113 protein-coding genes, 2 tRNA genes and 1 pseudogene (1 of these 116 only partly in view) are annotated in these 113,536 nt (G+C 61.6%); 33 read left to right on the top strand and 83 right to left on the bottom strand.

The genetic code is table 11. The annotated features are described in order from the left end of the window. Nucleotides 1-19 precede the first annotated feature (19 nt). The 3 genes from rpoH to MUY21_RS12630 form a co-directional block, all read right to left on the bottom strand. Entirely contained in the window at nt 20-916 is an 897-nt protein-coding gene (gene rpoH / locus MUY21_RS12640) for an RNA polymerase sigma factor RpoH (RefSeq protein WP_248410699.1), read from the bottom strand. Nucleotides 917-1,098: 182 nt separating this feature from the next. Further along, nucleotides 1,099-2,544: a cardiolipin synthase gene (gene cls, locus MUY21_RS12635; protein WP_248410698.1), complete on the bottom strand. Its 1,446-nt coding sequence runs from the start codon at nt 2,542-2,544 to the stop codon at nt 1,099-1,101. Nucleotides 2,545-2,567: 23 nt separating this feature from the next. Further along, on the bottom strand, nt 2,568-3,614 hold the full coding sequence (locus tag MUY21_RS12630; RefSeq protein WP_248410697.1) for an RluA family pseudouridine synthase: 1,047 nt from the start codon (nt 3,612-3,614) through the stop codon (nt 2,568-2,570). Here MUY21_RS12630 and MUY21_RS12625 point away from each other — a divergent pair. Both MUY21_RS12625 and MUY21_RS12620 read left to right on the top strand, forming a co-directional pair. Beyond that, complete coding sequence (locus tag MUY21_RS12625; protein WP_248410696.1) at nt 3,613-3,948, top strand: DUF6476 family protein; 336 nt, start codon at nt 3,613-3,615, stop codon at nt 3,946-3,948. The genes MUY21_RS12630 and MUY21_RS12625 overlap by 2 nt on opposite strands. A 107-nt stretch (nt 3,949-4,055) precedes the next feature. Beyond that, nucleotides 4,056-4,883 carry a hypothetical protein gene (locus MUY21_RS12620; protein WP_248410695.1) on the top strand — a complete coding sequence of 276 codons (828 nt, stop codon included), beginning with the start codon at nt 4,056-4,058 and terminating at the stop codon, nt 4,881-4,883. 80 nt (nt 4,884-4,963) lie between these two features. On the opposite strand, the gene MUY21_RS12615 is transcribed toward MUY21_RS12620, so the two are convergent. Then, nucleotides 4,964-5,040: transfer RNA gene (locus MUY21_RS12615), tRNA-His, on the bottom strand. Nucleotides 5,041-5,146: 106 nt separating this feature from the next. Here MUY21_RS12615 and MUY21_RS12610 point away from each other — a divergent pair. Then, nucleotides 5,147-5,356: a DUF6324 family protein gene (locus MUY21_RS12610; protein ID WP_248410694.1), complete on the top strand. Its 210-nt coding sequence runs from the start codon at nt 5,147-5,149 to the stop codon at nt 5,354-5,356. A gap of 82 nt (nt 5,357-5,438) precedes the next feature. Here the strand turns inward: MUY21_RS12610 and MUY21_RS12605 are convergent, their stop codons facing one another. Continuing rightward, on the bottom strand, nt 5,439-5,897 hold the full coding sequence (locus MUY21_RS12605; RefSeq protein ID WP_191285628.1) for an MmcB family DNA repair protein: 459 nt from the start codon (nt 5,895-5,897) through the stop codon (nt 5,439-5,441). Nucleotides 5,898-6,287: 390 nt separating this feature from the next. On the opposite strand from MUY21_RS12605, the gene MUY21_RS12600 reads away from it, so the two are divergent. Beyond that, entirely contained in the window at nt 6,288-7,427 is a 1,140-nt protein-coding gene (locus MUY21_RS12600) for a PQQ-dependent sugar dehydrogenase (protein ID WP_248410693.1), read from the top strand. An 18-nt stretch (nt 7,428-7,445) separates the two neighbouring features. On the opposite strand, the gene MUY21_RS12595 is transcribed toward MUY21_RS12600, so the two are convergent. The 8 genes from MUY21_RS12595 to MUY21_RS12560 all read right to left on the bottom strand — a co-directional run bounded on the left by MUY21_RS12595 (nt 7,446) and on the right by MUY21_RS12560 (nt 13,051). Next, nucleotides 7,446-7,919 (bottom strand): hypothetical protein, encoded by a 474-nt coding sequence (locus tag MUY21_RS12595; RefSeq protein ID WP_248410692.1) that lies wholly within the window; start codon nt 7,917-7,919, stop codon nt 7,446-7,448. A gap of 109 nt (nt 7,920-8,028) precedes the next feature. After that, entirely contained in the window at nt 8,029-8,328 is a 300-nt protein-coding gene (locus MUY21_RS12590; protein WP_248410691.1) for a hypothetical protein, read from the bottom strand. 153 nt (nt 8,329-8,481) lie between these two features. After that, nucleotides 8,482-8,949 carry a transcription antitermination factor NusB gene (gene nusB, locus MUY21_RS12585; protein WP_191285623.1) on the bottom strand — a complete coding sequence of 156 codons (468 nt, stop codon included), beginning with the start codon at nt 8,947-8,949 and terminating at the stop codon, nt 8,482-8,484. Next, nucleotides 8,946-9,497 (bottom strand): 6,7-dimethyl-8-ribityllumazine synthase, encoded by a 552-nt coding sequence (locus MUY21_RS12580; RefSeq protein WP_248410690.1) that lies wholly within the window; start codon nt 9,495-9,497, stop codon nt 8,946-8,948. Before MUY21_RS12580 ends, nusB begins: the two co-directional genes overlap by 4 nt. A 3-nt stretch (nt 9,498-9,500) precedes the next feature. Then, nucleotides 9,501-10,634 carry a 3,4-dihydroxy-2-butanone-4-phosphate synthase gene (ribB, locus tag MUY21_RS12575; protein ID WP_248410689.1) on the bottom strand — a complete coding sequence of 378 codons (1,134 nt, stop codon included), beginning with the start codon at nt 10,632-10,634 and terminating at the stop codon, nt 9,501-9,503. A gap of 80 nt (nt 10,635-10,714) precedes the next feature. After that, nucleotides 10,715-11,353: an NYN domain-containing protein gene (locus tag MUY21_RS12570; protein ID WP_248410688.1), complete on the bottom strand. Its 639-nt coding sequence runs from the start codon at nt 11,351-11,353 to the stop codon at nt 10,715-10,717. Nucleotides 11,354-11,417: 64 nt separating this feature from the next. After that, nucleotides 11,418-12,383 (bottom strand): MBL fold metallo-hydrolase, encoded by a 966-nt coding sequence (locus tag MUY21_RS12565; RefSeq protein ID WP_248410687.1) that lies wholly within the window; start codon nt 12,381-12,383, stop codon nt 11,418-11,420. A gap of 80 nt (nt 12,384-12,463) precedes the next feature. Next, a complete protein-coding gene (locus MUY21_RS12560) occupies nt 12,464-13,051 on the bottom strand; it encodes a riboflavin synthase (RefSeq protein WP_248410686.1) in 588 nt (195 codons plus the stop codon). A gap of 235 nt (nt 13,052-13,286) precedes the next feature. Here MUY21_RS12560 and MUY21_RS12555 point away from each other — a divergent pair, with 235 nt between their 5' ends. The 3 genes from MUY21_RS12555 (at nt 13,287) to MUY21_RS12545 (ending at nt 17,882) form a co-directional block, all read left to right on the top strand. Beyond that, entirely contained in the window at nt 13,287-14,573 is a 1,287-nt protein-coding gene (locus MUY21_RS12555) for a capsular biosynthesis protein (protein ID WP_248410685.1), read from the top strand. Nucleotides 14,574-14,665: 92 nt separating this feature from the next. After that, nucleotides 14,666-15,808 (top strand): polysaccharide biosynthesis/export family protein, encoded by a 1,143-nt coding sequence (locus MUY21_RS12550; protein ID WP_191285616.1) that lies wholly within the window; start codon nt 14,666-14,668, stop codon nt 15,806-15,808. Between the two features lie 13 nt (nt 15,809-15,821). Continuing rightward, nucleotides 15,822-17,882 (top strand): capsular polysaccharide biosynthesis protein, encoded by a 2,061-nt coding sequence (locus MUY21_RS12545; RefSeq protein WP_248410684.1) that lies wholly within the window; start codon nt 15,822-15,824, stop codon nt 17,880-17,882. Here the strand turns inward: MUY21_RS12545 and ribD are convergent. Beyond that, a complete protein-coding gene (ribD, locus tag MUY21_RS12540; protein ID WP_248410683.1) occupies nt 17,867-18,967 on the bottom strand; it encodes a bifunctional diaminohydroxyphosphoribosylaminopyrimidine deaminase/5-amino-6-(5-phosphoribosylamino)uracil reductase RibD in 1,101 nt (366 codons plus the stop codon). The genes MUY21_RS12545 and ribD overlap by 16 nt on opposite strands. Further along, a complete protein-coding gene (gene nrdR, locus MUY21_RS12535; protein ID WP_091429505.1) occupies nt 18,964-19,434 on the bottom strand; it encodes a transcriptional regulator NrdR in 471 nt (156 codons plus the stop codon). Before nrdR ends, ribD begins: the two co-directional genes overlap by 4 nt. 219 nt (nt 19,435-19,653) lie before the next feature. Between nrdR and MUY21_RS12530 the strand changes: the two genes are divergently transcribed. After that, a complete protein-coding gene (locus MUY21_RS12530) occupies nt 19,654-19,857 on the top strand; it encodes a dodecin family protein (protein ID WP_248410682.1) in 204 nt (67 codons plus the stop codon). Between the two features lie 77 nt (nt 19,858-19,934). Here MUY21_RS12530 and MUY21_RS12525 read toward each other — a convergent pair whose 3' ends face one another. The 7 genes from MUY21_RS12525 to MUY21_RS12495 form a co-directional block, all read right to left on the bottom strand. Beyond that, entirely contained in the window at nt 19,935-20,252 is a 318-nt protein-coding gene (locus MUY21_RS12525) for a cytochrome c (RefSeq protein ID WP_248410681.1), read from the bottom strand. A gap of 238 nt (nt 20,253-20,490) precedes the next feature. Then, a complete protein-coding gene (locus MUY21_RS12520) occupies nt 20,491-20,913 on the bottom strand; it encodes a secondary thiamine-phosphate synthase enzyme YjbQ (protein WP_248410680.1) in 423 nt (140 codons plus the stop codon). A gap of 161 nt (nt 20,914-21,074) precedes the next feature. Continuing rightward, nucleotides 21,075-21,266, bottom strand: a complete 192-nt coding sequence (locus tag MUY21_RS12515) for a hypothetical protein (protein ID WP_248410679.1) — start codon at nt 21,264-21,266, stop codon at nt 21,075-21,077. Nucleotides 21,267-21,522: 256 nt separating this feature from the next. Continuing rightward, on the bottom strand, nt 21,523-21,816 hold the full coding sequence (locus MUY21_RS12510; protein WP_248410678.1) for an HlyU family transcriptional regulator: 294 nt from the start codon (nt 21,814-21,816) through the stop codon (nt 21,523-21,525). A gap of 65 nt (nt 21,817-21,881) precedes the next feature. Next, on the bottom strand, nt 21,882-23,885 hold the full coding sequence (gene rpoD, locus MUY21_RS12505) for an RNA polymerase sigma factor RpoD (RefSeq protein ID WP_248410677.1): 2,004 nt from the start codon (nt 23,883-23,885) through the stop codon (nt 21,882-21,884). 181 nt (nt 23,886-24,066) lie between these two features. Continuing rightward, nucleotides 24,067-26,049, bottom strand: a complete 1,983-nt coding sequence (gene dnaG, locus MUY21_RS12500) for a DNA primase (protein ID WP_248410676.1) — start codon at nt 26,047-26,049, stop codon at nt 24,067-24,069. Nucleotides 26,050-26,098: 49 nt separating this feature from the next. Continuing rightward, the gene (locus MUY21_RS12495) at nt 26,099-26,686 is read right to left on the bottom strand and encodes a TetR/AcrR family transcriptional regulator (RefSeq protein WP_191285607.1); all 588 of its coding nucleotides are present in this window, start codon (nt 26,684-26,686) and stop codon (nt 26,099-26,101) included. Nucleotides 26,687-26,807: 121 nt separating this feature from the next. Between MUY21_RS12495 and MUY21_RS12490 the strand changes: the two genes are divergently transcribed. The 6 genes from MUY21_RS12490 to MUY21_RS12465 all read left to right on the top strand — a co-directional run bounded on the left by MUY21_RS12490 (nt 26,808) and on the right by MUY21_RS12465 (nt 32,245). Next, nucleotides 26,808-27,095: a hypothetical protein gene (locus MUY21_RS12490; RefSeq protein WP_248410675.1), complete on the top strand. Its 288-nt coding sequence runs from the start codon at nt 26,808-26,810 to the stop codon at nt 27,093-27,095. A gap of 110 nt (nt 27,096-27,205) precedes the next feature. Continuing rightward, on the top strand, nt 27,206-28,498 hold the full coding sequence (locus MUY21_RS12485; RefSeq protein ID WP_248410674.1) for a homoserine dehydrogenase: 1,293 nt from the start codon (nt 27,206-27,208) through the stop codon (nt 28,496-28,498). 7 nt (nt 28,499-28,505) lie between these two features. Next, nucleotides 28,506-29,219, top strand: a complete 714-nt coding sequence (locus MUY21_RS12480) for a ceramidase domain-containing protein (RefSeq protein ID WP_248410673.1) — start codon at nt 28,506-28,508, stop codon at nt 29,217-29,219. 86 nt (nt 29,220-29,305) lie between these two features. Continuing rightward, nucleotides 29,306-30,277: a class II fructose-bisphosphatase gene (gene glpX / locus MUY21_RS12475; protein WP_191285603.1), complete on the top strand. Its 972-nt coding sequence runs from the start codon at nt 29,306-29,308 to the stop codon at nt 30,275-30,277. A gap of 53 nt (nt 30,278-30,330) precedes the next feature. Beyond that, a complete protein-coding gene (gene recJ / locus MUY21_RS12470; RefSeq protein ID WP_248410672.1) occupies nt 30,331-32,079 on the top strand; it encodes a single-stranded-DNA-specific exonuclease RecJ in 1,749 nt (582 codons plus the stop codon). A gap of 91 nt (nt 32,080-32,170) precedes the next feature. Beyond that, nucleotides 32,171-32,245 (top strand) — tRNA-Glu (locus MUY21_RS12465). Between the two features lie 104 nt (nt 32,246-32,349). Here the strand turns inward: MUY21_RS12465 and MUY21_RS12460 are convergent. The 4 genes from MUY21_RS12460 to MUY21_RS12445 form a co-directional block, all read right to left on the bottom strand. After that, on the bottom strand, nt 32,350-33,366 hold the full coding sequence (locus tag MUY21_RS12460; RefSeq protein ID WP_248410671.1) for a diguanylate cyclase: 1,017 nt from the start codon (nt 33,364-33,366) through the stop codon (nt 32,350-32,352). Then, nucleotides 33,363-33,959, bottom strand: coding sequence for a heme NO-binding domain-containing protein (locus tag MUY21_RS12455; protein ID WP_248410670.1), 597 nt, complete (start codon nt 33,957-33,959; stop codon nt 33,363-33,365). The genes MUY21_RS12460 and MUY21_RS12455 overlap by 4 nt, the downstream gene beginning before the upstream one ends. Nucleotides 33,960-34,041: 82 nt before the next feature. Next, nucleotides 34,042-34,737 carry an HAD family hydrolase gene (locus MUY21_RS12450; RefSeq protein WP_248410669.1) on the bottom strand — a complete coding sequence of 232 codons (696 nt, stop codon included), beginning with the start codon at nt 34,735-34,737 and terminating at the stop codon, nt 34,042-34,044. Between the two features lie 52 nt (nt 34,738-34,789). Continuing rightward, nucleotides 34,790-35,068: a DUF3572 domain-containing protein gene (locus MUY21_RS12445; RefSeq protein WP_248410668.1), complete on the bottom strand. Its 279-nt coding sequence runs from the start codon at nt 35,066-35,068 to the stop codon at nt 34,790-34,792. Between the two features lie 100 nt (nt 35,069-35,168). Between MUY21_RS12445 and MUY21_RS12440 the strand changes: the two genes are divergently transcribed. Further along, nucleotides 35,169-36,554: a diguanylate cyclase gene (locus MUY21_RS12440; RefSeq protein ID WP_248410667.1), complete on the top strand. Its 1,386-nt coding sequence runs from the start codon at nt 35,169-35,171 to the stop codon at nt 36,552-36,554. 45 nt (nt 36,555-36,599) lie between these two features. Here the strand turns inward: MUY21_RS12440 and MUY21_RS12435 are convergent, their stop codons facing one another. The 4 genes from MUY21_RS12435 to MUY21_RS12420 all read right to left on the bottom strand — a co-directional run bounded on the left by MUY21_RS12435 (nt 36,600) and on the right by MUY21_RS12420 (nt 38,845). Continuing rightward, entirely contained in the window at nt 36,600-37,115 is a 516-nt protein-coding gene (locus tag MUY21_RS12435; RefSeq protein WP_248410666.1) for a periplasmic heavy metal sensor, read from the bottom strand. Further along, entirely contained in the window at nt 37,112-37,582 is a 471-nt protein-coding gene (locus tag MUY21_RS12430; RefSeq protein WP_248410665.1) for a hypothetical protein, read from the bottom strand. Before MUY21_RS12430 ends, MUY21_RS12435 begins: the two co-directional genes overlap by 4 nt. Beyond that, the gene (locus MUY21_RS12425; RefSeq protein ID WP_248410664.1) at nt 37,569-38,156 is read right to left on the bottom strand and encodes an RNA polymerase sigma factor; all 588 of its coding nucleotides are present in this window, start codon (nt 38,154-38,156) and stop codon (nt 37,569-37,571) included. The genes MUY21_RS12430 and MUY21_RS12425 overlap by 14 nt, the downstream gene beginning before the upstream one ends. 77 nt (nt 38,157-38,233) lie before the next feature. Continuing rightward, nucleotides 38,234-38,845, bottom strand: a complete 612-nt coding sequence (locus MUY21_RS12420; protein ID WP_248410663.1) for an EF-hand domain-containing protein — start codon at nt 38,843-38,845, stop codon at nt 38,234-38,236. Nucleotides 38,846-39,044: 199 nt separating this feature from the next. Between MUY21_RS12420 and MUY21_RS12415 the strand changes: the two genes are divergently transcribed. Together MUY21_RS12415 and MUY21_RS12410 are read left to right on the top strand one after the other, a co-directional pair. Then, nucleotides 39,045-39,473 carry a DUF983 domain-containing protein gene (locus tag MUY21_RS12415; RefSeq protein WP_191285593.1) on the top strand — a complete coding sequence of 143 codons (429 nt, stop codon included), beginning with the start codon at nt 39,045-39,047 and terminating at the stop codon, nt 39,471-39,473. 4 nt (nt 39,474-39,477) lie between these two features. Beyond that, nucleotides 39,478-40,218, top strand: a complete 741-nt coding sequence (locus MUY21_RS12410; protein ID WP_248410662.1) for an NUDIX hydrolase — start codon at nt 39,478-39,480, stop codon at nt 40,216-40,218. 3 nt (nt 40,219-40,221) lie between these two features. Here the strand turns inward: MUY21_RS12410 and MUY21_RS12405 are convergent, their stop codons facing one another. The 4 genes from MUY21_RS12405 to MUY21_RS12390 all read right to left on the bottom strand — a co-directional run bounded on the left by MUY21_RS12405 (nt 40,222) and on the right by MUY21_RS12390 (nt 43,630). After that, nucleotides 40,222-41,127, bottom strand: coding sequence for an EamA/RhaT family transporter (locus MUY21_RS12405; RefSeq protein ID WP_191285592.1), 906 nt, complete (start codon nt 41,125-41,127; stop codon nt 40,222-40,224). A gap of 41 nt (nt 41,128-41,168) precedes the next feature. Then, nucleotides 41,169-41,690: a lipocalin family protein gene (locus MUY21_RS12400; RefSeq protein ID WP_248410661.1), complete on the bottom strand. Its 522-nt coding sequence runs from the start codon at nt 41,688-41,690 to the stop codon at nt 41,169-41,171. A gap of 42 nt (nt 41,691-41,732) precedes the next feature. Further along, nucleotides 41,733-42,776 (bottom strand): aldo/keto reductase, encoded by a 1,044-nt coding sequence (locus MUY21_RS12395; protein ID WP_248410660.1) that lies wholly within the window; start codon nt 42,774-42,776, stop codon nt 41,733-41,735. A 74-nt stretch (nt 42,777-42,850) separates the two neighbouring features. Continuing rightward, nucleotides 42,851-43,630, bottom strand: coding sequence for an SDR family oxidoreductase (locus MUY21_RS12390; RefSeq protein ID WP_248410659.1), 780 nt, complete (start codon nt 43,628-43,630; stop codon nt 42,851-42,853). A gap of 102 nt (nt 43,631-43,732) precedes the next feature. Between MUY21_RS12390 and MUY21_RS12385 the strand changes: the two genes are divergently transcribed. The 5 genes from MUY21_RS12385 (at nt 43,733) to MUY21_RS12365 (ending at nt 48,793) form a co-directional block, all read left to right on the top strand. Beyond that, nucleotides 43,733-45,340 (top strand): peptide chain release factor 3, encoded by a 1,608-nt coding sequence (locus MUY21_RS12385; RefSeq protein ID WP_248410658.1) that lies wholly within the window; start codon nt 43,733-43,735, stop codon nt 45,338-45,340. Nucleotides 45,341-45,446: 106 nt separating this feature from the next. Continuing rightward, on the top strand, nt 45,447-45,899 hold the full coding sequence (locus MUY21_RS12380; protein ID WP_248410657.1) for a hypothetical protein: 453 nt from the start codon (nt 45,447-45,449) through the stop codon (nt 45,897-45,899). 8 nt (nt 45,900-45,907) lie between these two features. Continuing rightward, on the top strand, nt 45,908-46,555 hold the full coding sequence (locus MUY21_RS12375; protein ID WP_248410656.1) for a hypothetical protein: 648 nt from the start codon (nt 45,908-45,910) through the stop codon (nt 46,553-46,555). A gap of 149 nt (nt 46,556-46,704) precedes the next feature. Further along, nucleotides 46,705-48,126, top strand: coding sequence for a DEAD/DEAH box helicase (locus MUY21_RS12370; RefSeq protein WP_248410655.1), 1,422 nt, complete (start codon nt 46,705-46,707; stop codon nt 48,124-48,126). A 1-nt stretch (nt 48,127) separates the two neighbouring features. Beyond that, entirely contained in the window at nt 48,128-48,793 is a 666-nt protein-coding gene (locus tag MUY21_RS12365) for a class I SAM-dependent methyltransferase (RefSeq protein ID WP_248410654.1), read from the top strand. An 84-nt stretch (nt 48,794-48,877) separates the two neighbouring features. Here MUY21_RS12365 and MUY21_RS12360 read toward each other — a convergent pair whose 3' ends face one another. The 32 genes from MUY21_RS12360 to MUY21_RS12205 form a co-directional block, all read right to left on the bottom strand. Next, nucleotides 48,878-50,539 carry a ribonuclease J gene (locus MUY21_RS12360; RefSeq protein ID WP_248410653.1) on the bottom strand — a complete coding sequence of 554 codons (1,662 nt, stop codon included), beginning with the start codon at nt 50,537-50,539 and terminating at the stop codon, nt 48,878-48,880. Then, nucleotides 50,536-51,315: a type III pantothenate kinase gene (locus MUY21_RS12355; RefSeq protein ID WP_248410652.1), complete on the bottom strand. Its 780-nt coding sequence runs from the start codon at nt 51,313-51,315 to the stop codon at nt 50,536-50,538. Before MUY21_RS12355 ends, MUY21_RS12360 begins: the two co-directional genes overlap by 4 nt. 11 nt (nt 51,316-51,326) lie before the next feature. Continuing rightward, complete coding sequence (locus tag MUY21_RS12350) at nt 51,327-52,091, bottom strand: biotin--[acetyl-CoA-carboxylase] ligase (protein ID WP_248410651.1); 765 nt, start codon at nt 52,089-52,091, stop codon at nt 51,327-51,329. Then, nucleotides 52,081-53,517 (bottom strand): NADH-quinone oxidoreductase subunit NuoN, encoded by a 1,437-nt coding sequence (nuoN, locus tag MUY21_RS12345; protein WP_191285581.1) that lies wholly within the window; start codon nt 53,515-53,517, stop codon nt 52,081-52,083. Before nuoN ends, MUY21_RS12350 begins: the two co-directional genes overlap by 11 nt. A 12-nt stretch (nt 53,518-53,529) precedes the next feature. Continuing rightward, nucleotides 53,530-55,074, bottom strand: a complete 1,545-nt coding sequence (locus MUY21_RS12340; protein ID WP_248410650.1) for an NADH-quinone oxidoreductase subunit M — start codon at nt 55,072-55,074, stop codon at nt 53,530-53,532. Beyond that, nucleotides 55,074-57,239 (bottom strand): NADH-quinone oxidoreductase subunit L, encoded by a 2,166-nt coding sequence (gene nuoL / locus MUY21_RS12335; protein ID WP_248410649.1) that lies wholly within the window; start codon nt 57,237-57,239, stop codon nt 55,074-55,076. The genes MUY21_RS12340 and nuoL overlap by 1 nt, the downstream gene beginning before the upstream one ends. Before the next feature lie 6 nt (nt 57,240-57,245). Further along, nucleotides 57,246-57,551: an NADH-quinone oxidoreductase subunit NuoK gene (gene nuoK, locus MUY21_RS12330; RefSeq protein WP_191285578.1), complete on the bottom strand. Its 306-nt coding sequence runs from the start codon at nt 57,549-57,551 to the stop codon at nt 57,246-57,248. A 93-nt stretch (nt 57,552-57,644) separates the two neighbouring features. After that, complete coding sequence (locus tag MUY21_RS12325) at nt 57,645-58,259, bottom strand: NADH-quinone oxidoreductase subunit J (protein ID WP_248410648.1); 615 nt, start codon at nt 58,257-58,259, stop codon at nt 57,645-57,647. Next, the gene (locus MUY21_RS12320; RefSeq protein ID WP_191285576.1) at nt 58,256-58,663 is read right to left on the bottom strand and encodes a carboxymuconolactone decarboxylase family protein; all 408 of its coding nucleotides are present in this window, start codon (nt 58,661-58,663) and stop codon (nt 58,256-58,258) included. Before MUY21_RS12320 ends, MUY21_RS12325 begins: the two co-directional genes overlap by 4 nt. A 20-nt stretch (nt 58,664-58,683) precedes the next feature. Next, a complete protein-coding gene (nuoI, locus tag MUY21_RS12315) occupies nt 58,684-59,175 on the bottom strand; it encodes an NADH-quinone oxidoreductase subunit NuoI (protein ID WP_248410647.1) in 492 nt (163 codons plus the stop codon). A 4-nt stretch (nt 59,176-59,179) separates the two neighbouring features. Continuing rightward, nucleotides 59,180-60,217, bottom strand: a complete 1,038-nt coding sequence (gene nuoH, locus MUY21_RS12310) for an NADH-quinone oxidoreductase subunit NuoH (protein ID WP_248410646.1) — start codon at nt 60,215-60,217, stop codon at nt 59,180-59,182. 148 nt (nt 60,218-60,365) lie between these two features. Continuing rightward, nucleotides 60,366-62,387, bottom strand: coding sequence for an NADH-quinone oxidoreductase subunit NuoG (gene nuoG, locus MUY21_RS12305; RefSeq protein WP_248410645.1), 2,022 nt, complete (start codon nt 62,385-62,387; stop codon nt 60,366-60,368). Between the two features lie 58 nt (nt 62,388-62,445). Beyond that, the gene (locus MUY21_RS12300) at nt 62,446-62,865 is read right to left on the bottom strand and encodes a DUF5333 family protein (RefSeq protein ID WP_248410644.1); all 420 of its coding nucleotides are present in this window, start codon (nt 62,863-62,865) and stop codon (nt 62,446-62,448) included. A 147-nt stretch (nt 62,866-63,012) separates the two neighbouring features. Further along, on the bottom strand, nt 63,013-64,308 hold the full coding sequence (nuoF, locus tag MUY21_RS12295; RefSeq protein WP_248410643.1) for an NADH-quinone oxidoreductase subunit NuoF: 1,296 nt from the start codon (nt 64,306-64,308) through the stop codon (nt 63,013-63,015). Between the two features lie 6 nt (nt 64,309-64,314). Then, nucleotides 64,315-64,551 carry a DUF5337 domain-containing protein gene (locus MUY21_RS12290; RefSeq protein WP_229836547.1) on the bottom strand — a complete coding sequence of 79 codons (237 nt, stop codon included), beginning with the start codon at nt 64,549-64,551 and terminating at the stop codon, nt 64,315-64,317. A gap of 3 nt (nt 64,552-64,554) precedes the next feature. Then, entirely contained in the window at nt 64,555-65,313 is a 759-nt protein-coding gene (locus tag MUY21_RS12285) for an NADH:quinone oxidoreductase (RefSeq protein WP_248410642.1), read from the bottom strand. A 118-nt stretch (nt 65,314-65,431) separates the two neighbouring features. Beyond that, nucleotides 65,432-66,577 carry an NADH-quinone oxidoreductase subunit E gene (locus MUY21_RS12280; protein WP_248410641.1) on the bottom strand — a complete coding sequence of 382 codons (1,146 nt, stop codon included), beginning with the start codon at nt 66,575-66,577 and terminating at the stop codon, nt 65,432-65,434. After that, complete coding sequence (locus tag MUY21_RS12275; protein WP_248410747.1) at nt 66,577-67,797, bottom strand: NADH-quinone oxidoreductase subunit D; 1,221 nt, start codon at nt 67,795-67,797, stop codon at nt 66,577-66,579. Before MUY21_RS12275 ends, MUY21_RS12280 begins: the two co-directional genes overlap by 1 nt. Beyond that, the gene (locus MUY21_RS12270) at nt 67,797-68,636 is read right to left on the bottom strand and encodes a sulfotransferase (RefSeq protein WP_248410640.1); all 840 of its coding nucleotides are present in this window, start codon (nt 68,634-68,636) and stop codon (nt 67,797-67,799) included. Before MUY21_RS12270 ends, MUY21_RS12275 begins: the two co-directional genes overlap by 1 nt. A gap of 5 nt (nt 68,637-68,641) precedes the next feature. Then, nucleotides 68,642-69,253 carry an NADH-quinone oxidoreductase subunit C gene (locus tag MUY21_RS12265; RefSeq protein ID WP_248410639.1) on the bottom strand — a complete coding sequence of 204 codons (612 nt, stop codon included), beginning with the start codon at nt 69,251-69,253 and terminating at the stop codon, nt 68,642-68,644. A 3-nt stretch (nt 69,254-69,256) separates the two neighbouring features. Next, nucleotides 69,257-69,781, bottom strand: a complete 525-nt coding sequence (locus MUY21_RS12260) for an NADH-quinone oxidoreductase subunit B (protein WP_248410746.1) — start codon at nt 69,779-69,781, stop codon at nt 69,257-69,259. Then, a complete protein-coding gene (locus tag MUY21_RS12255; protein WP_091429417.1) occupies nt 69,781-70,146 on the bottom strand; it encodes an NADH-quinone oxidoreductase subunit A in 366 nt (121 codons plus the stop codon). Before MUY21_RS12255 ends, MUY21_RS12260 begins: the two co-directional genes overlap by 1 nt. Before the next feature lie 300 nt (nt 70,147-70,446). Further along, a complete protein-coding gene (locus MUY21_RS12250; protein WP_248410638.1) occupies nt 70,447-70,812 on the bottom strand; it encodes a hypothetical protein in 366 nt (121 codons plus the stop codon). A 16-nt stretch (nt 70,813-70,828) separates the two neighbouring features. After that, nucleotides 70,829-71,611 (bottom strand): crotonase/enoyl-CoA hydratase family protein, encoded by a 783-nt coding sequence (locus MUY21_RS12245; RefSeq protein WP_248410637.1) that lies wholly within the window; start codon nt 71,609-71,611, stop codon nt 70,829-70,831. 2 nt (nt 71,612-71,613) lie between these two features. After that, nucleotides 71,614-72,468: a hydroxymethylglutaryl-CoA lyase gene (locus MUY21_RS12240; protein ID WP_248410636.1), complete on the bottom strand. Its 855-nt coding sequence runs from the start codon at nt 72,466-72,468 to the stop codon at nt 71,614-71,616. Between the two features lie 5 nt (nt 72,469-72,473). Beyond that, nucleotides 72,474-73,151 carry a glutathione S-transferase family protein gene (locus MUY21_RS12235; RefSeq protein ID WP_248410635.1) on the bottom strand — a complete coding sequence of 226 codons (678 nt, stop codon included), beginning with the start codon at nt 73,149-73,151 and terminating at the stop codon, nt 72,474-72,476. Next, nucleotides 73,148-75,091: an acetyl/propionyl/methylcrotonyl-CoA carboxylase subunit alpha gene (locus MUY21_RS12230; protein WP_248410634.1), complete on the bottom strand. Its 1,944-nt coding sequence runs from the start codon at nt 75,089-75,091 to the stop codon at nt 73,148-73,150. The genes MUY21_RS12235 and MUY21_RS12230 overlap by 4 nt, the downstream gene beginning before the upstream one ends. A gap of 94 nt (nt 75,092-75,185) precedes the next feature. Next, nucleotides 75,186-76,790 carry a carboxyl transferase domain-containing protein gene (locus MUY21_RS12225; RefSeq protein ID WP_248410633.1) on the bottom strand — a complete coding sequence of 535 codons (1,605 nt, stop codon included), beginning with the start codon at nt 76,788-76,790 and terminating at the stop codon, nt 75,186-75,188. Nucleotide 76,791: 1 nt separating this feature from the next. Then, nucleotides 76,792-77,328: a lysozyme inhibitor LprI family protein gene (locus MUY21_RS12220; RefSeq protein WP_248410632.1), complete on the bottom strand. Its 537-nt coding sequence runs from the start codon at nt 77,326-77,328 to the stop codon at nt 76,792-76,794. Then, nucleotides 77,328-78,488: an isovaleryl-CoA dehydrogenase gene (locus tag MUY21_RS12215; RefSeq protein WP_191285560.1), complete on the bottom strand. Its 1,161-nt coding sequence runs from the start codon at nt 78,486-78,488 to the stop codon at nt 77,328-77,330. The genes MUY21_RS12220 and MUY21_RS12215 overlap by 1 nt, the downstream gene beginning before the upstream one ends. A gap of 186 nt (nt 78,489-78,674) precedes the next feature. Next, entirely contained in the window at nt 78,675-79,880 is a 1,206-nt protein-coding gene (locus MUY21_RS12210; protein WP_248410631.1) for an aminotransferase class I/II-fold pyridoxal phosphate-dependent enzyme, read from the bottom strand. Nucleotides 79,881-79,919: 39 nt separating this feature from the next. Then, a complete protein-coding gene (locus tag MUY21_RS12205) occupies nt 79,920-80,612 on the bottom strand; it encodes an HAD-IA family hydrolase (protein ID WP_248410630.1) in 693 nt (230 codons plus the stop codon). Nucleotides 80,613-80,742: 130 nt separating this feature from the next. Between MUY21_RS12205 and glmU the strand changes: the two genes are divergently transcribed. From glmU to MUY21_RS12190, 3 genes are read left to right on the top strand one after another with little or no spacing between them, the layout of a single operon-like run. Next, nucleotides 80,743-82,098 (top strand): bifunctional UDP-N-acetylglucosamine diphosphorylase/glucosamine-1-phosphate N-acetyltransferase GlmU, encoded by a 1,356-nt coding sequence (glmU, locus tag MUY21_RS12200; protein WP_248410629.1) that lies wholly within the window; start codon nt 80,743-80,745, stop codon nt 82,096-82,098. Nucleotides 82,099-82,100: 2 nt separating this feature from the next. Then, a complete protein-coding gene (gene glmS / locus MUY21_RS12195; protein WP_248410628.1) occupies nt 82,101-83,921 on the top strand; it encodes a glutamine--fructose-6-phosphate transaminase (isomerizing) in 1,821 nt (606 codons plus the stop codon). Continuing rightward, complete coding sequence (locus MUY21_RS12190; protein ID WP_248410627.1) at nt 83,918-84,595, top strand: DNA alkylation repair protein; 678 nt, start codon at nt 83,918-83,920, stop codon at nt 84,593-84,595. Before glmS ends, MUY21_RS12190 begins: the two co-directional genes overlap by 4 nt. Here the strand turns inward: MUY21_RS12190 and MUY21_RS12185 are convergent. The 5 genes and pseudogenes from MUY21_RS12185 to MUY21_RS12170 form a co-directional block, all read right to left on the bottom strand. Continuing rightward, nucleotides 84,592-84,792: a hypothetical protein gene (locus MUY21_RS12185; protein WP_248410626.1), complete on the bottom strand. Its 201-nt coding sequence runs from the start codon at nt 84,790-84,792 to the stop codon at nt 84,592-84,594. The genes MUY21_RS12190 and MUY21_RS12185 overlap by 4 nt on opposite strands. Nucleotides 84,793-84,877: 85 nt before the next feature. Next, the gene (locus MUY21_RS12180) at nt 84,878-85,888 is read right to left on the bottom strand and encodes a hypothetical protein (RefSeq protein ID WP_248410625.1); all 1,011 of its coding nucleotides are present in this window, start codon (nt 85,886-85,888) and stop codon (nt 84,878-84,880) included. Nucleotides 85,889-85,979: 91 nt separating this feature from the next. Continuing rightward, nucleotides 85,980-86,345: a hypothetical protein gene (locus MUY21_RS16165; protein WP_348984597.1), complete on the bottom strand. Its 366-nt coding sequence runs from the start codon at nt 86,343-86,345 to the stop codon at nt 85,980-85,982. Nucleotides 86,346-86,399: 54 nt separating this feature from the next. After that, nucleotides 86,400-87,548, bottom strand: a pseudogene (locus tag MUY21_RS12175) (AMP-binding protein); the annotation flags it as partial. A gap of 83 nt (nt 87,549-87,631) precedes the next feature. Next, nucleotides 87,632-88,096, bottom strand: coding sequence for a D-galactarate dehydratase (locus MUY21_RS12170; protein WP_248410624.1), 465 nt, complete (start codon nt 88,094-88,096; stop codon nt 87,632-87,634). Between the two features lie 94 nt (nt 88,097-88,190). Here MUY21_RS12170 and moaA point away from each other — a divergent pair, with 94 nt between their 5' ends. Further along, complete coding sequence (gene moaA / locus MUY21_RS12165; protein ID WP_248410623.1) at nt 88,191-89,198, top strand: GTP 3',8-cyclase MoaA; 1,008 nt, start codon at nt 88,191-88,193, stop codon at nt 89,196-89,198. A 12-nt stretch (nt 89,199-89,210) separates the two neighbouring features. On the opposite strand, the gene MUY21_RS12160 is transcribed toward moaA, so the two are convergent. Then, on the bottom strand, nt 89,211-90,374 hold the full coding sequence (locus MUY21_RS12160) for a M20 aminoacylase family protein (RefSeq protein ID WP_248410745.1): 1,164 nt from the start codon (nt 90,372-90,374) through the stop codon (nt 89,211-89,213). 250 nt (nt 90,375-90,624) lie between these two features. Here MUY21_RS12160 and MUY21_RS12155 point away from each other — a divergent pair, with 250 nt between their 5' ends. From MUY21_RS12155 to MUY21_RS12140, 4 genes are all read left to right on the top strand, one after another. Then, the gene (locus tag MUY21_RS12155) at nt 90,625-92,292 is read left to right on the top strand and encodes a peptide ABC transporter substrate-binding protein (protein ID WP_248410744.1); all 1,668 of its coding nucleotides are present in this window, start codon (nt 90,625-90,627) and stop codon (nt 92,290-92,292) included. 65 nt (nt 92,293-92,357) lie between these two features. Continuing rightward, a complete protein-coding gene (locus tag MUY21_RS12150) occupies nt 92,358-93,359 on the top strand; it encodes an ABC transporter permease (RefSeq protein ID WP_248410622.1) in 1,002 nt (333 codons plus the stop codon). After that, on the top strand, nt 93,352-94,263 hold the full coding sequence (locus MUY21_RS12145; protein ID WP_248410621.1) for an ABC transporter permease: 912 nt from the start codon (nt 93,352-93,354) through the stop codon (nt 94,261-94,263). The genes MUY21_RS12150 and MUY21_RS12145 overlap by 8 nt, the downstream gene beginning before the upstream one ends. 201 nt (nt 94,264-94,464) lie before the next feature. After that, nucleotides 94,465-95,529, top strand: a complete 1,065-nt coding sequence (locus MUY21_RS12140) for a YeeE/YedE family protein (RefSeq protein ID WP_248410620.1) — start codon at nt 94,465-94,467, stop codon at nt 95,527-95,529. On the opposite strand, the gene MUY21_RS12135 is transcribed toward MUY21_RS12140, so the two are convergent. The 10 genes from MUY21_RS12135 to MUY21_RS12090 form a co-directional block, all read right to left on the bottom strand. After that, complete coding sequence (locus MUY21_RS12135) at nt 95,462-96,748, bottom strand: DUF3422 domain-containing protein (RefSeq protein ID WP_248410619.1); 1,287 nt, start codon at nt 96,746-96,748, stop codon at nt 95,462-95,464. The two genes, MUY21_RS12140 and MUY21_RS12135, sit on opposite strands and share 68 nt — an antisense overlap. 107 nt (nt 96,749-96,855) lie before the next feature. Beyond that, on the bottom strand, nt 96,856-98,265 hold the full coding sequence (gene murD, locus MUY21_RS12130) for a UDP-N-acetylmuramoyl-L-alanine--D-glutamate ligase (protein ID WP_248410618.1): 1,410 nt from the start codon (nt 98,263-98,265) through the stop codon (nt 96,856-96,858). A gap of 159 nt (nt 98,266-98,424) precedes the next feature. After that, nucleotides 98,425-99,507 (bottom strand): phospho-N-acetylmuramoyl-pentapeptide-transferase, encoded by a 1,083-nt coding sequence (gene mraY / locus MUY21_RS12125; protein ID WP_248410617.1) that lies wholly within the window; start codon nt 99,505-99,507, stop codon nt 98,425-98,427. Between the two features lie 21 nt (nt 99,508-99,528). Beyond that, nucleotides 99,529-100,944 carry a UDP-N-acetylmuramoyl-tripeptide--D-alanyl-D-alanine ligase gene (gene murF, locus MUY21_RS12120; RefSeq protein ID WP_248410616.1) on the bottom strand — a complete coding sequence of 472 codons (1,416 nt, stop codon included), beginning with the start codon at nt 100,942-100,944 and terminating at the stop codon, nt 99,529-99,531. Further along, the gene (locus MUY21_RS12115) at nt 100,941-102,431 is read right to left on the bottom strand and encodes a UDP-N-acetylmuramoyl-L-alanyl-D-glutamate--2,6-diaminopimelate ligase (RefSeq protein WP_248410615.1); all 1,491 of its coding nucleotides are present in this window, start codon (nt 102,429-102,431) and stop codon (nt 100,941-100,943) included. Before MUY21_RS12115 ends, murF begins: the two co-directional genes overlap by 4 nt. 18 nt (nt 102,432-102,449) lie before the next feature. After that, nucleotides 102,450-104,246 (bottom strand): penicillin-binding protein 2, encoded by a 1,797-nt coding sequence (locus tag MUY21_RS12110; protein WP_248410614.1) that lies wholly within the window; start codon nt 104,244-104,246, stop codon nt 102,450-102,452. Then, nucleotides 104,243-104,584 carry a cell division protein FtsL gene (locus MUY21_RS12105; protein ID WP_248410613.1) on the bottom strand — a complete coding sequence of 114 codons (342 nt, stop codon included), beginning with the start codon at nt 104,582-104,584 and terminating at the stop codon, nt 104,243-104,245. Before MUY21_RS12105 ends, MUY21_RS12110 begins: the two co-directional genes overlap by 4 nt. Then, nucleotides 104,584-105,582, bottom strand: a complete 999-nt coding sequence (gene rsmH / locus MUY21_RS12100; RefSeq protein ID WP_248410612.1) for a 16S rRNA (cytosine(1402)-N(4))-methyltransferase RsmH — start codon at nt 105,580-105,582, stop codon at nt 104,584-104,586. The genes MUY21_RS12105 and rsmH overlap by 1 nt, the downstream gene beginning before the upstream one ends. A gap of 1 nt (nt 105,583) precedes the next feature. Next, a complete protein-coding gene (mraZ, locus tag MUY21_RS12095) occupies nt 105,584-106,099 on the bottom strand; it encodes a division/cell wall cluster transcriptional repressor MraZ (RefSeq protein ID WP_248410611.1) in 516 nt (171 codons plus the stop codon). Between the two features lie 665 nt (nt 106,100-106,764). Beyond that, nucleotides 106,765-107,841, bottom strand: a complete 1,077-nt coding sequence (locus tag MUY21_RS12090) for an Mrp/NBP35 family ATP-binding protein (protein ID WP_248410610.1) — start codon at nt 107,839-107,841, stop codon at nt 106,765-106,767. 477 nt (nt 107,842-108,318) lie between these two features. Here MUY21_RS12090 and MUY21_RS12085 point away from each other — a divergent pair, with 477 nt between their 5' ends. Continuing rightward, nucleotides 108,319-108,534, top strand: coding sequence for a DUF1127 domain-containing protein (locus MUY21_RS12085; protein ID WP_248410609.1), 216 nt, complete (start codon nt 108,319-108,321; stop codon nt 108,532-108,534). 440 nt (nt 108,535-108,974) lie between these two features. Further along, nucleotides 108,975-110,240, top strand: coding sequence for a SulP family inorganic anion transporter (locus MUY21_RS12080; RefSeq protein WP_248410608.1), 1,266 nt, complete (start codon nt 108,975-108,977; stop codon nt 110,238-110,240). Between the two features lie 10 nt (nt 110,241-110,250). Here MUY21_RS12080 and MUY21_RS12075 read toward each other — a convergent pair whose 3' ends face one another. Then, entirely contained in the window at nt 110,251-112,620 is a 2,370-nt protein-coding gene (locus MUY21_RS12075; RefSeq protein ID WP_248410607.1) for a UvrD-helicase domain-containing protein, read from the bottom strand. 232 nt (nt 112,621-112,852) lie between these two features. Here MUY21_RS12075 and topA point away from each other — a divergent pair, with 232 nt between their 5' ends. Continuing rightward, a protein-coding gene (gene topA / locus MUY21_RS12070) for a type I DNA topoisomerase (RefSeq protein ID WP_248410606.1) crosses the window boundary here: on the top strand, nt 112,853-113,536 show its 5' portion. Its footprint extends 1,878 nt past the window's final position; only the first 684 of its 2,562 coding nucleotides appear in the window; the start codon lies at nt 112,853-112,855; its stop codon lies beyond the right edge, outside the window.

Below are 113,536 nucleotides of genomic sequence, written 5' to 3'. Positions count from 1 at the left end.
GGGCGCAGTCTGGGCCGGATCAGGCTTCTTCCAGCAATCCTTTTTCCGCTGCCAGTTCCTGCATCCGTTTTTGCAGCTTTTCGAACGCCCGCACTTCGATCTGGCGGATGCGTTCGCGGCTGACATCATAGACGCCGGACAATTCTTCCAGCGTCACCGCCTTGTCCTGCAGACGGCGCTGGGTCAGGATGTCTTTTTCGCGCTCGTTCAGCACGTCCATGGCTTTCGCCAGCAATTCGCGCCGGACCTGCAATTCATCCTGTTCGGCATAGTCGCTGGCCTGATCGGCGTCTTCGTCTTCCAGCCAATCCTGCCACTGCATCGACCCTTCGCCATCAGCAGACACGGTGGCGTTCAGCGATGCGTCCCCGCCCGACAGCCGCCGGTTCATCGAGATCACCTCGTCTTCGGTGACATTCAGGTCATTGGCAATCCGCGCCACGTTTTCCGGGCGCAGATCGCCCTCTTCCAGCGCACCGATGCGCGCCTTGGCTTTGCGCAGGTTAAAAAACAGCTTCTTCTGCGCCGAAGTCGTGCCCAGTTTTACCAAAGACCACGACCGCAGGATATATTCCTGGATCGAGGCACGGATCCACCACATGGCATATGTCGCCAGGCGGAACCCTTTTTCCGGGTCAAAGCGTTTCACCGCCTGCATCAGGCCGACATTCGCCTCGGAAATCACCTCGGCCTGCGGCAAACCATAGCCGCGATAGCCCATGGCGATCTTGGCTGCCAGCCGCAGGTGGGAATTGACCATCTGGTGCGCCGCTTCGCGATCCTGATGATCCACCCAGCGTTTGGCCAGCATGTATTCTTCTTCCGGCTCGAGCATCGGAAACTTCCGAATTTCCTGAAGATAGCGGTTCAGGCCACCTTCCGGCGTCGGGGCCGGCAAGTTTTTGTAGTTGCTCATTTAGACCTACTCTCCCTCACTTTCCCGCAATGTTGCGAGGCTTAACATCAAGATAAGCCCGAACCCCGCGAAATCAAGCGAGCTATCAACATATTTCTTAATCCAGATATGATCCCCCGCCGGCAAAAAGGAAAGGGGATGACATGAATCCTCACAACCTCGTGCAGTAAGTTGCAGGCGCGTCAAAGAAGCGGAGACAACATGCCGATGCTGTTGATCAGGATGCGCCGTGGCACCGACCAGTTCACAACGGTATCCGCCTGCACCTGCAAGGACACATTGATGAAGGCTTCCTGCTTCTGGCACAGTTCGGACACCACATCAGGATCGACCAGCATCATACTGTTTTCATAGTTCAAATCAAAGCTGCGCTGGTCAAGGTTCGGCGACCCGACAAGGGCGGCGGTGCCATCGACGCTCAGGATCTTGGCATGCAACAGACCGGGCTGAAATTCATGGACCTCGACCCCGGATTTCAGCAGCGACCGATAGAAACTACGCGAGGCAAAGGCAACGATCAGGCTGTCATTTGTGGCGGGCACATTCAACCGCACCCGCACCCCGCGCAGGGCGGCAGCGCAGATCTGTTGGTGCAGCGCCTCGGACGGCACGTAATAGGGGGTGGTGATGATCACCTCGTGCTGGGCCGCGGCCAGCAACATCTGCATCATGTCAGGCACCGCCTGAACGCTTTCGGTCGGTCCCGTTCCCGCCATGACGGCCGGAAATCCATCCTCTGACACGTCAGGCACATGATCCAGATAACGGGCAATGTCGTCACCGCCATGCACCATCCAGTCCGACACGAACAGCCGCTGTGCCTGCCACGCCACCGGGCCAGTCACGCGCAACATGACATCGACCCAGGGCGCGTATTTGGCCTTCACCCGAAACGCCGCATCCGCGCAGTTCTGGCTGCCCACATAGGTGGTGGCATGATCGATCACCACGATCTTGCGGTGGTTGCGGATATCCAGCCTGCGGATAAACGCCGAAATCAACGGAAACCGGAAGGCAAAGGCAACCACGGTATCAACGCCGCCCTCTTTCATCCGCGCCCACAGCGGATCGGACAACAACCGCCGCGATCCTAGCCCGTCGACGATCACCCGCACCTTGACCCCACGCCCCGCCGCGCGGATCAACGCCTCGGCCACGCGGGTGCCATTGCCGTCCGCCAGCCAGATATAGAACAGGATATGCACATGATCCGTGGCGGCCTCAATATCGGCCACCAGCCAGTCCATGCTTTCGTTGCTGTCCGTCGTCACCCGCGCCCGATTGCCCGAAACCGGCTGAAACCCGTTCACCGACGCCGCGCGCGCAAAGGCCTGTCGATACAACAGCGGAATTTCCGCATTCGGCAGCGCTTCTGGTGGACGCTTTGGAAGCTCATGCCGTAAATCCTTGAGTTTCTTGTCAGATTTACGATCCGCACTGGTATCACCCAGAAAGAAATACGCAATGACACCGACCAGCGGCAAGGTCATAATCACCACGCTCCAGGCCAGCCGTGACGCAGGCGAACGATGTTCTCGCGTTACCGCGCGCGCGATGGTTGCAAGGTCCACCACGAACAGCAAAACGGCCCAGATGGCACCCCAGGATGCCCAGGAAAGGTTGGTCATGCTCGCCTCTTGCATCGCGTCTGTCAGTGGGTCTGTGCACCCGCCCGCAGCGTTTCGATCAGGGCCACCATATCTGCGGGGATCGGTGCGTCAAAGCGCAAGTTTTCGCCGGTGACGGGATGGATGAACCCCAGCGTCGCGGCATGAAGCGCCTGGCGTGGGAAGGTGCGCGCCGCCTCGACCGCCGCCGCGCCGATCACCTTCGCATTCAGTTTGCGCCGCCCGCCGTAAGTGGGATCGCCGATCAACCCATGCCCGGCATGGGCCATATGAACCCGGATCTGATGGGTGCGTCCGGTTTCCAGCCAGCATTCGATCAGCGCCGCCTGCGCCGGGTCGCCGAACACCTCGACCGTGCGGGCTCGCGTCACCGCGTGGCGCCCACCCGAGAACAACACCGCCTGTTTCTGCCGGTCGGTCTTGTGTCGCGCCAGTTGCGTGGTGATTTTCAGGATGTTGCCCGGCTCGAAACTGGTGCCCTTGATGCCGCCCAGACGCGGGTCGCCCTTGTCAGGCGCGCCATGGGTCACGGCATGATACCGGCGCTCGACGCTGTGCGCCTCGAACTGTTTGGCCAGCCCGTGATGGGCCGCATCCGACTTGGCCACCACCAACAAACCCGAAGTATCCTTGTCGATCCGATGCACGATGCCCGGGCGTTTTTCCCCGCCCACACCGGACAATTCCCCCCCGAAATGGTGCAAGAGCGCATTGACCAACGTGCCCGTCGGCGTGCCCGGTGCCGGGTGAACCACCATGCCCGCCGGTTTGTTCACCACAATCAGATCGGCATCCTCATGAACTATCTCAAGTGGAATGTCTTCCGGCCCGATATGGCTTTCCTCGGCCTCGGGCACGTGAATTTCGAACACATCGCCCTCGGCCACCTTCGCGCGCGAGTCGTCCATCACCCTGCCATCGCGCTTTACGGCCCCGTCGGCAATCAAGCGCGCCAGCCGCGACCGCGACAGGTTCGCTGCCTCTGGCACATCGCGCGCAATCGCCTTATCAAGACGCTTGGGCGGGTTCTCCGCGATGATCACCTCAACGATACGGTGCGAGGACGACATGAACGACACTCCTGAACAGGATCTGGACGCAGCGCTTGAAGGCAGCATCGGCACAGGCACCGTGCGATACCTGAAGACGCTGGTCACGGCAATGACGATTACGACGATCGTGGCGCTTGTCGTGCTGGTCACGGTCGTGGTGATGCGGTTCTCGCAAAGCGCGCCCGACAGAAGCACATTGCCCACCCTGCCCGACCAGATCACCCTTCCCGATGGCGCAACCGCTCAGGCCGTGACCTTCGGCCCGGACTGGATCGCGGTGGTGTCGGATGGCGACATCCTGATCTTTGACCGCACCAACGGCCAACTGACCAAGCGTGTCAAGATCAGGTAAAGTCTCGGCTTTATGCAGTCAGGCGTTGATTTTCCTGCGCTCATTCAACGATAGTGACTGCGCCCGCTCGCGCGCAGACCCGACATGAAAGACGCCACATCCACGCCATGACCACCGAAAGCCTTCCAACAAACCCGCGCGTTTGGCGTTTCTTCGGCATTCCGCGATCTGGCAACCACGCCATAATCGAATGGTTCATGGGAAACATCGATGTCGAGACAACCATCTTCCTGAACAATTGCCGCGAGGGCGATCCATTCACGGGGTTTTCGTATTGCAACTTCGTCTACAACGGCCATCTGCGCAAACATCGCGCCAATATCCATCGCGAAAAGAACCATCATTTCCACCGGCTGCTTGATAAGAGATCCTCCGCAACGGACCTGATCATTTCTTATGAGATCATGTCACCGCGACCCGAAGAACGGGCCCGGCTGCACGCTGAAAGCGGCATCAATGCTCAGCCGACAGCCGATTTTCTGATCATAAGAAGCCCGCTCAATCTGATCGCTTCCAGTCTGACGAAACTGCGGAATGAAATCACGAGACCCCCAAGATTGAGAAAGTCGCTTGAACATCTGGAAGCCTGGCTGCCAGGCACCTATCAAGCCTATCTGCAAACGGCATCCGAAGATGATGTGCACCCGGTAATCTATGATCAATGGGGCGCCGATCAAACCTATCGTAAAGACATTCTGGAAAGCGTTGGGCTTGACCCAAAAAGACTGGATCTGGGCGCCATGACAACTGCCGGTGGCGGAAGTTCGTTTGATCGACAACAAGATGTCGACACCATTTCCAAATCGAAACGGTGGCAACGTTACGTGGAAGATCCGGATTTTCTGCGCCTGGTTGCGGCGCTTCTCAATGCCGATACGGACGGCCTGATCGAAGCCTGGTTTCCCGACGACTGGACCGAAGCGCAAGACCTATGACGCCTTGATGCGCCTCTTCCAACGGCATTTCGCCAATGACGCGGGCAAGCAGATACACGCTTCGGGTTGTCGTGAAAGGATGGTACCGACACCCCGGCTCGAACGGGGGACCTCTTGATCCACAATCAAGCGCTCTAACCTACTGAGCTATGTCGGCACGCAGGACGCATTTACCCGTCACGCGCGGGCATTGCAAGAGGTCGCCGCTTGAAAAATGCACGAAACGCCTCTAACCCCAAGGGGAGTTTTTCAGGAGAGAAGACATGGGCATCAACGACGAAAGCGACATCGACGCCAACCTTCAGATCGGCCCAACGTCGCTTGGGATGGTGCGGCTCTACGTCGAAGGCGGCGGGGTCGAACTGCCGATGGATTTCGAACCGGAAGAGGCCGAAGAAATCGCCGAAGAACTGCGCGTCGCCGCCCAACAGGCCCGCGCCCTGGCCGACAGCGCCAAACCAAAAAAGAAATAGCCGGCTTCTTCTGGCCAGAAATATCCTGGGGTAGCGTGAAATCCCGAAGGATTTCGCGCGCAGGGGCAACGCCCCTGTTACATCAGATATTTACAAGCGCCGCGACACCGGGGTCGCGAAACCCCTGCAGTCGGCGCGCCGCATGGGTGGCAAATTTCTGCACCATCACCTTGCGGCGGGCGGGCGGCAGCTTGTCCTCCGGCCCCATGCGCAGGATCTCGGCATCATACCCATCCGCGATGATCAGACCGGTCTCTTCGGGCAGAAGCTCGGTTGGGAAATCGGCGTCCACCGCCCAGAAATAGCGGTCACACCACTCCAGATAACCCTGCCATTTCTGATCCGACAGAAAATCCATCCGCGAGGATTTGCATTCGATCACCCAGATCTCGCCCTTGGGACCAAGCGCCATCACGTCCACCCGCAGCCCCCGCGTCGGCACCAGCTCTTCAACAGTGACGAACCCATGGCTCAGCATGTGGCGGCACACACCGCGCGCCAGCACCTGGCCGGGCATCAGGGTTTGATGTGGTAATTCCATGCGACAAGCATGAACATTTCATGAACATTTTGTCAACCGCTTCACCAATCCTTCCGAACTCTCCCCTTGTAACGCCGTTACGTGCCGCCTATCTAGGTCGAGGCGGCTTCTGCCCTTCTCGTCTCACGTGGGTACAATTCCAGTGGCCTTAAGCAATTCCGAGGGAGCTGGCTCTGTCCGGATCCTGGTCCGGTTACCCGGCGCCCACCTGTAAATACAGGTCCTCGGGAATTCAGACCCCGACGGATGCGTGCGGTTCCGCCACCTTTCCCCGTCTTTCTTTCCCAGTTTGCCACTCCGACCCGGCGGCTCACATGGTTGTGTTCGCGGTATCATGTCCGTTTGTCCTAGACTGCCTGCACACCTGCAATCACGCCCGCCGGAGGTCCCATGAAACGCCTGACCCTTGCCCTGTTCCAGAACCTGTCTGCCTTGATCGCCCTGGCAACAACCGCAATGGCCTTCACCACCGAAGGCAGCGCCGGCAGCAAACTGACCGTGACCAAGATTGCCCAGTTCGATCGCCCCTGGGCGATGAACTTTATCAGCAACTCAGAGCTTCTGGTCACCACCCGGCCAGGCAAGCTGTTCCTGGTGACAACCGATGGCACACGGCGCGCCGTCAGTGGCGTGCCGCGCGTTGTCGTCGGGGGTCAGGGCGGGATGGGTGACGTCGTGCCCCACCCCGATTTTGCCAAGAACGGGCTGATCTACCTGTCCTTTGTGGAAAGCCGGGATGGCGGGGCGACACGCGGGGCCGCTGTGGTGCGCGGCACGCTTGTCCGGGGAAACCGCCCTGCCCTGACCAACCTGCAACGGATCTGGAGCCAGCATCCCCATCGGCCGGGGTCCGGCCATTTTTCCCACAAGATCGCTTTTGGCCCGAAAGGCTCTGCGCAGGCGGGCAAGCTGTTCATCACCTCGGGCGACCGGCAGGAGCAGACCCCGGCGCAGCGTTGGGACATGGCGCTTGGCAAGATCATCCGCCTGAACGATGACGGCTCGGTGCCGGGCAACAACCCGTTTCAAAACAAGGGCGACCTGGCCAAGAGCTTCTGGACCCTTGGCCACCGCAACCTTCTTGGCATTGCCTTTGACGCGAAGGGCCGCCTTTGGACCCACGAGATGGGACCGCGCCATGGCGATGAATTGAACCTGATCAAGAAGGGCCGGAACTATGGCTGGCCTGTTGTGTCCATGGGCGACAATTACAGCGGAAAGGCGATCCCCGACCACGACACGCGCCCCGAGTTTGCCGCGCCAGCCGCCTTCTGGGTGCCCAGTATCGCACCGTCCGGGCTGGCGATTTATGACGGCGATATGTTTCCTGACTGGCGGGGGGATGCCTTGATCGGCGGTCTTGTCAGCCGCGCGCTGATCCGCGTCAAGATCAACGGCGACACAGCGCGCGAGGCCGAACGCTTCAGCTGGGACCGCCGCTTGCGCGACGTCGAACAAGGCCCGGACGGGGCGCTTTGGGTCCTGGAGGACAGAAAAGGCGGGCGGCTCCTGCGCCTGACGGCACGTTGAACGGCCCTTGCCCCGGTCTCAACCTTGCAACTCGCATCGATAGGGCACCCGTTCACCCGCCTTTGAGAACCAGGTTGCATCGCCCGTGCGGCGGTCGAGCGTGAATTTCCATTCATAGTTCAGATTGCTGCCCGTGCCCACGCCATGTTGCGCATTGAACCGCACCGCCTTGGGGCCAGCAATCGCGGTCAGTTTGCCCAGTTGATGCTCATGCGCGGTTTTCCAATCCATGGTGACCGAAACAAGCGCCGGCATCCCGGCATCATTCAACAGCCCCCATCCGCCATTGGGCGCGCAGCGTGACCCTCCTGACAGGTGATCGGACGTTATGCAGTGCAACGTCGCATTGAACTGCGACGGGGTCCACAGGGCGATCGTGATGGTGTCGTCTGCGCCTTGGCAGAGAACCACCTCTTCACGCGCCCCAGTATTTTCTGCCGCAGTTGCGACGGGCAGGCTGGCCATCAAGGCACCCAGAATCATTGGTTTCATTGGTATTCCTTCTGCATGGACTGTCTCTCCATGCATGGAGACTAAGCCACCTCACACCCCGCTGCCATGAGCCAGATCATGGCTTCACCGGGGTTTCGTGCCCAGAAACCTATTTCCGCGACGTCGCTTCCACCGGCACCGGAATGGTGGTGGCGATCGGCTCGCGCTTGCCGCCTTTCGGTGTGTCGTCCTGCCCCATGCGCATGATGACGATGGCGAACTGGACGCCGGCAAACACGATGCCGTTGAACATGAACAGCATCAGGACCGCGATCCAGCCGATATCCGAGGTCGACACGAGGTGCCACAGGTTCCCGACATTGGTGTAAAGAAGCAGGGCGACGAAGGTAGCGGACAAGCCAAATCCGATCAGCACCTGCTTGATGTAAAGGCGGACGAGTCTTGGCATGGCGTTTCCTTTCCTGCTGCCCTTTCAATCTAGCGCAATCGGACGGAAATTAAAGGGGCAGACGGTCGCAGGGCACGGGTTGGCGGGCGCGTGCGCAGGTCTGGCAAGGCGCTGCCTCGGCGCGATGGAGCACAGAACCATCGCCAGCAGCGTTCAAAACGCTTCGGGCTTCGCTTCGCGGGCCATGTGATCCAGAACCGCGTTGGCGAACTTGCCTTCGTCGCTTTCAGGGAAGAAGGCCTTGGTGATGTCGACAAATTCGGTGATCACCACCTTGGGCGGCGTGTCGCCCTGGGTCAGCTCGGCCCCTGCCGCGCGAAACAGGGCGCGCAGGGTCGGGTCGATGCGCCCCAGGGGCCATTTGGCGACCAGCGCCCGGTCGGTCATCTGGTCGATCCTGGCCTGATGGTTCACCGCGTCTTCGACCAGCTTGCGAAACAGGCGGCTGTCACCTTCCGCCATGGTATAGGCATCGAACACCTCGCCAAAGCGGTGGTCCTCGAACTCGACCATCACGCGGTCCGCCGTCTGCCCCGCGGCTTCCATCTGAAACAAAGCCTGCACGGCGAACAGCCGGGCGGCGGATTTCATCTTTCGTTGCTGGTTGCCGGAAAGCGTCATGCTGTCGGGGTATCCTTCGTCTTGCCCGCAAGTTTTATGGAATCCGAGATCGACTTGAACCCGACACCTTTGCTTGCGCCGGCCCATTTGCGCGAAAGTGCGACCAGATGCAAGGCCGCAGCCGCCGCCCCACCGCCTTTATTTTGATCTTTCGTGTCTGCGCGCACCTCGGCCTGTTTGCGGTTTTCGACGGTCAGGATGCCGTTGCCGATGCACAACCCCTGCAGCCCCATCATCTGGATCGCGCGCGAGCTGTCGTTGCAGACAGTTTCATAATGCGTCGTCTCGCCCCGGATCACGCAGCCCAGCGCCACATAGCCGTCGAAATTCGACAGCCGGTCTGCCATGGCGATCGCGGTGGGCACTTCCAACGCGCCGGGCACCTCGACCAGATCCCAGGTGCCGTCAGCGGCCTCGATCTCGGCTTTCGCGCCGGCGACCAGTTCGTCGGCGATGTCCTTGTAATACGGCGCGACCACGATCAGCAGCTTCACCGGCTTGTCGAATGTCGGGCGGTCGAGCACGTAGTGCTGTTCGGCTTTGGCCATGTCTCAATCCTTCTGAATGGGGCGTGTGCCGGTGATGGTCAGCCCATAGGCGTCCAGCCCCACATAGCGGGTATCGGGGCTGTCGGTCAAAAGCACCATATCGTGCAGGCCAAGCGCGGACAGGATCTGCGAGCCCAGCCCGATCTGGCGCACGGTGCGGGGCCCATCATCATCGTCGTTGGCGTGCAGCGTCTTGCGCGGTTCACGGAACAGGCAGACCACTCCCCTGCCCTCATCCGCGATGATCTGCATGGCGCGGGGCAATTCGTCGGCCGGGCGTGGGCCAAGACCCAGCACGTCCTGCGCTTCTTGCAGCGCATGGGTGCGCACCAGAACCGGCTCAGACGTGGTGATGTCGCCCTTTATCAGGACGACATGTTCGATCTCGTGGGTGAGGTCTGTGAATATCCGCATCTCCCAATCACCACCATATTGCGAGGTGACGTTTTCGCGCGAGGTTTCACGGACAAGATTGTCGTGGCGACGGCGATAGGCGATCAGGTCCGAAATTGTGCCGATCTTCAACCCGTGCTTTTTGGCGATCTCGACCAGTTCCGGCAACCGCGCCATGGTGCCGTCGTCGTTCATGATCTCGCAAATCACGCCCGCAGGCGTGCGTCCAGCCAGTCGCGAGATATCGACGGCGGCCTCGGTATGCCCTGCCCGCACCAGCACGCCGCCATTGCGGGCGCGCAGAGGGAAGACGTGGCCGGGGGTGGCGATGTCCGCGGGGCCGTTCTCTGGGTCGATGGCAACCGCCACGGTCAGGGCGCGATCCGCGGCGGAAATCCCTGTGCTGACGCCCTCGCGCGCCTCGATCGAGGTGGTGAACGCGGTTTCATGGCGCGAGGAGTTGTGCATCGACATCATCGGCAGGCCCAGCGCCTCGATCCGCGCGGCCTCCATCGGCAGGCAGATCAGCCCGCGCCCGTGGGTGGCCATGAAGTTGATCGCCTCGGCGGTGCAGGCATCGGCGGGAATGACGAAATCGCCTTCATTCTCGCGGTCTTCGTGATCGACGAGGATATACATCCGTCCCGCGCGGGCTTCCTCGATGATGTCCTCGGCCGAGGCGATGGTATCGGACAGGCTGGCCTCGACCGGGCCGGGTGTTTCATATGTGCTGCGATCAGGCATGGCGCATTCCCCTCAGGTTCGCGCCCGTGACTAGCGCAGGCGGGATGCGTTTGCCAGTGCAAAGGCGGCGCCGGGCGGTGCTAACGCGCCGTAATCCGGGTCTGCTGCGCCTCGCCGGTGATCTTGAACGTGTAGGGACGTTTTTCGAAATACTTGCGCCAGGTCTTCTCTTCCAGATCGGACAGGGTGACACCCAAAGCTGCACGCAAGGTGGGGCTGACGCGGCCAATCAGAAGCCCGTCTTTCTGTTTGCGCATTTCGGCCAGGATTTTCTGATCCATGTCCTTCGGATTGGTGTCGAGCGTCAGCCAACTGGAGCACGATTTGCGATAATTCACCGGCGCCTTCCCTTCGCCCATCCCGGCGACCACATGACCGCGTTCGCGCAGGAACGTCGCAAGGTGTGAGAAATCACCGTCCGAGCTGACCAGGACGATGGTCCGCACCTTTGCCTCAAAGCTCAACTCGGCAGCATCCAGCGCCAGCGCGATGTCGGCAGCGTTCTTGCCCAGCCCGGTATGCACCAGCTTGATCCCCGGCGCTTCGTCCCAGCCGCGAATGCGCGCGGCGTTGCCATAGACACGCTTGACCAGCAATTCACCAAACTTGCCCGCCTCGACAATGATCTTCCCTGCCAGCGCGCTGGAGATGTTTTCGCCATCAATCAGCAATGCGACCCTGTCGTCATCGGCAGGCGACCCTAAACCGTTATTGTACATACGCAATCCCTCTTTGCCTCACCATTGAAGCTAAGCATTGCTGTCCACAGATCAACCTTGGGTGTTAAAACTGCCAAAGCGCCGGCACGAACTCGAACGCCTCGCCCACGCGGCGCACATGGCCCACACCGGGGAAGGGGAAGTGATAGCCCAGCATCGCGATCCGGTCGGATGCCGCCATGTCCAGAATATTGCGGCGGCTGGCAACGGTCATTTCGCCATCCGTATCAGTGTCGTTGAACCAGTCAGGATGGGCAAAGTTGGTATAGGCATGGGTGAGCGCGTCACCGGTGGCGATCAGTTGTTGCCCGCCGCTGTCGATCATAACCGACAAATGGCCCGGCGTGTGGCCGGGACTGTCCAGCAGGGTCACACCCGGCACGACCTCGGCCCCGCCGCCCACCAGCGTCCATTCCACACCTTCCGCGTTGATCGCATTGACCGCGCCGACCACGAATTGCTGCCGTTCGGCGCTGACCTGATCGACCAGACCGTCTTGCAGCCAATAGGTGCGCTCGGTCTCGCCGATGATGTATTCGGCGTCGGGGATAATGGGCTCGTCGAAGTCGTCGCGAATGCCCCAGATGTGATCTGGGTGCGCGTGGGTGATCACAACATGGGTGATGCCCATTGGGTCGATTCCCGCAGCCTCAAGGTTGCCCATCAGACGCCCGGTCGTGTCCAGCCAACGTGTCCCCGACCCCACGTCGATCAGAACCCGTGCCTCTCCGATCTCGATATAGAGGTGGTTGGTGTGGGAATAGCCGCGCTCAGGATCAAGGTAGTGATCTTTCAGAAACGCAATCTTTTCTTCCTCGGGCGCGTTCACCGCAAGCCCGCTGCCGGGCAGCGAGAAATAGCCATCCGACACCACGGTCAGCCGCGCCTCGCCAAGTGTGAAGCTGAAATGCGCCGGGTTGCCAGCGGTGGGCGCGCCCAGCATAGCACGCGCGGTGGCGGGCATGGCGAAGGCGGGGGCGATGGCGGCCAAGCGCAGAAGGTCACGGCGGGTCGGGCGGATCAGGGTCATGGGTGGCTCCGTCTTGGATCAGGCATTTTGCCGATCATATGCCCGCAACCGAATATGTCAAAGGGAACCAACCGGGGTGCTCACCCGTATTCTGCCAGCCGCGCCACATAGCGTGCCAGCGTGTCAATTTCCAGGTTGACGCGGTCGCCCACTTTCGCGTGCCCCCAGTTCGTCACCTCTTTCGTGTGCGAGATCAGGTTGACGCCGAACACGTCGCCCTCCACCTCGTTCACGGTCAGCGACGTGCCGTTCAGTGCAACAGACCCCTTGGGAGCGATGAACCGCGCCAGATCAGCGGGCGCGCGGAACTGCACGCGCGTGCTGTCGCCCTCATCCGTCATCGCGATGATTTCAGCCACGCCATCCACATGACCCGACACGATATGCCCGCCCAGCTCGTCGCCGACCTTCAACGCCCGTTCAAGGTTGACCTTGTGGCCGACCCTCCACGCGCCAAGATTGGTCTTTGACACGGTTTCCGCCGAGATATCAACGTCATACCAATCATCACCCAACGCCACCACGGTCAGGCACACCCCATCGGACGCGATCGAAGCGCCGATGTCGATGCTGCCCGTGTCATAGCCCGTCTTGATCCGCGCGTGCATGTCGCCCGACTGGCTCAGCGCCTCAATCCGGCCGATATCCGTGATGATCCCGGTGAACATGCTGGTTTCCTCCCGCTGATGTGGTGCCTCAGCCCTAGCGCGCGACAAAGGTATTGCCAAGATGTGACGACGCCTGACTGCCCAATCCGGTACAGCTTCAGGCCACACTTTTGCCCAAAGGCGAGGGTAACAGAATGGAAAGGCTCCCCTTTCCATAGTGAACGGACCGGGGCAAAAAGGACGAAGGGTCGCATCGCCCCCAACGCGGCGACGGCAAAAGACGGACAGGCAGACGATGATCACCGGCCAAGAACGACATTTCCTGTTTCTACAGGGCCCGCACGGCCCGTTCTTCTGGCAATTGGGACGAATGTTGCGGACAGCAGGTGCCAAGGTCTGGCGCGTAGGCTTCAACATGGGCGATCAGGTGTTCTGGCGGGATCGGTCGACATATATCCCGTTCACCGCCCCGCAACAGGACTGGCCCGACCGGTTTTCACATCTGCTGGATGACCACGCCATCTCCGATATCGTGCTATACGGCGACACCCGCCCAATCCACGCACACGCGGTCAGGATTGCCAAAGCGCGCGGGTTGCGCATCCACGTCTTCGAAGAAGGCTATCTGCGCCCCTATTGGGTGACCTATGAACGCGATGGGTCGAACGGCAACTCACGTCTGATGCAAACCAGCGTCGCACAGATGCGTGATACCCTTGCCCATGCCCAACCTGATATCCCCGAGGCACCCGCCCATTGGGGCGACATGCATCACCATGTTTTCTATGGTGCCCTGTATCATTGGTTCGTGATGTTCACCAACCGCCGTTACCCCCACTTCCGGCCCCACCGAGCGGTGAGTGTGGGACACGAGTTGAACCTCTATCTGAAGCGGCTTCTGTTGATGCCGTTTCTCGCCGCTGACCGCATTGCCGCGACCATGCGGATCAAGTATGGCGGCTTCCCCTATCATCTGGCGCTGCTTCAGCTTGAGCATGACTCGAGCTTTCAAAATCACAGCCCTTTCAATACGATGACTGAGTTTCTTGAGGTGGTGATCAAAGGGTTCGCCACCGGTGCGCCGCGCCATCACCATCTTGTTTTCAAAGCCCACCCGCTGGAGGACGGGCGCGTGCCGCAGCGTCGCGAAATCCGGCGGCTGGCGCAAACCTTTGGCGTCGCTGACCGGGTGCATTATGTGCGCGGTGGCAAGCTGGCCCGGCTTCTGGATCACGCCCGATCCGCGATGACCGTGAACTCCACCGCTGCCCAGCAGGTCCTGTGGCGCGGGTTGCCGCTAAGAGTGTTCGGCACGGCGGTCTTTGACAAACCCGAATTTACCTCGACCCAGTCGGTCGAAGAGTTTTTTACCCTGCCAACCCGCCCCGATAGCCGTGCCTATCGCGACTATCGCCACTATCTGCTGGAAACAAGCCAGGTCACCGGCAGCTTCTACGCAGCACGGGGGCGACGGCAGCTTTTGCGGCAAGTGGTGGACATGATGCTGGCCGCAGATGACCCCTATCAGGCGCTGGAGCGTGGGACAGCGGCACCAAGGCAACAGTTGCGGGTTGTAAAATAGCGCGACACGGGTGAAACGCTGGATAAAACACGCGCGCCCGACTAGGGTCGCGCCAAATCCCTATCGGCCAACGCCCAGAAGGAGCACGCAGAGTGTCAGTCACCGGAAAGAAATGGGTCCGCGCCGCGGCCCTTTGTGCATTGGTTCTGTCCGTTGGCGCATGTGGATTGCCGCGCAGCGGCCCGAACAAATCCGAACTGCTTGCCAAGACCGATCAGCCGCTGAATGACTCCATTGTCGTTCTGGTCAACGATCACGTGAACCGGGCCACCGCCGTCACTCCGCCGCTGGGGTTCAGCAAGGCCTTTGCCAATGCCCCGCTTGTCGGGTCAGACACCATTCAGCCAGGTGACACGCTGGGCATCTCAATCTGGGAAAATGTCGATACCGGCATCCTGACCACCGCCGGCGCCCCTGCCTCGCTGGAAGAGGTGCAAGTGGATGGGTCGGGCTTTATCTTCATTCCCTATGCAGGCCGTATCAAGGCCGCAGGCAATTCGCCCGAGGCGATCCGCCGGATCATCACCCGCAAACTGGCCGAACAGACCCCGGATCCGCAGGTGCTGGTGCGGCGTCTGGCCGGTGACGGGTCCACCGTCACGATCACCGGCGCGGTCGGCGGTCAGGGCGTCTATCCCATCGAGCGGCCAACACGGACGCTGAACGCCATGCTGGCGCGCGCCGGTGGCATCGCCATTTCGCCCGAGATTGCCAAGATCCGGGTCAACCGTGGCAACCAGACCGGCGAAGTCTGGTTCCAGGACCTGTTTGAACATCCCGAAACCAACATCGCCCTGCGCGGCGGCGACCGCATTCTGGTCGAGGAGGACACAAGGTCCTATACCGCCATCGGCGCCACCGGCGGCCAAAGCCGTGTCCGGTTCGAGACGCAAAACCTGTCGGCGATGGAGGCTCTGGCGCAGGTTGGTGGCCTGTCGGGGTCGTCCGCCGACCCCAAGGGGATCTTCATCCTGCGCGATGAAACCGCCGAGATTGCCAATAAGGTTCTTGGCCGGTCCGACATTCGCGGATCGCAGCGCATGGTCTATGTGCTGAACCTGACCGAGCCGAATGGCATGTTCAAGGCGCGTGATTTCGTGATCCGCGATGGCGACACAATCTATGTGACCGAAGCGCCTTATGTCCAGTGGACCAAGCTTTTGTCCGCTCTGACCGGGTCGCTGGCCACGGCCGGGTCGATTTCGTCGCTGAACCAATCGTTGTCCGACAGTTGAACCAGAGGGCATGATGGCCCGATCTTCAGACCACCAGGAAGCCGCCGGGGATCATCCTTCCCGGCGGCTTTATGTTTACAATGGCGGCTTCCTGACCCAACCGCGCATCCGCCGCATTCTGGCGCTGGCAGGGTGGGAGGTGCGGCTGGGTCTGCCGGGCGATGGCGACTGTGTCGGCACCTGGGGCAAAAGCCCCACCGCCCCGCGCGGCGAAGCGGTGGCCGCCCGCCGTGACACCCCGCTGATCCGGGTCGAAGATGCGTTTCTGCGTTCGGTCCTGACGGGGCGTTCGGGCGAGGCGCCATTGGGCCTTCTGATCGACGACATGGGCGTGCATTTCGACAGCGCGCAGCCCTCGCGGCTGGAACATATCCTGGCCTCGGACCCGCTGGACCACAGCGACACCCTGCGCCGGGCGCGCGACGCGATGGACCGGATTCAGCAAGCGCATCTGTCGAAATACAACGCCTTCGATCCCGCCCTTCCCGTACCGGACGCGCCCTATGTGCTGGTGATCGACCAGACGCGCGGAGATGCCTCGATCGCCCATGCGGGCGCGTCTGCAAACACGTTTCGCGAAATATTGGTTGCCGCCCGGCTGAACCACCCGGACGCGCGTATCTTTATCAAAACCCACCCGGAGACCTCGTTAGGCCATCGCCCCGGCCATTACGGACCCGAAGATGAAAACGATCAGGTCCGACTGATCACCGCCCCGGTCAGCCCCTGGGCGCTGCTGGAAGGTGCGCAAGCGGTTTATACCGTCAGCTCCGGCATGGGGTTTGAGGCTATTCTGGCGGGCCACAAGCCGCATGTGTTCGGCCAGCCTTTCTATGCCGGCTGGGGGCTGACAGTCGATGACCGCCCGGTGGACCGACGCAGACGCACCCTGACACGCACACAGCTTTTCATGGGGGCGATGATCCTCTACCCCACCTGGTACGACCCCTATCGCGATGAGCTGTGCGAGATCGAAACCGTCCTGGACACGCTGGAAGCCCGCGCCCGCGCCTGGCGCGAGGATCACCGCGGTTATGTCGCCAGCGGAATGCGCCTATGGAAACGTCGCCCTTTGACGCGGTTCTTTGCAGATGGCCCGGCAATGATCTTCGACGACACCGCCGCCCGCGCGGCCAAAGGGGCAGACGATGTGGACCGTCAATTGATGGTCTGGGCCGGGAAGGAACAGCCGGAACACCAAGCCCACCCCCCCCTTCTGCGGATCGAGGACGGGTTTCTGCGCTCGCGCGGGCTGGGGGCCGAGTTGGTACCGCCAATGTCACTGGTGCGCGATGATCTGGGCATTTATTATGACCCCACCCGAGAAAGCCGGCTGGAACGCCTGATCGCCGCCTCACCCACCCTGCCCGACCACGCCCGCGAACGGGCCGAGCGGTTGATTGCGCGGCTGACGGCGACCGGGCTTGGCAAATACAACCTCGACCGCCCCCTGCCCGATGGGCTGGACCTTCTGCCCAAGGGGCGGCGTATTCTGGTGCCGGGACAGGTCGAAGATGACGCCTCGATCCGGCTGGGCACGGATGCCGTCGCCACAAATCTGGCGCTGCTGGAACGAACCCGTGCCGAAAACCCCGACGCGGTGATCATCTATAAGCCCCACCCGGATGTGGAAGCCGGGCTGCGTGCGGGTGCTGTTCCGCCCGACCAGGCCCGCGCGCTTGCCGATCTGGTGGCAGACAAAGCCGACCCTATCGGCCTGATCGACGCGGTGGACGAGGTGTGGACCATGACCTCAACATTAGGGTTCGAGGCGCTCATCCGCGGTCGCCGCGTCACCTGCTTTGGCGCGCCCTTCTATGCCGGTTGGGGGCTGACGCGCGATCTGGGAAACATCCCCGACCGCCGCACAGCGCGGCCTGACCTGATCGCGCTGACCCATGCGGTGTTGATTGACTACCCGCGCTACCATGATCCGGTGACCGGCACCGCCTGCCCGGTCGAGGTTGTGGTGGAGCGGCTCGCCAATGGTGTCGCGCCGAAGGTGGCACCCGCCACGCGCATCCTGTCGAAATTGCAGGGGCTGTTTGCCAGCTACGCCTATCTTTGGCGTTGACGCCAGCGATGCAGGATATCGCCGCCAATAACCCGCGCCTCGACCAGATCGAAACGCGGCGCCTCGGCCAACCGTCCCAGTCCCATGGCGGCGAGGGACGGTCGCCCCTCGGCTCCCAGTGCCACGCCGGCGGTATAGCCCACAAGCTCGTCCACCAGCCCCGCCACCAGAAGCGAAGCCGCAAGACCGCCGCCCCCTTCGCAATAGACGCGGGTCAGGCCACGACCGCCCAAGGCGTGCAACACCGCCGCCGGGTCCAGCGCGCCTTGCATATCGTCCACCGCAATCATCTCGGCCCCGACGCCTGCCCAGGCCGACACAAGTTCAGGCGCGGCGCGGTGGCCGTGACAAATCCAGACCGGGATATCGCGCGCGGTGCGGGCCAATTGACTGTCAAGCGGCAGGTCCAGATGGCGCGACAGGATCACGCGGATCGGTTGATGATCGACACCTAACCCGCGCACGCTCAGCGAAGGGTCATCGGCCCGCGCGGTACCTGCCCCGATCATCACCGCATCATGGGTGGCGCGCATCGCGTGAACATGACGGCGCGCCTCGGCCCCGGTGATCCATTGGCTGTCGCCCGAGGCTGTGGCAATTCGCCCGTCGAATGAGCTGGCCAGTTTCAGTGTGACCATCGGTCGGTCGCGCGTGACCCGCGACAGAAAGCCCGCCAGATCGGCGCGCGCCTCGTCGGCGCACAGGCCGGTGTCAACAACAATCCCGGCAGCGTGCAGCATGGCAATGCCGCCCCCATCCACGCGCGGGTCCGGGTCGCCCAGCGCGACCACCACACGCGCGATGCCTGCCTCGATCAGCGCAGCGGCACAGGGTGGCGTCTGCCCGTGATGGGCACAAGGCTCCAATGTAACGAAAGCAGTCGCGCCGCGAGCCGCCGCCCCCGCCTGCGCCAGCGCCACGACTTCCGCATGAGGGCGTCCGCCCGCTTGGGTCCAGCCCCGCCCAACAATCCGCCCATCCCGCACGATCACACAGCCCACCGCCGGGTTTGGCGCACATCGCCCAAGCCCCCGCCGCCCAAGCGACAGGGCCAGACGCATGAAGCGTGTATCAGATTGGGTCACTCGTCCTCTGGTGCCACGTCCGGACGCAGCTCGCTGACGAATTTGTCGAAATCATCCGCCGCCTGGAAGTTCTTGTAAACACTGGCAAAACGCACATAGGCGACAGTGTCGATCCGGGCCAGACTCTCCATCACGATCTCGCCGATCGTCTTCGATGGAATATCCGTCTCGCCCATGCTTTCCAACCGCCGTACGATGCCCGAGATCATCTGGTCGATGCGTTCGGGCTCCACCGGGCGCTTCTGCATCGAAATGCGGATCGAACGCTCCAGCTTCTCGCGGTCGAAATCCTCGCGCCGCCCATTGGATTTCACCACGACAAGATCGCGCAACTGCACCCGTTCATAGGTGGTGAACCGCCCGCCACAGGCCGGGCAAAACCGACGCCTGCGAATGGCAACGTGGTCTTCGGCCGGGCGGCTGTCTTTTACCTGAGTATCAATATTTCCGCAAAACGGGCAGCGCATCGGCCTTCCTCTTCTCTCAATCACCTCGGTTATTTGGGTCTTTCGCCCAGTTATCCACAGGCACTATAGGGCAGCCTCTAGGTCTTGTGTAGTGGGAAATAGACGCCCCAAGATGCGCGATACCCCACTGTCACGGGGAAAGATTGCTTTCCCTTCCCCTGCACGATGGGCGTAGACTTGCACACTCTGCCAGCCAACCAACCAAAAGGGAGACACAACATGACCATCGCTCGTGTAACTGAATTGTCCGCCACCTCGCCCAAAAGCTTTGACGACGCCGTGGAACAAGGGGTGAAACGCGCCGCAGACACCCTGCGCAACGTCGTCAGCGCCTGGGTCAAGGAACAGTCCGTGAAGGTCGAGAATGGGAAGGTTGCCCATTATCAGGTCAACCTGATGGTGACATTCGTCCTGGACGACTAAGCGTCAAATGACATTCAACGGTCGCAGCGCCCCGCGGCAAAACACGGGGCGCTGAAACTGGCTTGTGTAACGGCAGGCTATTCCTGGATGGATTGCAAGTAATAAACCAAGCTCAGGATGCGGCCATGCGCGATCTCTTCGGGGCTGAGGCCGGGATGGATGGCCCGCGGCATGGCTTCTGCCGTGAAGATCGGGCCCCAGACCGGCATATTGCTGTCACCATGGCCCTGAATCTCCCGCTTGCCGCTGATCGCATCATAGACACGTTCCAACGGAAATACGCCATCGTTGTCCTTGGTGAGCGTCGTCAGATTGCGCGGTCGCTTGGCGAACAATTCGCCGACAGGGCCACCACCGCCACCCATCTCTCCGTGACAAACAGCGCAGCTCGTCATGAATACCGTTTTTCAAAAATCGGCATCCTGAGCAAGCGCCACTCCCCCGCCGGCCAAATTGGCCGTAAGGAATGCCAAGCTGCACATCAGTGTTTGAATGCTTTTCGTCATGTTAAATCCTCCCAACATGTTTCTGTCAGGGGGCAATTGCTTTGGAGGCCTATCACCCCCCGGCCAACTCATCCCTGAGTGGCCAGTTCGATGATAGAACATTCTCGCGCAGACCGATTGAGGTGGATCAATCGCCTAGAAGATGCGCCGCCACGTGCCGGGTGTGCGGCGCGTTCCGGTGTTCAAAAAGGTATATCCCCTGCCATGTACCCAGCACCATCCGCCCGCCCTGCACCGGGATGGACAGGCTGACCGGCAGTAGGGCGGCCTTGATATGGGCGGGCATGTCATCGGGGCCTTCATACGTATGGGTCAGATAGGACATGGACGGGTCAGAGGTGGGCGGGACCAACCGGTGCAGGAAGTTCCGCAGGTCGGTCCGAACCTCGGGATCCGCGTTTTCCTGGATCAGCAGCGAACAGGAGGTGTGGCGCACGAACAGCGTCAGTAGCCCGTCACCCGCCCCCTGATCGGACAGCCACCCGGCCACATCGGCGGTGAAGTCATAAAGGCCGGGGCCTTGCGTTCGGATCGTGAAGCCATGTCCCATGGCGGTGATAAAAGGTCACCCGACCGATCCGCGCAAGACCCTCGCGTTCGTTTTTCCGGCACGTCAAGGCAATTGAAGTCAGGTCAGCTAGGGCCGGCACCCTTTCTGCCTTTGGTCGCGTGAGTGGCTTGCCTTGATGTGCCGGAAAACACGGGGACACCCTAGAGCGGGATCAGGGCGGGGCGTCGTGAGACATGCCCATCCTGCCGCCGGGTCTCCAATTTCATGAGCGCCCTCAGCCGCCCGGACCTAACATCCGGTCGCCCATCGCGCTGTGCCAGTTCTTCCTGAAAGTTCGTGATTGGCCCCTTCAGGCCGGTTGCGTATGTCTGCGCGCCCACCGTCTTACGCATCATAATCCCCAGTCTTAATAAGTATCGTGTCAAACAAAGCGATCGTCCAATGTGTTCACATTATCGCCACATTTCCGCCCCAATTCAAAGAAAACAGATTCATCGCTCTTGAAAACACGCAAAAACAAACTGTTTCCAGGTCGGAATTCAGTCTCTAAGAGAGCGGAGTTCAGGAAATTCGTGAATAAATAGACGCCCGCCCACCTGTTCATCATTACGGGCCGGGGTAACTGACCGAGATTCGTTTACCCGTGGATCAGTCGAAAATCCGCTCGCCCATCTGGTCAATATAGATCCGGGCCTTGCGCAGGCTTTCAGATGTCGCCGCCTCTTGCGATCCCAACACATCCGCCCGGATCATCATGCGCGATTTCAGTTCCCCGTCGATCTGTTTCTCGATCCGTGCCCCAATGCGATAACCGCCCGTATCCTTGGCCGGTTCGGGATAGATGGCAAAACCGTCATGCATGACCGGATCGGGTCGAGCCGTCGCCGACCCGGCCTGTGCCGATGCGGATCCACCGCCGAAAAGTTTTGAAAGAAGGGACATGAGTGATCCTTTCTGCCGAGGGCGTGTGAACGACGAAAAACGCCCCCTTCCGGGGGCGCTTACAGTTATTGATCCAGGAACGACCGCAGCTTGCGTGACCGGCTGGGGTGCTTCAGCTTCCTCAGCGCCTTGGCTTCGATCTGACGGATCCGTTCGCGGGTCACGCTGAACTGTTGGCCGACCTCTTCCAAGGTATGATCGGTGTTCATCCCGATGCCAAACCGCATCCGCAACACACGCTCTTCGCGCGGGGTCAGCGATGCCAGAACGCGGGTGGTGGTTTCCTTCAGGTTTTCCTGAATGGCCGAGTCCAGCGGCAGCACAGCATTCTTGTCCTCGATGAAATCGCCCAGTTGCGAGTCCTCTTCGTCACCAATCGGTGTCTCAAGGCTGATCGGTTCCTTGGCGATCTTCATCACCTTGCGGACCTTCTCAAGCGGCATTTGCAGCTTTTCGGCCAGCTCTTCGGGCGTCGGTTCGCGGCCGATTTCGTGCAGCATCTGACGACCCGTCCGCACCAGTTTGTTGATCGTTTCGATCATGTGCACCGGAATACGGATCGTGCGGGCCTGATCCGCGATCGAACGTGTGATCGCCTGCCGGATCCACCAGGTCGCATAGGTCGAGAATTTGTAGCCGCGGCGGTATTCGAACTTGTCCACGGCCTTCATCAGACCGATATTGCCTTCTTGAATAAGATCAAGGAATTGCAGCCCGCGGTTGGTGTATTTCTTGGCGATCGAGATCACCAGACGCAGGTTCGCCTCGACCATTTCCTTCTTGGCCTGACGCGCTTCCTTCTCGCCTTTCTGCACCTGCTGCACGATGCGGCGGAATTCAGGAATGTCGACGCCGACATACTGACCGACCTGCGCCATGTCACCGCGCAACTGTTCGACCTTGTCCGAAGAACGCTCGATGAACCCCTGCCAGGCACGACCCGACTGGTTCGCCATATCTTCGAGCCAGGTGGGGTCCAGTTCGCGCCCACGATAGGCGTCGATGAACTCGCGACGGTTGATCCGGGCCTGATCGGCCAGCTTCACCATCGCCGAGTCGATTGACATGATGCGGCGGTTGATGCCGTAAAGCTGATCAACCAGAGCCTCGATCCGGTTGTTGTGCAGGTGAAGCTCGTTCACCAAAAGCACGATTTCCGAGCGCAGCTTCTGATATTCAACCTCGGCCTTCTTCGAGAAACTGTCATCCTCGTTCAGGGTCGCGGACATTCGCAGATCCTGCATCTCGGACAGCTTGTTGTAGTCGCGCGCAATCAGTTCCAGCGTTTCCAGAACGCGGGGTTTCAGCGCAGCCTCCATTGCCGCAAGCGACATGTTGGCGGCTTCGTCCTCGTCGTCGTCATCGTCATCGTCGGACGCGATCGGATTGCCGTCTGCGTCCAATTCGGGGCCGGTGTCCTTTTTCTCTTTCTCACCGGAAGCGGCAACGCCGTCGACACCGGGGGCGCTGGCGACGCTTTCGCTCTCGTCGTCGTCCTCCATCGCGTTGCCAAAGGTGGCGTCCAGGTCGATGACATCCCGCAGAAGGATGTCTTCGCTCAGAAGTTCATCGCGCCAGATGGTGATGGCCTGAAAGGTCAGCGGGCTTTCGCACAGACCCGCAATCATCGTGTTGCGCCCGGCCTCGATCCGCTTGGCAATCGCGATCTCGCCTTCACGGCTCAGCAACTCGACCGACCCCATTTCGCGCAGATACATGCGCACGGGGTCGTCGGTGCGATCCAGTTTCTCGGTCTCGGCGGTAGCGACGGTGACTTCGCGGGCACCTGCCTGCGTCACCAGTTCGGTCGAGCCCTTCTCTTCCTCTTCCGCCTCTTCATCTTCGATGATGTTGATGCCCATTTCCGAGAGCAGCGACATCACGTCTTCGATCTGCTCCGAACTTACCTGATCGGGGGGCAGAACCTGGTTCAGCTGATCATAGGTGATATAGCCTTTTTCCCGCGCGTCGGCGATCATCTTCTTGATCGCTTTTTGACTGACGTCGCCCATCCCTTCGTCGTCCTGGTCGTCGTCCTTGCGGTCGTTGGCGGTGTCCTTGGCGGCCATGGGCCCTCCTTGCACTTGGCTTGGCGGATATGGGGCATCGGGCGTCTGCCTGTGTGATGCCCCACCTCATAGGTGATTCGCGTTGGCCGAATCATCACCTCGAATCAGTGATTCGCCAACCCGTCTATCGCGTATTCTTTGCGTGATCATCCGGAAAAGACCAGAGATCACGGCACTGTTGCTATTTCCCCTTGGTCTTGGTGGGGTCGATCTGCGCCAACAGCTTGTCCAGCGCATCGCGTTCATCGCGGTTCAGAAGCGTCCCGTTATCGGCAACGTCATAGGTGGCCTTGTCCTCGGTCTGGCTGCGAAGCGCCTTGTTGCGCGCTTCCGCCGCCTGCCCCAAGCGCCATGTCACGCCCTCGTCCGGCAGCGTGTCCATGTCCTGTGCGGCATCCGCAATCTCGCGTCTCAGCCCGCGCGCCGCTTCGAGTTTCATGAGCTCTTCGTTCAGGCTGGCCTGCACGATTTCGTCATCATCGGGGTGTCGCAGGGCGGGCGTGATTCGCACATGGTTCAGCGCATAGAGCTTTTCAAGGGCCGTCGCCCCAATTCGTTCGACAATGGTGCGCTCCAACACCTCGGCGCCTTCATGGGCGTGGCGCAGTAGCACTCGTTGAAGCGCGCCGTGATCCGGGCCGATCATATCCAGACGCTCCATCCGGCTTTCGACCTGTTCCAGCATGTCGGGCCGGCGGATAAGGATGGCCAGGATCACCGCCTCGCGCAGCACCTCTTGCGCCTGATCGTCGGCGGTCGCCAGAAGCGATGTCTTGGTCGATTGCAGCACCGGTGGCGTTGGCGCCCAACCACGCCCCTGCCCCTTTTTCCAAGGGCCGGGGGTCCACGATGCGCGCCCAGCGCCCTGCGCTTTGGGCCGCGACCGGAACAGCTCCCACCGCTTGTCCTTGATGGCCTGCCCGTAATGCGACCGGATCGAAGGATCCTTGATACGCGCAATGACCGCGCGCAGATCCTTGTCCAGCGCCGCTTTGCGTTCGGGGCTGTCAAAGACCTTGCCTTCGGTTTCGCGCCGCCACAGCAGATCGACCATCGGGATCGCTGCGTCGATCAACGCCTGCATGGCCTCGGCCCCGCTTTCCTTCAACAGATCATCCGGGTCCTTCCCTTCGGGCATCAGGGCAAAGCGCAGGCTCTGACCCGCCTCAAGCAAGGGCAGCGCCGTGTCGATCACCCGCATCGCGGCCTTCAGCCCGGCGTTGTCACCATCCAGCGCGATGATTGGCTCGGGCGCAATCCGCCACAAAAGGCGCAACTGATCTTCGGTGATCGCCGTGCCAAGGGGGGCGACGGTCGCGCCGAACCCCGCTTCGGACAGCGCGATCACGTCCATATAGCCTTCGGCCACGATCAGCGGTTGCCCCTTGCCCGCCGCTTCCCGCGCGGGTCCATGGTTATAGAGGCTGCGCCCCTTGTCGAACAGCGCGGTCTCGGGCGAGTTCAGGTATTTCGCGCTTTCCTCGGGGTCCATCGCGCGACCGCCAAAGGCAATCGCCCGCCCACGCGCGTCGCGAATGGGGAACAGGATGCGATTTCGGAATGTATCATAGGGCTTGCCACCCTTCTGGCTGGGCTTGGCAAGTCCGGCGGCAAGGATCAGGTCATCCTCGACCCCCTTGCCCTTCAGATGATCCCACAACCCCTGCCACGCATCCTGTGCGAAACCGATTTCCCAACGCTCCAAAGCCGCATCATTCAGTCCGCGACGGGCCAGATACTCACGCGCCGCCACCCCAGCCCCGGTTTTCAGAATCAAGCGGAAATGGCTGACCGCCATCTCCATCACCTCGACCAGTTGCGTGCGTCGGTCGGCTTTTTCCTGCGCTTTCGGGTCGCGCGCGGGCATTTGCATCCCGGCTTCGCCCGCCAGGATCTCGACCGCTTCCATGAAGCCGACATTCTCGGTCTCGCGCACAAAGGAAATCGCGTCGCCTTTTTGGTGGCACCCGAAGCAATAATAATAGCCCTTGCGGTCATCCACATGAAAAGACGCGGTTTTTTCCTGATGGAACGGGCATGGCGCCCACATGTCACCCTTGGCCTGATTGGATTTGCGTTGGTCCCACATCACCTTGCGCCCGACGACCTGTGACAGGCTCAGACGGTTGCGCAAATCATCAAGGAAACCGGGTGGCAGGGACATGAGCTATATATTGGCGCGACGGGCGTCAGAGTCCAGTGGCGTTGATGCCTTACGCCCCAACCGCGCCGCGCACCATGTCCCAATAGATATCCGCCACCGCATCGCGCGACAGCCGCCCGCCCTCGCGATACCACGTATTCACGCCGGTCAGCATGGCAATCAGGGCCATCGTGGTCAGGCGGATATCGGGGGCGGTGATCACGCCCTCGGCCTGACCGGCGCGCAGGATCGCCTCAAGCTCGCCTTCATAACGGCGGCGCAGGGCTTCGATGGCAGCGAAGTTTTCGTCCGACAGGTTGCGCAGCTCCATATAGGCGATGAACACGGCGTCGGGGCGTTCAAGGTGGAAGCGAATGTGAAACCGCGCGAAGGCTTCCAGATGGGCCAGCGCGCCGTCCCCTTTGGGCTCCACTTCCCACGCCGCCAGAAGGTCATCCATATGCGCCTGCATCAGATCATAGAGCAGGCTTTGCTTGTCCTTCGTGTAAAGATAAAGCGCGCCCGCCTGCACGCCGACCTCGGCCGCGATCTGGCGCATTGAGACGGCCGCGAACCCATGCTGTGCAAACAAGGCCAGCGCCGCTTCGCGCACCTTGGGGCCGGTGATGTCGCTGTGTGATCCGGTTTTACGTGCCATGGCCCCTTGATAACTGAACGCTTGTTCAAATCAAACCTATTCCCTCTTCAGCGATCTTGCGACACCCGAGCCACGCAGATAAGGTCATGCCAGCCCGTGCGGCACCTTACAGGAGACGCAGATGACCCCGCGCACCTTCATCCTTGCGGCATTTTTGCCCGGCACCGTCGCCGCCTGTGCCAGTGCGCCGGATTTTCCTGCGGGCGACGCGGCCAACGCGCCTTTCCCCAAGATCGTGCCGATCAGCGAGATACAGGCACAGGTCGTCGTGCCACCCGGGGACGAAGGCATTGCCGAATTGGCTGCACGCGCCGCCGACCTGCGTGCGCGGGCTGACGCGCTGCGCGGCACCTCGGTGGTTGATGAGGCGACCGAAGAACAGATGCAGGATGCGCTGTCCTCGTCCTGAACCGACACACCCCTTTCAGAAATTTCCCCGTTCCCACACCCTGCGGATTGCACCCTTCGCGGCCATTGGCTACACGTCGCTGAACCAAATGACAGCCGACGGAGAGCGACATGACCGACATCCCCCCCCTGCGCCTTGGGATTGCAGGTCTTGGCACCGTCGGCATCGGCGTGATCAAGATCATTCGCCGTCAGGCCGCTCTGCTGCAAGACCGCGCCGGACGCCCGGTCACGATCACCGCCGTATCCGCCCGCTCGCGCGACAAGGATCGCGGTGTTGATCTGTCGGATTACGCGTGGGAGAACGACCCGGTCGCGCTGGCACAGCGGGATGACATCGACGTGTTTGTCGAGTTGATGGGCGGCCATGACGGCCCTGCCAAAGACGCCTGCGAAGCCGCGATTGCCGCCGGCAAGGACATCGTCACCGCCAACAAGGCGCTGCTGGCCCATCACGGGCAGGCATTGGCGCTGGCCGCCGAAGACGCGGGCGTGCGCTTGCGGTACGAAGCCGCCGTTGCCGGTGGCATCCCGATTATCAAAGCCCTGACCGAAGGGCTGGCGGGCAACGAAATCACCCGCGTCATGGGCGTGATGAACGGCACCTGCAACTATATTCTGACCCAGATGCAGGCCACCGGGCGCGGCTATAACGCCCTGTTCGAGGAATGCGCCGAACTTGGCTATCTTGAGGCTGATCCCAACCTTGACGTGGGTGGCATTGACGCGGGCCACAAGCTGGCGATCCTGTCGTCAATCGCCTTTGGCACGCAGGTTAATTTCGATGCGGTCGAGTTGGAAGGCATCCAGCGCATCCAGTTGGAAGACATCGAACACGCCGCCGAAATGGGCTATCGGATCAAGCTTCTGGGCGTGGCGCAGATGACGGGGCGCGGGCTGGAACAACGCATGACGCCCTGCCTTGTGCCCGATGGCTCGCCGCTGGGGCAGTTGGAAGGTGGCACCAATATGGTCGTGGTCGAAGGCGACGCGATCGAACAAGTGGTGTTGCGCGGCCCGGGCGCGGGCGAAGGCCCAACCGCCAGTGCGGTGATGGGCGACGTGATGGACATTGCGCGCGGCTTGCGCATTCCGACCTTCGGGCAACCGGCAACCACGCTGCGCCCGGTGACGGGGGTGAAAGCGATGAAGCCTGCGCCCTTCTATCTGCGCATGGTGCTTTTGGACAAACCCGGCGCGCTGGCAAAGGTCGCGGCGGTGTTGGGGGATGCGGGCATCTCGATCGACCGGATGCGCCAGGTCAGCCATGACCAGAAGCTCGCCCCGGTGCTGATCGTCACCCATAAATGCACCCGCGACGCGCTGGACATGGCGCTGGCAGGGCTGACCAAGACCAAGGTGGTCGAAGGCGAACCGGTCGCCATTCGCATCGAAAACGTCTAAGCGCGCCGTGGACTGGTTCGCAGCCGTCGACATCTATTGCGAACGCACCGGGCCGGACTTCTGGTCCGAGCCGCTGAACGCACTGTCGAACCTGTCCTTCATCCTCGCCGCCCTCTGGGGCTGGGCCGAGGCGCGAAAGCGTGGCCGCACCGACCCCATGACGGTGATCCTGATCGTGCTTGCTGCCCTGATCGGGTTGGGCAGTTTCCTGTTTCACACCTTCGCCAATGCGTGGTCCGGACTGGCCGATGTGATCCCCATCTGGACCTTCGTCGCCCTGTTCGTGCTGGTCGCCCTGCACCGGATCGGCGGCGTCCGCCCCGGTCGCATCGCGGTCGGGCTTGCCGTTGTGGCGGGCCTTGTCGCCATCCTGTTCGCGTTCGGCAGCGATGGCAGCGGCAGCCAGACCAGTGCCACACCTGCCGCGCATAACCACACCCCCACGAACACGCTACTGAACGGGTCCGAGCAATACCTGCCTGCCGTGCTGGCGCTTTTGGCCTTTGCCGCGCTCAGCCGCCGCAAAGGCCACTCGATTGCCCCGTGGATCGCCGCCGCCACCGGCATCTTCATGCTGTCCCTGACCCTGCGCACACTGGACATGCACCTGTGCGATATCTGGCCGCTTGGCACCCATTTCATCTGGCACCTGCTGAACGGCGCCATGATCGCGCTTTTGTTCCAAGGGCTCATTCGCAGCCCGGTCGCAAAACCGGGATAGGCGGCAATACCGCGCGCAAGTCCCTTGCCCCTGCCCCGTGCGGGCACTAAACCCGACATCGAAGATTGAAAACAAGGATTGCCCCCATGGCCGATAAAGTCGTTTTTCTGGACCGTATGCTTTCGCTCGGTCTGGCCCGTGTCTCCGAAGCCGCCGCCATGGCCAGCGCAAACCTAGTTGGGCGCGGCGATGAAAAAGCCGCCGACCAGGCGGCCGTCAACGCGATGCGCGACCAGTTGAACCTGCTGGACATCCAGGGCACCGTGGTGATTGGCGAAGGGGAACGGGATGAAGCCCCGATGCTCTATATCGGGGAAGAGGTCGGCACCGGCGACGGACCTGCCGTCGACATCGCGCTGGACCCGCTGGAAGGCACAACGCTGACCGCCAAGGACATGCCCAACGCCCTGACCGTGATCGCCATGGCCCCGCGCGGCACCCTGTTGCACGCCCCGGACGTTTACATGGACAAACTGGCCATCGGGCCGGGCTATCCAAAAGACGTGGTTAGCCTTGACATGAGCCCCGCCGAACGCGTCAAGGCACTGGCCAAGGCACGCGGCTGCGCCATGTCGGACATCACCGTCTGCGTGCTGGAACGTCCTCGCCACGAAGACATGATCGAGGGCATCCGGTCGACCGGTGCCGCGATCCGCCTGATCACCGATGGTGACGTGGCCGGTGTGATTCACTGTGCCGAAGCCGACATCACCGGTATCGACATGTATATGGGCAGCGGCGGCGCCCCCGAAGGCGTGCTGGCGGCCTCGGCCCTGAAATGCATGGGCGGGCAGATGTGGGGGCAGCTGACTTTCCGCAATGACGACGAACGTGGCCGCGCCGCCAAGGCGGGCATCACCGATCTGGACCGCGTCTACAACCGCGACGAGATGGTCACAGCAGACGTGATCTTTGCCGCGACAGGCGTCACCGACGGGTCGGTCGTGTCTGGCATCAAGCGTGAGCCGGGCTTTCTCACCACTGAAACCATCCTGATGCGGTCGAAAACCGGATCGGTGCGCCGGATGATCTATCGCAACCCGGTCGCCGCGAAGTAACGCGGGTTGGCGCGGGTTTCCGCATCAAATGAGGTGCAGCGTCAGGGGCGCATATGAGCAGTTTTCTGGGGGTGGACAAGTCGATTACGGGTCGCCGATGGGTCGGCCCTTCGCCCGATATCGGCCGCCAGGCGGAAGCACTGGAACAGCAATCCGACCTGCCCGCCCCGCTCTGCACCGTTCTGGCCCGGCGCGGCGTCGCACCCGCTGAAGCCGCCGGATTTCTGGACCCGACCCTGCGAGACCTGCTGCCGGACCCGCGCAAGCTGAAGGATATGGATGCCGCTGCCGACCGCGTGCTGCGGGCGCTGGATCAAAACGAGCGGGTTGCGATCTTTGCCGATTACGACGTCGATGGGGCGACCTCGGCCACATTGCTGATCGACTGGTTTCGGTTCTTCGGGCGCGAAGTCACGCTTTATATCCCCGACCGGATCGACGAAGGCTATGGCCCCAACGTGCCCGCAATGCAGTCGCTGGCAGGCGATCATGGCCTGATCATTTGCGTCGATTGCGGCACGCTGAGCTTCGAACCGATCGCCGCCGCCCGCGCTGCCGGCGCGGATGTGGTCGTGCTGGATCACCACCTTGGCAGCGAGACCCTGCCCGACGCCATCGCCGTCGTGAACCCCAACCGGCAGGACGAAGCCGACGCGCCCGGATATCTCTGCGCCGCGGGTGTGGTGTTCTTGCTGCTGGTCGAGTTGGGGCGCCGGCTGCGCGACGCCGGTCGCCCCGGACCCGACCTGATTTCGATGCTGGATCTTGTGGCGCTGGGAACGGTGGCGGATGTGGCGCCGCTGACCGACGCGAACAGGGCTTTCGTGCGGCAAGGATTGAAGATCATGGCCCGCCGTGCGCGGCCCGGCATGGTGGCGCTGGCGGATGTGGCGGGGTTGAACGAGGCCCCGCGCGCCTATCACCTGGGCTATCTGATGGGGCCGCGGGTGAATGCGGGCGGGCGGATCGGCAAGGCGGATCTTGGGGCGCGACTTCTGACCACCACGGACATGAACGAAGCCCGCGCAATTGCAGATAAACTGAACGATCTCAACGCCGAACGACGCGAGATTGAAGCGCGGGTTCAGGGTGCGGCGATGGCGCAGGCGGAAGAACGTGGTCTGGACGCCCCGCTGGTCTGGGCCGCGGCCGATGGCTGGCACCCGGGGGTCGTGGGCATCGTCGCCAGCCGCCTGAAAGAGGCCACCAATCGCCCCGCTATCGTGATCGGGTTTGACGGGGACGAGGGCAAGGGATCGGGCCGCTCGGTTTCGGGCATCGACCTGGGCGCCGCCATTCAACGGCTGGCAGCCGATGGACTGATTGCCAAAGGTGGTGGCCATAAGATGGCCGCCGGACTTAGCCTGACGCGCGATCAGTTGCTCCCGGCGATGGAGCGCCTGTCAGCCCTGCTTGCCAAACAGGGGGCAAGCGATCTTGGCGCGGCCGATCTGAAGATCGACGGGGTGCTGATGCCTTCGGGCGCAACGGTCGACATGATCGAACTGCTGGAAAAGGCGGGTCCCTTTGGCGCCTCGGCCCCCGCCCCGCGCTTTGCCTTCCCGGACGTGAGCATCCTGTTTGCCAAACGGGTTGGGCAGACCCACCTTAAGATCAGCTTCGGCGACGGGCTGGGCACCCGTCTTGATGCCATCGCCTTCGGCGCATTCGACGGCCCACTTGGCCCGCTTCTGGAACAACATGGCGGCCAGCGGTTCCATCTGGCAGGGCGACTCGAACTTAACCAATGGCAGGGCCGAACCAGCCCCCAATTGCGCTTGGAAGACGCTGCAAAAGCCTGATTTTCATGGGCCTTCCAGTTTTTTCAAAAAAGCTGAAAAACCCTCTTGCACGGCCCCGACCTTTCTCTTAGAACCCCCTCACCGACAGAGTGGCCCGTTCGTCTATCGGTTAGGACGCCAGGTTTTCAACCTGGAAAGAGGGGTTCGATTCCCCTACGGGCTGCCACTTCTTCCTGAGTTGATTGTACTTGCCACCTTGGTCCAGGCGTTTCCGTGACGCGTGTAACCCATTCGGTTCCTGTTGCCAGAAGGCTGGTCACCACGCCACCATCAGTCCCCTCGGCCCAATGCTGTGGACGGTTGGGAAGGCGTTTGAAACAAAGTCGCACATGCCCGGCCCTTGTTCTTCGACATGTACAATGCTTCATCAGCATCCGCGGTCATCTGTGCGGCCGAGACCGTGTCGTAATCCACGCTTCTGGCAATCCCGATACTGGCCGAGATGCGGCAGGCCTTTCCGTCAAACGGGATCGGCCGTTCAAGCTGCGCGATGATGCGCGTTGCGATGCTGTTCAGCATATCTGCATCGGACAACCTGTTGAACATGATGACAAATTCATCCCCGCCGACCCGCGCGACCATATCGGTATCGCGCGTTTCCTCCTGCAACACCCGTGCCACCTCACGCAGCACCGCGTCACCCGCCGCATGACCTTGCGTGTCATTGACCGCCTTGAAGAAATCCAGATCGATATGCATCAGTGAAAACTCACCGCCCCGGGCAATCTGACGATCAAGCTGGATGTCGAAGGCGCGTCGATTGTGCAGCCCGGTCAACCCGTCTGTCATCGCTTCGACCTGTGCTTCGGCCTTTTCGTCATGCAGACGATGGGCAAGCTGTGTGGTCGCCTCCATCGCGGCGGTTTTGGCCTCCATCAAATACAGCATCTCGACCGTCAGGTCGGTGGGCGCGAAGTCGGACCCGGCCAGTTTGTAGCGTGCGACGGCATCCACTACGGAATAGCCGAAGGACAGGTTCATCAAGACCTGATTGCCCCCCGACAGAACCGAAACCGCCCCCACCATCGTGGTCCCCGACCCGTCCTTCAGACGCAGATAGACCTTTGCATCCCCCATCGCGCGCACGTCATCCATCGACCGCACCACGCGGGGGCGCCGCAATTCGAACAGAGAAAACGCGCTGCGCCCGACCAGCGGCCCGCCAAACACCTTTTCGATGGTCGGGCCTGCATGGCTGATCCGGGCAGCAGCGTCCAGAACCAGATGCATCGGCATCATCTGGTCCAGCGTATGCAAGGCGATCGGGATGGTGCGTGGGATGGTCAAGACGCCCCTCCCGCTGCAAGGTGAAACGCCCGGCCGGTGCCATGGCGCATTTCCAGCAGACGAACGGAAATGCTTTCATCCTGTCCGTCGCGCCCCAGATGTTCCAGAAACGCAAGTGCGCCGTAATCATCTGCCAACGCCCGCAACACCCCCAACAGGATGAAGCCGACCCCCGGCGCCACGCTGCAGCATGTGATCTGAAACTCGTCGACCGACACCGCGTCAAGCTGGATCACCGGCAGGTCCAGCTCTGGCACGGCGAGTTGTGCCCGGCCGCGCAGATCTTCGAGTGAATGCAGGAAATCCGTGTAATCCACACCGCCGAAGCGCAACAGACGGCGCACCCGCTCGACCCGTTCATCCGTCACCAGAAACGTGCCGAAATCTTCCAGCAGCATATCCGACGGCTTGTCCAATTGGCGCGCGGCTTCGGTGACCAGACGGTTCGCCAGATCCACGTCATATCGAAACAGGGGTTCGAAACTGTCATACCCCAAATCCAGTTGACCCATGATCGAACGCCAGCGGCCGATCCCATAGGTGAAGATCAGGAACCCTTCGAAGCACCAGAATATCAATCCATGAATCGTCATATCACACTCGTTTCCAGCCTGAGCCTAGCAGCCGAGTGTAAACAAATCGGAAACAGCCGATCAGGCCGGGACGCCGCCGTGGTCAGGTCTGCCCATTGTCCAGCCAGGCCGGGATGTGGCTGATATCATCCAGTACGATGTCGGCAAACGGGGCAAGCTCGTCCGCGCCTGCGATCCCGGTCAGAACCGCGATGGTCCGCATACCCGCGGCACGTCCGGCGCGCAGGTCGTGCAGGCTGTCGCCCACCATCGCCACGCGCTCTGGGGCAAGACCTGTCGCGGCGGCAAAGGCCAGGCACGGCCCCGGCGCGGGCTTCACACCATGTCCGCTGTCATAGCCCGAAATGAAGTCGAACAGCCCCGTCACGCCTGCCGCATCCAGATGCGCCCGCGCCGGGCGTTCGGCATCGTTGGTTGCCACGCCGATCTTTAGCCCGCGCCGGCGCAGATCGGTCAGAAACGGCGCGAGGGCGACGGCCTCGACCTGCGGGGCGATGGCGGCTTCTTCGTTAAGAAGTGTTTCCAGCGCCGCGTCGGAATAGGCGACATGTCGCCGAAGCTGCGCCACGACCTCCTCCGGCGTGCCGGCGATCACCACGCTGGCGGGGTGAAACCGTCCGGCGTCGGTGTCGAACCCGATATCCGCGCCGATCACGCGGGCGCGCTCCGGATCATTATCGGTCAGCCGCATCAGCACCGCATGTGCCCAGGCTTCCCACGTTGCCTCGAACAGAAACAAGGTGCCATCTTTGTCGAAAAGCAGTGCCTCAATGCTCATATCCACCCTTTCCGGTTAGATCACAATATATTGGAATGATACACTTTTTCAGTCAGGTCCAATGTAACTGCGCCCCACCGGGAAGCATCTGCCGAGCCATCGCCAACTGGTCATAGGGCAGGCTCAACGCGTCACAGGCCCGGATCACCCAGGCATCATCCATCAAGAGGAAATCCAGCACCGAACCAAGAAAACCCGGATCCCCCGCGCTGGCGCGCAGCGCATCCTGGTCCACGCCCGTCGCCCCCATGAACACCGGCAACAATTCGTCATCCGCGACCAACCATGCCAGCGCCTTCAGCGCGGTTGTTTCGGCATTTTCCGGCGTCATCCCTGATCTCCTTAACGATTGGAAAGGTTTTCTTAACCAATCTGGCAGCAATATGAACAGACCTTAAACCTGAGCACAATGACAAGGGCGAGTTGACGATATGAGTGAGAGAATCCTGATCGCGGATGACCTTGCGACCAATCGCATCGTGTTGAAGGTCAAGCTGACCGTCGCCTGTTATGAGGTCATTCAGACCGATCGGTGCGACGAGGTGCCCAAGCTGGCGCGCGACACCCAGCCGGACCTGATCATACTGGGGCGCGGGGCGTCGGATTGCAGCCTTGCCACCTGTCGGACGCTCAAGGCGGATCCGGTGCTGGGGATGATCCCGATCATCATCGTGTCGGATCAGGACGACCAGCAAGCCCGGCTGGAAGCAATCACCGCAGGCGCCGATGACGTCTTTTCCAAACCGCTGAACGAAGCCACGCTGATGGCGATGGTGCGCAACCTGATCCGCGCGCGGGGGGCCGAGAACGAGGTGCTCAGGCGGCGCGAGCTGTCGCGCGATTTCGGACTGGCCGAAGCCCCTGCCCTGTTCGCCCGCCATGCGCGTATCGCGCTGATCGCCCCGGACGCCGAGACGGGGATCTATTGGCGGATGCATCTGGCGACCGAGATCCGCCACCGCATTGATATCATGACGCATTCCCAGGCGTTGGAGGAGGTCGGCGCGATCAAGGCCGTGCCGGATGCTTTCGTGATTGCCTCGACCCTCAAGGACACATCGGACGGGTTGCGTCTGGTCAGCGAGTTGAGATCGCGCCAGACCACGCGCCATTCCGTTATCGTGGTGCAGGATTGCGGTGAAACGCCGTCGCCCAGTTCGATGGCACTGGATCTGGGGGCAAATGCCGTGTTACGCACCGGCTTCGACGCGCGGGAACTGGCGTTGCGCCTGACACGCTTGCTGGCCCGGAAATTCGAAGGCGACGACCTGCGCAAAAACTTCGACACCAACCTGGCGCTGGCACTGCGTGACCCGCTGACCGGTTTGCACAATCGACGGTTCGCCCAAAGCTATCTGGACCGGCTTGAACGGGAAGCGGGCGCGACAGGTCAGCCCTATGCGATCATGGTGCTGGATCTGGACCGGTTCAAATCCATCAATGACACCTACGGCCATCCCGTCGGTGACGAGGTTCTTGTCGAAGTGGCGAAACGGTTGAAGGGCAACCTGCGCGACATGGACCTGTTGGCGCGATATGGGGGCGAGGAGTTTCTGATCGCCCTGCCCGGCGTCACGCACACTCAGGCACAAGCCATGGCCGAACGGCTGCGGCGGGCAGTCAGCGACCAACCCATGGCTGCAGGCAAGGTCGCGGGTGGCATCGCGGTCACCCTGTCGATCGGCGTGGCGGTGTCCAGCGACATGACACAGGCTGCCGGGTCAGCCCATGACCTTTTGCAATTCGCCGATCAGGCGCTGTACCGGGCGAAATCTGACGGTCGTAATCAGGTGATGTTCGTTTCCGACGCGGCCTGACGCAGTTCGACGTCACGGCAGGCTGCCTTGGCTGCTCCGGCGGGTCTATGGCGCACGCTTGCGCACGGATTTCTCCACCCGATCCGCAAAGGCGCGTCGTTCCTCGGCGCTCATCCTTTCAATCCGGTCCACAAGGGCTGTGCGGGCAAGATCACCGCGTTGACGCAACCGTTCCGCCTGACCGTCCATGACCGCCAGCAGCGCGCCCGCATCAAAGGGGTCTGCCCGCAGGGCGGACAACATGCTCTGAAACTCGGCCTCGAGCGCCCGCCGGTTCTCGGCGAACGAACCGCTCTGCGCGCGCAGGGCCTTGCCGATCTCGCGCCTGTCTTTGCGGTCCAGCGCCCCGGCCATCGGGGCAAAACCCAGATCACGGATCGCACCTCGGTTGGGGCCACGCGCATCGAACCCGTGATCACGATGGTCGCCCCATTTGGCACCGATCACCAGCCCAAGAACCAAAAGGTTCAGGGTCAGTGACACGACCAGAAGGATACGCCAACCCATCCGGCGTCGCGCACCGGGTTGATCTGTCGGGGGGGTGGTCGGGGCTGTGCTCATCCCTCATCCTCCATCAAAAGGCCAGTGCCCAGATAGCTGGGGGCCAGATCTTCCAGCGCAAAAGTCGCTTCGGTCGTTGTGTAATCGCCGCTCAGGATCAGCCCGCCAGACCATTGTTCAAGCTGGATCGGGGCGGAAAACCCGATCCAGACGCCGGCAAGGGTCGCCGTGGCCATGCCTGCCAGTGCGGGCCAGCCGCCAATCACTGCCTTCAGATCAGCCCAGACCCCCCGCGCCCGGCGCAGGTCACGCGCGGTGGTAAGGGCCAGATCCGGCGGGGGCGCCACCGCCGACATGCCGGGCTGCGGCTGCTCAGCCGCCGCATCGTCCAGGATGGCTGTCATCAGCGCGTCCGAGGGTGTGATCGTGTCATCCCTGGCCGCGTCAAAGAACGCCTGCAAGGCGCGATCATCCAGCATGTCGTTTTGCTTGATCCCGTCTGTCTTCTTCCTGTCAGTCTTCGCCATATCCCAACTCCTCTCGCTTCCCGGCCAGGGCCGCGGCCAGCGCCTTTTTGCCCCTTGCGGTCAGACTTTCCACCGCCTCGACGCTGATCTGCATGATCTGCGCGATGTCGGGGTTTGTTTCCCCCTCGATATGGCGCAGCGTGACCGCGATCCTTTGCCGGTCGGGCAGGCCCATCAGCGCGGCCTGCAAAGCGGCGGCGCGATCCGCCTGGATCAATGTCTCGACAGCCCCGGGCGCCTGATCGGCGGGGTCGTCGATCGTGTCGATATCGACCGTCCGACGCTTGCGCAGCCGGTCGGTGCACAGATTGGTCACGACCCGAAACAGCCAGGTGGTCACTTTCGCCTCGCCGCTGCGCCAATCCGGGGCAATCTTCCACAGGCGCAGCATTGCCTCTTGCGTGACGTCCTCGGCTTCAGCACGATCACCGCCCAGCAGGCGCGCGGCAAACCCCAGCACCCGGGGCGCGAGCCTGCGGGTCAGCAACTCGGCTGCCATCGGGTCGCCGTTGCCGTAAAGAACAAGCAGCGCGTCATCCGAGGCGTCTGAATACGCATCCAAGGCCATCTTCATCCGTCCTGCCTAGCCCCTCTGCCGACAAGTGGCAACGGCTGGCCCGCCCCCGCAGAACACGGGGGCGGTGCCGACTTTTATCCGCCGTTGCGCGCGCCTTTACCCGCATGACCATGGCCATGACCGTGACCCCGCTTGCCCTGCCCGCGCATGAAGGCTTCTTTCTGTGCGGTATCGAACTCGGCCTGAGAAATGGCATTGTCATCGTCGGTGTCGAACCGGTCGATCATGCGTTCCAGCCGGGCCTGGTCAGGGGCCATTTCGTCCACGCTCAACGTGCCATTGCCATTGGTGTCACGCTTGGCGATCATCTTCTCGATCATCCAGCCCATCCGCTTTTCCGCCATCGGACCCGCGTTTTGCGTCTGCTCACCGGCATTGGATTGCCGCGCGGCCATCTTCGCGGCGCGATGGGCTTGCACCTCGTCCACCGTCAACTCTCCGTTCCCGTCTGCATCCGCAGCCGAAAACCGCGCCTGTGCGCTGGCTTGCAGGTCTTCGACGGTGATCTGTCCATTTGCATCTAGGTCCAGATCGGCAAATTCCATCTGCATGAAACCGCCCCGCGGGCCACCCATTGCCCGACCGTCCTTGCCACCAAAGGCCACGGCGGAGGTCGCCCCCAGTGTCAGCGCCGCCCCAAGGGTCAATGCAATAGCTGTTGCGGCATGTTTTTTCGTCATTCTCATGTCGTGCTCCTTTATCATTTGCCTGTCCGCGCCGGGCGGGTTTCTGTCCGGCGACATAGTCCTTGAACGCGACAGGGTTGCGTTTCCGTCGCGCTCCGGCGAAATAAATCGCGACATCCCGCCGCAAATCTGAATTCGTGGCATGATTTTCCGCAGGCCATCACCTAGTATATGTGGATGCGCGACAGAGGAATTTTGAATGACCGATACGATATCCATGACACCGGACCTGACCACCTTAGATGACGGGCAGGAACGCGAGCTGAAACCCGCGATCCGGAAAGGTTGGAGCAAACGCTGCCCCAGCTGCGGCACAGGCAAGATGTTTCAGGGCTATCTGAAGGTCCATGACAGCTGCACGGTGTGCGGGGAAGAACTGTATCACCACCGCGCCGATGATGGTCCGGCCTATCTGACCATTCTGGTGGTCGGGCATCTGATGGCACCGCTTCTGCACATCACCTATGTGAACTTCGTGCAGGAACCGATGGTGCTGGCCTCGATCTTCACGGTTGGCACTGTGGCGGCATCGCTCTATCTGCTGCCACGCTTCAAGGGGTTCATGGTCGGCTTTCAGTGGGCCAAGCGCATGCACGGGTTCGCGGTGAAAAACAGAACCGAGGGATAAAGAAATGGACAAACCCATGGACAAGGCGGCGAACGGCGAGGCAGTGGACAAGTCGAAGATCGTCCGCGATGCGGCAACCGTTATCCTGATCCGTGACAAGACCACGCGACCGCAGGTTCTGATGGGGCAACGCGGGGCCAAGGCAGCCTTCATGCCCAACAAGTTCGTCTTTCCCGGTGGGGCGGTCGACCCTAGTGACGGGCTCGTCCCGCTGGCGGAAGGGGGGGCGGAACCGTGCCTGACGCGACTGGGCGAACAGGCTGATCCGGCGCTGTCCTCGGCGCTGTTGGTGGCGGCCATTCGTGAGCTTTGGGAAGAAACCGGACAGATGCTGGCGGCCCCCGGGGACTGGGGCGGACCCGTTCCCAAGGGATGGGAAGCCTTCGCGGATGAAGGCCTGATCCCGTCGGCGCGCGGCATGGCCTTTGTCTTTCGCGCGATCACGCCCAAGGGGCGCACGCGCCGGTTCGACGCCCGGTTCTTTGCCGTGGATGCGGACGAGCTGCGCACCGATATCGACGATTTCTCGCGCGCTTCGGATGAACTGAGCCACCTGCAATGGATCGCACTCGACGACGTGCGCCGCTTCGACCTGCCCTTCATCACCGAAGTGGTGTTGGCCGAGATTGTCGGCAACCTGCCCGATCTGGGCGCACCCGCTCAGGTGCCGTTCTTCAACAACTCGGACGAGGAAAGCCTGTTTGAACGGCTGGGCGGTGTCGGACCGCTGAGCGCGATGGGCTGACGGCTAGTTCAGGAACAGAACCAACACCAGCACCGAAATCAGGATCAGCGCAGTCCCGGCATATTCGCGCCCTGTGACCTTTTCACGAAACACAAACAGCGTGGCGGCGTAAGAGAACAGAAGCTCCACCTGCCCCAGCGCCTTGACCAATGCCGCATTTTGCAAGGCGAAGGCGGTGAACCAGCAGAAACTGCCGATCATCGAACTCAGCCCGACCAGAGCGCCGACCCGCCACGCCGCAAAGACGCGCGTGATTTCGCCTTTTTCCCGCAGGGACATCCAGACGATCATGATCCCGGACTGGAAGGCCGTGACCACCGCAAGCGTGAAGCCCGCCCGCGCGATCACATCCTGTGCGGGCAACGACAAGGCCGCCCCGCGATAGCCAATGGCCGAGACCGAGAACAACAGGCCCGCCCCCAGCCCCAGGGCGGCAGCCCGGTTGAAAAAGCGCCTCCATCCGGACTTGCCGCCCTCGGGCGGGTCGGACAGCAGGATCAGGCCCAGAAAGCCCACACCGATCGCCAACGCGCCAGCCAGCCCCACCCCTTCGCCCAACACCACCAACCCGACAAGCGCGGTCAGCACGACCTCGGTTTTCTTGAAGGTGATGCCGACGGCGAAATTGCGTTCGGCAAACAGGGCGACCACGCAGACCGTGGCGAGGATCTGCGCGACGCCGCCGGTCAGGGCAAACAGAAAGAACCGCCCTCCGGGCACCGGTGCCGCCTGATCGGTCGCGGACAGATAGATCACAAGGATCAGCGCCACCAGAGGCGCGGAATAAACGAACCGTGCCAGCGTGGCCCCGGTCGCGGACAGCCGCGTATCCTTCAGCCGTTTTTGCAACATGAACCGCAGGTTTTGCGAAAACGCCGCAGCGATGGTGATGGGGATCCAGGCTTGCATGATGTCCCTTTGGCACGGCCATGGCGAAAACGCCAGCGGCCCTAGCGTGTTTGCAGCCGCGACAGGTTATAGCCGTTGAAGCCCAGCACATCGCGTGCTGCCTTGATCCGATCCTCGCCGCCCGAACGGGACCGGTCGATGATCCAGCCGAAACTGCCCGATGGGGTGCCGATGGCCGCGGTGCGATAATCGGCATCCACCCACAGCACCCAGTATTGCGTGTCAAAGGGCGGCGTGCCGACAGTGATCCGCCCGGGCGCGGGCTGTTTGGTTGGATACCGTTCAAGCAACCCCGATGGGCCATAAACGTCCATCGCTGTAATCTTGCCATTGCTGTGGGTCAGGTTCACCGCCCCGAAGGATGGCTTTTCACCGGGATACACGAACTCTCCGCGAAGTTCCCAACGTCCGGCAAAGCGCGACGCATCGAACCGTGTGGTCGAGTTGAGCGGCCGGGACTTGCTGCGATGAAACTCGACACCCGTGCCGCCGCCGACGCAGGCGGCCAGGCTGGCGGCCATGGCAGCCGCCCCTGCCGTGATCAGTATCTGACGTCGCTTCATGGCGTTATCCCCTTTGTCCTGGTGGTCGACACCCATCCCTCTTCAAAACGGCATTGGATGGGCGCGATGGGTCTGGTCGATGTCTTTCATCACGTCATCTGACAGGACCAGATCCTTGCCGTCCAGAATGCGACCAAGCTGTTCCATCGACGACGCGCCAAAAATGGTCGACCCCATGAAGGGACGCGACACCGAAAACGCCAGCGCCATATGCACCGGGTCCAACCCGTGTTTCTTGGCCACCGCAAGATAGGCGTCCACGGCTTCGAATGCCCGTGGCGTGGCCCGTCCGCCCAGACCCGGCGACAAGTCAAGCCGCGACCCTTTGGGCACCGCGCCTTTCTGGTATTTGCCGGTCAGAAGCCCGGTGGCCAGCGGCGAATAGGCCAGCACCCGCACGCCTTCGTTCATGCACAGTTCCGCCAGATCGGTATCGGCCAGACGGTGCATCAGGCTGTATTCATTCTGGATCGAGATGACTTCCGGCGCGCCCATTTCACGCGCGATGCGCAGCCACTGGGCCGTGCCCCATGCGCTTTCATTGGACAGGCCGAAATGGCGCACCTTGCCCGCCGCCACGACCTCGGTCATTGCCTCGAGCACATCGCGCATATGCGCCTCGACCTCGTCCTTGTTCTGGCCAGAGGGGTCAAACGTCCAGTTCTGCCGAAACGCATAGCTGCCGCGAATGGGCCAGTGGGTCTGGTAGATGTCGATATAGTCGGTGTTCAGCTTTACAAGGCTGTCGTCCACCGCCTCGCGGATGATCGCGCCGTCATAGCCCTTGCCACCGCGCTTCCAGCCCGGATTGTCGCCGGAAACCTTGGTGGCAATCACAACGTCATCCCGCCGCCCGCTTTTGGAAATCCAGCTTCCGATCACTTCTTCGGACCGGCCACAGCGTTCCGCCTTGATCGGATTGACCGGATACATCTCGGCGGTGTCGATGAAGTTGATCCCGTGATCCAGTGACATGTCGATCTGGGCGTGCCCCTCGGCCTCGGTGTTGGTGGACCCCCACAGCATCGAGCCAAGGCACAGCGCGCTGACCTCGATCTTTCCACCTGCCAGTTTGTTCATCCGCATCGCGCACCCTTTCAATCTGCTCGCGCGGCAGGGTTGCGCATCGCATTCGCCAGAACAACCCCAAAACGCCGCGCCTAGAACGTCGCGTTCACCGCACCGCCATCCAGAAGCACATTCTGCCCGACCATGAACCCCGCATGTTGCGAACACAGGAAAGCGCAGGTCGCGCCGAACTCTTCAATCGTGCCATATCGCCCCGCCGGAATGGTCGCCTGCCGCGCCGCGCGCGCTTCGTCAACCGTGCCGCCTTGTGCGTCGACCACACCCTTGTCCAGTGCGGCAGCCCGATCCGTGTCGTGGATGCCGGGCAACAGGTTGTTGATGATCACACCCTGCCCTGCCACCTGCCGCGCGGTGCCCGCGACAAACCCGGTCAGCCCGGTGCGCGCGGTATTGGACAGACCCAGCACCGGGATCGGGGCTTTGACCGAAAAGCTGGTGATGTTCACCACCCGCCCCCAGCCGCGATCCGCCATGCCGGGGATCAGCGCCTGCATCAGGGCAATCGGGGCCAGCAGATTTGCGTCGAACGCGGCGATGAAGTCGTCACGGTCCCAGTCCGGCCACATGCCCGGAGGTGGTCCACCGGCATTGGTGACAAGGATGTCCACATCGCCTGCCGCTTCGAGCAAGGCCCCACGCCCCTCCTCCGTTGTCACATCGGCGGCGACGGTCACGACCTCGACCCCGGTTTCGGCGCGTATGACATCGGCGGCGTCTTTCAGTGGTCCGCCACTGCGCGCGTTCATCACCAGCGACACACCCTCGCGCGCCAGCGCCTGCGCACAGCCCAGCCCCAAGCCCTTGGATGACGCGCAGACCAGTGCGCGTTTGCCGGATATTCCCAGATCCATATTATCCTCCCCGATGTTTGACCAAGACCTAGCAGGCCCGCCTGCGCGATGGAAGAACCATCCATATTGCGCCGCCCCGCCCCCGCCGCTATATGCCATTCCATGTTGGACACCGCATCAAACCGCCCCACCTTGCCGCCCGAAATTGCGCGCCGTCGCACCTTCGCGATCATCAGCCACCCGGACGCCGGCAAGACGACCCTGACCGAGAAATTCCTTCTGTATGGTGGCGCCATTCAGATGGCCGGACAGGTGCGCGCCAAGGGCGAAGCGCGGCGCACGCGCTCGGACTTCATGAAGATGGAGCAGGATCGGGGCATCTCGGTCTCGGCCTCGGCCATGTCGTTTGATTTCGGCAAATACCGGTTCAATCTGGTGGACACGCCCGGCCACTCGGATTTCTCGGAAGACACCTATCGCACGCTGACGGCCGTGGACGCAGCCGTGATGGTGATTGACGGGGCGAAAGGCGTGGAAAGCCAGACCCAGAAACTGTTTGAAGTTTGCCGCCTGCGCGATCTGCCGATCCTGACCTTCTGTAACAAGATGGACCGCGAAAGCCGGGATACGTTTGATATCATTGATGAAATACAGGAAAACCTTGCCATCGACGTGACGCCTGCAAGCTGGCCGATCGGCATGGGGCGAGATTTTCTTGGCTGTTACGACCTGTTGAACGACCGGCTGGAGCTGATGGACCGCGCCGACCGGAACGTGGTTGCCGAAACCATCGAGATCAAAGGCCTCGACGATCCTAAACTGGCCGAGCACGTCCCCGAGCATTTGCTTGAAAAGTTTCTGGAAGAGGTCGAGATGGCGCGCGAACTGCTGCCCAAACTCGACCCGAAATCAGTGCTGGAAGGTCACATGACGCCGATCTGGTTCGGCTCCGCGATCAACTCGTTCGGGGTGCAGGAGCTGATGCAGGGCATCGCCACCTATGGCCCAGAGCCACAGCCTCAACAGGCCAGTCCCCGCGCCATCGCACCAGAGGAAACCAAAGTCGCAGGCTTCGTCTTCAAGGTGCAGGCCAATATGGACCCGAAACACCGCGACCGCGTGGCCTTCATGCGGCTGGCCTCGGGCCACTTCAAACGCGGCATGAAACTGACCCATGTGCGCACGAAAAAGCCGATGGCGGTGTCAAACCCGGTCTTGTTCCTGGCCTCGGACCGCGAACTGGCGGAAGAGGCTTGGGCGGGCGACATCATCGGCATCCCGAACCACGGGCAGTTGCGCATCGGTGACACGCTGACCGAGGGCGAGATGATCCGCGCCACCGGCATCCCCTCCTTCGCGCCCGAGCTTTTGCAAGGCGTGCGCGCGGGCGACCCGATGAAGGCCAAGCACCTTGAAAAGGCGCTGATGCAGTTTGCCGAAGAAGGCGCGGCCAAGGTGTTCAAACCCAATATCGGGTCAGGCTTCATCGTCGGCGTTGTCGGCGCACTTCAGTTTGAAGTGCTCGCCAGTCGGATTGAACAGGAATACGGCCTGCCGGTGCGGTTTGAAGCTTCACAGTTTACCTCGGCCCGCTGGATCCTTGGCGACAAGGACGAGGTCGAGAAACTGGTCGCCGCCAACAAGCAGCACATCGCCCATGACAATGATGGCGACCCTGTTTTTCTGACGCGACTTCAATGGGATATCGACCGTGTTGAACGCGACTATCCGGCATTGAAACTGTCTGCGACGAAGGAAATGATGGTATAGGTGGCTCTCTTCGGCACATTGGTGGCTTTTCGCCGATGCGACAACCTTGGCTTTCATTGATCCACAAACAACGTCACTATGCCTCAACACAACTATGAGCACTGATATGAAAACAAGTTCCCTTGCCTTCGCTGCCGTGCTCGGCACCCAGATCGCACCCGCATTTGCGACGACCAGCAACGCCCAACAGGAAGATGTCTGGCAGCTGCTGTCCCAGATCGAGGTACAGGAAGTCATCTCGGGCGACACCTATCGCGTCGACAAGTCCTGGCCGGATGGCATTCCCGCGACCCCCAGAATGGTCGAGATCACGGGATATGCCGTTCCGCTCTATCCGGGTGACGAGGTTCGGGAACTGCTGCTGTCCTCGGACACCGGATTCTGCCCCTTGTGCGGGTCGCCAGATCACGGGGCTACGCTGCAGGTCATCCTGGATGAGCCCCTGACAGGGTTCGAAGAAGGCAGCCGCATTTCGGTGCAAGGCACCTTGGCGCGCGTCACCGACACCGAAACCTGGCAGGCCGCGCGCATGACCGGTGCAAAGGTGGTGCGGAACTGACGGCGGCCGTGCAACGCCCGCTTCAAAATCGAGTTCTGCCCACGGGCGAAATCGTTGCCGATCCTGCGCGGGGGATGTTTACAGGGAACCGGGGAAACCTGCCCTTCAACGACGGTCGTCTTGGCACCTCGCGATGGAAGCACCAACACTGGATCATTTGCGACCTGACCCACCCCAAGGGTCGGTATCACGGCCCCATGCCCGCCCGCGCGTGGACACCCCTGTTTTTTCTGGACGACGCCGTCGGTCTGGCCGCGGGGCATCGCCCTTGCGCCTATTGCCGGCCCGACGCCTATCGCATGTTTAAAGCGGCATGGAACGAAGCCCGGCACAGCACAGATCACCACAACGAGATTGATCGTGCGCTGCACCAAAGTCGGGTCGATCGCACCCGGGCGCAAATCCGACACACCGCTAACGGCGCGTCATTACCAGATGGCAGCTTTATATTATACAATGGCACCCCGCATCTGGTCTTGGAGAGCCACGTTCTTCCCTTTTTGACAGACGGATATGGCTCGAAAATCAATAGACCAACAGGTCCGCAGATCGTGTTGACCCCGGCCCCCATCATCGACGTTCTGCGCGAAGGGTACACTCCCGTCCTGCATACGACTGCTGACAAATGTGGCAACAATCACAACGCTTCGCGCTGATTGTCCACATTCCCACCCATGTGATTGACCACGCCCCGGTTTTTCTTTACCCAGATGGCATATTGAAGGGGCGCATTCCTGCGCATCGGCCATACGGGCCTTCCCTTCCCATCCGCACGGGCCAGTGTTGTCCGTGAAACAGGACATACATGACCAAATTTTCTGACTTGAAACTCAGCCCCAAAGTGCTGAAAGCAATCGACGAAGCGGGTTACGAGACCCCGACCCCCATTCAGGAAGGCGCCATCCCGCACGCGCTTGAAGGGCGTGATGTGCTGGGCATTGCCCAGACCGGCACCGGCAAGACCGCCAGCTTCACCTTGCCGATGATCACCGCCCTGGCCCGTGGCCGGGCGCGCGCGCGCATGCCGCGTTCGCTGGTCTTGTGCCCAACGCGCGAACTGGCCGCCCAGGTGGCGGAAAACTTCGACACCTATGCCAAACACGTGAAACTGACCAAGGCGCTTCTGATCGGCGGCGTCAGCTTCAAGGAACAGGATCAGGCCATCGACCGTGGCGTCGATGTGCTGATCGCCACGCCGGGCCGGCTGCTCGACCATTTCGAACGCGGCAAACTGCTCTTGACCGGCGTGCAGATCATGGTGGTGGACGAAGCCGACCGGATGCTCGACATGGGCTTCATCCCGGATATCGAGAAAATCTTCTCGCTCACCCCGTTCACCCGCCAGACCCTGTTCTTCTCGGCCACCATGGCGCCCGAGATTGAGCGGATCACCAATACCTTCCTGTCCAACCCGGCGCGGATCGAGGTCGCTCGCCAAGCGACCGCGTCCGAGACCATCACGCAGGAACTGTGCATGTTCAAACCCTCGCGCCGCGACCGCGCCGCCAGCGAGAAACGCAAACTCCTGCGCGCGCTGATCGACCGTGAAGGGGACGCCTGCACCAACGCCATCATCTTCTGCAACCGCAAGACAGACGTGGATATCACCGCAAAAAGCCTGAAGAAATACGGCTATGACGCGGCGCCCATTCATGGCGATCTGGAGCAGTCCAAACGGATGGAGGTGTTGGACGGTTTCCGCTCTGGCACGCTGAAATTTCTGTGCGCCTCGGACGTGGCGGCGCGTGGGCTGGACATCCCGAATGTCAGCCACGTGTTCAACTATGATGTGCCCGGCCATGCCGAAGACTATGTGCACCGGATCGGACGCACGGGGCGCGCCGGGCGCGACGGCAAGGCCATAATGATCTGCGAACCGCGCGATGAAAAGAACCTCGATGCGGTCGAACGGCTGATCGAAACCAAGATCCCCCGCGTCGACACCCCCCTTGGCGACAAACCCGCCCCGCGCCGTGAACAAGACGAAAAGGCGAAGAACAGCGCCCCGCCAAAACGCGCGCGCCGTGACAAGAGCGACGCAAAGGACGATGCCAAGGCAAAGGACACCACCCCCAGCGATCCCGCGCCGCAACCTGCGAAAGACAAGAAACAGCCCCGCGCCCGCGGCGATCGACGCCCCGCGAAAAACGACAGCAAATCCGTTGGTATGGGCGACCACCTGCCGGATTTCATCGCCAAGAGCTTCGACGAACGCCGCACCGGGTGACATGGCCCGCCGCATCGCCGTTCCCAACGACTTATCCGTGGACGCGCGCAAGGCGACGCTCGAGGTATCTGGGGCCGCCGCGCCCTTCCCCGAGACGGAGCTCTGGCGGCTGGACAAACGCCGCTACATCCTTGAAACGCTGGCAAAAGGATCCGTCGGCGCCGAAATCGGTGTGTTTCGTGGCCATTTCGCCGACGTGATCCTGGACACGGTCAAACCGTCGCATTTCTATATGATCGATCCGTGGACCCTGCTGGGCGACAGGTTTGGTTGGGGCAATGGCAAATATGTCAGCAACGGCGCCCTGACCACGCGAATGGCCCGAGACGAAGCCTGTCTCAGGGCCGCAAATCACCCGGGCACCCAAACCACCGTGATCGAAGGCTTCTTCCCGGATTGCGCGCCCCTGATCGACCACAAACTGGACTGGGCCTATCTCGATGCCAGCCACGGCTTTCAGGAAACCCTTGCCGAATTGCGCGCCCTGGCCCGGCTGGTCAAACGCGATGGCGCCATCTTGGGCGACGACTGGCGCCCAGACCCAACCAGCCACCAGCACGGTGTGTTCCGGGCCGTCCAGAAATTCGTGGCCGAAACAAACTGGCAGATCGTTACCTGCGGGCCGGCAGGGCAATGGATGATCAAACGCAAGGCCAGACGCAGCTGACCCGCCCATCCAAGACGAACCCCGCCTTCTTCTGGCCCAAAATATCCCCGCCGGAGGCCGCCGCGCAACGCGCGGCACCCGATCCTATTCCAGGCGACTGACCACCACGGTCACCTCGGGCTTGCGCCCGATCTCGTCACTGGCGGTCTTGCGGGCCAGGCGCTTCAGCTCATCCCCCAACTTGTCGTCATCCCGCAAAGTCTTGCGTCCGGCGCGCATCAGGAACTGACCCAGATCTTCCTCCAGCACATCGACCAGAGGCGCTTTGGATGATCCGATCTCAGGCAGGCCCATGATCTCGACCCAGGGATCGCCAAGTGGCTCATCCCCTTCCACGATCACATTCACGATGACATGACCGTTCAGCGCCAGCCGTATGCGGTCGCGCACCACGCCGTCCAGCGACCCGATCAGGATGTCGCCATCCAGATAGATCCGGTCCGTATCCACATGCTCGACCACATGCGGGGCATCGCCGGTCAGATCACACACCGCGCCGTTGACCACGACCAACGCCTCGCGCCCGCCCTCTGCCGCCAGTTTGGCATGTTCGCGCAGATGCCTGTGTTCGCCATGCATCGGGATCACCATCTGCGGATCCAGAATGTCATGCACCCGCTGCAGGTCAGGGCGGTTGGCATGGCCCGAGACGTGATAACGGTCGCTTTCCGCCACCAGATCAACACCCATTTCCGAGAACGCATTCATGATGCGGATCACGCCGCGTTCATTGCCGGGAATGGTCTTGGATGAAAACAGGAACATGTCCCCTTCCGCCATTGACAGGCCCATATATTTGCCGCGTGCCAGTTGCGCCGATGCCGCGCGCCGTTCGCCCTGACTTCCGGTAACGATCAGCATCAGGTTTTCGCGCGGCACGTCACGTGCATCTTCGACCGTGATCGTCGCGGGAAAGTCGCCCAGCACGCCGGTTTCCACACCCGCCTGAATCATTCGCCGCATCGCACGACCCAACAAACAGACCGAGCATCCCGCCGCCTTACCAGCCTCGGCCAGTTGTTTCACACGTGCCACGTTCGAGGCAAAAGTGGTCGCCACCACCATATGCGGCGCCTCGCCGATCAGCTTTACCAGTTCGGGGCCAACCTCGGCCTCGGACCGACCGGGATGGGTCGAGAACACGTTCGTGGAATCGCAGACCAGCGCCTTGACGCCCGGTTTCGCAATCTCGCGCCACAGCGCCTCGTCAAACGGATCGCCCAGCACCGGGGTTTCATCCAGTTTGAAGTCGCCCGTATGCACGATCCGGCCTGCTGGCGTATCAATCACCAGACCCGCGCTTTCCGGGATCGAGTGGCTGAGCGGCAGGAAGCTGACCTTGAACGGCCCCGCTTCGATCACTTGTGGATAGCTGTCTGCTGCGATCACCACTTCGGGCACCTGCCCCGCTTCCTCCATCTTGCGTTGCGCGTGATAGCGGGTGAAAGGTCGCGCGTGGATCGGTGCTTTCAGACGCGAATAGAGCCGCCCTACGGCGCCCACGTGATCCTCGTGCGCGTGGGTGATGAAAATCGCCTCAAGCCGGTCGGCATTGTCGGCCAGCCAACTGACGTCAGGCATGATCAGGTTCACACCCGGCGTGGTATCCATATCGGGAAAGGTTACACCCAGATCGACAAGGATCAGACGTTCCTTGCCCGGTTTCCCATAGCCATAGACATAGGCGTTCATGCCGATCTCGCCGGCGCCCCCCAGCGGGAGGTAAATCAGACGGTCAGCGGTCATAAATTGCCCTGTTCCTTGTTATAATTGTAAATGCGAACCAACCCGTGAAGGGTCAGGTCATCGTCGATCTCGTCATACAGATGGGCGCCCTGCTCGAACAGCGGGGCCAGCCCGCCGGTGCCAATCACTTTCATCGGCAGACCGTATTCGTCTTTCACCTTCTGCACCAGCCCCTGCACCAGGCCGACATATCCCCAGAAGATGCCCGACTGGATGCATTCGACCGTGTTTGTGCCGATCACCTTGTCGGGCTGGGTCACATCCACATGCGGCAGCGCGGCAGCCCCTTGGTGCAGGGCCTCAAGCGACAGGTTCACCCCCGGCGCGATCACGCCTCCGATATAGGCCCCATCATGCGCCACCACGTCGATATTCGTGGCGGTGCCGAAATCAACCACCATGCAGTCGCCGCCATAGCTTTCAAATGCGGCAACCGCATTGGCCAACCGGTCCGGGCCGGGGTTGGCGCCCTGATCGACGCGCGGCGCCACCGGCAGAAGGCAATCCGGCTTGCCGACCACCAGCGGGCGGCAGCCAAAGAAGCGGTCGGCAAAGACGCGCAGGTTCCACACCACGCGCGGCACCGTTGAACTGACCACAACCCCGGTGATGTCGGGTTTGATCCGGTAATGGTTGAGCAGGGTCGAAAACCAGGTGAAATAGGCATCCGCCGTGCGCGAATGATGGGTCGAGGTGCGCATCGTGCACAAGAACTTGTCGCCATCCCAGATCGAAAAGACCGTATTCGTGTTGCCGCAGTCGATGGCCAGAAGCATAAGTGCCCCCCTTAGAAAAAAATCTCGGCCGCGGGGATCACCACGCGGGTCGAGGTCGTTGATAGGACAAGGTTGCCGTCTTCGTCCACCGTGTCGAACCGACCCGTATGTTCGGCGCGCGTGGTGCGGGCTGTGATCACCTCGCCCAGGCGGGCTGCGCGCGCCAGCCAGGCTTCGCGGATCGGGGCAAAGCCATAGGTGGTGAAGGTCGCCTCGTGCCGGGCATAGGCCGGGGCCAGAAGGTCCAGAAACGCCTCTGGCGTCAGGTACAGGCCGGTTTCGCCCGCCAGACTGACCGGCGCGACCGCGCGGCCCTCGATCGCGGCGCCCTCGGGCGCGTCGATCAGGTTTACGCCGATGCCAATGGCAAAATGCCCGACCTGCGCTCCCAGCCCGGCACTTTCCAGCAGGATCCCCGCCACCTTGCCACCGTTCAGAAGCACGTCATTGGGCCATTTCAGCGAAAACGCATCGGCACGCCCCGTGGCCATGACGAACGCGTCGTAAAGCGCCAGCGAGGCCACGAAACTTCTGAGCGCGACCCTGGCCGGCGGCTCGGACGGGCGCATGACAAGCGTGGCGGAAAAATGCCCCTTGGGATCTGCCCATGCCCTGCCCCTGCGCCCGCGGCCTGCGGTTTGCCGATGGGCCAGGATCCATGTCGGACCCAAAAGACCCGGCGCGATGCGCCGGGCCTCTTCGTTGGTGCTGTCGACCTGATCCAGAACACGTTTTCCAACGCCTTCGGGCCAGACCGTGCCCGCCTTAGTTGACAAGGGCTTCGGCCGCAGCCGCAGCGGCGGTTTCGATGCCAAAGAAGTTCACCACGCCCAGGACGACAATCGCAGCCGACCCGACCAGCGCCACCCAGGCCGCAGGCGACATCTTCAGTTCCAGCCCTTCGCCTTCTTCGCCGAAATACATGTAATAGACGATGCGCAGGTAATAGAACGCCCCGATAACCGAAGCGACCACACCGGCCACGGCCAGCCAGGTCAGCCCTGCCTGCACCGCGGCAATCAGCACGCCGTATTTGGCAAAGAAGCCTAGCATCGGCGGCACACCGGCCAGCGAGAACAAGAGGATCAGCATCGCCAGCCCGCGAAGCTTGTCCTTCACCGCAAACTGGTTCAGGGCCGAAATGTCGGCAATCGGACGCCCGTCACGCTCCATCGACATGATGAAGGCGAAGGTGCCAATGTTCATGGTCAGGTAAACCGCCATGTAAAGCAGCATCGCCTGCACGCCATAGGCGCTGCCCGCCGCCAGGCCCAGCAACGCAAATCCCATATGCGCGATCGACGAATAGGCCATCAGGCGCTTGATGTTGGTCTGTCCGATGGCGGCAATCGCGCCAAGGAACATCGACAACACTGCCAGCAGCGCGATGATCTGTTGCCAGTCGCCCACGGCTTGACCGAATGCATCAAACAACACGCGCGCAAACAGGCCCATTGCGGCCAGCTTCGGCGCGGTGGCAAAGAAGGCGGTGACCGGGGTCGGCGCGCCTTCGTACACATCCGGCGTCCACATGTGGAACGGCACGGCCGAGACCTTGAAGGCCATACCAGCCGTCACGAAGACCAGACCGATCAGCAGGCCAAGCCCGACGTGACCGTCGCTGGCCGCCTGGATGATGCCCGAGAACAGCGTCGTCCCGGCATAACCATAGGTCAGCGAGGCACCGTAAAGAAGCAGACCGGACGACAAGGCGCCCAGCACAAAGTATTTCAGACCGGCTTCGGTCGATTTCACACTGTCGCGGTTCAACGACGCCACCACATAAAGCGACAGGGATTGAAGCTCCAACCCCATGTAAAGCGCCATCAGGTCGCCCGCCGACACCATCATCATCATGCCGACCGTGCCCAGCGTCACGAGGATCGGGTATTCGAACCGCAAAAGACCACGGCGCGACATCGTCGCCTCGCCCATCACCAGAACGGCGGCGGCGGCCAACAGGATCGCGACCTTGGCAAAACGGGCATAGGCATCGTCCAGGAACATGCCGCCAAAAGCAGCCCGCGCCCCGTCGCCCCCGGCAACCAGCAGCGCAACCACGACCATCACGGCCCCGGTCAACCAGGTCAGCGGTTTGGCCAGCCCATCCTTGCTGGTATAGACCGCCGCCAACAGGGCGATCATCGCATAGACCGACAGGATCAGCTCGGGCAGAACTGTTTGAATATCAACAGAGCTCATATCTCGCTCTCCTTAATGCGATGCGGTCTGCGCCATCTCTGCGACTTCGGCAGGGATGGCAGCGTGGAAGTTGGTCAGAAGCGCCTCGACCGAGGGGCCGATCAGGTCGGTCACAAGGCTGGGATAGACGCCCAGAAGCAAGGTCATGAACACGAGCGGCGCGAAGATCATCTTCTCGCGACGGTCCATATCGGTGATCGACTTCAGGCTTTCCTTGATCAGATCGCCGAAGACGACGCGGCGATACAGATACAGCGCATAGGCCGCCGAGAAGATCACGCCCGACGTGGCCACCAGTGCGATCCAGGTGTTGGCCTGGAACATGCCGACCAATGTCAGGAATTCTCCGACGAAGCCCGAGGTGCCGGGAAGGCCAACATTGGCCATGGTGAAGAACATGAAGATCAGCGCATAGGCCGGCATCCGGTTCACAAGGCCACCGTAAGCGTCGATCTCGCGCGTGTGCATCCGGTCATAGATGACGCCAACACAAAGGAAGAGCGCGCCCGAGATGAAGCCGTGGCTCAGCATCTGGAAGATCGCGCCGTCGACGCCTTGTTGATTGAGCGAAAAGATACCGGCGGTCACATAGCCCATGTGCGCGACCGAGGAATATGCAATCAGTTTTTTCATGTCCTCCTGCACCAGCGCCACCAGCGAGGTATAGACAATCGCGATCACCGACAGCCACAGCACAAAAGTCGCCATCACATCCGCGCCGATGGGGAACATCGGCAGGCTGAACCGCAGGAAGCCATAGCCCCCCATTTTCAGAAGGATCGCGGCCAGCACGACAGACCCCGCCGTGGGGGCCTGAACGTGGGCATCCGGCAACCAGGTGTGCACCGGCCACATCGGCATTTTCACCGCGAAGCTGGCGAAGAAGGCCAGGAACAGCAGGGTCTGTGCACCGCCGACGATCTGAATGCCCAACAGGCTGAAACTATCCGCCCCGAACTTGTGGGTCATCAGCGACGGAATATCCGTCGTGCCGGCGTCCACATACATATAGACCATCGCGACCAGCATCAGAACCGACCCAAGGAAGGTATAGAGGAAGAATTTGAACGCGGCATAGATGCGTTCCTTGCCGCCCCAGATGCCGATGATCAGGAACATCGGGATCAGCCCTGCCTCGAAAAACAGATAGAACAGCACCAGATCCAGCGCCATGAACACGCCCAACATGAGCGTTTCCAAAAGCAGGAAGGCGATCATGTATTCCTTCACGCGCGACGTGACACCCCAACTGGCATAAATCGTCAGGGGCATCATGAAGGTGGTGAGCAAGACAAACAGGACCGAGATCCCGTCGACACCCATCTTGTATTTAAGGCCCATGATCCAGCTGCCCTCTTCCACGAACTGAAAGCCCGTGTCGGCAGGGTCGAACCCGGTCAGCAGCAGAAGCGAGAACAGGAAGGTCGCCACGGTTGCCGCAAGCGCAAGCCACTTGGCATTGCGGGCAGCCGCTTCGTCATCGCCGCGCAAAAACAGCGCAAGAATGACGGCTGCGACCAGCGGCAGGAAAGTGATGATGGAAAGCAGGTTGTTCATTAGTGCGCTCCACCGCTGAAGAGGATCATGATTGTCACCAGAGCGACGATGCCAAGGACCATCGCGAAGGCATATGTGAAGACATAGCCGGACTGTGCCCGACCGGCCTGTTTGGTGAACCACGGCACAACGCCCATTGCGACCCCGTTCAGGAAGCCGTCAATGACATTGCCGTCGCCGCGTTTCCACAGGAACCGACCGATCGCAAAGGCGGGCTTCACGAAGATCACGTCATAGATCTCGTCGAAGTACCATTTGTTCAGCAGGAACTGATAGACATGCGGGAAGGTCTCGGCCAACCGTTTCGGCATGCTCGTGTTCACGATGTAGAACCAGAAGGCCACGACAAAGCCGATCAGCATCGCGATGAAGGGCGACACCTTGACCCATGCAGGCGCATGGTGCGCGTCGTCGATCACGTGGTTGTCCGGGGCCATGAAGATCGCGCCTTTCGGGGCCTCGCCGTGATGGGCGGCGGCCACCGGGGCGTGGTCCGGATCAGCCATGGTTTTGGCGTGATCCTCGTCCGTGGCGTGGTCTGCATCCGCAGGTGCGGCTTCGGTGTGAGTGTCAGCGGCAACTTCGGTGCTGTCGTCGTGATCGTCAGCCGCCTCGGCATGTTCCCCGGCCTCGACATGAGCCTCGATCCCGAAGAAGTGGTTCACCTTGTGGTGATCGCCGAAGAACGAGCCATACCAGATCATCCCGGCAAAGATCGACCCCAGCGCCAGAACACCCAGCGGCACCAACATGACCATCGGGCTTTCATGCGCGTGCTCATGCGTGTGCTTGTCGCCGCGCGCTTTACCATAGAAGGTCATGAACATCAGGCGCCAGCTGTAGAAGCTGGTGAACAGCGCCGCGATGACCAGCATCCAGAAAGCATAGCCCCCGTTGGTGCCGGCATAGGCGCTTTCAATGATCGCGTCTTTCGACAGGAAGCCTGCAAAGCCAATCGCGGTCAGCGGAATGCCGACCCCGGTGATGGCCAGCGTGCCGATCATCATTGCCCAGAAGGTCACGGGCAGTTTCTTGCGCAGATCGCCATAATTCCGCATGTCCTGCTCGTGGTGCATGCCGTGGATCACAGACCCTGCGCCAAGGAACAGCATCGCCTTGAAGAAAGCGTGTGTCAGCAGGTGGAACATTGCGACAGAATAGACGCCGACGCCTGCGGCCACGAACATGTAGCCCAGCTGCGAACAGGTCGAATAAGCGATCACGCGTTTGATGTCGTTTTGAACCAGACCGACTGTTGCCGCGAAGAACGCGGTGGTGGCGCCCAGGAATACGATGAAATTGGTGGCCTCGGGCGCGTATTCCATCAAGGGCGACATACGGCACACAAGGAAGACACCGGCCGTCACCATGGTCGCCGCGTGGATCAGGGCCGACACCGGGGTCGGGCCTTCCATCGCATCCGGCAACCAGGTGTGCAGGAACAGCTGCGCCGATTTACCCATCGCCCCGACGAACAGAAGGAAAGCCAGAAGGTTGGCGGCATTCCACTCGGTCCAGAGGAAGTGCAACTGCGTTTCCGCCAGCGCGGGGGCTGCGGCGAACACATCGTCCAGACGGATGCTATCGGTCAGGTAAAACAGGCCGAAGATGCCCAAGATAAAACCAAAGTCACCGACCCGGTTCACCACAAAGGCCTTGATCGCGGCGGCGTTGGCCGACGGTTTCTTGTAGTAAAACCCGATCAGCAGATAGGACGCGACGCCCACGCCTTCCCAGCCGAAGAACATCTGCAGCAGGTTGTCCGCCGTCACCAGCATCAGCATCGTGAAGGTGAAGAAGCTGAGATAGGCGAAGAAACGGGGGCGATAGCTTTCGCCCTTAAACTGCGGATCGTCGGCCATGTAGCCCATGGAATACAGGTGAACGAGCGACGACACCGTGGTGACGACGATCAGCATGATCGCGGTCAGACGATCCAGACGGATCGACCAGTCAACCGACAATGTGCCGGACTGCACCCAGTCCATCAGGTGGATATGCTGTGTCTCGGTGCCCAGGCCCAGGAACACGACCCAAGACAGTAGCGCGGACAGGAACAACAGCGCGGTGGTCAACACCTGCGCGCCCTTGTCGCCAATGATCCGATGGCCGAAGCCCGCAATCAGCGCACCGACAAGCGGGGCAAAAAGGATGATCTGTACCATTTGCCGTTAGCCTTTCATCACGTTGACGTCTTCGACATCAATCGTGCCACGATTGCGGAAGAAACTGACCAGGATCGCAAGGCCGATGGCGGCCTCGGCGGCGGCCACGGTCAGGACGAACAGGGTGAACACCTGCCCCGCCAGATCGCCAAGATAGGACGAGAAGGCGACAAGGTTGATGTTCACCGCCAACAGCATCAATTCGATCGACATCAGCAAAATGATGACGTTCTTGCGGTTCAGGAACAGCCCGAAAATGCCGATGACGAACAAGGCCGCCCCGACCGCGAGATAATGTTCAAGTCCTACCATGTGCGTGCGTCCCTTCGTTCCGGGCTTGGCTGCCGGTGCAGCGCGCCCAAGTCTTGTTATGCGTATTCATCACAGTTCTGCTTTCCGACCCGATCAAAGCCCCTGCCCCGGTTTCACGTCGATCACTTCCATCGCCTTGGCGGGGTCGCGGTGCATCTGGGCAATCACGTTCTGGCGTTTCACATTCGTACGATGGCGCAGGGTCAGGACGATCGCGCCAATCATGGCGACCAGCAGGATCAGACCCGCCAGCTGGAACAGCAGGATGTAGTCGGTGTAAAGGATCTGCCCCAGCGCCTGCGTGTTATGAGCCACGTCCAAAGCGGGTGTCACAGCCGCCCGCGCGGCGTCCGCGCCATCGGCAAACTGCCAGGTGCCGAAGATGGTCGCCAGCTCCATCAACAGGATCACACCGATCAGAAGCGCCAAGGGCAAAGATTTTGCCATCTCGGCCTTCAGCTCGGCAAAGTCCACATCCAGCATCATCACGACGAACAGGAACAGAACCGCAACCGCACCCACATAGACGATCATCAGAAGCATCGCCACGAACTCGGCCCCCAGCAGCACAAACAGCCCTGTCGCGCCAACGAAAGCGGTGATCAGCCACAGGACCGAATGCACGGGGTTTCTTGCCATTACGGTAAAGAACCCGCCCACAACGGTGGTCAGGGCAAAGAGGTAAAATGCGAAATCGGCAACGCTCATGCGTCCCCCTCCTCGTTGTCGTCAAACACGGCTTGCGCCAGTTCCAATGCACGGGTCATGGCCGGCAGGCCGCCCAGCATCGACATTTGATAGATCACCTCGGCGATCTCTTTCTCGGTCGCGCCCGCTTCCAAAGCATGGCGCACGGTCAGCTTGATCTGCGTATCAGCCTGCGCGCCCAGAACGGTCAGCCCGGCCAGTGTGATCAGCATTCGCGTCTTTGCGTCCAGACCATCCTTGTTGAAGGCGTTGCCAAACATCATGTCCATCATGTCCTTCGGCATGGTGGGCAACAGCTTGTCAAATCCCTGGGGCTTGAACGTCTCCAGGGCAGGATTGAAGTTGCGGAGCATTTCCTGCCCCTGCTCCATCATCTGAGCGTATAGTTTGGAGAAATCGTTCATCGGTTTTCCTTAGCGATCACTTAGCGATACGGCGCATCAAGTTCGATGTTGCGGGCAATCTCGGCTTCCCAGCGTTCGCCGTTCTCAAGCAGTTTGGCCTTGTCGTAAAACAGTTCCTCGCGGGTTTCGGTCGCAAACTCGAAGTTCGGACCTTCGACAATCGCATCCACCGGGCAGGCTTCCTGACAGAAGCCGCAATAGATGCATTTGGTCATGTCGATGTCATAGCGCGTTGTGCGGCGCGAGCCGTCCTCGCGCGGTTCCGCGTCGATGGTGATGGCCTGCGCCGGGCAGATCGCCTCGCAGAGTTTACAGGCGATGCACCGCTCTTCCCCGTTGGGATAGCGGCGCAGCGCGTGCTCACCCCGGAAGCGGGGCGACAGCGGACCCTTTTCATGCGGATAGTTCAGCGTCGCCTTGGGCGAGAAAAAGTATTTCAGCCCCAGCCCGAACCCTTTGATGAAATCCGTCAGCAGGAAATATTTCGTTGCGCGTGCGTAATCAAAAGCCATCCGATCAGCCCCCTACAGTCCAGCGGGCGTAAGTGCCCCAGAATGCCCCGTATTGGGCGAAGAATGCGACCAGAACAACCCATGCCAGCGACAAGGGCAGGAAGACTTTCCAACCGATGCGCATCAACTGGTCATAGCGATAGCGCGGCGTGATCGCCTTGATCATCGAGAACACGAAGAAGAAGAAGAAGATCTTCGCAAACAGCCACACGATACCATCCGGCAGCGCCTCGACCGGCGACAGCCAGCCGCCGAAGAACAGGATCGAAATCAGCGTGCACATCAGAACGATGGCCACATATTCACCGATCATGAACAGAAGGAAAGGCGTCGAGGAGTATTCCACCTGATACCCTGCCACCAGTTCCGATTCAGCCTCCGGCAGGTCAAACGGCGGGCGGTTGGTTTCGGCCAGCGCCGAGATCAGGAACAGGAAGACCATCGGGAAGTGCGGCAGCCAATACCAGCTCAAGAGCCCTTTGCCGTCCTGCGCGTTCACGATGTCGCCAAAGTTCATCGACCCGGTGGACAGGATCACACCGATGATGATCAGGCCGATCGACACCTCATAGGAAATCATCTGCGCCGCTGAGCGAAGCGAGCCCAGGAACGGGTATTTGGAGTTTGAGGCCCAGCCGCCCATGATCACGCCATAGACTTCAAGCGAGGAGACCGCGAAGACGAACAGGATCGCCACGTTCACATCGGCCAGCACCCAGCCATCGTTGAACGGGATCACCGACCAGGCGACCATGGCCAGCACAAAGCTCATCATCGGGGCAAGGAAAAAGACAAAGCGGTCCGCGCCCGCGGGCACCACGATTTCCTTCAACACGTATTTGATGAAGTCGGCAAAGGATTGCAGCACGCCAAACGCGCCCACCACGTTGGGGCCTTTGCGCATCTGCACCGCCGCCCAGACCTTGCGGTCGAAATACAAAAGGAACGCCAGCGCCACCAGAAGCGGAACCACGATCAACAGACATTGTCCGATGATCAGAAGGGCGATGCCCAGATTTGTTGTCGTGAAGAATTCAACCATGTCGCGTCATGCCCTCGGACCGTCGGTATTCATTTTCTGTTGCAGTACCAGTGGGATGGGCAAAACCGCAGACACCGCCCGCACAGAGCGCCACCCCCGGTTTGTTGCCGTTTTCCTGATCAAACACGTCCCGGTCCTGCCCTTGTTCCTATTCCGCCGCCAGCTTCGACGACGCGCGTGCGCGCGCCTGAGCGGACAGCTCTGCCATCACTTCCGACGCCCGTGCAATCGGGTTGGTCAGATAGAAATCGCCAATCACGTAACGGAAGCTGGCCGCCCCCATTTTCTCGACCGGCAGCGGTTGCCATTCATTCTCAGCCACCTGATCGACCCCGGCCAGCACCGGCGCAGCGTCGACCATCGCGCGACGCAGCCCGGCAAGGCTGTCCCACGGCAGGGTCGCGCCCAGTTCCGCCGACAGCGCCCGCAGGATCGCCCAGTTTTCCTTGGCCTCGCCCGGTGCGAAGTTGGCGCGCAGCGCCAGTTGCGGGCGGCCTTCGGTGTTGACGAACAGCCCGCCCTCTTCCGTATAGGCTGCGCCGGGCAGGATCACGTCGGCGCGCATCGCGCCCCGGTCGCCGTGGCTGCCCTGATAGATCACGAAAGGACCGGCGTCGATGTCGATCTCGTCCGCGCCCATGTTGAAGATTACATCGGCACCCGTCGTCGCGGCCTCCATGCCACCTTCGGTCACGGCACCGACATCCATCGCTCCCACGCGTCCGGCGGCGGTGTGCAGGATCATCAGCTTGGAGCCGGTATCCTCAGCCAGTTTCATCGCGTTGGACAGAACCGCCAGACCATCGGCTTCGCGCAAAGCGCCCATGCCGACGATCACCACCGACGGGGCGTCTTTCACCGCGCCATACTCTTTGCCCACGATGCTTTCCAGCGCCGCGCGATCATTGCCGACATGCGCGTAGTCATAGGTCAGATCAACGGTTTCGCCGACCAGACCGACCTGAGCCCCCTTCAGCCACGCCTTGCGGATGCGGGCGTTCAGAACCGGTGCTTCAACGCGCGGGTTGGTGCCGATCAATTGGATAAACTTGGCGTTGTCGATGTCCTCGACCCGCGCCGTGCCAACATAGCCCGAGCGGTTGCCGATTGGCAGGCGCGCATTGTCCGTGCGGCATTCAACATTGCCACCCAGCCCTTCGATCAGCATCTTCAGGCTGAATGCAGCCTCGGTCGGGGCCAGATCACCGACCAGACCGGCAACTTTTTTGGCACTCTTCATGGCCTCGGCAGCCTTGGCCAACGCCTCGCCCCATGTGGCTTTGCGCAGTTTGCCGTTTTCACGCACATATGGCACGTCCAGACGCTGACGGCGCAGACCATCCCAGATGAATCGCGTCTTGTCGGAAATCCATTCCTCGTTCACGCCATCATGGTTACGCGGCAGGATGCGCATCACTTCGCGCCCTTTGGTGTCGACGCGGATGTTCGACCCGAGCGCGTCCATCACGTCGATGGTTTCGGTCTTGGTCAGCTCCCACGGGCGGGCGGTGAACGCATAGGGTTTCGAGGTCAGCGCGCCAACCGGGCAGAGGTCAATGATGTTGCCTTGAAGGTTCGAGTCCAAAGTCTGGTTCAGATAGCTGGTGATCTCGGCATCTTCGCCACGGCCGGTCTGGCCCATCTGGGTGATCCCGGCGATCTCGGTGGTGAAGCGCACGCAACGGGTGCAGCTGATGCAACGCGTCATCGCGGTGCCCACAAGCGGCCCCAGATCCAGATCATCAACGGCGCGTTTCTGTTCCCTGAACCGCGACCCGGACATGCCATAGGCCATTGCCTGATCCTGCAAGTCACACTCGCCGCCCTGATCGCAAATCGGGCAATCCAGCGGGTGGTTGATCAGCATGAATTCCATCACGCCTTCGCGGGCCTTTTTGACCATCGGCGAGTTGGTTTTCACAACCGGCGGTTCCCCTTCAGGACCGGGGCGCAAATCGCGCACCTGCATCGCACAGGACGCCGCGGGCTTGGGCGGGCCGCCAACGACCTCGACCAGACACATGCGGCAGTTGCCGGCAATCGACAGACGTTCGTGATAGCAGAAACGCGGCACCTCGATCCCGGCCACTTCACAGGCCTGGATCAGCGTCATCGCGCCATCTACTTCAACTTCCATGTCGTCAATGACGATCTTTTTCAAGTCGCTCATCACGGTCCCTTTTCAATTCGCGAAGCGGGGTTTTCCCCGTCTCCGCACCTGTCAGCCCCTAGCGTTTGGTCAGCAATGACCCTGTAAAGGTGCCTTTTTCCATTTCTTCGCGCCCGATGACGCAATAGCTTTCTTCGTCGCCTTCCTTTGCGCCACGCTTGGCCAGCATGGGCTCGGCAATGGCGCGAAACCGGTCCTGTTCGGCCTTGCTGTCCACATAGGCCATGACTTCTTTCGTCGTGAACCCCAGTGACACAGCGTGTCTGCGCAGCGAAAACGCCTTGTTCAGCAGGCGCAGCTTGCGCAACCGCAGGGTCGGGCAGTTCTCGTCGATCAAATAGGCGATCGACGCACTCAACAATTCGGCATGCATCCGGTCGTCTTTACGTAACACCGAATAATCGGTGGCCGAGGCTGATCCGGCCGTCGCAGTTGCGGCAAGGACCGAGGCAAGCACAAAGGGGCGAAGTTTCATCATTCCATATCTCCTTTTCTTGAAAAGGAGATGGGGAGCGCGGGTGTTGTCATGCAATAACAACACGCGAAGACGGACGGAAAACCGCCTGTTTTCAGTATGTTGATTTGCATGTTCATCATCATTTCCTTTGCTCGCCACGGGCCGGTATCATTCTGCCGCGATGCTGGCCTTACCCTGTTTGTTCACACGGATGCGATCCTCGATTTCGTCGCGGAAGTTGCGGATCAGACCCTGGATCGGCCAGGCGGCCGCGTCGCCAAGGGCGCAGATCGTGTGACCTTCGACCTGTTTGGTCACGTCCCACAGCATGTCGATTTCCTCGACCTCGGCTTCGCCGCGCATCAGGCGATCCATCACGCGCATCATCCAGCCGGTGCCTTCCCGGCACGGCGTGCACTGACCACAGCTTTCGTGCTTATAGAATTTCGCCAGACGCCAGATCGCCTTGATGATGTCGGTCTGCTTGTCCATGACAATCACCGCAGCGGTGCCAAGACCCGAGCCAAGCTCGCCGCGCAGATAGTCGAAATCCATGATCGCGTCGCGCATGTTTTCACCGCGCACGCACGGCACCGACGAGCCGCCGGGGATCACGGCTTTCAGGTTGTCCCAGCCACCGCGAATGCCGCCGCAGTGCTTGTCGATCAGTTCCTCAAAGGAAATCGACATCGCCTCTTCGACAACGCAGGGGTTGTTCACATGGCCCGAGATGCCAAACAGCTTGGTGCCGGAGTTGTTCGGACGCCCAAAGCCTGCAAACCATTCCGGCCCGCGGCGCAGAATGGTCGGCACGACGGCGATGCTTTCCACGTTGTTCACTGTGGTCGGGCAGCCATACAGGCCCGCGCCCGCCGGGAACGGCGGCTTCATGCGTGGCATGCCTTTCTTGCCCTCAAGGCTTTCCAGCAAAGCGGTTTCTTCGCCACAGATATATGCGCCCGCCCCGTGATGCAGGAACAGGTCGAAATCCCAGCCGGACTTTGCCGCGTTTTTGCCCAGAAGCCCCGCACCATAGCATTCGTCAATCGCGGCCTGAAGCGCCTCGCGTTCGCGGATATATTCGCCGCGCAAATAGATATAGCAGGTGTTGGCGTTCATCGCGAAAGACGCGATCAGCGCGCCCTCGATCAGCGTGTGCGGATCATGGCGCATGATCTCGCGGTCTTTACAGGTGCCGGGTTCGGATTCGTCCGCATTGATCACCAGATAAGCCGGACGACCGTCGCTTTCCTTGGGCATGAACGACCATTTCAGACCGGTCGGGAAGCCCGCACCACCACGACCCCGCAGGCCCGAGGCTTTCATCTGCTCGATGATCCACTCGCGCCCTTTCTTGATGATCCCGGCGGTGCCATCCCAATGGCCACGCTGTTTGGCACCCGCAAGGGTGCGGTCGTGCATGCCATAAAGGTTGGTAAAGATCCGGTCTTTATCCTGCAGCATTCGTTCTTATCCTTCATCCGCCCGGCGCTTGCGCCAGATCCGATACGTTACCACCAGGCCAAACACGAACCCGGCCAAAGCGCACAAGTCCAACAAACCCCTGATTGATTGCGACCAACCGAAGTGGTTTCCCGCCCAGGTGCCACCGACCCACAGCGCACCGGTGAAGGCGATGACAAGACCTGCCAGGCGCCCTTCCCGCTGTAAGCTGTTTTTCGGATCGGTGTGCATGATCTGTGTCATCCTTTAATAAACATCGCCCTTCTTGACCTTCTTCGAGAACGCGGTTTCCCCGCCTTCGGCCAGGGTCTTGGCTTGTTCCACCCAACCGTCCCGTTCGATCCGGCCTTTGAAGCTCAGGTTGTCGTCAACCCAGGCGATCTCGTCCGGGCCCCATTTGGCGATCTGATCGAAATGCCAGAAGCCAAGCTCATTCAACGTTTGCTCCAGCTTCGGACCGACGCCTTTGAGTTGCTTCAGATCATCGGCGCCCGAGGCGCGCGGTGCGTCCATGGTGTGTGGCTTGTTGGGCTGGCCGGTCGGTGCGGCTGCGGCCGGTTTGGCTGCTTTGGCGGCAGAGCCTTTCGGCGTGGCTTTCTTGGCCACTGGTGTATCCGAGACTGTCTTTTTTGCAGCCGGCTTTTTCGCAGCAGGCTTGGCGTCCGTCTTCTCGGCGGGGGCCTGAGGAGCGGCCGCGGCCTCGACCGGGACGGGTGCACCATCCATCGCCGCAGCCGGAATGCTGGCCGCCGAGGCCGCAACCTCGTCCGATCCGCGCTCATCCGACGTGGCATCATCGCCTGCCTGTGCGATCTCTCCGACCGCAGTGCTGGTCACATCACTGCAAAAGACTTTCTGCAAGAAAATCGCCAAGCCAATGGCCACGGCGATCCCGATGATCAGGCCGATGATGCCCGAGATCATCAGAAACAGCGCAAAACCAAACAAGGTGCCGATGATCCAGCAAATATTCTTGCAGGTGAAAAACCCGGTATCTTTAGTCATTGTCCCTATCCCTGTTGTTGATGGTGGACACAAAAACAGGTCGCACGGATGCGTTGGCATTTTTCTGCCTTGTCAGACGCTTATGTTCCATTCGACCCGTCAACATACCTGGTTCCAGTCAGACCTCGCCCTTCTTGTTCTTGCGCGAAAACGCGGTGTCACCGCCTTCTGCAAGGATTTTGGCTTGCTCGACCCAGCCGTCGCGCTCAATCCGGCCCTTGAAGGACAGTTGATCGTCAACCCAGGCAATCTCTTCCGCACTCCATTTGGCGATCTGGTCGAAATGCCAGAAGCCAAGCCCGTTCAGGACACCTTCCAGCTTGGGGCCAACGCCTTTCAGCAGTTTCAGGTCGTCCGCGCCCGACTTGCGGGGGGCCTTCATGGTGCGGGGTTTCTTGGTGTTCTCAGGGGCAACCGGTTCGGCTGCCGGTTTGACCGGGGGCTTGGCAATTTTCTTGCTGTCATCCTCGGGCACCTTGCGCACAGGTTTTTGCTTGTTCGCAGGCTTGGGGTCCACAGCGGGCTTCGGTGGTTGCGCCTTGCCGCTGGTGGCGTTCTTGCCAAGCCACGGCGTCAGCAGGGGCACTTCGGTGCCGTCAATTCGCTTGATCGTGTCACCAAGATCGGTCGCCAGTTGGACGCTTGCGTTATACTGCGTCTTGCCGCTTTCATATTCGGTCAGCGAGGTCAGCCCGCCCAGCGGCTCGGACGCATAGCGCCCGTTTTTCGGACCCGGCACCGGCACTTTGCCAGCGGCCAGATCATCCAGCAGTTTGCCAAGGCTTTCCGCCGTCAGATCTTCGTAATAATCCTTGCCGATCTGGGCCATGGGCGCGTTGGTGCAGGCCCCCAGGCATTCAACCTCTTCCCAGCTGAACTTGCCATCGGTCGACACGACATGCGGCTTGTCGGCAATCTTCTCTCGGCACACCGCGATCAGGTCTTCCGCGCCGCAAATCATGCAGGACGTGGTGCCACAAATCTGAATATGCGCAACAGAACCAACAGGTTGCAGCTGGAACATGAAGTAAAACGACGCAACTTCCAGCACGCGAATATCGGCCATACCCAGCATATCCGCCACATGCTCGATCGCTGGCTTGGTCAGCCAGCCTTCCTGTTCCTGCGCCCGCCACAAAAGCGGGATCACAGCCGAGGCCTGACGCCCCTCGGGATATTTCGTGATTTGCGCTTCGGCCCAAGCCTGGTTGGCGGGGGTGAAGGCAAAACTCTCGGGTTGTTCATGATGCAAACGGCGAAGCATTAGCGGTCGATCTCCCCAAACACGACGTCCATGGTGCCGATGATAGCGGCGACGTCGGCCAGTTGGTGGCCACCGGCCACGTGGTCCATAGCTTGCAGGTGCAGGTATCCCGGCGCGCGGATTTTGGCGCGATAGGGGCGGTTGCTCCCGTCTGCCACCAAATAGACGCCGAATTCGCCCTTGGGCGCTTCCACGGCGGCGTAAACCTCGCCTGCCGGCACCTTGAAACCTTCGGTGTAAAGCTTGAAGTGGTGGATCAGCGCTTCCATCGAGCGTTTCATCTCGCCCCGTGGCGGCGGCGACAGCTTGCCACGTGCCATCACGTCGCCCTGCCCGTCCGGCGCGCGCAGCTTCTCGATTGCCTGGTGCATGATCTTCAGCGATTGGCGCATCTCTTCCATGCGGACAAGATAGCGGTCATAGCAATCGCCGTTTTTGCCGACGGGGATCTGGAACTCGAACTCGTCATAGCATTCGTAAGGTTGCGCGCGGCGCAGGTCCCAGGCCAAGCCCGACCCGCGCACCATCACGCCCGAAAAGCCCCAGTTCAGGATGTCTTCTTCAGTCACGATGCCGATATCGGCGTTGCGCTGTTTGAAGATGCGGTTTTCGGTCAAGAGCCCGTCAATGTCGTCGATCTTGGCCGGGAATTCATTCGCCCATGTCTCGATATCGTCGATCAGTTCTGGCGGCAGGTCCTGATGGACACCGCCGGGGCGGAAATAGTTGGCGTGCAGACGCGCACCGCAAGCGCGTTCATAGAAGATCATCAGCTTCTCACGCTCTTCGAAGCCCCAGAGCGGTGGGGTCAGGGCGCCCACATCCATCGCCTGCGTGGTGATGTTCAGTAGGTGGTTCAGAATGCGGCCGATTTCCGAAAACAGCACGCGGATCAGCGAACCGCGACGCGGAACCTCGACGCCACACAGCTTTTCAATCGCCAGACACCAGGCATGTTCCTGGTTCATCGGGGCCACATAGTCCAGACGGTCGAAATACGGCAGGTTTTGCAGGTATGTGCGGCTTTCCATCAGCTTTTCGGTGCCACGGTGCAACAGGCCGATATGCGGGTCAGCACGTTCGACAATCTCGCCGTCCAGCTCCAACACCATGCGCAGCACGCCGTGGGCGGCCGGGTGTTGCGGGCCGAAGTTGATGTTGAAGTTGCGGATCTTCTGTTCGCCGGTCAGGGCGTCGTTGAAATCCTTGGATCCGTCCATCATGCGCTCACCATCTTCTGGGTCCATTCCGGCGGAAGCTCACCCATGAACTTCTCGACGAAATTGTATTGCGGTTTAAGGGCTGCCTGAAGCTGGGCGCGTTGGCCCATGGGCAGGTCGGCGGCCACACTTTGATGCACAACGCGGTCAAACGCGGCGGGTTGGGGGGTGATCCCCAGAAACGCGCACAGTCGTTCGATCGCGGCGGGCGTGAACAGCCGTTCGTAAAATTCGATATGCAGCGCCTCGCGCGGGATCGCGCGGGTCAGCCGGTTCAGCGTGCGGCGATAGTTCGAGCGATCAAGGATATTCTCTGCCGTGCCGTTCAGCACGCCATCAACCTTCGCATCCAGTGCCGCCCCGTCAACGCCGGCCATCATGCGGATGTTTGACCAGATCCGATCCACCGGATCGCGCATCAGATAGACAAACCGCACCTTGTCGGTCAGCGCCGCCATGGTTTTCAGAGATTTTTCTTTCAGCAAGCCATAGGCCGGGGTGAAGTCGCCAATCACGCGGGCCTTGGCGCCGCCGTCCTGCACATAGCGCATATAAGCCGCGTCATCTCGCGTCTTGCCATCAAACACCGCCAGCCAGCGTTCCAGATCAGCGATCAGACGTTTCTGCCATGCGGTCGGCTTGTCTTTACGGGCGGCCTCAAGCCGCGCTTGCGCCTGCTTTCGGTAGAAATCGCCGGTCCCATGCTCCAAAGCGTCGAAGTAATGCAATTCCTTCATCGCCGGCAAATGACACTCCCGGTGCTTCGACAAATAGTCAAACAACCAGCTTGTGCCAGCCTTCGTTGCCCCAAGGCAGAATATGAAGGTTTGCGCGGTCATCTGGTTCAGCCCTTGGCCTCGTCAGATTTTTCATCGCCGGGCAGGATGTAATTGGCCCCTTCCCACGGCGACATGAAGTCGAATTGGCGATATTCTTGGGTCAGCGACACGGGTTCATAGACCACGCGTTTCTCGACCTCGTCATAGCGCACTTCGGTATAACCCGTGGTCGGGAAATCCTTGCGCAGCGGATGACCGCGGAAACCGTAGTCGGTCAGGATCCGGCGCAGATCCGGGTGACCCGAAAACAGGATGCCGAACATATCGAACACTTCGCGTTCGAACCAACCAGCCGAGGGGTGAACCTCGGTGATCGACGGCACCATGTCGTCTTCGCGGATCGCGACTTTCACACGGATGCGCAGGTTCGTGTACATCGACAGGAAGTGATAAACCACGTCGAAGCGTTCTTCGCGCGACGGGTAATCCACAGCGGTGATGTCCACCAGCGTCGAGAATTTGCAGGCGGTGTCGGTCTTCAGAAACTCGATGAAAGACGGAATGGCCGACAGCGGCACGGTGACGGTCAACTCGCCAAAGGCGATGTCCCAGCCCAGCACGCAATCGGGGCGTTTGGCTTCCAGCAGGGCGCCAAGTTCTTTCAGGGCGTCACTCATCGCTTACCTCACAATCGTGCCGGTCCGGCGGATTTTGCGTTGCAGTTGCAGGATGCCATAGACCAGCGCCTCGGCGGTCGGGGGGCAGCCGGGCACGTAAATGTCCACGGGCACGATCCGGTCACAGCCGCGCACCACGGAATAGGAGTAGTGGTAATAGCCGCCGCCATTCGCACAAGACCCCATCGAGATCACATAGCGCGGATCGGGCATCTGGTCGTAAACCTTGCGCAAGGCCGGTGCCATCTTGTTGGTCAGCGTGCCCGCCACGATCATCACGTCCGACTGACGTGGGGAGGCGCGCGGCGCAACGCCATAACGCTCAAGGTCATAACGCGGCATGGATGCGTGCATCATCTCGACCGCGCAGCAGGCCAGACCGAAGGTCATCCAGTGCAAGCTGCCGGTGCGCGCCCAGTTGATGATGTCATCGGTGGTGGTCAGCAGAAAACCCTTGTCGGCCAGCTGATCGTTCAAAAGGCGCGTGCCATGCTCGCGGTCGCCTTGTGCCGTGTTGGTCCCAGTCATCACTCCCATTCCAGCGCCCCTTTCTTCCACTCATAGGCAAAGCCGATCGTCAGAACGGCCAGGAACACCATCATCGACCAGAATCCGACCATGCCAACATCCTTGAAGGCCACGGCCCACGGGAACAGGAAGGCGATTTCGAGGTCGAAAATGATGAACAGGATCGACACCAGATAGAACCGGACGTCGAACTTCATCCGCGCATCGTCAAAGGCGTTGAAGCCACATTCATAGGCGCTGAGTTTTTCGGGATCGGGATTGCGGACCGCCAACACAACGGCGGCAAGGATCAGAACAAGACCGATAACAATCGCTAATCCGAGGAAAATGATGATGGGGAGATATTCTCTGAGAAGGTCTTCCACGTGTGGCTCCTTTGAACGGTTTACCCGCCTGTCGCTAGCTCATTGCGGTTTACCGTCAGGGGGGGGCAGGGTCAACCGAGTGCATATCGCATTCGAGTTTATGAATGCGAGCGCAAAACCCAGGGCTGGCCTTTCAGTATACCGTTGTTTGCAAGGGGTTCGGGCACAGGTTAAGCATTTTGCGCGTGCAGAAATTCGTCACCTGTTAACCAAAATTCCAGCAAGTTTCGCCGTCGCGCAGCAAATGGCGGGCTGAACCGGGTTGGGAAAAGAGACTCACCTGCTTGCAAAACTGTTGAGCTAACCCCAGGCAAGTCGCAGCCCGCACAAGGTCAGCACAACCGTCACCGGGCCCCAGAGCATCCGCTCGGGCCGCGACGGGGTGGCAAGGTTCGCCACACAGGTCAACACCGTCACCGCAAAGGCCGCCCAGAAGGTCCAGACGGGCAGCGCGGTGACCAGACCGGCCCGCGCGGCCATCGCCCACCCCATCAGACCAAGGATCGCCCCCTGCCCCACGGCCGCAAACCGCATGAAGACCGGCAGCCGACCGGGCCACTTGCCACCATTTGCCAGATGCCCCCACGGCGCGCCAGCCGCCATGCAGGCCTGAAACAGCATGAGCACGACAATCAGCGCGACATAGATATATCCGGCCAGGACCACGACGAACCGCCTCGCGTTACGCCCAGCTTGGTTTGCGCTTGTCGAAGAAGGCTGCGATGCCCTCCTGCGCCTCGGCGCTTTCCCAGCGGGCGACCAGACCGGCGATGGTCTCGTCGATGATCGCCTCGGTGATCGGCGGACCCAGACGGCGGGCCAGTGCCTTGGCCTCGGCCACCGCGCCGGGGGCCACGGAAAGGTACGGTTTCACCTCGGCTTCCACGGCGGCGTCCAGATCCTCGGGCGCAACGGCTTTGGCCAGAAGGCCCAGCGTCACCGCTTCGTCCGCGTCAAAGATGCGCGCCGACATGAACACGCGCCGCGCCATCGCCTCGCCCAGACGGGCCAGCACATAGGGGCCGATGGTGGCCGGGATCAGGCCCAGACGGGTCTCGGTCAGGCCGAATTTTGCCCCCGTCACACCGATGGACACGTCGGAAACGGACGCCATCCCGACACCCCCGCCAAACGCCTGCCCCTGCACACGGGCAATCAGAGGTTTCGGCATTTCATTCAATGCATTCAACATCATCGCCAATTTCTTGGCCTCGACACCGCGCGTCACAGCGTCCGCCGCCATCTGGTCCTGCATCCATCGCAGATCACCACCGGCACAGAAACTTTTGCCCGCGCCGGTCAGGATCACGACGCGAACACCGTCATCGCCTCCCAGCGCGTGGGCCGCGTGGGTCAGTTCCTCGATCATCTTGGCAGACATGGCGTTGTGCTTGTCGGCGCGGTCCAGAAGCAGGGTGGCCACGCCGCGTTGGTCCGTCGAAATCGAGATGGTTTCGTAAGCCATGTTCACTCCCCTGCCCGCATCCGCCGCGCCATATCGGCGGCCTTTTCCAGAATGTCGCGATCCAGCCCGGTTGCATAGCCCAGCGCCGTCACGCGGTCATGCACCGCCTCGGTGGCCACATTGCCCTGCGCGCCGGGGGCATAGGGGCAACCGCCCAGACCACCCACAGCGGCGTCAAACACACGCAGCCCCTTTTTCAAGGACGCCTCGATATTGTCGCAGGCCCGGCCCGCCGTGTCGTGGTAGTGGCCCGCGAACATATCCGGCCCCGCCACGCCCAGCACCGCGTCCAGCATCGCGTCGATGGTTTCCGGTGTCGCCTGCCCGATCGTGTCGCCCAGCGAGATTTCATAGCAGCCCATCGCGATCAACTGCTCGGCCACCCACGCCACCTTGTCGGGCGGGGTCGGGCCGTCAAACGGGCAATCCGTCACGCAGGAGATATAGCCGCGCATCATGATCCCGGCTTCGTTTGCCGCATCCGCCACGGGCTGGAACCGCTCAAGGCTTTCAGCGATGGTGCAGTTGATATTGGCCTTGGAAAACCCTTCCGATGCCGAGCCGAATATCGCGATCTCGTCCGCCTTGGCCGCCATCGCGCCTTCAAAGCCCCGCAGGTTTGGTGTCAGGGCCGCATAGGACACGTCCTTCACCCGCGTGATGCCCGCCAGCACATCCGCTGAATCCGCCATCTGCGGCACCCATTTCGGGCTGACAAAACTGGCGACCTCGATCCGTTTGAAGCCTGCACCGGACAGAACATCAACCAGCGCGATCTTGTCCTCGGTCGGGATCTGGCGCTTTTCGTTCTGTAACCCGTCGCGCGGGCCGACCTCGAATATCTCGACATGCTCCATGGCGGTTACTCCTCCGGCACCGGATAGAAATCCCGGTCATAGAAACGTTGTTCGCCCTCGCGTTCAACCACGCGCTGATAGGACGGCATTGCCTCGATCCGTGCCTTATAGGCCAGAATATTGGGAAACTCGTCCAGTTTTACATAGTAAGGCGCGGCAAACAGGTTGAAGCCCAGCATGATATCGGCACCGGAAAAACCACGGTCCAGCAGCCAGTCGCGCCCTTCCAGCCGCGCCTCGAGCCCCACAAGCGTATGACGGAGCCGCGCCACGTTCAGCTTGATGACGATGGGGCTGGGTTTGGCAGGCGGGCGCAGGAAGACCATTTGCAGGTTCAATTGCTCGATCAGGCTGGCCATGGTTTCCGAGTAGTGGATCCATTGCAGATAATCGGTCCGTTCCGCTTCGCCGGGGTTCACACCCAGTTCGGGGGCAAACTCCTCGATCAGAAACTGCACGATGGCGCCGCTTTCGCTGATCCGCTTGGTGCCGATTTCCAAGGCCGGCACCCGCGACGCGGTCGAGATTTTGGGCAAGTCACCCTCGTACATCTGTTTCGAGCCGATCCGGTATTCCACCACCTCAAGTGTGCGGCCCAGCTTGTCCTCAAGCCCGATTTCCTCGATTAGCCACAGCACACGGATCGAGCGGGCATATTGCACGTGATGCAGGCGAAAGGTCATGCGCTTATCTCTTCCTCTTCTTCAAGCCGCACGAGGGGGGCACCCGCTTCCACCTGATCGCCCTCGGCGCAGAGCACTTCGGCCACGACGCCGTCCCGCGCAGCGGTCAGGCTGTGTTCCATTTTCATCGCTTCCAATACGGCAAGCCGGTCGCCCTGCTTGACCTCTTGCCCGGACTTGGCAAAGACGGCCTTGACCAGACCCGGCATCGGCGCCTCGACCACGCCCGCCCCTGCGCCCGCGCCCGCATCCTGATCCAAGGGGTCAGCGACGTGGAACTCCAGCCCCGATTGGGCAAAGACGGTCACCACATTGCCCGCCTTGGTCACGCGCGGGCCACGGTCGCCGCCCATTTTCCATTGGCCGTGGATGCAGGTGGCTTCGATGCTGTCCTCGCCAATGGTGATCACGTGCCGATCCGCGCCGTAAGAGGTCACGACGACCTCGTAGATGTCATCGCCATGGGTGAGCGTGACAAAATGGTTCAGCCCGCCCCACAACGTGAAGCCCGAGCCTTCGCGTTTCAAAAGCCCCAGCGCACACAGCGCCGCTGCCCCCACATCCGCCATGCTCGGGCCGGGGTCTGCCGTCAGCGCGGCAAGGTCGCGTTCGATCAGGCCGGTGTCCACATCGCCTGCCGCGAACCCGTCGTGCCGCGTCAGCGCGCCAAGGAAGGCGAGGTTGGTCACGGACCCCGCAACCTCGGTATGGGTCAGCGCCGAGGACAACTGACGCAAGGCGGCCGCGCGCGATCCCGCATGGACGGTGATCTTGGCGATCATAGGATCATAGAACGGGCTGATCGTGTCGCCCGCCCGCACGCCGGTGTCGGCCCGCGCACCTTCGGGGAATTTCAGGTGGGTCAGCGTGCCGGTGGCAGGCAGGAAGCCCTTTGGCACGTCTTCAGCATAAAGCCGTGCCTCGAACGAATGGCCGTTGATGGTCAACTCGTCCTGTTGTTTGGGCAGACCCTCGCCTGAGGCCACGCGCAACTGCCATTCGACCAGATCGACGCCGGTGATGGCTTCGGTGACGGGATGTTCAACCTGCAGGCGTGTGTTCATTTCCATGAACCAGAACCCGTCGGTGCGCAGCCCGTCCGAGCCGTCCACGATGAACTCCACCGTGCCCGCGCCCTTGTAGCCGATGGCTTCGGCGGCGCGTACGCCGGCCTGCCCCATCGCTTCGCGGACCTCGGCTGTCATGCCGGGGGCTGGCGCTTCCTCAATCACCTTCTGGTGGCGGCGTTGCAGCGAGCAGTCGCGTTCAAACAGGTGCACCGCTTTCGTGCCGTCGCCAAACACCTGCACTTCGATATGGCGGGGGCTAAGGACATATTTCTCGATCAGCACATCGGGGTTGCCGAACGCGGTCTGCGCCTCGCCCTGTGCGCTGGCCAGAGCGTCGGCGAAATCCTTGGGGTCATCGACGCGGCGCATCCCCTTGCCGCCGCCGCCCGCGACGGCCTTGATCAGGACGGGATAGCCGATCTGTTCTGCCTGTTCAGCCAGAAATGCCGCGTCCTGATTGTCCCCGTGATAGCCAGGGACGACCGGCACGCCGGCCTCCTCCATCAGCTTTTTGGCCGCGTCTTTCAGCCCCATTGCGCGGATGGCCTCTGCCGAGGGGCCGATGAAGGTCAGCCCGGCCTTTTCCACCGCGTCCACGAAATCGGGGTTTTCCGACAGAAAACCATAGCCCGGATGAATGGCCTGCGCCCCCGTGTCCAGCGCCGCCTGAATGATCACGTCGCCTTTCAGATAGGATTGGGCGGGTTGCGGCGGGCCGATATGCACGGCTTCATCCGCCATTTTCACATGACGCGCAGCGGCGTCAGCGTCAGAGTAGACCGCGACGGTGGCGACCCCCAGTTTGCGGGCCGTGTCGATCACACGGCAGGCAATTTCGCCGCGGTTGGCAATCAGGATTTTCGTGAACATAGGTCTGTTCCTTTTTTTCGGGCGGCGGAACCGGGGGCTGTCTGCCCCCGGACCCCCAAGGATATATCAAGCCAGAAGAAGGACGTGGGGGTGATTACATACGAAAGACGCCGAATTTCGTCGGCTCGATCGGGGCATTCAGGGCAGCGAGCAGCGACAGATAGAGCACCTCGCGCGATTTGCGCGGGTCGATCACGCCATCATCCCACAGACGCGCCGAGGCGTAGAGCGGATGGCTCTGTTCCTCAAACATATCAATGGTGGGTTGCTTGAAGGCGGCTTCTTCCTCGGCTGACCATTCCCCACCTTGCCGTTCGATGGCGTCACGTTTCACGGTCGCCAGCACACCGGCGGCCTGTTCGCCGCCCATGACCGAAATGCGCGAATTGGGCCAGGACCACATGAAGCGCGGTTGATAGGCGCGACCGGCCATGCCGTAGTTCCCGGCCCCGTAAGAGCCGCCCACAACCATCGTCACCTTCGGCACGTTGGTGGTGGCCACAGCCGTCACCATCTTGGCGCCGTGGCGTGCGATGCCTTCATTCTCGTACTTCCGGCCCACCATGAAGCCGGTGATGTTTTGCAGGAACACCAAGGGGATGTTGCGCTGGCTGCACAGTTCGACGAAATGCGCGCCTTTCTGGGCGGCTTCCGAGAAAATCACACCGTTGTTGGCGATGATCCCGATGGGGCAACCTTTCAGATGCGCAAAACCCGTGACCAGCGTTTCGCCAAAGCGCGGTTTGAACTCATCAAAGCGCGAGCCGTCCACGATGCGCATGATCACTTCGCGGATGTCATAAGGCGTCTTGAGGTCGGCAGGCACAACGCCCAACAATTCCTCGGGATCATAGGCGGGGTCTTCCGGTTCCTGCCACTTAACCGTCGCAGGCTTTTCACGGTTCAGGCTTTCCACCGCGCGTCGCGCCAGCGCCAGCGCGTGAGCGTCATCCTCGGCCAGGTAATCTGCCACGCCCGAGAGGCGCGTATGCACGTCTCCGCCGCCAAGGTCTTCGGCTGATACAACTTCGCCGGTTGCGGCCTTCACCAAGGGGGGTCCGGCAAGGAAGATCGTGCCTTGTTCTTTCACGATGATGGTCACGTCCGACATGGCCGGCACGTAGGCGCCACCTGCTGTGCACGATCCCATAACGACGGCGATCTGCGGGATGCCCTTGGCGCTCATCCGCGCCTGATTGTAGAAGATGCGGCCAAAGTGGTCACGATCCGGGAACACCTCGTCCTGGTTGGGCAAGTTGGCCCCGCCACTATCCACCAGATAGATGCAGGGCAGATTGCATTCCTCGGCAATCTCCTGCGCGCGCAGGTGCTTCTTCACGGTCATCGGGTAATAGGTGCCGCCTTTGACGGTGGCGTCATTGCAGACGACCATGATCTCTTGCCCGTGCACCTGACCGATACCGGCAATCACGCCTGCCGCCGGGGCTGCACCATCATACATGCCATGCGCCGCTGTCGCGCCGACCTCAAGAAACGGCGAGCCGGGGTCCAGCAGGTTCGACACCCGGTCGCGCGGCAGCATCTTGCCCCGGCTCAGGTGACGCTCGCGCGATTTCTGCCCGCCGCCCATCATCGCGGCTTCGGCGGCCTCCTGCACAACTTTCAGCGCCTCAAGATGGCCCTCACGGTTGGCTTTATACGCCTCGGAACCGGGCGTGGCTTGGGAAGTCAGTTTCATCTCAGCATCCTTCGTGGTTGCAGATCGTGTCGCCATACCGGTTCAGGTCGGCCTCCAGCACAAGTGACTGACGGGCGGTCAGTTGCAGCATGCAGGCGATGGACGCAGGGCCACCGCCCGTGCCGCCACCCCATTTCGTGCGTTCATAGTCGCAAGACGCGTCACGGAACGTGATCCACGCACGCTGCATGTCCAGAAGCGCGGGTGCCTGCCTGGGTGCCGCAGAGCCCAGCGTCGCCATTTCTTCATCCTCGGCCTTCAACCGGGTCATCAACAGACCATAGGCGCGGTTCATGCGGCGATCCCAGTCTTCGTATTCCAACCCAAGGCAGGACGACATGCCGGCCGTACTTGACCCGCCCTCGGTCGCCTCCATGCAATAGTTTGCCGCCGATCCAACGCAGCGCATTGGGTCGCCGTCTTCCCCAATCGCGGACAGACAATCGGTGGTGGGGTGGAAACTGTAGGTCATGTCCTGCGCCGTGGCCGGAGGTGCCAAAACCACCAACAAAGCGAAGAGTGCGCCCCGAATGCTCATCACTGCGCCCCCATCAACTCACGCCCGATCAGCATACGGCGGATTTCCGAGGTGCCAGCGCCGATCTCCATCAGCTTGGCGTCACGGAAAATGCGGCTGACGGGTGTTTCGTTCATGTATCCCGAACCGCCCATCGCCTGCACCGCCTGATGGGCCTGTTTCATGGCTTCTTCCGAGGCATAAAGCACACAGGCGGCGGCATCCTGCCGGGTCACCTCGCCCCGGTCACAGGCCTTGGCGACCTCGTACACATAGGCGCGGGCCGAGTTCATCGCGGTGTACATATCCGCGATCTTCGCCTGCATCAGTTGGAAATCGCCAATCGGGCGGCCAAACTGCTTGCGCTCTTTCATATACGGCATGATCTCGTCCATACAGGCGGCCATGATGCCGGTGCCGATGCCCGACAACACGACGCGTTCGTAGTCCAGCCCCGACATCAGAACGGCGACGCCCTTGCCTTCTTGGCCCAACACGTTTTCGAACGGCACTTCGACGTCTTCGAAGATCAGTTCGGCGGTGTTCGACCCGCGCATCCCGAGCTTGTCGAAATGGGGGCTGGTCGAGAACCCCTTCATATCCTTCTCGATGATGAAGGTGGTGATGCCCTTGGGGCCTGCCTCGGGATCGGTCTTGGCATAAACGACCAGTGTATCCGCATCCGGGCCGTTGGTGATCCAGAACTTGGTGCCGTTCAACACGTAGTACCCATTGCGCTTCTCAGCCCGCAGCTTCATCGAAACGACATCGGACCCGGCGCCGGCCTCGGACATGGCCAAGGCACCGATATGTTCGCCGGAAATCAGCTTGGGCAGATACTTCTGCTTCTGCTCTTCCGTGGCGTTGCGGCGGATCTGGTTCACACAAAGGTTCGAATGCGCGCCGTAGGACAGCGAGACCGAGGCCGACGCCCGCGCGATCTCTTCCACGATCACCACATGCGCCAGATAGGACATGCCCGCGCCGCCATATTCTTCGGGAGTGGTTACGCCCAGCAGTCCAAGTTCGCCAAACTCGCGCCACAGCTCGTTGGGAAATTCGTTCTTCTGATCCACCTCGGCCGCGATGGGCTTGATGCGGTCCTGCGCGAACCGATGTACCATCTCGCGCAGTGCATTGACGTCCTCGCCAAGATCAAAATTCATGCTGTGGTTGAACATCCGAAATCCTCCGTTTGGCCGGCCCGCCCGCCGCCGTTATTGAACGCTTGTTCAGTTAATCGCAAATGCTCCGATTCGGGTCAATACGCACCCAAACTCACGCAGCGTCACGACGTCATGCGCCCGGCTTCTTCTGGCCCAAAATATCCTGGGGTGAATGCGCGTCCGCGCAGAGGGGCAAGGCCCCTACGCCACCTGTTGATACAGCTTCAAAATGACATCCCGGATGATCCGGGCGATCAGGGCACAATCGTCCAGACTGAAGGTTAGCGGCAGGCGCAGGTCAAGGATTCCCTGCAACACGCGATCCGTCGCGGGCATCGCAGGTGCATCGACATAGCGCCAACTGTCATAGCGGCTGGTGAAACCCTGAGGTTCTGCGCCACCAAACCACTTCAACTCCACGCCCCGATCCGCACAGCGGCGCACCACGTTCAGCACATCCTCCTCGGCCCAATCCAGAAGCAGAAATTGGAAGGATGACATGACATACTCTTCTTTCGCGGGGCGTTCGACAACCGTCAGACCGGGCGTCTCGCGCAACCCCTCTTCAACCACGCAATAACGCGCGTTCCACGCAGCGCAGTTCTCAGCCAGTTTCGCCAGTTGCGGCCGCAGGATCGCCGCCCGCAGATTGTCCATCCGGCCCGAGATGTTGGGGGTCAAATATTTGACCCGTTCAAACGCCTCGGGTGGTGGTCCTGCCAGATGCCGGTCAAACAGCATATAGCTGCCCGACAGCACAACCGCCCGCGCCATCAGGTCGGGATCGTCCGAGATCAGAAGCCCCCCCTCGCCCGAATTTGCGTGCTTGTAGGTCTGGGTTGAATAAGCCGCCATCGCGCCGTGCCGCCCTGACAGGGTGCCATTCCACCGCGCGCCCATCGTATGCGCGCAATCCTCGATCACCGTGATCCCTGCCGCATCCGTGATCGCCATCAACCTGTCCATATCGCAGATATGACCGCGCATATGGCTGAGCAGTAGCACTTTGGGCGCATCCGGTTCTGAAACCTTGGCCATCAGATCGTCCAGATCAATGGTCAGCGCCTCGGTTACGCCAACGAACACCGGCGCAGCCCCGACCGAGGCAATCGCCCCCGGCACCGGTGCCAGGGTGAAGGCGTTGGTCAGAACGCGGTCGCCCGGCTCGACCCCCACCGCGCGAAGTGCAGTGGCTATCGCATAGCCGCCCGACGCCACCGCCAGCGCGTATTTCGCCCCCATCAGTGCGGCAAATTCCTGCTCCAGCAGCGCGGTTTGTGACACCTCGCCCTCGGCCACGTTATAGCGATGCAAACGCCCGTGCCGCAGCACGTTCAGGGCGGCGGCGATCCCCTCGTCCGGGATGGGCTCCTGCTGCGTGAAATTGCCGGTGAATCGCTCGGTCATGGTCCGAGCCTGCGCTGGCTTGGGCGCGGCGTCAACGGATCACCCGATCAGGTCAGCAACAACCCGGTCCAGATCATCGAAATGATCCAGCATCGCTTCGGGGTCCAACCGCGCCACCCCCGGGCCTTCCGGTCCAAAACCCACAAGGATGCACGGCACGCCAGCGGCGCGCGCGGTCTTACGGTCGGTTTCCGTATCGCCCACCAAAAGCGCGCGGGCCGGGTCGCCCCCCGCCCCCAGCGCAGCCGCGATGAAGGGTGCCGGGTCGGGTTTGCGTGTCGGCAATGTATCCGCCCCGATCAACGAGGTGAAACGGTCCAGAATGCCCAATCGCGTCAGCAAAAGCCGCGCCAGCCCCTCGGGCTTGTTGGTGCAGATGCCCACCGCGTAACCCGCCGTATGCAGCCGGGCCACCGCCTCCAACGCGCCCGGATACAAGCGGGTGTGCCGGTCGATATCATCCTCGTAGGCGATCAGCAGGTTGGGAAATTCGCGCTCCACGTCCGCCTCGCTGACCGTTCCGCCATTGACCCGCGAAAACCCCAGGCGCAGCATCGCGCGGCCACCGTGAAAGGCGGTCAGTTGGTCAGCGCCCGCATCCAGCACCTCGCCATGTCCCAACGCGGTGAAACAGGCGTTCGCAGCCGCGATCAAGTCGGCTGACGTATCCGCCAAGGTGCCGTCCAGATCGAAAATCACCGTGCGCCGCCCCGGCGCTGCGTTCTGTGTCATGTCGCTTTCTGCCTTTGGATTTCCCACGCAAAGCCTGTAACCTCGCGTAAGGTTAATTGAACAGCTTTCGCTTGCGAGCCGCGCCCCAAGGGGTAAAACGGGCGAAAAGAAATTGAAAGAGCAGATAGACATGGCGACCGCCCTGATTGTCCTTGCCGCTGGCAAGGGAACACGGATGAATTCCGACCTGCCCAAAGTGATGCACGAGATTGCAGGCGCTCCGCTGTTTGCCCATGCGTTGGCATCGGGGGCGGCTTTGTTGCCGGATCGCGCGGTGCTGGTTGTGGGTCACGGCGCCGAGATGGTCGAGGCTGCGGCTAAGGACATCGACCCCGAGATATCCATCGCCGTGCAGGAAGAACAGTTGGGCACCGGTCACGCGGTTCAACAGGCACGGGCCGAGTTGGACGGGTTCGACGGCGATGCCATTGTGCTTTACGGCGACACGCCCTTCATCCGCCCCGAGACTTTGGACGCGATGGCCGCCGCACGGGCGCAAGGCGCCGATGTGGTCGTGCTGGGGTTCGAGGCCGCAGACCCCGGCCGTTATGGTCGGCTGGTGGTTAAAGGGAATGCGCTGGACCGGATCGTGGAATACAAGGACGCATCGGATGAAGAACGCGCCATAACCCTTTGCAACAGCGGCGTTATCGCGGCAGACGCCACGCGCCTGTTCGACCTGCTGGACGCGGTTGGAAATGACAATGCATCGGGTGAATACTATCTGACCGACATCGTCGCGGTCGCCCGTTCCAAAGGCCTGACAGCGACGGTCGTCACCTGCGACGAAGCCGAGACCCTCGGCATCAATTCGCGCGCCGAACTGGCTGCAGCGGAGGAGGTGTTTCAGGCCCGCGCCCGCGACGCTGCTCTGGATGATGGCGTCACGCTGATTGCCCGCGACACGGTCTATTTCGCTCATGACACCGTCATTGGCCGCGACACGTTGATCGAACCCAACGTGGTCTTTGGTCCCGGCGTCACGGTGGAAAGCGGGGCGCGCATCCGGGCGTTTTCGCATCTGGAAGGCTGCCATGTTTCGCGCGGTTGTATCGTTGGCCCCTATGCCCGTCTGCGCCCCGGTGCCGAACTGGCCAATGACGCGCGGGTCGGGAATTTCGTGGAAATCAAGAACGCCCAGATCGAAGATGGCGCGAAGGTCAACCACCTGTCTTATGTGGGCGACGCGCGCGTGGGCGAACATGCCAATATCGGTGCGGGCACCATCACCTGCAACTACGACGGGGTGTCCAAGCACCATACGGACATCGGCGCGCGCAGTTTCATCGGCTCGAACACTTGCCTTGTCGCGCCTGTTTCCGTCGGGGACGAGGCCATGACCGCGACCGGCACGGTCGTCACCAAAGACGTGCCTGCAGGTGCCATGGCCGTGGGCCGCGCCAAGATGGAGGTCAAACCCGGCCTTGCCGTCAAACTGTTTTCAAAACTCAAGGCCGCCAAGGCCAAGCGCCAGGAAGGATCCTGATCATGTGTGGCATCGTAGGCGTTCTGGGCAATCACGAAGCCGCGCCCATTCTGGTCGAGGCGCTGAAGCGGCTGGAATATCGCGGATATGACAGCGCAGGGATTGCGACCATCAACGATGCGGGTCAGCTGGACCGCCGCCGCGCGGTCGGCAAACTGGTGAACCTGTCTGACCTGCTTGTGCACAACCCGCTGGCGGGCAAATCCGGCATAGGCCACACCCGCTGGGCCACCCATGGCGCTCCCACAACGGAAAACGCCCATCCGCATCAGGCGGGGCCGGTCGCGGTGGTGCATAACGGGATCATCGAGAACTTCCGCGAATTGCGCACGAAGCTCGCCGAAGAAGGTATTGAATTCTCAACGGAAACCGATACCGAAACGGTGGCCCTGCTGGCCCAGAGCCATGTTGCAAGCGGCAAATCCCCGCAAGACGCCGTCGCCGCCACGCTGGCCGAACTGGACGGCGCGTTTGCGCTGTGTTTCCTGTTTCATGGGGATGACGACCTGATGATCGCCGCCCGCAAGGGCAGCCCTCTGGCCATCGGGCACGGGGATGGCGAGATGTTCGTCGGCTCCGATGCCATCGCCCTGGCCCCGATGACCGACAAGATCACCTATCTTGAAGAAGGCGACTGGGCCGTGATCACCCGCGCGGGCGCCGAGATTTTCGACGCCGAAGGTCGTCGCGCCAACAGACCGATGAAGCGCGTGCAGCTGGACGCCGCCCGGATCGAGAAAGGCGGATACAAGCATTACATGGCAAAGGAAATCGCCCAGCAACCCACCGTGGTGGGCGAGGTGCTGAACGCCTATGTCAAAGGCGATCAGATCGCCATGGACCTGGGCGGCATCGACTTTGCCGGTGTGGACCGCCTGTCCATCGTGGCCTGTGGCACTGCCTATTATGCCGGGCTGGTGGCGAAATACTGGTTCGAACGTTATGCCCGACTGCCCGTCGACATCGACGTGGCGTCGGAATTTCGCTATCGCGAAGCGCCCTTTGCTCCCAGAACGCTTGGCGTTTTCGTCAGCCAGTCGGGCGAAACCGCCGACACGCTGGCGGCCCTGCGCTACTCGGCGGGCAAGGTCGACAAGATCGTCAGCCTGATCAACGTCCCCGAAAGCTCGATCGCGCGCGAAAGCGATGTGGCGGTGGAAATTCATGCCGGGCCGGAAGTGTCCGTTGCCTCGACCAAGGCCTTCACCTGCCAGTTGACCTGCTTTGCCATCATGGCACTGAAAGCCGCCCATGATCGCGGGCATCTGGACGACGGCGCACTTGCCGCGCATCTGGCCGATCTGCGCCAATTGCCGGGCCTGATGAGCCACGCGTTGACCATCGACACCGCCACGAAAGAGATCGCTTCCAAGCTGGCTGAGGCACGCGATGTGCTGTTTCTGGGCCGTGGGCAGATGTTCCCGCTGGCGCTGGAAGGCGCGCTTAAATTAAAAGAAATCAGCTATATACACGCCGAAGGTTATGCGTCAGGTGAATTGAAGCACGGCCCCATCGCGCTGGTCGACAAGGCCACGCCAACCGTGGTGATGGCCCCCCATGACGGGCTGTTCGACAAGACCGTGTCCAACATGCAAGAGGTCATGGCGCGCGGCGGGCGTGTCGTGCTGGTATCGGACGCGCGCGCGGCCAAGGAAGCTGGCGACGGTGTATGGCAGACACTGGCCCTGCCCGAAGCACCGGAACTGGTGCAACCGATCCTCTATGCCATCCCCGCGCAACTGCTGGCCTATCACACGGCAATTGCCAAAGGCACCGATGTGGACCAGCCGCGCAACCTGGCCAAGTCGGTCACGGTCGAATGACGTTGGACGAGGCACTCTCTGCCCTGCGCGGTTGCACCGAAGACGGCCGCGCCGAGGGCATGGCCGCCTATCACAAGCAAACGCGCGAGGTGTTGGGCATTCCGAACCCGGCGCTGAATGATCTGACGAAATCCTGGCGACAGAGCCTGTCGGTTGAGGAGCGCGTGACGCTGGCCGATCAACTCTGGCAGACCGACATTTTTGAAGCCCGCATCGCCGCCGCCAAGCTGCTGACCCAAGCCCGCCTGCGCCCGGATGACACCGCCTGGACACTGATCCAGAGCTGGGTGCCCGATTTCGACAGTTGGGCGATTGCCGATCATGCCTGCATGGCCGGACAGAAGCGGCTGCTCGCCGACCCGACCCGCATCGACACGGTCGAGGCCTGGACCCGGTCCGACCATATGTGGACCCGCCGCGCCACACTGGTCATCACCCTGCCCTGGACCAAACAGAACAACCCGAAGCCGGACGAACTTGCGGTGCGCGACCGCGTCCTTGGCTGGGCGGCGGGTTACGTCGAGGATCCCGAGTGGTTCATCCAGAAAGCCATCGCGTGGTGGCTGCGCGATCTGTCCAAACACGACCCCGACCGCACCCACGCTTTCCTTGAGGCACACGGCGAGAAGATGAAAGCCTTTGCCCGGAAAGAAGCGGGGAAATACCTGGCCTAACGGGTCGCCCGCAGCACGAAGGACAGAACAAGGCAGATCAACCCGACAATGCCCAGGAGCACCGACAAGGGCAGAAAGAAGCTTTCCTGAAGCACGCCACTGTCATCCAAGCCGCCATAGAACGTCCGCTCGGCCAACCCGGAGGCGACCGCAAAAACCAAGGCCACCAGACCGACTGTGCGCAAGAGTTTTTTCATCCTTCTTCCCTTTCCGAAGTGGCTGGCACAGGCATTCGAGCGGCAGATTGCTCGGTCCGATGGTCTTCCTCAGAGGACCTGTCGCTCATGTCCATTTGAACCATCTCGTCAGCTTTGATGGTCGGTCGCGCTTTGGCGCTTTCGGTTCTTCATCTGCCTTCGCGCCCCTCATTTCAGCCTTTAACTCTTTGATTGACGTGCGAATGGCATCGCTCAGATGTGAAACATGCATCCCACGTATGGGCGCGTCCTGTAACAGCAGCTCGGTCTTGTGCAGGGGCCACCCAATCAACGCGGCAAGGTCCGTGGCGTAACCACTGGGCATCATTTCGTGGTCACCTGTCTGCCGCTCTGTCCAGTCATCGGTGGTCTGAAGCGCGGGCGCCAGGCTGTCGCGGACCTTTTGAGCCAGATCGTGACTCATACCGGCCGCGTTCAGAAGTCGAAAGATCTCGACGTCCACGGCATCCACGGATTTCGTGTTGAAGCGTTTGTCCGGCAAAGCAATGCCGTCAAACAAACTCGCACCAACAATGTCTCTGAACGCGCGGACGCTGTCCGTTCCTTCATGCGCCAACACCTGCAACTTGTCACCAAACAGCGCGCGGTAGAATCGGACGAGAAACTGATAGTCAAAAAGACCGAGCCGCCCGGATATATACGTGTTGTAAGGAAGCTTGTTTCGTTGGTTGCACGTCATCTCGCGATAGAAACTGACGCGATAATCAGCGATGTTGCGCAGATACAGGACCCCAAGCGCGTCACCATAACCCATTGCCTTGAGGTCATTCACCACGCGCATCAAATGTCGAAGCGAAAAAGGTGAGCTCCAGACTTCGGATGACAGGATCAAGATATCGGCGTTTGAGGCTTCGATCTCATCAATCAGTCGCTGCGGTGTGGCGTCGTCTTTCAAAGATCGGAAATTCAAGAACATCTCGGAATGGCGATGACCGGTCTTTCGTTGAGCGCTCGTCACAGAGGTCGGATAGAGGATACCACGCTCAAGTAGTTGTGCGCGATGGTCAAACAGGTGGTTCTGGATCGAAGACGTTCCGGTCTTGTAGGTTCCGAGGTGAAATATTACCTTTTTCATATCCCCCCGACCGTTTCTGGCATGCTTTCGGTTGTCTTGCACCTTTGCCGACTCAAATGTGTTGGCTGATGATTCTTGGGTCCAAGGTCGTTCATTCCCGCAACGTCCTTCGCATGATCTTGCCGGTCGCCGTCATGGGCAGTTCGGCGACGAACTCCACATAGCGAGGGGCGACGTGAGGGCTGATCCGGTCGCGCACCAGTTGGATCAGCGCGTCGGCCAAACCTGCCTGTTCCGCCCCGTCACGCAACACGACGACGGCTTTCACCGCTTCGGTGCGCACCGGGTCGGGCACGCCGATGACCGCCGCCATGGCCACTTCGGGATGGGTTTGCAGGCAGTTTTCGACCTCGCTTGGCCCGATACGATAGCCGGCCGAGGTGATCACGTCGTCGTCCCGGCTGGCAAAGGTGAAATAGCCATCTGCGTCGCATATCGCCAGATCACCGGTACGCATCCAGTCGCCATCGAATTTTGCCGCGGTCTTGTCAGGCAGGTTCCAGTAGCGCAGGAACATCACCGGATCGCCCGCGCGCACGGCAATTTCGCCCATCCTGCCGGGAGGGCACGGTGTGCCATCCGCGTCGATCACGGCCACGTCATGACCGGGAACCGGCTGGCCCATACTGCCCGGTTTGACCGCCATCGCACCCGCCACCGAGGACAGAACCAAATTGCATTCAGTCTGGCCGTAAAATTCGTTCACAGGGGCACCCAGCACATCACGCGACCAGTCCAGAAGCCCGGCCCCAAGGCTTTCGCCGCCGGACCCGATTGATCGAATATCAATACCCGCCGGGGGCGCATCTGACTGGCGCATGAGTTTTAGCGCGGTGGGTGGCAGGAACAGGTTACGGATATTCTGATCTGCTATCAGCGCATAGGCGGCAGCGGCGTCGAACTTGCGCATCCGGTGGCTGACGATGGGCACGCCGAAATACAGAAATGGCAGGGCCAGATCCATCAGTCCGCCAATCCAAGCCCAGTCCGCTGGTGTCCACCCCTTGTCGCCTGTCTGGGGGAAATCCTCGTTATAGGTCTCGACACAGGGCAGATGACCCAACAGGAACCGATGTGCATGCAGCACCCCCTAGGGCGGCCCGGTGGTGCCCGAAGTATAGATCATCACCGCCGGATCCTCGGCCAGAGTGTTCTCTGGGGCTGGGGAGGGGTCGGCAACCGCGATGTCGGCCCAGAAATCACGCGCACCGGGTGACGGGGTCGTGGTGAAAACGTCGGCCAAGTCCGGCAGGTCGTTTCGAATCTCGTCCAGCTTCGGCAGGCTGTCAGCCTCTGTGACCACGATCCGCGCGCCACTGTCGGACAGACGATAGGCCAGCGCATCCGCGCCGAACAGGGTGAACAAGGGCAGCACCACCGCGCCCAGCTTGTAGGCCGCGAAATGAGAGATCAGAACCTCGGGCCCCTGCCCCAGCAGCACCGCAATCCGGTCGCCTTTCTGTACTCCGCGGGCACGCAGCACCGTTGCCAGACGGTCCGAGGCGTCTTTCAACGCACCGAAGCTCCAGTCATGCGCGGTGCCGTCAGGCGCCACATGGGTCAGGGCAACGCGGGTTGGATCCAGCGCGGCCCAACTGTCACAGCAGCGTTCGGCGATGTTGAATGCCTTGGGGATGTCCCAGACGAACCTGTCCCGCATCTCTTGCCAGTCGCCCCAATGCGCGATCAGCTTGCGGGCCCGTCCGTGGGCCAGCCAGTCCGCATCAGACGGGGGCGATGGGGTCACGAGCCAAAGACAACCAGTTCATGCAGGCCCGAGATGTCGAGGTCCAGCAACTGAAGCGTCGACAGCGATACGCGGCTGCCGCCACCCGTGGCGGGCCGCAAGGTGACTTTCACCGTCCGGCCCGTCGCTTTCGACTGCACGCGGCCCTGCATTTCAGACGAGACCAGGGGCGTTTCGACCCAAAACCCCGGCGATGTGGGGTCGCCCAGACTGGCCACGGTGACCCCCAATGATCCAGCGGCCACATTCGGTGCAGTGGTCGCGGCGGCCATCCGGTCTTCGTCCGTGGCGGTGTCCAGCTCGTCGACCGTGATCGCGTCGTCTGGCGGTGGCGGCAGGTCGGAATTATAGCTGGGCTGGCTTTGCAAATGCGGTGGGCGGGGCATGATGTTGTTCATATCCAGGCCGGAACACCCGGCCAGGGTCAGACAAATCGCAGGCATCAGAATGATATGTTTCATATCCGCAGCGTGGCGCAATTCTTGCGCCGTTTCAACGGCAGAATTTACCTTGCCGCGACTTGCGCGCCGGTTCGCCCGCGCTTAGGTTCAGGCCATGAACACCTCTCGTCTTGTCGATCCGTTCCAGCGGTCTGTCACCTATCTGCGTTTGTCCGTCACGGACCGGTGCGATTTCCGCTGCACCTATTGCATGTCCGAGAACATGACCTTTCTGCCGAAGAAAGACCTGTTGACGCTGGAGGAACTGGACCGCGTCTGTTCCGCCTTCATCGGCCTTGGCGTGCGCAAGCTGCGCATCACCGGGGGCGAACCACTGGTGCGCAAGGGAATCATGGGCTTTTTCGAAGGCATGGGTCGCCATCTGGACAGCGGCGCGCTGGACGAGTTGACGCTGACCACCAACGGGTCGCAACTGCATCGCTTTGCCGATGACCTTTACGCGGCAGGGGTGCGGCGGGTGAACATCTCGCTCGATACGCTGGACGCAGACAAGTTTGCGCGCATCACGCGTTGGGGTCGCCTGCCGCAGGTCATGCGCGGCATTGACGCGGCCTTGGCGGCGGGTCTGAAGGTCAAGATCAACGCCGTCGCGCTGAAAGGCTTCAATGACAGCGAGTTATTCGATCTTGTCGACTGGTGTGCGCAAAAAGGCCTGGATCTGACCTTCATCGAGGTCATGCCCATGGGCGATATGGGCGAGGAAGACCGGCTGGATCAATACTGGCCCCTGTCCGACCTGCGCGCACAAATGGCCGAACGTCTGACCTTGACCGAACTGGACGAGACGACGGGCGGTCCGGCGCGTTACCTGCGGGTCAAGGAAACCGGACAGAAAATCGGCCTAATCACGCCGCTGACCCATAACTTCTGCGAAAGCTGCAACCGTGTGCGGATGAGCTGCACCGGCCAGCTTTACACCTGCCTTGGCCATGACGGCATGTCAGACCTGCGCGCGCCCCTGCGCGCCTCGGAAAGCGATGCGGTGCTGATTGACGCCATCCATGCCGCCATCGGGCGCAAGCCCAAGGGCCATGATTTCGATTATTCCCGGCAAGGGGTGCAGGGGCAGACGATCCGGCACATGAACCACACGGGCGGCTGATCGCCACGCGCGTCAGGTCAGGGGCATTCGCTGCTCGACCACCTCGACCCACCACGAACAGCCCTGCGGGATGATCTCATCGTTGAAATTGTATTCGGGGTGGTGAACCATCGCCGTGTCGCCATTGCCGACAAGGATATAGGCGCCGGGTCGTTCTTCCAGCATATAGGCAAAATCCTCGCCGCCCATAATCAGGGGCGCGTCCTCGCAATTGCCCGCAACTGCCCGAGCGGCCTCTGCGGCGAACGCGGTTTCCCGGTCATGGTTCACCATCACCGGATAGTTTCGTTCGTATCGCACTGTGACCGTGCCACCAAACGCCGCCGCGATGCCGTTGCAGATCGCATGAACACGGTCTTCGGCCAGATCTCGAACATCGTTTGACAGCGTGCGCACCGTACCAAGAAGATGAGCTTCTTGCGGTATCACATTGAATGTACTCGAACTTGTCTGGAACGATGTGACAGAGACAACCACCTGATCGGTGGGATCGGCACTGCGCGAGGCGATGGTCTGCAACGCCTGCACCGCCTGCGACGCCATCACCACCGGGTCAATCGTTTCATGCGGCTTGGCGGCGTGGCCCCCGCGCCCTTCGAACCGGATATCCAACAGGTCTGTCGCCGCGAAAAACGGGCCGGAGCGGATCGCAAACGTGCCCGCATCATGGCCCGGCCAATTGTGCATGCCATAGACTTCCTGAATGCCGAACCGGTCCATCAACCCGTCCTCGCACATCACGCGCCCTCCCCCGCCGCCTTCTTCGGCGGGTTGGAAGATCACGATGCAGGTGCCATCGAAATTGCGCGTTTCGGCCAGGTATTGCGCCGCCCCCAGCAACATCGCGGTATGCCCATCATGGCCGCAGGCATGCATCTTGCCGGGAATGGTCGAGGCATAGTTCAGCCCCGTCGCCTCGTCGATCGGCAGCGCGTCCATGTCGGCGCGCAAGCCGACCACCCGCCCCGCGCTGTCACTGCGCCCCTTGATGACACCGACCACACCGGTGCGCCCGATGCCTTCCACCACCTCGTCGCAGCCAAAGGCGCGCAACTTCTCGGCGACGATCCCGGCGGTGCGGTGTGTGTCGAACATCAGTTCGGGATGTGCATGGAAATCGCGGCGCCACGAAGTGATGTCATTTTTCAACTCGTGAAATCGGTTCCTGATCGGCACGACGCGCCCTTTCTGCTGATGGTAACATTCGGGTTTGGCTGACGGCATCCGAATCCCTGCCGCCTGCCTGACAATGCGAGGGTTCCCAATCCGGTTCAACTGTCCAGCCCGTTCGGACAGGATAATTCGGGCATATCCGTGCGCGATGACGTGACTTTGTCATGCGGCGGCGGTATGGGTTTTCGCCAAGGGGGTGACAGAGATGACCAACAACACAGGGCTATCTTGGGGATGTGCGGCGGCAATCGTCATGGCAATGCTGCCGGTCGCCGCCTGCGCCGAACGCGGGGCCTCGGGTCATCTGGACATCCTGTATTGGCAAGCGCCAACCCTCCTGAACCCGTATCTGTCCAGTGGCCCGAAAGACATCGAACCCGCCTCGCTGGTCTTGGAACCCTTGGCGCGTTACGATGAAACAGGTGCCATGGTGCCCTGGCTGGCCGCAGAGATCCCGACCCGCGCCAATGGCGGCATTTCCGAGGATCTGACGACGATCACCTGGACGCTGCGCCCTGACCTTTACTGGTCAGATGGGACGAACTTAACCGCAGATGATGTTGTTTTCACGGCAAAATACTGCATGACAGAGGACGGTGGCTGCCAACAGGCGGGCAAGTTTTCCGACGTGATCGCGGTCGAGGCGCTGGACGCCCTGACCGTGCGCCTGACCTTCGCCGCACCGAAACCCTTTCCCTATGGCCCGCTGGTCGGAGTTGAAACACCGATCCTGCAAAAGGCGCAATTCCTGCCCTGTCTGGGGGCCGCCGCGCAAAGCTGCACAACCCAGAACACGGCCCCCATCGGCACCGGACCCTATCGGGTCACGGAATTTCGGGCCGGCGATGTCGCCACCTACGCCGCCAACCCTCATTATCGCGACCCTGACAAACCGGGCTTTGCAACTGTCACGATCAAGGGCGGCGGCGACGCGATCAGCGCGGCGCGGGCAGTGCTGGAGACGGGCGAGGCAGATTATGCCTGGAACCTTCAGGTGGACCCCGCCGTTCTTGACGCCATGGCAGATGGTGGCAGCGGCCAGATCATCCGGTCCTTTGGCACGCCGGTGGAGCGGCTGATGATCAACCGCACCGATCCGTCGCCCACGCTTGGCGCGCTGCGCTCGACCCGCGAAGGCGGTGCACACCCGTTTCTGACCGACCCCGCTGTTCTGAAGGCCATGTCACTTGCCATCGACCGCGCGGCGGTTGCCGCGTTGGGCTATGGTGCGGCGGGCAAGCCGACCTGTGATATTCTGCCCGCGCCCGCGATCTATGCCTCAAGCGCCAATGACGACTGCCTGACGCAAGACCTTGAACAGGCGCGCCAGCTTCTGGAAAGCGCCGGTTGGGTCGACGCCGATGGCGATGGTGTGCGCGAGAAGAACGGCATCCGCCTGTCAGTGCTGTTCCAGACCTCGATCAACCCGGTGCGCCAGGACACGCAGGCGCTGTTGAAATCCTGGTGGGCCGACATCGGCATCGAGACCGAGTTGCGCCAGATCGACCCGTCGGTCTTTTTTGGCGGCGACCCGGCCAGCCCGGATACGTTCCAGAAATTCTATGCCGACATCCAGATGTTCACCAATTTCTTCCCCGGCACCGACCCCGAGGCGTATCTGAACAACTGGACCTGCAAAGGCATCCCCGAACCCGCCAATTCATGGCTGGGGTTCAACATCCCGCGGTATTGCAACCCCGCCTATGACGCGCTGGCGGCGGAGCTGGCGAAAACCTCGGCCCTGGAAGACCGGGCGGCAATCGCGCGGCAAATGAACGATATGCTGATGCAGGCCGGCGCGCTGATCCCGCTGGTGCATCGCGGCGATGTTTCAGCGATCTCGAACACGCTTCTGGGGGTGAAAATGAACTCCTGGGACAGCGAGCTTTGGAATATCGCGGACTGGACCCGCGCCAGATAAGACCGCTAGACTGAACGCAACACCCGTCCCATGGACGCAGACATCGAAAGAGCGCAGGTCGTGCCATGTTTACCTATACGCTGCGACGACTTGCCTTTTCCGTTCCGCTGCTGATCGCGATCAGCCTTGTGATTTTCCTGCTGATCGACCTGGCCCCCAACGATCCCACCGCCAGCCTGCCCCTGACCATCCCGGACGAGGTTCGTGACCAGATCCGCACCGGGCTTGGCCTGGATGCGCCGACCCATGTGCGCTATCTGCTTTGGTGCAAACAGTTTTTTGTGAACGAACCCCTGAACCTTCTGGACGGCCTGATCGGTCGGGACGGCGATAGGATGCGGCTTTTGAGCTGGTCAACCCATGCCCCGGTGGCGGACCTGATCGTCCAGCGCCTTCCCCAGACCCTGTGGGTGGTCGGGCTTTCGCTGGTGATTGGCCTGTTGATCGCGTTGCCGGTGGGCATCTTGTCGGCCCGCAGGCCCTATGGCTGGGTGGATCAACTGGGCACTTTCGCGGCGATGATCGGCTTTTCGGTGCCCAGTTTCTTTCTGGGCGTGCTGCTGATCCTGCTTTTTTCCGTGCATCTTGGGTGGCTTCCGTCGATTTATGACACCACGCTTCGGGTTACGGACTGGCACAGCTTCACACTCCAACTGCGCCAGATGGTCATGCCTGTCACCGTGCTGGCCCTGTTCAACGCCGCCCAGTTCAGCCGTTATCTGCGCGCGTCGATGCTGGACACAATGCATCGCGATTTCATCCGCACCGCGCGCGCCAAGGGGATGAGCGAGCCGCGGGTGCTGCTGGGTCATGCGCTGCGCCACGCGATGGGGCCGGTCATCACCGTGCTGGCGCTGACCATTCCGCAGGTCTTTGCCGGCGCCATCGTGACCGAACAGGTGTTTCGCGTGAACGGATTGGGACAGCTTCTGATTTCGGCCATCCATGGCGGCGACGTGCCACTGGTGCAGACGCTGACCTTTCTGTTTGCGGTGCTGATCGTTGCCTTCAACATGTTGGCCGACATCGCGCATGGGCTGCTGGATCCCCGGCTCCGCTATGACTAGGGTCGCCGCACCCCTCCCCGGCAAAGCGCGCCGGTCGCGGGTCTGGCGACGCTTTGTCGCCCATCGTGGCGCGGTGGCGGGACTGGTTCTGCTGTCTGCGATTGTCGGTGGGGTGCTGATCGGGCCGTGGCTGTGGCCGCCGGACCCGGCGCAGATCGACATCGCGGCGCGCTCACAACCACCCAGCCTGACCCATCCGCTTGGCACGGACCAGCTGGGGCGCGACCTGCTGGCGGGGCTGATGGCCGGCGGTCGGGTGTCGCTGCTGGTCGGGCTGGTCGCCATGGGGCTGGCGGTCGGGCTTGGCACGCTGGTCGGGGTGCTGTCGGGCGTTCTGCGCCGCTGGGATGCACCGCTGATGCGTTTGACCGACCTGTTCCTGTCCCTGCCGCTTCTGCCCCTGCTACTGGTCGCCATCATGCTGTGGCGCGACAGCCTTCGGGCGCTACTCGGTCCCGAAACCGGCATTTTCCTGTTGATCGTGGGCGCGATCGGGCTGACCAGTTGGATGCAGACCGCCCGGATCGTCCGGGCCGAGGTTCTGGCCCTGCGCGAGCGCGAATTCATCCTTGCCGCCATCGCCCTTGGCACGCGCCCGTTTGCGATGATCCGCCGCCATGTCCTGCCCAATATTCTTGGCCCGATCCTGGTCTCGGCCACATTGGGCGTGGGCCATGCCATCCTGACCGAAAGCGCGCTGAGCTTTCTGGGGTTGGGCTTTCCCTCCGATGTGCCAAGCTGGGGGCGGATGCTGTATGATGGGACCAATTACATGACCGTGACGCCAACGCGGGCCATCTGGCCAGGGTTGGCGATCACCCTGACCGTGCTTGGCGTAAATTATCTGGGCGACGGTCTGCGCGACGCGCTTGATCCGCGTTGGATCCGTCCTGTCAGGCGTTAAAAAGAACGCCGATACGGTTCGTTCACCTGTGAAGCAACGCCCGTTTGACTGCCCCCGTCACATCGCCGCATATCGTTCGCTGCGCCCCGCGAAAGGCAGGAAAATTTCCTTAGAATAAACACCAAACGCCCTGACACACCCCTTGCCAGAGCCGAAATCACTTGCCAGATGGAACACATTCCCAAATGCGGAGACATGAAGATGTTTGAGACCCTTGGCTTCGAGACCCTGACCCCGCGCACCGCCTCGATCCTGTTCGGATTGGGGCTGGGCGCGGCCTTCGGCGTGCTGGCGGAAATCACGCGCTTCTGTCTGCGGCGTGGCCTGATCAGTGGCGGACAGGACAATCGCGCGGCGCTGGCGATATGGGTGACCGCCCTGGCTGTGGCCATTCTGGGCACCCAGGGCGTCGTGCAGGCGGGATGGATCGAGTTCTCGGCCCATCGGTTCCTCGCCGCTGACCTGCCCTATCTGTCCATCGTTATCGGCGGGCTGCTGTTTGGCATCGGCATGGTTCTGACCCGGGGCTGTCTGTCACGTTTGGCGGTGCTTGGAGCGTCGGGCAACCTGCGCGCACTGGTGGTGCTGTTCGTGGCCGCCCTTGCGGCATTGGCGACGCTGAAGGGGCTGCTTTCCCCGGCCCGCGTCGCGCTTGAGGGGGTGACGATCCCTGCCCCGACCCTGCCGCTCTGGACCGCGATCCTGCCGGTTCTGCTGGCGGGCTTCCTGATCCGTCAGGCGCGCCCAGGCGCCGGTGTGCTGCTGCTGGCGGCCCTTCTGGGCGTTTTGATCCCGCTGGGCTGGGTCGGCACCGGTCTGGTGCTGCAAGACGAGTTCGACCCGATCACCTTTGAAAGCCTGTCCTTCACCGCACCGCTGGCAGACACGCTGTTCTGGGCCGGCGCATCTTCGGCCATCGGGGCCAACTTCGGCACCGGGTTGATCGGTGGCGTGGTATTGGGTGCACTGGCATCGGCACTGATCGCGGGACGGTTCCAATGGCAGGGTTTCGACGGTCCGGGCCAAATGGGCCGTTACCTGACCGGCGGTGCGCTGATGGGCTTTGGCGGCGTCCTGGCTGGCGGTTGCACCGTTGGTGCCGGCATTTCGGGTGTGGCGACATTGTCGGTCGCCGCGGTGCTGGCATTGATCGCCATCTCGGCTGGCGCGTGGGCGGCAGGGCGCGTGGATGCGCGCCTTACGTCCCGATCGAATGGCGGATCCGCCGCACGCCCCACCACACAAGCGCAACCACAGGCAGCGTGAGCGCGGCAGTCAGCATCCCTTTCGATATGCCCAGCAGTTCGGTCAAGGGATAGGCCAGATAGCCCGCCAGTGACACCGCGTAATAGCTGATTGCGACGACCGACAGACCTTCGACGGTTTCCTGCAAGCGCAGTTGCATGTCGGCGCGGCGGTTCATCCCCTCCAGCAAGGCCTGGTTCTGTTCGGACCGTTGCACATCGACGCGGGTTCTGAGCAGATCGCCCGCCCGCATCGCCCGTTGGGCCATGCTGCCCAACAGTCGTTCGGCGCTTTTGATCGTGCGCATCGCGGGGTCATAGCGGCGCATCATGAACTCGCTCATCGTCTGGCGCCCCATGAACCGTTCCTCGCGCAGCGCCTGAATGCGCTGGTTCACCAGTGCCTCATAGGCTTTGGTCGCGCTGAGCCGGAATGACGTCGCGGCGGTCAGATCCTCAAGCTCGGACGAGATTTGCAGAAGTTCGTCCAAAGTCGCCTCGGGCGCTTCATCATCGCGTGACATGGCGCCCACCAGCTTGGTCAGTTCGCCATCCAGATGGCCCAGCCTGGCCTGCAGATGGCGCGCGGGGGGCAGGCCCAGCATCGACATGGACTTGTAGGTCTCGATCTCGCACAGGCGCTGCACGATCCGACCGATGCGGCGCGGCCCGGCAGCCTTGTCGACAAAGGCGGCAAAGCGGATATGCCCGGCCGTGTCTATGCGGAAATCACCGGCCACCATCGCGGCCCGGTCCAGCACCCAGGTCGCCGCCACGCTTTCGGCCACAAACCAGTTCCTGAGCACATCGTTCATCTCGGCTTCGGTCTCGGGCATGATGTCGACCCGAAGATGAATCGACGTCACACGCTTGCCCGGTGCCTGTTGCAACCAGTCTTCGGGAAACACATCGAAAGCCGCAGGATCAAAAGCCCGCGAGGCGACGCCGTCAGCAAAGACGGTATAGGTCACGAACTCGGTATGTTGTTCCCATTTCAGGTGATGGCGCCCGATCGTGCCGAAATAGTGGTTTGCATCCGGGCTGGGATGGGGCGCGCCGAACCGGTCGAGAAGGTCGATCAGATGCGCGCGATCTGCGTCACGATCCCGGCTGGCCGCATGGTCGGGGCGTTTGACGGCAAGATAAACGGCCGTGACAGGAGCAGACAACGCCGGGGACGGACGGGCATGAAGCTCGTTCGCCAGGTCATAACGCTGCGGATAATCTTCCAGTGAAAACATAGGGCCTTGCTCCTTCCGCGACACAGGTAGCAGAGCGGATACCCCTTGCAAACCCTTAATAACAAGGGGTTTTCAACTGTTTTAGTATGCCGCGGAATACAGGCGGGTCAGCCGCCCGACACAAGCGATGCGACCAGCTCGGTGAAATCGTCGCCGCGTTTCTCGAAATCCGGATACTGATCGAAACTGGCGGCGGCCGGGGCCAGAAGAACGGTATCCCCCGGCTGGGCGTCTTCGGCGGCACGCGCCACCGCCTGCGCCATCGTCTCGCAAACCTCGTGCGGCACGTCGCCCAACTGCAACGCAAACTCGCGGGCCGAATGGCCGATCAGATAGGCCTTGGTAACGCCCGCCAGATCCTCGTCGGTCAGGCTTTCGATGCCGCCATCCTTGCCCAGTCCCCCCGCGATCCAGCGGATATTGCGAAAGGCCGACAGGGCGGCGCGGGCGCTGTCCACATTGGTGGCTTTGCTGTCATTGACGAAGGCCACCCCGTCCTGTTCGCCCACCAGCTGCGACCGGTGTGGCAGGCCTTTGAAGGCATGAAACGCAGCCTCGATCTGCTTGGGGGCAAGACCCAACGTGCGGCAGGCCGCATAGGCCGCGCAGGCATTCTGGTGATTATGTGTGCCGGGCAAGCCCTTGATCTGGCGCAGGTCGATCGACCCCACCTGCCGCCCCTTGCGGTATTCCGACAAGAACCCCTTGCGGGCATAGACCTGCCAGCCCGGTCCCGTCAGCTTGCGGTCGACCGAAACGCGGATCACCCGATCATCCGCCGGCCCTTCGGACATTTGCCCCGCCAGATAGACGCCTTCGGCTTCGTCCACACCGATCACCGCGCGGTCCGGGCCACCTTCGGCAAAGAGGCGCCGCTTCGCCGCGAAATACCCCCCCATGCCGCCATGCCGGTCCAGGTGGTCGGGCGACAGGTTGGTGAACACCGCCACATCCGGCGTCAGTGCGCGGGCAAGCTCGGTCTGATAGCTGGACAGTTCCAGCACCACCACCTCGCCGTCATGGGCAGGGTCAATATCCAGCACCCCTCGCCCGATATTACCCGCCAGTTGCGCAGGACGCCCGGCATGTTCCAGCACATGATGGATCAGGGCCGAGGTGGTGGATTTCCCGTTCGACCCGGTGACCGCGATCACCTTGGGCATGGTGTCGAAACTGTCCCAGTCACCGTCGGCAAAGCTGCGGAAAAACAGGCCGATGTCGTTGTCGACGGGCACGCCCGCCTCCATCGCGGCGGCGATTACCCTGTTCGGTTCGGGATAGATATGAGGAATGCCGGGGCTGACGATCAGGGCGGCCACGTCTTGCCAGGCGTTCGCCTTGGTCAGGTCGTGCAGGATCAGGGCCTGCCCTTCGGCGTGCTCGCGGGCCTCACGGCTGTCGTCCCAGCAAAGCGCCTCGGCCCCGCCTTCTTCCAGCGCATGGGCTGTGGCAAGGCCGGACCGTCCCAGCCCCAGAACCGCAACCTTCTGACCTTCATAGCCTTTGACAGGGATCATCCACGCCTCCTGTTTCGTTTCATTATGGCTAGACCACGGCGCGTGGAAACGAAAGCCCCTGCCTGATGTTGCGAGGCAGGAAAGGGGCGCTGCCCCTTCGAGTGAAACCGTTGGTTTCACTCTACCCCGGGATATTTTTAGCCAGAAGAAAGAGTTGGATCAGCGGACTTTCAGCGTTGCCAATCCGATCAGGGCGAGGATCAGCGAGATGATCCAGAAGCGAATGACGATCTGCGGCTCCTGCCAGCCCTTGTGTTCGAAATGGTGGTGGATCGGCGCCATCAGGAAGACGCGGCGTCCGGTGCGTTTGTAGTAAAGCACCTGGATGATGACCGACAGCGCCTCGACGACGAACAACCCGCCAACGATGGCCAGCACGATCTCGTGCTTGGTGGCGACCGCGATGGCACCCAGCGCGCCGCCCAGCGCCAGTGACCCGGTATCGCCCATGAACACGGCAGCGGGTGGGGCGTTGTACCACAGAAAGCCCAAGCCCCCACCGATCAGGGCCGAGGTGAAGATGAACAGCTCGCCCGTACCGGGGACGTAATGGACATCGAGGTATTCGGTGAAGTCGACACGGCCCACCGCGTAAGCGATGACGCCCAGCGTGCCGGCGGCAATCATCACCGGCATGATGGCCAGCCCGTCCAGACCGTCGGTCAGGTTCACCGCGTTGGCCGCGCCCACGATCACGATCATCACGAAAGGGATGAAGAACAGGCCCATATTCAGAAGCGTGTCCTTGAAGAAGGGCAGCGCCAGTTTGAATTGCAACCCTTCGGGGTGGCAGATCGACGCGAGATAGCCCGCGATGGCAGCGATCAGAAGGCCAAGCGCCATGCGCAGCTTGCCGGATACCCCGGCTGTCGTGGCTTTGGACACTTTGGCATAGTCGTCGGCAAAACCGATCAGTCCGAAGCCATAGGTGACAAACAGCGTGATCCAGATATAGGGATTGTCGAGCCGCGCCCAAAGTAGCGTGGACACCAGAAGTGCTGACAGGATCAACAGCCCGCCCATCGTCGGCGTGCCCTGTTTTTCCTTGTGGCTTTCGGGGCCGTCATCGCGGATCGGCTGACCCTTGCCCTGTTTTCGCCGCAGGATGTTGATCAGCGGCTGACCGAACAGAAAGCCGAAGAGAAGCGCGGTGAAGAAGGCGCCGCCCGACCGGAAGGTGATATAGCGAAACAGGTTGAAAACATCGCCACCGTCCGAGAACTCGGTCAACCAATACAACATAAAGCGGGCCCTTTTCTGGAATTAACGAAGCGATTGACCCATTTTGCGGATCGCGTCAACAGTTTGGGACACCAAAGACCCTTTCGACCCCTTCACAAGCACCACGTCGCCTGCGTCGATCAGACGGTGCACCTGCGTTGACATCTCGGCGGCGGTTGCGACCCAAAGCCCCTGCTGATCGCCATCCAGCCGCGACCAGAGCGCCTGCATTCGCGGTCCGACGCAATGCACCTGGTCGATGGCACGCAAGAACGGCAGATCGGCCAGTGCGGCGTGCAGGGCGACCTCGTCCGGGCCAAGTTCCAGCATGTCGCCCAGGATCGCGATGCGGCGACCTTTCTGGATGCGGCCCACCCCGTCCGTGGGCTGCATCGCGCCCAGCACCTCCAGCGCGGCGGCCATCGAGGTCGGGTTGGCGTTGAAGGCATCGTCGATCAGGGTCATGGTCAGGCCTTCGGGGGCGTCCAGTGTGACGCTTTCGCGCGTGCCGCGTCCGGTGGGGGGCTGCCAAGTGTTCATCGCGCGGGCGGCAAGCGTCACGTCCGCGCCCAGCGCGTGTGCCGCGACCAGAGCCGCCAGCGCATTCATCGCGAAATGACGTCCGGGTGAGGCGATTTTGAACACCTGTTCCTGACCCGCGACCGTGGCCTTGCAGATTGTGGCATCCGGCGACAGCGCAACATGGGTCAGCCGGTGATCGTTGCCCACGCCTTCGCCGAATCTCTCAACATGATGGCCGTCGGCGGCGTGGGTCAGAACCGGCGTGGTCTCAAGGTCGCCGTTGACCACCGCAGTGCCACCCTCTTCCAGCCCCTCGAAAATCGCGCCTTTTTCACGCGCGATTCCGGCAAGATCCTCGAAGGCTTCCAGATGCGCGGCAGCGACGGTCGTGACCATTGCCACATGGGGCCGCGCCAAGCGCGCAAGGGGGCCGATTTCGCCGGGATGGTTCATGCCGATTTCGATCACGGCAAATTCGGTGTCTTCGGGCATCCGCGCCAGAGTCAGCGGCACGCCCCAATGGTTGTTATAGCTCGCCTCGGCGGCATGGATGCGGCACTGAGCGGACAAGACCGCGCGCAGCATCTCCTTGGTCGAGGTCTTGCCGACCGATCCCGTCACAGCAACCACGCGCGCATCCGTGCGGGCGCGACCGGCACGGCCCAGCGCCGCGAGCGCGGTCAGGACGTCATCGACGACCAGAAGCGGTGCGTCGGGGGTGACGCCTTCGGGAATGTGGCTGACCATCGCAGCGCCCGCGCCTTTTTCCAGGGCCTGCGCGACGAAGTCATGCCCATCGCGCACGTCTTTCAGGGCAACGAACAGATCGCCCGGCTGGATGGTGCGCGTATCAATCGACACGCCATCGACCGACCAGTCGCCCTGCGCCTTGCCACCCGTGGCCTTCGCGGCGTCGTCGGCCGTCCACAAGCTCATGCGAGGCGTCCATCCAGCGCGGCCACCGCGATCGAGGCCTGTTCGGCATCGTCAAACGGCAACACCTGATCGCCAACAGTCTGACCTGCCTCGTGCCCCTTGCCCGCGATCAGAAGGGCATCGCCGGGGCCGAGCGCATCAACGCCGCGCAGGATCGCCTCGGCGCGGTCGCCGACATTCGCCGCTTCGGGGCAGCCCGCCATCACCATGGCACGGATCGCGGCAGGGTCTTCGGAGCGTGGGTTGTCATCGGTGACAAAGACGACATCGGCGTTTTCCGCCGCCGCCTGTCCCATTAGCGCACGTTTCGAGGTATCGCGATCACCACCGGCCCCGAACACCACCACAAGACGGCCCAGAACATGAGGGCGCATGGCACGCAGCGCGGTTTTCAGGGCATCGGGCGTGTGGGCATAATCAACGAACACCGCCGCACCATTGTTTCGGGTGGCGGCCAGTTGCATCCGCCCGCGCACGGTTTCCAGATCTCTGAACGTGTCGAACACGTGCTGAGGCTCTGCCCCGCACCCGATGGCCAGTCCTGCAGCAACCAGCACGTTTTCCGCCTGAAACCCGCCAATCAGGTTCAGGCGCGCGGTGTGCGCCGCACCGTTCCATGTGAACATCAGCTCTTGCCCGGTGGCATCAAAACGACGGGCCTTGATGCGCAGTTCGTTCTCGTCGCTCTGCCCTACACGGATCAGCGTCTGACCGCGCGCCTCGGCGATGGTGGCGATCTGGGCCCCTTTGGGATCGTCCATGTTGACCACGGCGGTGCCACCTTCCGGCAGCACACGGGCAAAGAGCCCGGCCTTGGCGGCGAAGTATTCGTCAAAACTCGCGTGGTAATCCAGATGGTCCTGCGTGAAGTTGGTGAACGCGGCCGCCGACAGACGCACGCCGTCCAGACGGCGTTGGGCAAGCCCGTGGCTTGATGCTTCCATCGCCGCGTGGGTGACACCGGCGCCCGCCATCTCGGCCAGCAGTTTGTGCAGGGTGATCGGCTCGGGTGTGGTGTGGGCCAGCGGGGCGGAGAATGCGCCTTCGACCCCGGTGGTGCCCAGATTGGCGGCCTTGATCCCCAGAAGGGTCCAGATCTGGCGGGTGAAATTGGCGACCGAGGTCTTGCCGTTGGTGCCGGTCGCGGCGACCATGTGTTCGGGCTGCGCACCAAACCAAAGGGCCGCGGCATAGGCCAGCGCCATGCGCGGGTCTTCGGTGACGACAAGCGCAGCATCCGAGGCGTCCAGTTCGGCCTTCGCGATCCTGGCCCCTTCCGGGTCGGTCAGGATCGCCCCCGCCTTCATGCGCAGCGCGTATTGAATGAACTCGCCGCCATGCACCTTGGTTCCCGGCAGGGCCGCGAACAGATGTCCAGGTTTCACATTGCGGCTGTCCACCGACAGGCCGGTAATGCGCGCCTCTTTGCCACCTCGGGCGCTCAGCCCCAGTTCCGCCAGGGATTTGGTGTTTGTCTCAGCGCCCATATATGCAACCCATCCAGATCAGTTCGAAGCGAGTGTTACCCCAGTTGCCGCTAGGGATTCAACGATGGGTTCCGGTTCCGGCTTCATTCCAAGAAGGGGCGCGACCCGGCGCACGATTTCGGCCGCCACCGGAACAGCGGTCCAGCCAGCGGTGCGTCGCGGCTTCGGGCCGGATGTTTCGACCGGTTCGTCCAGCGTCACCACCAGAACATATTTCGGCTTGTCGGCGGGAAACAGGCTGGCGAAGGTGTTGATCACCTTGTCGTCGTAGTAGCCGCCTTGCGGGCGCGGTTTGTCGGCGGTCCCGGTCTTTCCCGCCACCTTGTAACCTTTCACCTCTCCGAACGAGGCGGTGCCTTCGGTCACGACCTTGCGCAGCATATCGCGCGCTGCCGCGGCAGACTCCGCCGACATGATCCGCGGACCGCGTGCGATGCGGTCCTGTTTCAGCACGGTCGGCTTCACCGCGAACCCGCCATTGGCAATCGCGGCATAACCCGCCGCCAAATGCATCGGCGTCGAGGACAACCCGTGCCCATAGGAAATCGTGACCGAGCTGAGCTTGCCCCAGTTCTTCGGCAGAAGCGGTTGCGAGCCGCGCGCCTCGACAATCTCGAACGGGGTGCGATCAAACATGCCAAGCGCGCGCAGGAAGGTCTGCTGACGTTCCGGTCCGATCTCAAGCGCCATCCGCCCGGTGCCCCGGTTCGAGGATTTGACGATGATATCCGACACGCTCAGCTTGCCATAGTTCTTGTTCTTGAACTCGCCAATCCGGTAGCCTGCGATCTTCATCGGGATGCCGGTGTCGATGATCGTGTTGGCATTGACCAGCCCCAGATCCATCGCCTGAATCGCTGTGAAAATCTTGAAGGTCGATCCAAGCTCGTAAACCCCCTGCACCGCGCGGTTGAACAACGGGCTGTCGGACTGATCGCCCTTGGTCAGAACGCGCGGGCGCTTGTTGGGGTCGAAATCGGGCAAGGACACGACCGACACCACCTCGCCGGTATGCACATCCATCAGGATCGCGGCGGCACCCTTGGCGTTCATCAGCTTCATTCCGCCGTAAAGCACCCGCTCCACGGCGCTTTGGACGGTCAGGTCAATCGACAGTGCCAGCGGTTTATCGCCATTGGCCGGGTCACGCAGATAATCGTCAAACTGCTTTTCAACGCCCGCCACGCCGATCACTTCGGCGGCGCTGACACCTTCGCGTCCGAAACTGGCCCCGCCCAACACATGCGCCGCCAGCTTGCCATTGGGGTAAAGCCGCATCTCACGCGGGCCGAACAACAGGCCCGGCTCGCCAATGTCAAACACGGCCTGCTTTTGCTCGGGGCTGAGTTTTTTCTTGATCCACAGGAACTTGCGCGTGCCGGTGAAATCCTTGATCAACCGCTCGCGCTTGAGGTCGGGAAAGATTTTCACCAACTCGTCCGCCGCGCGCAGCGGATCCACCATCAGGGGCGGCTGGGCATAAAGCGCATGGGTGACAAGGTTGGTCGCCAGGATGCGCCCCTGCCGGTCAACGATATCGGCCCGTGCGGTGGCAATCGCCGATCCAGGCGCCTGGGCGCGTGGTTCCTGCGGCTCGGTCGAGGATAGCATCGCCATCCGCCCGCCCACCACCAGGAAGGCACACAGAAACAGCCCGGCCATCACCAACAGCCGCCCTTCCGAGCGCAGGCGTGACCGGTCGCGAATTTCTTCATGCCGATGACGCAGGTTCTCGCGTTCGATCGCATCGGGGTTTTCGCCCTTGGCACGAGCATCCAGAATACGGGCCAGCGGGCGCAGGGGGACGCGGGTCATTGGTCAATCTCCCCAAAAACATCGAAGGTTTCGGTGATTTCCGGCAAATCTTCGTCTGGAAAGACCACCTGCTCCACCCGGCCGAACTGCTCGGGCGCCAGCGGCAGAAGACCCAGACGATCATAATTCAGCTCGGCCAGATCGCGCAGCCGGTCCGGGCGGTTCAAATAGGCCCATTCGGCGCGCAGCACGGCAAGTTGCTCCTGCATCTGCCCGATTTCGCGCTGCAACGACTCGACCCGATCCAGCGACGCCTGCGTCTTGTAGTTTTCCGAGTAAGCCCAATAGGCCAGCGCCATGACGACCAGGGCGGAAGTGATGTAAAGCAAGCTACGCATTATGATTTATCCTTGAAAACAAGGGAAGGAAGGCCAAGTTTGCGCCGGTCCGAGGGGCCGGCGGGGGCATCGGTGCGGGTGGCGACACGCAGGCGCGACGACCGGGCACGGGGGTTTTCAGCAAGCTCGTCGGCGTCGGGCGCAATGGCCTTGCGCGGTGTCAGCTTGAAGCGCGGCGTTTCCGCGGCCTCTTGCGGGGCATAGCGCGACCCGCCGCCCCCTTCGGATGCGCGCGCCTGCAAGAACCGCTTCACCACGCGGTCTTCCATCGAATGGAAGGTGACAACCGCCAGCCTGCCACCGGGTTTCAGCGCCCGCTCTGCTGCCTCAAGCCCGTCAATCAGCTGTCCGAACTCATCATTCACCGCGATGCGGATGGCCTGAAACGAACGGGTCGCCGGGTGGCTTTGACCGGGTTTCGAGCGGGGCAGACATTTTTCCACCACTGATGCCAGTTGCAGCGTGGTTTCAAACGGTGTCTCCGCCCGGGCTTTCACAATGGCACGTGCAATCCGGCGCGAGGCGCGTTCTTCGCCGTAGTGATAGAGGATGTCGGCCAGCGTTTCCTCATCCGCCTGATTGACGATGTCAGCCGCCGTGGGGCCGGATTGGCTCATCCGCATGTCCAGCGGCCCGTCGCGCATGAAGGAAAAGCCGCGATCCGCCAGATCCAACTGCATCGAACTGACCCCAAGGTCCAGAACCACGCCGTCCAGCGGGCGGCCTGCCAGTTCGTCCAAATCGGAAAACGTGCCCTCACACAGGGTCAGCCTGTCGCCAAAATCCGCCGCCCATTCGGCGGCCATGTCGAACACCATCGGATCGCGGTCGATCCCGCAGACCCAGTCGGCCCCGGCCTCCAGCAATCCACGGGTATACCCCCCCGCCCCGAACGTGCCATCTGCCCAGTCGCCAGAAACAGGCGCGACCGCTTGCAAAAGCGGCCGTAGCAAAACTGGGATATGAGGACGTTTTTCGGTGGCAGCCGGGTCGGTCATGTCATCCATCCCCTCCGGATTTCGACGCGCCACCCAAAAGCGTGAGCGGGTCGAAATCTTCGGGCTGGCTGTCCAGCCATGCCTCGGCCTTGGCCATTTCGACGTTTTCGTAGGTCTCGGGCTTCCAGATCTGAAACGTGTCGCCGGTTGCGATGAAGAACGCCTCGTTCTCAAGCCCGATTTTCTGGCGCAGCTTGGCAGGCAGAACCAGTCGGCCGGTTTCATCCACCGTTGTCGGCAGCGATTGACCGTTGAACATACGCTCCAACGCGCGACGTTCGACCGAACCGCGCGGCAAATCGGCGATTTGCTGATCAACCTCGTCAATCGCTTCGATCGTGTAACATTCAAGGAAGTTGCGACGCTTGTCGCCATAGACAATGACGAGATTGGGGTTCAAACCCTCGGTCCAGTCGGGGTCGCCCGCCTCAAGCACACGGCGAAACAGGGCCGGGATCGAGACCCTGCCCTTTGCATCCACCTTGTGGTGGCTTTCACCTCTGAACCTGCGTGCCACTTGCGCGGCTCCTTCACTGTCCCACTTCACTGCCCTGCCCCAGATTTGGGGGGCTGGAATAGAAACGGCGGATTGAGCTGCTGCCACTGCCCAATCCGCCGCCTGTCCCGTTTCCGGGTGTCCAGCTGCGCGCGCCACCTGGGGGGATGTCTGCTCGCGTTCGCGCCGGATCTCTTTCGTTGCGATGAAGCGGGTGCCTGTATGAAACCTGACTTGGGAGTGTCATGAGGTCTTGTTGCCTCTTATGTCCCGTCCTCATCTTGTATTTAGGGATAGCTTGGGAATTTATGGGACGCAATAGTTTTTTACGGGACAAACTGGGCATATCTTGTTCTGCAGGGGTGTGAAAAACAAGATATTGTAGGAATTTCGCCCCCATTTGAACGAAACTTAGCGGAAGCCTACCAGATCAGACACCAAATATAGTGCTGCAAGCGCAGCACAAAAAAATCCCTCGATTTCCCATATTTTTCGAAATCAGGAACGGATATGTCGCAAAATAGGGACGAACCAGCACAGAGAATCCGAATTTGATAGCTGGTTTTGGAGAGATTCCACGGGTTCGCAACCCGATCCCCATGATTTCCCATCCGGTGATTCAAAAGGTGAATCAAAAACGGCCCATGATTTCCCACGGGCCGTTCGCTTCGGTTTGACAAGCACCTTCAGGCGATGCCGCGCGCCACCAGATCTCGGGCCAGCGCGGCATAGGCATCTGCCACAGGCCCGTCCCCCAGGGCGGCAGGCGTGCCGCTGTCACCCGCCAGACGCACGTCCAGCGACAGGGGAATTTCACCAAGGAAGGGCGCGCCCAGTTCGGCAGCTTCATCGCGGACACCGCCGTGACCGAACAAATGCGCCTCGTGCCCGCAGTTGGGGCAGACATAGGTCGACATATTCTCGACCAGGCCAAGGATCGGCACCTTCACCTTGTCGAACATGTCAATCGCCTTGCGCGCATCCAGAAGTGCCACATCCTGCGGGGTCGACACGATGATTGCGCCGGTAAGTTGCGATTTCTGCGCCAGGGTGAGTTGCACGTCACCCGTGCCCGGCGGCAGGTCGATGATCAGCACGTCCAGCGGTGCCCAGTCGACCTGAAACATCATCTGCTGAAGCGCCCCCATCAACATCGGACCGCGCCAGACCACGGCCTCGCGGTCGGATTTCAGCATCAGGCCAATGGACATCATCTTGACGCCATGCGCCGTGACCGGGACCAGTTGTTCACCATCGGGCGATGACGGGCGCTGGCTGGTTCCCATCATCCGCGGCTGGCTTGGGCCCAGAATGTCGGCGTCCAGCAACCCGACCTTGCGCCCCTGCCGCGCCAACGCCACGGCCAGGTTCGAGCTGAGCGTGGATTTCCCCACCCCGCCCTTGCCCGAGGCAATGGCGATCACACTCGCCACGCCCGGCACCGGCAACGGCCCGGCCTGCGGTTTGGGATGCCCGCCGATCTTCAGGTTCGGGGCCTGTGGCGCGGGCTTGGCAGGCCCGTGTGCGGTCAGGATGACCGAAACGCGCTCGACCCCATCAAGGGCAGCCACAGCGGCCTCTGCCGCGCGGCGCTGCGTTTCCATGCCAGCTGCCTGTTCCGGCGTCGGTGCCTCGATCACGAAACTGACAGCCCCGCCATCAACACTGAGCGCACGCACCATATCGCGCGAGGCCAGATCCCCCCCGTCCGGCAGGGCAATTGTGGACAAGGTGCCCATGATCTTTTCGCGCATTTCCGACATTCGTGCCTCCTACGATTTCGACCATTACTTGGCAGCTTTGCCGACAGGTGCAAGGGGCATACGCGGCAAAGGCGGTCGGTCACGCCGTCGCAGGCCAAAAGGACCATGATGCATATCACGGCTTTCACACCCGACACCCCGTCAGATCGCGACACGGTTTCGGGCGCAGGACGAGTCCCCTCGCCGCCCTGCAAGTTGACCCAAAGTTAACGCCAGCATTCCGACTTCTGCGCCGCAGCAATTTACCTTGCGTCACCGCGCAAATTTCCATCAAGCACTTAAAAACATGGAGTTTTTAAGTATGCATTCGTCGCATACCGGCTTTGCGGAAGCGGGGTATTGTGCAAATGCAGCATTATGCCCATCTTGGGGTCACGGCGACGATGTGAGCGCCAACAGAACACTTGGCGGCCCGACACGGTCCGGCTGCCCCGCGCCTCGAAAGAGCCCGCGGAAACGACGCAAGAGAGTAAGAAGATGACATACGCAAATGAAATCCTTTCTGCCCCCGTCGGCATTGCCGATCGTCTGGCACTCCGGTTTGCAGACTGGAAAGAGAAAATGGCGCAGCGCGCCCAGTACCGTGAAACCGTCCGCGAGCTGAGCGCACTGAGTGACCGCGAACTGAGCGACCTGGGCCTTGGCCGCGCGTCGATCCGCACGGTCGCCCGCATGGCCGTCTACGGCAACTGAGTTTCCGGGCCACCACCTACCCTCCTCCCGGGTGGTGGCTTTGATTGGCGGCGGGGCCGACCTCCTCCCCGGTTCCCGCCGCACAATCAGAAAGTTTCGGACCTTCTTCCTCCTCCCTTGAAGGTCCGCGGGTCGCGGTGGCGCTGTCCTCCTCCCTGGCGCCACCGCACCCCCTAAGATCCGGTTTGCCCCACATCCTCCCGGGGTCAAACCGATACGGTGACGGGTCTACCTCCTCCCAGACCCCGAACCATCTGACGTCGGGTCTCTACCTCCTCCCGGAGCCCCGCATCACGATAGAACGGCGGCGCTCACCTCCTCCCGGGCGTCGCCGTTTCTTTTTTTGGCAACAGGCAGCAGCCGTGTTGCCCGGCCCCAGACATACCGGGATTGCAGATTTATCGGTTGATTTTCGGATGTCGCGCGGCCTAGCTCATCCCATGCAACCCAAAATCCTGACCACGCTGCGTGACTATGATCGCGACCAGTTCACCAGCGATCTGCTCGCCGGTGTGACGGTGGCCATGGTCGCCCTGCCGCTGAGCCTTGCCATTGCCATCGCCTCCGGCGCGGGGCCGGAAAAGGGGCTTGTGACCGCCATTGTGGCCGGGTTTCTGATTTCGCTTCTGGGCGGCAGCCGGGTGCAGATCGGCGGGCCGACCGGTGCGTTCATCGTTGTCGTCTATGGCGTGATTGCCGATCACGGCTATGACGGGCTGGTGCTGGCGACGCTGATGGCCGGGATCATCATGTTGGTCGCGGGGTTTTTGCGCGCGGGCAATCTGGTCGCCTATGTGCCTGAACCGGTCATCAATGGCTTCACCATCGGCATCGGCATCATCATCGCCACCAGTCAGATCAAGGACCTGTTCGGCCTGTCCATCGCCGAAGTGCCCGCCGAGTTCATCGCGAAGATGAGCGCCCTTTGGGCCGCACGCGACAGCGTCAGCGGTGCGGCCTTGGCAATCGGGCTGATAACAATGGTGCTGATCGTCGGCTTGCGGCGGCTTGCACCGAAATTTCCGGGGCTGATCATCGCCGTGGGCGTTACGTCTGCGGCGGTCGCGCTGGCGAGCCTGCCGGTCGACACGATCTTCTCGCGCTTCGGGGCGTTGCCCAGCACCTTGCCCGCCCCCGCCCTGCCCGAGATCAGCATCGCGCGGATCACCGAGCTTTTACCATCCGCATTTGTCATCGCCTTTCTGGCCAGCATCGAATCGCTTCTGTCTGCGATGGTCGCCGACCGGATGATCGGCGGTAAACACCGCCCGAATGCCGAGGTTCTGGCACAGGGCTTTGCCAATATCGGATCGGCGCTGTTTGCCGGCCTACCCGCCACCGGCGCGATTGCGCGCACCGCCACCAACGTGCGGGCCGGTGGGAAGACACCCGTTGCGGGCATCGTCCATGCGCTGACCATCCTCTTGGTCATGCTGCTGGCCGCGCCGCTGGCAGGTTACCTTGCGATGCCCGCACTGGCCGGGCTGTTGATGCTGACCGCCTGGAACATGAGCGAGCCGCAGAATTGGCGCGGCTATATGCAGGGGCGCATGTCGGACCGCGTGCTGCTGTTGCTGACGCTTGTGCTGACGGTGTTTGCGGACCTGACCATCGCCATTGGCGTCGGTGTCTCGGTCGGGCTGGCCCTGCGCCTGCGTCGCAGCAATGCTGAGCCCGAAAAAGACTGGACCCCACCGGACCGCTAACGCGGCCCGCTCAGAATGGGACATCGCCCGCTTGCGCGGCAGGCACGATGAATTTCGACACGACTTTCTTGGCGCCCGCCTTGTCAAACTCGATATCCAGCTTGTCGCCTTCGATGCCCATCACGGTGCCATAGCCAAACTTGGTGTGAAACACGCGGTCGCCTTGCGTGAAGGACGACACGGCGGTCGCGTCAATCACCAACCCGCGCGCCTCATTGGGGCTGGGTTTGGCGCGCAGGTTACCCTGCGCCTGCATCCGCTTCCATCCCGGCGAGTTATAGGCATCCGCCCGGCTGGCCTTGTCCTCAAGCGGCGAGGCGCCGAAATCGCCCGCCGTGCCGCCATAGCCACCGCCGTAAAGGCCGGGCGCGGTCAGCACTTCGACATGGTCCGCAGGAAGTTCATCGACGAAACGGGACGGAAGTTGCGACTGCCACTGACCATAGACCCGACGGTTGGCGGCAAAGGATATCGTGCAAATCTCCTCGGCCCGCGTGATGCCGACATAGGCCAGCCGGCGTTCTTCTTCGAGGCCCTTAAGCCCGCTTTCGTCCATAGACCGTTGCGAGGGGAACAACCCATCCTCCCACCCCGGCAGGAACACGGCGGGGTATTCCAGCCCCTTGGCTGCGTGCAGGGTCATGATGGTGACTTTTTCCTCGGCGTCGTCGGTGTCATTGTCCATGATCAGGCTGACATGTTCCAGAAACCCTTGCAGGTTTTCAAAACTTTCCAACGCCTTGACCAGTTCCTTCAGGTTTTCCAGCCGCCCCGGTGCCTCGGGCGTTTTGTCGTTCAGCCACATGTCGGTATAGCCGGATTCTTCCAATATGACCTCGGCCATTTCGACATGGGTGTCGTCCTCGGCGCGCAGTTGGGTGAACCAGCGATCCAGCCCCGCGACCAACTCGGCCAGCCCCTTTCCGCCCTTGCCCTTGATCGCGCCGGTGTCCACCGCAATCCGCGCACCTTCCACCAGCGACACGCCGTTCTGTCGCGCCAGCCCTTGTATCGTCTGAACCGCCTTGTCGCCCAGCCCGCGCCGGGGCGTGTTTACGATGCGTTCAAAAGCCAGATCGTCGTCTTGGGATACGGCCAGCCGGAAATAGGCCATCGCGTCGCGGATCTCCATCCGCTCGTAAAAGCGCGGGCCGCCAATGACGCGATAGGGCAGACCGATGGTCAAGAAGCGATCTTCAAACGCACGCATTTGATGCGAGGCGCGGACAAGGATCGCCATATCGTCCAGCGACATCCCCGCCCGACCCCGTGAGCCGGATTGCATCGCCTCGATTTCCTCGCCCACCCAGCGCGCTTCTTCGTCGCCGTCCCAATGGCCGATCAGGCGCACTTTTTCGCCGCCCTCGGCCTCGGTCCACAACTCCTTGCCCAAGCGTCCCTCATTGCCCGCAATCACGCCGGAGGCGGCCGCCAGAATATGCGCGGTCGAGCGGTAGTTTTGTTCCAATCGCACGACCTTGGCGCCGGGAAAATCCTTTTCAAACCGTAAGATATTGCCCACCTCGGCCCCGCGCCAGCCATAGATCGACTGGTCGTCATCACCGACGCAGCAGATATTCCTGTGCCCCGCCGCCAGAAGCCGCAACCACAGATATTGGGCGACGTTGGTATCCTGATATTCGTCGACAAGGATGTATTTGAACCAAGTCTGGTATTTCGTCAGAATGTCGTCGTGTTTCTGGAAAATCGTGACCATATGCAGCAGCAGGTCGCCGAAATCGCAGGCGTTGAGCGTTTTCAACCGCTCCTGATACTGGGCATATAATTCCGGTCCGCGTCCGTTGAAGGCGTTGGCCTCGGATGACGGCAAGGTTTCCGGCGTCCATGCCCGGTTTTTCCAGTTGTCGATCACGCCCGCCAACAGCCGTGCGGGCCAGCGTTTCTCGTCGATATTCGCCGCCGCAATCAACTGTTTCAGCAGCCGGATCTGGTCGTCCGTATCCAGAATCGTGAAATTCGTTTTCAGCCCGACAAGTTCGGCATGGCGGCGAAGCAGCTTCACGCAGATCGAATGGAACGTGCCCATCCACGGCATCCCCTCGACCGTCTGGCCCAGCAGGCTGGCAACACGTTCCTTCATCTCGCGCGCGGCCTTGTTGGTGAAGGTCACGGCAAGGATTTCGTTCGTGCGCGCCTGCCCGGTGTTCAGCAGATGCGCGATCCGCGTGGTCAGGGCCTTGGTCTTGCCCGTGCCGGCACCGGCCAGCATCAGGACAGGGCCGTGCAGCGCCTCGACCGCTTCGCGCTGTGCCGGGTTCAGACCGTCAAGATAGGGCATCGGGCGCGCGGCCATCGCCTGCTCGGACAGGCGGGGGCGGGCGGCGGCCTCGAACGCGTCGTTTTCGTCGAAATCACTCATATGCGCTCTTTATCAGCGGCGAGGCGGGGTGGGAAGAGTGTTCCATGAATGTTCTGCCCGCGCAAACCGATTGTCAGCCAAACCCCGAAATTTCCCGCCCCCTAAAGGGGGCGCGGCGAAAGGCTCGCCTCTATATAGTGACTGCCCATTGACAACCGGTCCCTTCGCAACACATCTAACGCCTCCAAACAGACTGCCATCATTTCATGGCACCTGAGTCGAGAGGATCCGCATGCCCGTAGTCGTCGTTGAAAGCCCGGCCAAAGCCAAGACCATCAATAAATATCTGGGGTCGGACTATACGGTGCTGGCATCCTATGGCCATGTCCGCGACCTGCCGCCCAAAGATGGATCGGTTGATCCTGACGCTGATTTCGCCATGAAATGGGAGGTGGGCCGCGACAGCGCCAAACATGTGCGCGCCATCGCCGACGCGTTGAAAGACGACAACAACCTGATCCTCGCGACCGACCCCGATCGCGAGGGCGAGGCGATCTCGTGGCATCTGGAAGAAGCCCTGCGCAAGCGGCGGGCGATCAAGAAGGACACGCCGGTCAGCCGTGTTGTGTTCAACGCGATCACTAAATCCGCCGTGACCGAGGCGATGCAGCAGCCCCGCGATGTCGACAATGATCTGGTCGAGGCGTACCTCGCCCGCCGTGCGCTGGATTATCTGGTGGGCTTCAACCTGTCTCCGGTTCTGTGGCGCAAGCTCCCGGGCGCACGGTCAGCGGGGCGTGTGCAGTCGGTCTGTCTGCGCCTGATCGTCGAGCGTGAGGAAGAGATCGAAGCGTTCAAGGCGCGCGAATACTGGTCGGTGAAAGCCCTGCTGCAAACGCCGCGCGGGCAGGAGTTCGAAGCGCGTCTGACGGTGCTGGGCGGCCAGAAGCTGGACCGCTATGATCTCGAGAACGAG

This window comes from Aliiroseovarius sp. S2029 (assembly GCF_023195575.1).
Lineage (GTDB): Bacteria > Pseudomonadota > Alphaproteobacteria > Rhodobacterales > Rhodobacteraceae > Aliiroseovarius > Aliiroseovarius zhejiangensis.
The sequence above is the reverse complement of the archived record's forward strand: the minus strand, read 5'-3'. Positions and strand labels throughout refer to the sequence as shown.

Coding starts and splice junctions, on each gene's coding strand:
- rpoH (WP_248410699.1), bottom strand. CDS start 916: ATGAGCAACTACAAAAACTTGCCGGCCCCGACGCCGGAAGGTGGCCTG.
- cls (WP_248410698.1), bottom strand. CDS start 2,544: ATGACCAACCTTTCCTGGGCATCCTGGGGTGCCATCTGGGCCGTTTTG.
- MUY21_RS12625 (WP_248410696.1), top strand. CDS start 3,613: ATGAACGACACTCCTGAACAGGATCTGGACGCAGCGCTTGAAGGCAGC.
- MUY21_RS12630 (WP_248410697.1), bottom strand. CDS start 3,614: ATGTCGTCCTCGCACCGTATCGTTGAGGTGATCATCGCGGAGAACCCG.
- MUY21_RS12620 (WP_248410695.1), top strand. CDS start 4,056: ATGACCACCGAAAGCCTTCCAACAAACCCGCGCGTTTGGCGTTTCTTC.
- MUY21_RS12610 (WP_248410694.1), top strand. CDS start 5,147: ATGGGCATCAACGACGAAAGCGACATCGACGCCAACCTTCAGATCGGC.
- MUY21_RS12605 (WP_191285628.1), bottom strand. CDS start 5,897: ATGGAATTACCACATCAAACCCTGATGCCCGGCCAGGTGCTGGCGCGC.
- MUY21_RS12600 (WP_248410693.1), top strand. CDS start 6,288: ATGAAACGCCTGACCCTTGCCCTGTTCCAGAACCTGTCTGCCTTGATC.
- MUY21_RS12595 (WP_248410692.1), bottom strand. CDS start 7,919: ATGAAACCAATGATTCTGGGTGCCTTGATGGCCAGCCTGCCCGTCGCA.
- MUY21_RS12590 (WP_248410691.1), bottom strand. CDS start 8,328: ATGCCAAGACTCGTCCGCCTTTACATCAAGCAGGTGCTGATCGGATTT.
- nusB (WP_191285623.1), bottom strand. CDS start 8,949: ATGACGCTTTCCGGCAACCAGCAACGAAAGATGAAATCCGCCGCCCGG.
- MUY21_RS12580 (WP_248410690.1), bottom strand. CDS start 9,497: ATGGCCAAAGCCGAACAGCACTACGTGCTCGACCGCCCGACATTCGAC.
- ribB (WP_248410689.1), bottom strand. CDS start 10,634: ATGCCTGATCGCAGCACATATGAAACACCCGGCCCGGTCGAGGCCAGC.
- MUY21_RS12570 (WP_248410688.1), bottom strand. CDS start 11,353: ATGTACAATAACGGTTTAGGGTCGCCTGCCGATGACGACAGGGTCGCA.
- MUY21_RS12565 (WP_248410687.1), bottom strand. CDS start 12,383: ATGACCCTGATCCGCCCGACCCGCCGTGACCTTCTGCGCTTGGCCGCC.
- MUY21_RS12560 (WP_248410686.1), bottom strand. CDS start 13,051: ATGTTCACCGGGATCATCACGGATATCGGCCGGATTGAGGCGCTGAGC.
- MUY21_RS12555 (WP_248410685.1), top strand. CDS start 13,287: ATGATCACCGGCCAAGAACGACATTTCCTGTTTCTACAGGGCCCGCAC.
- MUY21_RS12545 (WP_248410684.1), top strand. CDS start 15,822: ATGGCCCGATCTTCAGACCACCAGGAAGCCGCCGGGGATCATCCTTCC.
- nrdR (WP_091429505.1), bottom strand. CDS start 19,434: ATGCGCTGCCCGTTTTGCGGAAATATTGATACTCAGGTAAAAGACAGC.
- MUY21_RS12530 (WP_248410682.1), top strand. CDS start 19,654: ATGACCATCGCTCGTGTAACTGAATTGTCCGCCACCTCGCCCAAAAGC.
- MUY21_RS12525 (WP_248410681.1), bottom strand. CDS start 20,252: ATGACGAGCTGCGCTGTTTGTCACGGAGAGATGGGTGGCGGTGGTGGC.
- MUY21_RS12520 (WP_248410680.1), bottom strand. CDS start 20,913: ATGGGACATGGCTTCACGATCCGAACGCAAGGCCCCGGCCTTTATGAC.
- MUY21_RS12515 (WP_248410679.1), bottom strand. CDS start 21,266: ATGCGTAAGACGGTGGGCGCGCAGACATACGCAACCGGCCTGAAGGGG.
- MUY21_RS12510 (WP_248410678.1), bottom strand. CDS start 21,816: ATGTCCCTTCTTTCAAAACTTTTCGGCGGTGGATCCGCATCGGCACAG.
- rpoD (WP_248410677.1), bottom strand. CDS start 23,885: ATGGCCGCCAAGGACACCGCCAACGACCGCAAGGACGACGACCAGGAC.
- dnaG (WP_248410676.1), bottom strand. CDS start 26,049: ATGTCCCTGCCACCCGGTTTCCTTGATGATTTGCGCAACCGTCTGAGC.
- MUY21_RS12495 (WP_191285607.1), bottom strand. CDS start 26,686: ATGGCACGTAAAACCGGATCACACAGCGACATCACCGGCCCCAAGGTG.
- MUY21_RS12490 (WP_248410675.1), top strand. CDS start 26,808: ATGACCCCGCGCACCTTCATCCTTGCGGCATTTTTGCCCGGCACCGTC.
- MUY21_RS12485 (WP_248410674.1), top strand. CDS start 27,206: ATGACCGACATCCCCCCCCTGCGCCTTGGGATTGCAGGTCTTGGCACC.
- glpX (WP_191285603.1), top strand. CDS start 29,306: ATGGCCGATAAAGTCGTTTTTCTGGACCGTATGCTTTCGCTCGGTCTG.
- recJ (WP_248410672.1), top strand. CDS start 30,331: ATGAGCAGTTTTCTGGGGGTGGACAAGTCGATTACGGGTCGCCGATGG.
- MUY21_RS12455 (WP_248410670.1), bottom strand. CDS start 33,959: ATGACGATTCATGGATTGATATTCTGGTGCTTCGAAGGGTTCCTGATC.
- MUY21_RS12450 (WP_248410669.1), bottom strand. CDS start 34,737: ATGAGCATTGAGGCACTGCTTTTCGACAAAGATGGCACCTTGTTTCTG.
- MUY21_RS12445 (WP_248410668.1), bottom strand. CDS start 35,068: ATGACGCCGGAAAATGCCGAAACAACCGCGCTGAAGGCGCTGGCATGG.
- MUY21_RS12440 (WP_248410667.1), top strand. CDS start 35,169: ATGAGTGAGAGAATCCTGATCGCGGATGACCTTGCGACCAATCGCATC.
- MUY21_RS12435 (WP_248410666.1), bottom strand. CDS start 37,115: ATGAGCACAGCCCCGACCACCCCCCCGACAGATCAACCCGGTGCGCGA.
- MUY21_RS12430 (WP_248410665.1), bottom strand. CDS start 37,582: ATGGCGAAGACTGACAGGAAGAAGACAGACGGGATCAAGCAAAACGAC.
- MUY21_RS12425 (WP_248410664.1), bottom strand. CDS start 38,156: ATGAAGATGGCCTTGGATGCGTATTCAGACGCCTCGGATGACGCGCTG.
- MUY21_RS12420 (WP_248410663.1), bottom strand. CDS start 38,845: ATGAGAATGACGAAAAAACATGCCGCAACAGCTATTGCATTGACCCTT.
- MUY21_RS12415 (WP_191285593.1), top strand. CDS start 39,045: ATGACCGATACGATATCCATGACACCGGACCTGACCACCTTAGATGAC.
- MUY21_RS12410 (WP_248410662.1), top strand. CDS start 39,478: ATGGACAAACCCATGGACAAGGCGGCGAACGGCGAGGCAGTGGACAAG.
- MUY21_RS12405 (WP_191285592.1), bottom strand. CDS start 41,127: ATGCAAGCCTGGATCCCCATCACCATCGCTGCGGCGTTTTCGCAAAAC.
- MUY21_RS12400 (WP_248410661.1), bottom strand. CDS start 41,690: ATGAAGCGACGTCAGATACTGATCACGGCAGGGGCGGCTGCCATGGCC.
- MUY21_RS12395 (WP_248410660.1), bottom strand. CDS start 42,776: ATGCGGATGAACAAACTGGCAGGTGGAAAGATCGAGGTCAGCGCGCTG.
- MUY21_RS12390 (WP_248410659.1), bottom strand. CDS start 43,630: ATGGATCTGGGAATATCCGGCAAACGCGCACTGGTCTGCGCGTCATCC.
- MUY21_RS12385 (WP_248410658.1), top strand. CDS start 43,733: ATGTTGGACACCGCATCAAACCGCCCCACCTTGCCGCCCGAAATTGCG.
- MUY21_RS12380 (WP_248410657.1), top strand. CDS start 45,447: ATGAAAACAAGTTCCCTTGCCTTCGCTGCCGTGCTCGGCACCCAGATC.
- MUY21_RS12370 (WP_248410655.1), top strand. CDS start 46,705: ATGACCAAATTTTCTGACTTGAAACTCAGCCCCAAAGTGCTGAAAGCA.
- MUY21_RS12365 (WP_248410654.1), top strand. CDS start 48,128: ATGGCCCGCCGCATCGCCGTTCCCAACGACTTATCCGTGGACGCGCGC.
- MUY21_RS12360 (WP_248410653.1), bottom strand. CDS start 50,539: ATGACCGCTGACCGTCTGATTTACCTCCCGCTGGGGGGCGCCGGCGAG.
- MUY21_RS12355 (WP_248410652.1), bottom strand. CDS start 51,315: ATGCTTCTGGCCATCGACTGCGGCAACACGAATACGGTCTTTTCGATC.
- nuoN (WP_191285581.1), bottom strand. CDS start 53,517: ATGAGCTCTGTTGATATTCAAACAGTTCTGCCCGAGCTGATCCTGTCG.
- MUY21_RS12340 (WP_248410650.1), bottom strand. CDS start 55,074: ATGAACAACCTGCTTTCCATCATCACTTTCCTGCCGCTGGTCGCAGCC.
- nuoL (WP_248410649.1), bottom strand. CDS start 57,239: ATGGTACAGATCATCCTTTTTGCCCCGCTTGTCGGTGCGCTGATTGCG.
- nuoK (WP_191285578.1), bottom strand. CDS start 57,551: ATGGTAGGACTTGAACATTATCTCGCGGTCGGGGCGGCCTTGTTCGTC.
- MUY21_RS12325 (WP_248410648.1), bottom strand. CDS start 58,259: ATGAGCGTTGCCGATTTCGCATTTTACCTCTTTGCCCTGACCACCGTT.
- MUY21_RS12320 (WP_191285576.1), bottom strand. CDS start 58,663: ATGAACGATTTCTCCAAACTATACGCTCAGATGATGGAGCAGGGGCAG.
- nuoI (WP_248410647.1), bottom strand. CDS start 59,175: ATGGCTTTTGATTACGCACGCGCAACGAAATATTTCCTGCTGACGGAT.
- nuoH (WP_248410646.1), bottom strand. CDS start 60,217: ATGGTTGAATTCTTCACGACAACAAATCTGGGCATCGCCCTTCTGATC.
- nuoG (WP_248410645.1), bottom strand. CDS start 62,387: ATGAGCGACTTGAAAAAGATCGTCATTGACGACATGGAAGTTGAAGTA.
- MUY21_RS12300 (WP_248410644.1), bottom strand. CDS start 62,865: ATGATGAAACTTCGCCCCTTTGTGCTTGCCTCGGTCCTTGCCGCAACT.
- nuoF (WP_248410643.1), bottom strand. CDS start 64,308: ATGCTGCAGGATAAAGACCGGATCTTTACCAACCTTTATGGCATGCAC.
- MUY21_RS12290 (WP_229836547.1), bottom strand. CDS start 64,551: ATGACACAGATCATGCACACCGATCCGAAAAACAGCTTACAGCGGGAA.
- MUY21_RS12285 (WP_248410642.1), bottom strand. CDS start 65,313: ATGACTAAAGATACCGGGTTTTTCACCTGCAAGAATATTTGCTGGATC.
- MUY21_RS12280 (WP_248410641.1), bottom strand. CDS start 66,577: ATGCTTCGCCGTTTGCATCATGAACAACCCGAGAGTTTTGCCTTCACC.
- MUY21_RS12275 (WP_248410747.1), bottom strand. CDS start 67,797: ATGGACGGATCCAAGGATTTCAACGACGCCCTGACCGGCGAACAGAAG.
- MUY21_RS12270 (WP_248410640.1), bottom strand. CDS start 68,636: ATGACCGCGCAAACCTTCATATTCTGCCTTGGGGCAACGAAGGCTGGC.
- MUY21_RS12265 (WP_248410639.1), bottom strand. CDS start 69,253: ATGAGTGACGCCCTGAAAGAACTTGGCGCCCTGCTGGAAGCCAAACGC.
- MUY21_RS12260 (WP_248410746.1), bottom strand. CDS start 69,781: ATGACTGGGACCAACACGGCACAAGGCGACCGCGAGCATGGCACGCGC.
- MUY21_RS12245 (WP_248410637.1), bottom strand. CDS start 71,611: ATGGCTTACGAAACCATCTCGATTTCGACGGACCAACGCGGCGTGGCC.
- MUY21_RS12240 (WP_248410636.1), bottom strand. CDS start 72,468: ATGGAGCATGTCGAGATATTCGAGGTCGGCCCGCGCGACGGGTTACAG.
- MUY21_RS12235 (WP_248410635.1), bottom strand. CDS start 73,151: ATGACCTTTCGCCTGCATCACGTGCAATATGCCCGCTCGATCCGTGTG.
- MUY21_RS12230 (WP_248410634.1), bottom strand. CDS start 75,091: ATGTTCACGAAAATCCTGATTGCCAACCGCGGCGAAATTGCCTGCCGT.
- MUY21_RS12225 (WP_248410633.1), bottom strand. CDS start 76,790: ATGAAACTGACTTCCCAAGCCACGCCCGGTTCCGAGGCGTATAAAGCC.
- MUY21_RS12220 (WP_248410632.1), bottom strand. CDS start 77,328: ATGAGCATTCGGGGCGCACTCTTCGCTTTGTTGGTGGTTTTGGCACCT.
- MUY21_RS12215 (WP_191285560.1), bottom strand. CDS start 78,488: ATGTTCAACCACAGCATGAATTTTGATCTTGGCGAGGACGTCAATGCA.
- MUY21_RS12210 (WP_248410631.1), bottom strand. CDS start 79,880: ATGACCGAGCGATTCACCGGCAATTTCACGCAGCAGGAGCCCATCCCG.
- MUY21_RS12205 (WP_248410630.1), bottom strand. CDS start 80,612: ATGACACAGAACGCAGCGCCGGGGCGGCGCACGGTGATTTTCGATCTG.
- glmU (WP_248410629.1), top strand. CDS start 80,743: ATGGCGACCGCCCTGATTGTCCTTGCCGCTGGCAAGGGAACACGGATG.
- glmS (WP_248410628.1), top strand. CDS start 82,101: ATGTGTGGCATCGTAGGCGTTCTGGGCAATCACGAAGCCGCGCCCATT.
- MUY21_RS12190 (WP_248410627.1), top strand. CDS start 83,918: ATGACGTTGGACGAGGCACTCTCTGCCCTGCGCGGTTGCACCGAAGAC.
- MUY21_RS12185 (WP_248410626.1), bottom strand. CDS start 84,792: ATGAAAAAACTCTTGCGCACAGTCGGTCTGGTGGCCTTGGTTTTTGCG.
- MUY21_RS12180 (WP_248410625.1), bottom strand. CDS start 85,888: ATGAAAAAGGTAATATTTCACCTCGGAACCTACAAGACCGGAACGTCT.
- MUY21_RS16165 (WP_348984597.1), bottom strand. CDS start 86,345: ATGCGTACCGGTGATCTGGCGATATGCGACGCAGATGGCTATTTCACC.
- MUY21_RS12170 (WP_248410624.1), bottom strand. CDS start 88,096: ATGAAACATATCATTCTGATGCCTGCGATTTGTCTGACCCTGGCCGGG.
- moaA (WP_248410623.1), top strand. CDS start 88,191: ATGAACACCTCTCGTCTTGTCGATCCGTTCCAGCGGTCTGTCACCTAT.
- MUY21_RS12155 (WP_248410744.1), top strand. CDS start 90,625: ATGGCAATGCTGCCGGTCGCCGCCTGCGCCGAACGCGGGGCCTCGGGT.
- MUY21_RS12150 (WP_248410622.1), top strand. CDS start 92,358: ATGTTTACCTATACGCTGCGACGACTTGCCTTTTCCGTTCCGCTGCTG.
- MUY21_RS12145 (WP_248410621.1), top strand. CDS start 93,352: ATGACTAGGGTCGCCGCACCCCTCCCCGGCAAAGCGCGCCGGTCGCGG.
- MUY21_RS12140 (WP_248410620.1), top strand. CDS start 94,465: ATGTTTGAGACCCTTGGCTTCGAGACCCTGACCCCGCGCACCGCCTCG.
- MUY21_RS12135 (WP_248410619.1), bottom strand. CDS start 96,748: ATGTTTTCACTGGAAGATTATCCGCAGCGTTATGACCTGGCGAACGAG.
- murD (WP_248410618.1), bottom strand. CDS start 98,265: ATGATCCCTGTCAAAGGCTATGAAGGTCAGAAGGTTGCGGTTCTGGGG.
- mraY (WP_248410617.1), bottom strand. CDS start 99,507: ATGTTGTATTGGTTGACCGAGTTCTCGGACGGTGGCGATGTTTTCAAC.
- murF (WP_248410616.1), bottom strand. CDS start 100,944: ATGAGCTTGTGGACGGCCGACGACGCCGCGAAGGCCACGGGTGGCAAG.
- MUY21_RS12115 (WP_248410615.1), bottom strand. CDS start 102,431: ATGGGCGCTGAGACAAACACCAAATCCCTGGCGGAACTGGGGCTGAGC.
- MUY21_RS12110 (WP_248410614.1), bottom strand. CDS start 104,246: ATGACCCGCGTCCCCCTGCGCCCGCTGGCCCGTATTCTGGATGCTCGT.
- MUY21_RS12105 (WP_248410613.1), bottom strand. CDS start 104,584: ATGCGTAGCTTGCTTTACATCACTTCCGCCCTGGTCGTCATGGCGCTG.
- rsmH (WP_248410612.1), bottom strand. CDS start 105,582: ATGACCGACCCGGCTGCCACCGAAAAACGTCCTCATATCCCAGTTTTG.
- MUY21_RS12090 (WP_248410610.1), bottom strand. CDS start 107,841: ATGTCGGAAATGCGCGAAAAGATCATGGGCACCTTGTCCACAATTGCC.
- MUY21_RS12085 (WP_248410609.1), top strand. CDS start 108,319: ATGACATACGCAAATGAAATCCTTTCTGCCCCCGTCGGCATTGCCGAT.
- MUY21_RS12080 (WP_248410608.1), top strand. CDS start 108,975: ATGCAACCCAAAATCCTGACCACGCTGCGTGACTATGATCGCGACCAG.
- MUY21_RS12075 (WP_248410607.1), bottom strand. CDS start 112,620: ATGAGTGATTTCGACGAAAACGACGCGTTCGAGGCCGCCGCCCGCCCC.